Origin of the sequence: Actinomyces israelii, assembly GCF_030253495.1 — a bacterium.
GTDB lineage: Bacteria > Actinomycetota > Actinomycetes > Actinomycetales > Actinomycetaceae > Actinomyces > Actinomyces israelii.
In genome coordinates, this window is the sequence record NZ_CP124548.1 from 1,774,682 (window position 1) to 1,890,024 (window position 115,343).

The 115,343-nt window shown below is 70.0% G+C and carries 85 protein-coding genes, 5 tRNA genes, 1 other RNA gene and 3 pseudogenes (2 of these 94 running past the window's edge); 50 read left to right on the top strand and 44 right to left on the bottom strand.

Translation table 11 applies throughout. From position 1 onward, the window contains the following. The 6 genes from AIF0345_RS07305 to aceE form a co-directional block, all read right to left on the bottom strand. Nucleotides 1-467: the beginning of an acyl-CoA dehydrogenase family protein gene (locus AIF0345_RS07305; protein WP_043559142.1), read on the bottom strand. Its footprint begins 685 nt before the window's first position; only the first 467 of its 1,152 coding nucleotides appear in the window; it begins with the start codon at nt 465-467; its stop codon lies off the left edge, out of view. 84 nt (nt 468-551) lie between these two features. Next, a complete protein-coding gene (locus AIF0345_RS07310; protein ID WP_285297775.1) occupies nt 552-1,982 on the bottom strand; it encodes an MFS transporter in 1,431 nt (476 codons plus the stop codon). 109 nt (nt 1,983-2,091) lie between these two features. Continuing rightward, nucleotides 2,092-3,300 (bottom strand): MFS transporter, encoded by a 1,209-nt coding sequence (locus AIF0345_RS07315; RefSeq protein WP_043559139.1) that lies wholly within the window; start codon nt 3,298-3,300, stop codon nt 2,092-2,094. A gap of 66 nt (nt 3,301-3,366) precedes the next feature. Next, entirely contained in the window at nt 3,367-4,590 is a 1,224-nt protein-coding gene (locus AIF0345_RS07320; RefSeq protein WP_285297776.1) for a CaiB/BaiF CoA transferase family protein, read from the bottom strand. A gap of 93 nt (nt 4,591-4,683) precedes the next feature. Next, nucleotides 4,684-5,865, bottom strand: coding sequence for an acyl-CoA dehydrogenase family protein (locus AIF0345_RS07325; protein WP_043559134.1), 1,182 nt, complete (start codon nt 5,863-5,865; stop codon nt 4,684-4,686). A 333-nt stretch (nt 5,866-6,198) separates the two neighbouring features. Continuing rightward, on the bottom strand, nt 6,199-8,952 hold the full coding sequence (aceE, locus tag AIF0345_RS07330; protein ID WP_285297777.1) for a pyruvate dehydrogenase (acetyl-transferring), homodimeric type: 2,754 nt from the start codon (nt 8,950-8,952) through the stop codon (nt 6,199-6,201). Between the two features lie 375 nt (nt 8,953-9,327). Here aceE and AIF0345_RS07335 point away from each other — a divergent pair, with 375 nt between their 5' ends. The 6 genes from AIF0345_RS07335 to AIF0345_RS07360 all read left to right on the top strand — a co-directional run bounded on the left by AIF0345_RS07335 (nt 9,328) and on the right by AIF0345_RS07360 (nt 14,130). Then, nucleotides 9,328-9,732, top strand: coding sequence for a DUF3052 family protein (locus AIF0345_RS07335; protein WP_043559128.1), 405 nt, complete (start codon nt 9,328-9,330; stop codon nt 9,730-9,732). Nucleotides 9,733-9,869: 137 nt separating this feature from the next. Then, nucleotides 9,870-9,942: transfer RNA gene (locus tag AIF0345_RS07340), tRNA-Val, on the top strand. Nucleotides 9,943-10,222: 280 nt separating this feature from the next. After that, entirely contained in the window at nt 10,223-11,125 is a 903-nt protein-coding gene (locus AIF0345_RS07345) for an ABC transporter ATP-binding protein (protein WP_285297778.1), read from the top strand. After that, a complete protein-coding gene (locus tag AIF0345_RS07350; protein WP_285297779.1) occupies nt 11,097-11,936 on the top strand; it encodes an ABC transporter permease subunit in 840 nt (279 codons plus the stop codon). Before AIF0345_RS07345 ends, AIF0345_RS07350 begins: the two co-directional genes overlap by 29 nt. 132 nt (nt 11,937-12,068) lie before the next feature. Further along, nucleotides 12,069-12,806: a 4'-phosphopantetheinyl transferase family protein gene (locus tag AIF0345_RS07355; protein WP_052374543.1), complete on the top strand. Its 738-nt coding sequence runs from the start codon at nt 12,069-12,071 to the stop codon at nt 12,804-12,806. After that, a complete protein-coding gene (locus AIF0345_RS07360) occupies nt 12,799-14,130 on the top strand; it encodes an acyltransferase domain-containing protein (protein ID WP_285297780.1) in 1,332 nt (443 codons plus the stop codon). The genes AIF0345_RS07355 and AIF0345_RS07360 overlap by 8 nt, the downstream gene beginning before the upstream one ends. On the opposite strand, the gene AIF0345_RS07365 is transcribed toward AIF0345_RS07360, so the two are convergent. After that, a complete protein-coding gene (locus AIF0345_RS07365; RefSeq protein ID WP_285297781.1) occupies nt 14,127-14,354 on the bottom strand; it encodes a hypothetical protein in 228 nt (75 codons plus the stop codon). The two genes, AIF0345_RS07360 and AIF0345_RS07365, sit on opposite strands and share 4 nt — an antisense overlap. 496 nt (nt 14,355-14,850) lie before the next feature. Then, nucleotides 14,851-14,991: a hypothetical protein gene (locus AIF0345_RS07370; RefSeq protein WP_285297782.1), complete on the bottom strand. Its 141-nt coding sequence runs from the start codon at nt 14,989-14,991 to the stop codon at nt 14,851-14,853. A 47-nt stretch (nt 14,992-15,038) separates the two neighbouring features. Between AIF0345_RS07370 and AIF0345_RS07375 the strand changes: the two are divergent. The 10 genes and pseudogenes from AIF0345_RS07375 to AIF0345_RS07420 all read left to right on the top strand — a co-directional run. Continuing rightward, nucleotides 15,039-15,605: pseudogene (locus AIF0345_RS07375) on the top strand (acyltransferase domain-containing protein); the annotation flags it as partial. An 81-nt stretch (nt 15,606-15,686) separates the two neighbouring features. Continuing rightward, nucleotides 15,687-17,024 (top strand): PfaD family polyunsaturated fatty acid/polyketide biosynthesis protein, encoded by a 1,338-nt coding sequence (locus AIF0345_RS07380; RefSeq protein ID WP_285297783.1) that lies wholly within the window; start codon nt 15,687-15,689, stop codon nt 17,022-17,024. Between the two features lie 105 nt (nt 17,025-17,129). Continuing rightward, entirely contained in the window at nt 17,130-17,942 is an 813-nt protein-coding gene (locus tag AIF0345_RS07385; RefSeq protein ID WP_052374541.1) for an alpha/beta hydrolase, read from the top strand. Beyond that, nucleotides 17,942-18,796 carry a methyltransferase domain-containing protein gene (locus AIF0345_RS07390; RefSeq protein ID WP_285297784.1) on the top strand — a complete coding sequence of 285 codons (855 nt, stop codon included), beginning with the start codon at nt 17,942-17,944 and terminating at the stop codon, nt 18,794-18,796. Before AIF0345_RS07385 ends, AIF0345_RS07390 begins: the two co-directional genes overlap by 1 nt. A 14-nt stretch (nt 18,797-18,810) precedes the next feature. After that, nucleotides 18,811-20,943 carry a beta-ketoacyl synthase N-terminal-like domain-containing protein gene (locus AIF0345_RS07395; RefSeq protein WP_285297785.1) on the top strand — a complete coding sequence of 711 codons (2,133 nt, stop codon included), beginning with the start codon at nt 18,811-18,813 and terminating at the stop codon, nt 20,941-20,943. Next, complete coding sequence (locus AIF0345_RS07400) at nt 20,847-24,587, top strand: beta-ketoacyl synthase N-terminal-like domain-containing protein (RefSeq protein ID WP_285297786.1); 3,741 nt, start codon at nt 20,847-20,849, stop codon at nt 24,585-24,587. The genes AIF0345_RS07395 and AIF0345_RS07400 overlap by 97 nt, the downstream gene beginning before the upstream one ends. Next, nucleotides 24,577-28,140 (top strand): type I polyketide synthase, encoded by a 3,564-nt coding sequence (locus AIF0345_RS07405; protein ID WP_285297787.1) that lies wholly within the window; start codon nt 24,577-24,579, stop codon nt 28,138-28,140. The genes AIF0345_RS07400 and AIF0345_RS07405 overlap by 11 nt, the downstream gene beginning before the upstream one ends. Nucleotides 28,141-28,251: 111 nt before the next feature. After that, nucleotides 28,252-30,681, top strand: a complete 2,430-nt coding sequence (locus AIF0345_RS07410; protein ID WP_285297788.1) for an SDR family oxidoreductase — start codon at nt 28,252-28,254, stop codon at nt 30,679-30,681. 760 nt (nt 30,682-31,441) lie between these two features. Beyond that, a complete protein-coding gene (locus tag AIF0345_RS07415) occupies nt 31,442-32,209 on the top strand; it encodes an IS630 family transposase (RefSeq protein ID WP_285297789.1) in 768 nt (255 codons plus the stop codon). Beyond that, entirely contained in the window at nt 32,178-32,510 is a 333-nt protein-coding gene (locus AIF0345_RS07420; protein WP_285297790.1) for a transposase, read from the top strand. Before AIF0345_RS07415 ends, AIF0345_RS07420 begins: the two co-directional genes overlap by 32 nt. Here AIF0345_RS07420 and AIF0345_RS07425 read toward each other — a convergent pair. Further along, complete coding sequence (locus tag AIF0345_RS07425) at nt 32,490-32,804, bottom strand: hypothetical protein (RefSeq protein ID WP_285297791.1); 315 nt, start codon at nt 32,802-32,804, stop codon at nt 32,490-32,492. The genes AIF0345_RS07420 and AIF0345_RS07425 overlap by 21 nt on opposite strands. A gap of 115 nt (nt 32,805-32,919) precedes the next feature. Further along, on the bottom strand, nt 32,920-34,917 hold the full coding sequence (locus tag AIF0345_RS07430; RefSeq protein WP_285297792.1) for a helicase HerA-like domain-containing protein: 1,998 nt from the start codon (nt 34,915-34,917) through the stop codon (nt 32,920-32,922). Nucleotides 34,918-35,124: 207 nt separating this feature from the next. Between AIF0345_RS07430 and AIF0345_RS07435 the strand changes: the two genes are divergently transcribed. Continuing rightward, a complete protein-coding gene (locus tag AIF0345_RS07435) occupies nt 35,125-35,757 on the top strand; it encodes a DUF6318 family protein (protein WP_285297793.1) in 633 nt (210 codons plus the stop codon). Between the two features lie 356 nt (nt 35,758-36,113). Then, nucleotides 36,114-36,569, top strand: coding sequence for a hypothetical protein (locus tag AIF0345_RS07440; RefSeq protein WP_268918583.1), 456 nt, complete (start codon nt 36,114-36,116; stop codon nt 36,567-36,569). Nucleotides 36,570-37,388: 819 nt separating this feature from the next. Here AIF0345_RS07440 and AIF0345_RS07445 read toward each other — a convergent pair. Next, nucleotides 37,389-38,459, bottom strand: a complete 1,071-nt coding sequence (locus tag AIF0345_RS07445; protein ID WP_043564043.1) for a glycosyltransferase — start codon at nt 38,457-38,459, stop codon at nt 37,389-37,391. A 21-nt stretch (nt 38,460-38,480) separates the two neighbouring features. Beyond that, on the bottom strand, nt 38,481-40,922 hold the full coding sequence (locus AIF0345_RS07450; RefSeq protein ID WP_043564045.1) for a sodium-translocating pyrophosphatase: 2,442 nt from the start codon (nt 40,920-40,922) through the stop codon (nt 38,481-38,483). A gap of 517 nt (nt 40,923-41,439) precedes the next feature. Between AIF0345_RS07450 and AIF0345_RS07455 the strand changes: the two genes are divergently transcribed. Next, on the top strand, nt 41,440-42,159 hold the full coding sequence (locus tag AIF0345_RS07455) for a TetR/AcrR family transcriptional regulator (protein ID WP_285297794.1): 720 nt from the start codon (nt 41,440-41,442) through the stop codon (nt 42,157-42,159). A gap of 64 nt (nt 42,160-42,223) precedes the next feature. Here AIF0345_RS07455 and AIF0345_RS07460 read toward each other — a convergent pair whose 3' ends face one another. The 5 genes from AIF0345_RS07460 to AIF0345_RS07480 form a co-directional block, all read right to left on the bottom strand. Further along, nucleotides 42,224-42,895 (bottom strand): haloacid dehalogenase-like hydrolase, encoded by a 672-nt coding sequence (locus AIF0345_RS07460; RefSeq protein ID WP_285297795.1) that lies wholly within the window; start codon nt 42,893-42,895, stop codon nt 42,224-42,226. Nucleotides 42,896-43,036: 141 nt separating this feature from the next. Continuing rightward, nucleotides 43,037-44,290: an NAD(P)/FAD-dependent oxidoreductase gene (locus AIF0345_RS07465; RefSeq protein ID WP_285297796.1), complete on the bottom strand. Its 1,254-nt coding sequence runs from the start codon at nt 44,288-44,290 to the stop codon at nt 43,037-43,039. Further along, nucleotides 44,283-45,695: an NAD(P)/FAD-dependent oxidoreductase gene (locus tag AIF0345_RS07470; protein WP_285297797.1), complete on the bottom strand. Its 1,413-nt coding sequence runs from the start codon at nt 45,693-45,695 to the stop codon at nt 44,283-44,285. The genes AIF0345_RS07465 and AIF0345_RS07470 overlap by 8 nt, the downstream gene beginning before the upstream one ends. Continuing rightward, the gene (locus AIF0345_RS07475) at nt 45,696-46,889 is read right to left on the bottom strand and encodes an ethanolamine utilization protein EutH (protein ID WP_285297905.1); all 1,194 of its coding nucleotides are present in this window, start codon (nt 46,887-46,889) and stop codon (nt 45,696-45,698) included. Continuing rightward, the gene (locus tag AIF0345_RS07480) at nt 46,889-48,304 is read right to left on the bottom strand and encodes an FGGY family carbohydrate kinase (RefSeq protein ID WP_285297798.1); all 1,416 of its coding nucleotides are present in this window, start codon (nt 48,302-48,304) and stop codon (nt 46,889-46,891) included. Before AIF0345_RS07480 ends, AIF0345_RS07475 begins: the two co-directional genes overlap by 1 nt. A 244-nt stretch (nt 48,305-48,548) precedes the next feature. Between AIF0345_RS07480 and AIF0345_RS07485 the strand changes: the two genes are divergently transcribed. Beyond that, nucleotides 48,549-49,346: a DeoR/GlpR family DNA-binding transcription regulator gene (locus tag AIF0345_RS07485; protein ID WP_285297800.1), complete on the top strand. Its 798-nt coding sequence runs from the start codon at nt 48,549-48,551 to the stop codon at nt 49,344-49,346. On the opposite strand, the gene AIF0345_RS07490 is transcribed toward AIF0345_RS07485, so the two are convergent. Continuing rightward, entirely contained in the window at nt 49,347-49,943 is a 597-nt protein-coding gene (locus AIF0345_RS07490) for a TetR/AcrR family transcriptional regulator (RefSeq protein ID WP_285297801.1), read from the bottom strand. 115 nt (nt 49,944-50,058) lie between these two features. Further along, complete coding sequence (locus tag AIF0345_RS07495; RefSeq protein ID WP_285297802.1) at nt 50,059-51,234, bottom strand: aminotransferase class I/II-fold pyridoxal phosphate-dependent enzyme; 1,176 nt, start codon at nt 51,232-51,234, stop codon at nt 50,059-50,061. 161 nt (nt 51,235-51,395) lie between these two features. On the opposite strand from AIF0345_RS07495, the gene AIF0345_RS07500 reads away from it, so the two are divergent. After that, nucleotides 51,396-51,486: transfer RNA gene (locus AIF0345_RS07500), tRNA-Ile, on the top strand. 358 nt (nt 51,487-51,844) lie between these two features. Then, a complete protein-coding gene (locus AIF0345_RS07505) occupies nt 51,845-52,021 on the top strand; it encodes a hypothetical protein (protein WP_285297803.1) in 177 nt (58 codons plus the stop codon). 180 nt (nt 52,022-52,201) lie between these two features. On the opposite strand, the gene AIF0345_RS07510 is transcribed toward AIF0345_RS07505, so the two are convergent. Next, entirely contained in the window at nt 52,202-53,032 is an 831-nt protein-coding gene (locus AIF0345_RS07510; protein ID WP_043564060.1) for a lipopolysaccharide kinase InaA family protein, read from the bottom strand. Nucleotides 53,033-53,064: 32 nt separating this feature from the next. Beyond that, nucleotides 53,065-53,655 carry a hypothetical protein gene (locus AIF0345_RS07515; protein ID WP_285297804.1) on the bottom strand — a complete coding sequence of 197 codons (591 nt, stop codon included), beginning with the start codon at nt 53,653-53,655 and terminating at the stop codon, nt 53,065-53,067. A gap of 144 nt (nt 53,656-53,799) precedes the next feature. Here AIF0345_RS07515 and AIF0345_RS07520 point away from each other — a divergent pair. Then, nucleotides 53,800-53,881: transfer RNA gene (locus AIF0345_RS07520), tRNA-Leu, on the top strand. Nucleotides 53,882-54,663: 782 nt separating this feature from the next. Here the strand turns inward: AIF0345_RS07520 and AIF0345_RS07525 are convergent. Continuing rightward, on the bottom strand, nt 54,664-55,533 hold the full coding sequence (locus AIF0345_RS07525) for a helix-turn-helix transcriptional regulator (protein ID WP_229118614.1): 870 nt from the start codon (nt 55,531-55,533) through the stop codon (nt 54,664-54,666). A 190-nt stretch (nt 55,534-55,723) separates the two neighbouring features. Here AIF0345_RS07525 and AIF0345_RS07530 point away from each other — a divergent pair, with 190 nt between their 5' ends. The 3 genes from AIF0345_RS07530 to rnpB all read left to right on the top strand — a co-directional run bounded on the left by AIF0345_RS07530 (nt 55,724) and on the right by rnpB (nt 57,826). Continuing rightward, complete coding sequence (locus AIF0345_RS07530; protein WP_043564366.1) at nt 55,724-56,629, top strand: Nif3-like dinuclear metal center hexameric protein; 906 nt, start codon at nt 55,724-55,726, stop codon at nt 56,627-56,629. A 12-nt stretch (nt 56,630-56,641) separates the two neighbouring features. Then, nucleotides 56,642-57,373 (top strand): zinc ribbon domain-containing protein, encoded by a 732-nt coding sequence (locus tag AIF0345_RS07535; RefSeq protein ID WP_043564365.1) that lies wholly within the window; start codon nt 56,642-56,644, stop codon nt 57,371-57,373. 71 nt (nt 57,374-57,444) lie between these two features. Next, nucleotides 57,445-57,826: RNase P RNA component class A (rnpB, locus tag AIF0345_RS07540), an RNA gene on the top strand. Between the two features lie 109 nt (nt 57,827-57,935). On the opposite strand, the gene AIF0345_RS07545 is transcribed toward rnpB, so the two are convergent. Both AIF0345_RS07545 and map read right to left on the bottom strand, forming a co-directional pair. Beyond that, a complete protein-coding gene (locus tag AIF0345_RS07545) occupies nt 57,936-59,066 on the bottom strand; it encodes a hypothetical protein (RefSeq protein ID WP_043564361.1) in 1,131 nt (376 codons plus the stop codon). Nucleotides 59,067-59,253: 187 nt separating this feature from the next. After that, entirely contained in the window at nt 59,254-60,144 is an 891-nt protein-coding gene (gene map, locus AIF0345_RS07550; protein ID WP_043564359.1) for a type I methionyl aminopeptidase, read from the bottom strand. A 65-nt stretch (nt 60,145-60,209) separates the two neighbouring features. On the opposite strand from map, the gene AIF0345_RS07555 reads away from it, so the two are divergent. The 5 genes and pseudogenes from AIF0345_RS07555 (at nt 60,210) to AIF0345_RS07570 (ending at nt 64,585) form a co-directional block, all read left to right on the top strand. Next, nucleotides 60,210-60,944 (top strand): histidine phosphatase family protein, encoded by a 735-nt coding sequence (locus tag AIF0345_RS07555; RefSeq protein ID WP_285297805.1) that lies wholly within the window; start codon nt 60,210-60,212, stop codon nt 60,942-60,944. 9 nt (nt 60,945-60,953) lie between these two features. After that, on the top strand, nt 60,954-61,838 hold the full coding sequence (locus tag AIF0345_RS07560) for an N-acyl homoserine lactonase family protein (protein WP_285297806.1): 885 nt from the start codon (nt 60,954-60,956) through the stop codon (nt 61,836-61,838). A gap of 117 nt (nt 61,839-61,955) precedes the next feature. Next, nucleotides 61,956-63,671, top strand: a pseudogene (gene nhaA, locus AIF0345_RS07565) (Na+/H+ antiporter NhaA); the annotation flags it as partial. Between the two features lie 163 nt (nt 63,672-63,834). Next, a pseudogene (locus tag AIF0345_RS16670) lies at nt 63,835-64,056 on the top strand (LysE family transporter); the annotation flags it as partial. Between the two features lie 238 nt (nt 64,057-64,294). Next, on the top strand, nt 64,295-64,585 hold the full coding sequence (locus AIF0345_RS07570; RefSeq protein WP_285297808.1) for a LysE family translocator: 291 nt from the start codon (nt 64,295-64,297) through the stop codon (nt 64,583-64,585). Nucleotides 64,586-64,609: 24 nt separating this feature from the next. Here AIF0345_RS07570 and panB read toward each other — a convergent pair whose 3' ends face one another. Continuing rightward, a complete protein-coding gene (gene panB, locus AIF0345_RS07575) occupies nt 64,610-65,458 on the bottom strand; it encodes a 3-methyl-2-oxobutanoate hydroxymethyltransferase (RefSeq protein ID WP_043564468.1) in 849 nt (282 codons plus the stop codon). A gap of 488 nt (nt 65,459-65,946) precedes the next feature. Between panB and AIF0345_RS07580 the strand changes: the two genes are divergently transcribed. The 4 genes from AIF0345_RS07580 (at nt 65,947) to AIF0345_RS07595 (ending at nt 74,452) form a co-directional block, all read left to right on the top strand. Then, nucleotides 65,947-68,496, top strand: a complete 2,550-nt coding sequence (locus tag AIF0345_RS07580; RefSeq protein WP_285297809.1) for an HNH endonuclease signature motif containing protein — start codon at nt 65,947-65,949, stop codon at nt 68,494-68,496. A 290-nt stretch (nt 68,497-68,786) separates the two neighbouring features. After that, nucleotides 68,787-70,121, top strand: a complete 1,335-nt coding sequence (locus AIF0345_RS07585; protein ID WP_268916800.1) for a glutamine synthetase family protein — start codon at nt 68,787-68,789, stop codon at nt 70,119-70,121. Between the two features lie 15 nt (nt 70,122-70,136). Beyond that, a complete protein-coding gene (locus tag AIF0345_RS07590; protein WP_285297810.1) occupies nt 70,137-73,706 on the top strand; it encodes a bifunctional [glutamine synthetase] adenylyltransferase/[glutamine synthetase]-adenylyl-L-tyrosine phosphorylase in 3,570 nt (1,189 codons plus the stop codon). 65 nt (nt 73,707-73,771) lie between these two features. Then, nucleotides 73,772-74,452, top strand: coding sequence for a histidine phosphatase family protein (locus AIF0345_RS07595; RefSeq protein WP_043562006.1), 681 nt, complete (start codon nt 73,772-73,774; stop codon nt 74,450-74,452). Between the two features lie 51 nt (nt 74,453-74,503). Here AIF0345_RS07595 and AIF0345_RS07600 read toward each other — a convergent pair whose 3' ends face one another. Next, complete coding sequence (locus tag AIF0345_RS07600) at nt 74,504-74,674, bottom strand: hypothetical protein (RefSeq protein WP_268916798.1); 171 nt, start codon at nt 74,672-74,674, stop codon at nt 74,504-74,506. Between the two features lie 298 nt (nt 74,675-74,972). Between AIF0345_RS07600 and AIF0345_RS07605 the strand changes: the two genes are divergently transcribed. Both AIF0345_RS07605 and AIF0345_RS07610 read left to right on the top strand, forming a co-directional pair. After that, nucleotides 74,973-75,425: a transposase family protein gene (locus AIF0345_RS07605; RefSeq protein ID WP_285297811.1), complete on the top strand. Its 453-nt coding sequence runs from the start codon at nt 74,973-74,975 to the stop codon at nt 75,423-75,425. A gap of 2 nt (nt 75,426-75,427) precedes the next feature. Next, a complete protein-coding gene (locus AIF0345_RS07610) occupies nt 75,428-75,640 on the top strand; it encodes a transposase family protein (protein WP_285297906.1) in 213 nt (70 codons plus the stop codon). 335 nt (nt 75,641-75,975) lie between these two features. Here the strand turns inward: AIF0345_RS07610 and AIF0345_RS07615 are convergent, their stop codons facing one another. The 7 genes from AIF0345_RS07615 to lipB all read right to left on the bottom strand — a co-directional run bounded on the left by AIF0345_RS07615 (nt 75,976) and on the right by lipB (nt 83,217). Then, the gene (locus tag AIF0345_RS07615; RefSeq protein ID WP_404975989.1) at nt 75,976-76,815 is read right to left on the bottom strand and encodes an amino acid ABC transporter ATP-binding protein; all 840 of its coding nucleotides are present in this window, start codon (nt 76,813-76,815) and stop codon (nt 75,976-75,978) included. After that, the gene (locus AIF0345_RS07620; protein ID WP_043562002.1) at nt 76,812-77,783 is read right to left on the bottom strand and encodes an amino acid ABC transporter permease; all 972 of its coding nucleotides are present in this window, start codon (nt 77,781-77,783) and stop codon (nt 76,812-76,814) included. The genes AIF0345_RS07615 and AIF0345_RS07620 overlap by 4 nt, the downstream gene beginning before the upstream one ends. Nucleotides 77,784-77,786: 3 nt before the next feature. Next, nucleotides 77,787-78,731: an ABC transporter substrate-binding protein gene (locus tag AIF0345_RS07625; RefSeq protein ID WP_268916797.1), complete on the bottom strand. Its 945-nt coding sequence runs from the start codon at nt 78,729-78,731 to the stop codon at nt 77,787-77,789. A 224-nt stretch (nt 78,732-78,955) separates the two neighbouring features. After that, complete coding sequence (glnA, locus tag AIF0345_RS07630; RefSeq protein WP_043561997.1) at nt 78,956-80,380, bottom strand: type I glutamate--ammonia ligase; 1,425 nt, start codon at nt 80,378-80,380, stop codon at nt 78,956-78,958. A gap of 173 nt (nt 80,381-80,553) precedes the next feature. Further along, entirely contained in the window at nt 80,554-81,288 is a 735-nt protein-coding gene (locus AIF0345_RS07635; RefSeq protein ID WP_043561995.1) for a DUF4191 family protein, read from the bottom strand. Nucleotides 81,289-81,385: 97 nt separating this feature from the next. Beyond that, on the bottom strand, nt 81,386-82,411 hold the full coding sequence (lipA, locus tag AIF0345_RS07640) for a lipoyl synthase (RefSeq protein WP_285297812.1): 1,026 nt from the start codon (nt 82,409-82,411) through the stop codon (nt 81,386-81,388). Nucleotides 82,412-82,491: 80 nt separating this feature from the next. Then, complete coding sequence (lipB, locus tag AIF0345_RS07645; protein WP_285297813.1) at nt 82,492-83,217, bottom strand: lipoyl(octanoyl) transferase LipB; 726 nt, start codon at nt 83,215-83,217, stop codon at nt 82,492-82,494. A gap of 131 nt (nt 83,218-83,348) precedes the next feature. Between lipB and AIF0345_RS07650 the strand changes: the two genes are divergently transcribed. Next, a complete protein-coding gene (locus AIF0345_RS07650) occupies nt 83,349-84,923 on the top strand; it encodes a protein kinase domain-containing protein (protein ID WP_285297814.1) in 1,575 nt (524 codons plus the stop codon). A 31-nt stretch (nt 84,924-84,954) separates the two neighbouring features. Here AIF0345_RS07650 and AIF0345_RS07655 read toward each other — a convergent pair whose 3' ends face one another. Further along, a complete protein-coding gene (locus AIF0345_RS07655) occupies nt 84,955-87,219 on the bottom strand; it encodes an FAD-dependent oxidoreductase (protein ID WP_285297815.1) in 2,265 nt (754 codons plus the stop codon). A gap of 94 nt (nt 87,220-87,313) precedes the next feature. Between AIF0345_RS07655 and AIF0345_RS07660 the strand changes: the two genes are divergently transcribed. The 3 genes from AIF0345_RS07660 to AIF0345_RS07670 are packed head-to-tail and all read left to right on the top strand — an operon-like array spanning nt 87,314 to nt 89,207. Then, nucleotides 87,314-87,958: a TetR/AcrR family transcriptional regulator gene (locus AIF0345_RS07660; RefSeq protein WP_268916792.1), complete on the top strand. Its 645-nt coding sequence runs from the start codon at nt 87,314-87,316 to the stop codon at nt 87,956-87,958. 32 nt (nt 87,959-87,990) lie between these two features. Further along, nucleotides 87,991-88,233: a hypothetical protein gene (locus AIF0345_RS07665; protein WP_043561990.1), complete on the top strand. Its 243-nt coding sequence runs from the start codon at nt 87,991-87,993 to the stop codon at nt 88,231-88,233. 2 nt (nt 88,234-88,235) lie between these two features. Next, on the top strand, nt 88,236-89,207 hold the full coding sequence (locus AIF0345_RS07670; RefSeq protein WP_285297816.1) for an SRPBCC family protein: 972 nt from the start codon (nt 88,236-88,238) through the stop codon (nt 89,205-89,207). 102 nt (nt 89,208-89,309) lie between these two features. Here AIF0345_RS07670 and sucB read toward each other — a convergent pair whose 3' ends face one another. From sucB to AIF0345_RS07685, 3 genes are all read right to left on the bottom strand, one after another. Next, nucleotides 89,310-90,770: a 2-oxoglutarate dehydrogenase, E2 component, dihydrolipoamide succinyltransferase gene (sucB, locus tag AIF0345_RS07675; RefSeq protein WP_285297817.1), complete on the bottom strand. Its 1,461-nt coding sequence runs from the start codon at nt 90,768-90,770 to the stop codon at nt 89,310-89,312. Nucleotides 90,771-90,797: 27 nt separating this feature from the next. Next, nucleotides 90,798-92,171: a dihydrolipoyl dehydrogenase gene (lpdA, locus tag AIF0345_RS07680; protein ID WP_285297818.1), complete on the bottom strand. Its 1,374-nt coding sequence runs from the start codon at nt 92,169-92,171 to the stop codon at nt 90,798-90,800. Between the two features lie 267 nt (nt 92,172-92,438). Continuing rightward, nucleotides 92,439-93,956: a leucyl aminopeptidase gene (locus AIF0345_RS07685; RefSeq protein ID WP_404975990.1), complete on the bottom strand. Its 1,518-nt coding sequence runs from the start codon at nt 93,954-93,956 to the stop codon at nt 92,439-92,441. A gap of 87 nt (nt 93,957-94,043) precedes the next feature. On the opposite strand from AIF0345_RS07685, the gene AIF0345_RS07690 reads away from it, so the two are divergent. Next, a complete protein-coding gene (locus tag AIF0345_RS07690; RefSeq protein ID WP_285297819.1) occupies nt 94,044-94,583 on the top strand; it encodes a hypothetical protein in 540 nt (179 codons plus the stop codon). A gap of 70 nt (nt 94,584-94,653) precedes the next feature. Here the strand turns inward: AIF0345_RS07690 and AIF0345_RS07695 are convergent, their stop codons facing one another. Both AIF0345_RS07695 and AIF0345_RS07700 read right to left on the bottom strand, forming a co-directional pair. Continuing rightward, nucleotides 94,654-96,144 (bottom strand): chloride channel protein, encoded by a 1,491-nt coding sequence (locus AIF0345_RS07695; protein ID WP_404975991.1) that lies wholly within the window; start codon nt 96,142-96,144, stop codon nt 94,654-94,656. Nucleotides 96,145-96,209: 65 nt separating this feature from the next. Further along, a complete protein-coding gene (locus AIF0345_RS07700) occupies nt 96,210-98,213 on the bottom strand; it encodes an alpha/beta hydrolase family protein (protein ID WP_285297820.1) in 2,004 nt (667 codons plus the stop codon). A 207-nt stretch (nt 98,214-98,420) separates the two neighbouring features. On the opposite strand from AIF0345_RS07700, the gene dxs reads away from it, so the two are divergent. The 4 genes from dxs to pflA all read left to right on the top strand — a co-directional run bounded on the left by dxs (nt 98,421) and on the right by pflA (nt 104,067). After that, nucleotides 98,421-100,562: a 1-deoxy-D-xylulose-5-phosphate synthase gene (dxs, locus tag AIF0345_RS07705; RefSeq protein WP_268916787.1), complete on the top strand. Its 2,142-nt coding sequence runs from the start codon at nt 98,421-98,423 to the stop codon at nt 100,560-100,562. Between the two features lie 166 nt (nt 100,563-100,728). Further along, complete coding sequence (locus AIF0345_RS07710; RefSeq protein WP_285297821.1) at nt 100,729-102,849, top strand: pyruvate formate lyase family protein; 2,121 nt, start codon at nt 100,729-100,731, stop codon at nt 102,847-102,849. A gap of 72 nt (nt 102,850-102,921) precedes the next feature. Then, a complete protein-coding gene (grcA2, locus tag AIF0345_RS07715) occupies nt 102,922-103,167 on the top strand; it encodes an autonomous glycyl radical cofactor GrcA2 (protein WP_008734270.1) in 246 nt (81 codons plus the stop codon). Nucleotides 103,168-103,188: 21 nt separating this feature from the next. Next, entirely contained in the window at nt 103,189-104,067 is an 879-nt protein-coding gene (gene pflA / locus AIF0345_RS07720; RefSeq protein ID WP_285297822.1) for a pyruvate formate-lyase-activating protein, read from the top strand. 42 nt (nt 104,068-104,109) lie between these two features. On the opposite strand, the gene AIF0345_RS07725 is transcribed toward pflA, so the two are convergent. From AIF0345_RS07725 to glgX, 5 genes are all read right to left on the bottom strand, one after another. Beyond that, a complete protein-coding gene (locus tag AIF0345_RS07725; RefSeq protein ID WP_285297823.1) occupies nt 104,110-105,336 on the bottom strand; it encodes an HRDC domain-containing protein in 1,227 nt (408 codons plus the stop codon). Nucleotides 105,337-105,410: 74 nt separating this feature from the next. Next, nucleotides 105,411-106,013, bottom strand: a complete 603-nt coding sequence (locus tag AIF0345_RS07730; protein WP_043561962.1) for a DUF3000 domain-containing protein — start codon at nt 106,011-106,013, stop codon at nt 105,411-105,413. Nucleotides 106,014-106,124: 111 nt separating this feature from the next. Further along, entirely contained in the window at nt 106,125-107,975 is a 1,851-nt protein-coding gene (treZ, locus tag AIF0345_RS07735) for a malto-oligosyltrehalose trehalohydrolase (RefSeq protein ID WP_285297824.1), read from the bottom strand. Continuing rightward, the gene (gene treY / locus AIF0345_RS07740; RefSeq protein ID WP_285297825.1) at nt 107,972-110,644 is read right to left on the bottom strand and encodes a malto-oligosyltrehalose synthase; all 2,673 of its coding nucleotides are present in this window, start codon (nt 110,642-110,644) and stop codon (nt 107,972-107,974) included. Before treY ends, treZ begins: the two co-directional genes overlap by 4 nt. Nucleotides 110,645-110,671: 27 nt before the next feature. Beyond that, nucleotides 110,672-113,092 (bottom strand): glycogen debranching protein GlgX, encoded by a 2,421-nt coding sequence (glgX, locus tag AIF0345_RS07745; protein ID WP_404975992.1) that lies wholly within the window; start codon nt 113,090-113,092, stop codon nt 110,672-110,674. A gap of 150 nt (nt 113,093-113,242) precedes the next feature. Here glgX and AIF0345_RS07750 point away from each other — a divergent pair. The 4 genes from AIF0345_RS07750 to AIF0345_RS07765 all read left to right on the top strand — a co-directional run. Further along, nucleotides 113,243-113,315: transfer RNA gene (locus AIF0345_RS07750), tRNA-Gly, on the top strand. 1 nt (nt 113,316) lies between these two features. Beyond that, nucleotides 113,317-113,388: transfer RNA gene (locus AIF0345_RS07755), tRNA-Val, on the top strand. A 162-nt stretch (nt 113,389-113,550) separates the two neighbouring features. Next, nucleotides 113,551-114,831, top strand: a complete 1,281-nt coding sequence (locus AIF0345_RS07760; protein ID WP_285297827.1) for a carboxylate--amine ligase — start codon at nt 113,551-113,553, stop codon at nt 114,829-114,831. Continuing rightward, nucleotides 114,828-115,343 carry the 5' end (the start) of a lipid II:glycine glycyltransferase FemX gene (locus AIF0345_RS07765; RefSeq protein WP_268916780.1) on the top strand. The gene runs 531 nt beyond the window's last position, so 516 of the gene's 1,047 nt are visible here — the first part of the coding sequence; its start codon is at nt 114,828-114,830; its stop codon lies off the right edge, out of view. Before AIF0345_RS07760 ends, AIF0345_RS07765 begins: the two co-directional genes overlap by 4 nt.

A 115,343-nucleotide genomic window follows, 5' to 3' on the forward strand; every position in this document is an offset into this window, starting at 1 on the left:
GTGATCCAGCACTTCTGCCCGTTGAGGACGTAGTCGTCGCCGTCGCGGACGGCGGTCGTGCGGATCGACGCCGCGTCGGAGCCCGCCCCCGGCTCGGTGATGGCGAAGCAGCCCAGGCCGCCGTCGGCGATGGTGTCGGCGAACAGACGGGCCTGCTCGGGGGTGCCCGCGATCAGGACGTTGCGGAAGGCGACGAAGGTGGACACGAGCGTGATCGCGTAGCCCGCATCGACCTTCCCGAGCTCCTCGAAGAGCATGGCGCCGGTCTCGTAGTCCAGGCCCGACCCGCCGTACTCCTCGGGCAGCTCGAGCAGGTGGAGCCCGAGCTCGAAGGCGGAGGCGAAGTCGGACCGCTCGCACTGGCTGTCGCGGTCGCGCTGGGCCACGTGGGGCGCGACCTCGCTCCACACGAACTCCTTGACCGAGTCGAGGAGGAGCTGCTGCTCGTCTGTCAGCTGTGTGCTCATGAATCAGGACCTTTCTTGCTAGGTGTCTCGTTGAGTGGTGGGCGGGGCGCTCTCGGGGCCCCGCCCGCGGGGCAGGGGCCCGGGTCATCTCGACGGCGGTCTCCTGGAGTAGGCGGCCGCGGCCGTGATGGCCGCCGAGCGCATGGCGGCGTACTCCTCGGGCGGCAGCGGGACCGCGCCGGGGACGCCCAGGTCGTCGGCCCGCAGGCGGTGCGTCTCGGGGGAGGCCCACGCCGCGACGGCGACCGCGCAGGTCACCGCGAGGGTGATGGCCCCCACGACGATCACAATGGTCGACCCCCGTGTGCCGGGAGGGCACAGGCCGGCGAAGACCATGGCCATGAGGGAGGAGGCGGCCGTGCCGATGTTCTGCCCGATGGCCATTCCGGTGACTCTGGTGGACGCCGGAAGCAGCTCGGGGAAGTAGGAGGGGAACACCGCGTTGTACCCCTGGTACAGGACGCCCCACATGGCCAGGCCGATGAGGATCGTCAGCCACAGGTTCGCGTGGGTGACCGCCCACAGGTAGCCGAAGGACAGGACGCCCGAGCTCAGCGCGCCGCCGATGATCATCGGGCGCCGGCCGATCCGGTCCGACAGCGTCGCCGCGACGGGGATGACGGCCACGGCGGCCAGGTTGCCCAGGACGGGGATCCACAGGAACACCTCGGGCGGCCACTCGATCCCATAGGCCTTCTGGGTGGCGAGCGACGCGCCGAACACCGTCGCCGTGACGGGGATGATGTTGGTCAGGGACATGACGAAGATCCTGAGCACCGTTGCAGGCGTCTCCCGGAAGACCTTGCGGATCGGGGGGACCGCCTCCTTCTGGGGCGGCTTGGACTCGACCGTGGCGAGCCGGATGCGGAACCCCACGATGGTCACCAGCGCCGACAGCAGGAACGGGATTCTCCAGCCCCAGGAGAAGAACGAGTCGTGGGGCAGGAGGGCGGCCAGGGGAATGAAGATCATGGCCGCCACGATCTGGCCCAGCTGGGCCCCCTGCAGGGTGACGGCGGCCCGTCTGCCGCGCAGCCCGATGGGCGTCTGCTCCATGATCATGGTGGAGGACCCGGAGATCTCACCGGCGACGGCGAATCCCTGGACCAGCCGGCACGTGACGAGGATGACCGGGGCCATGACGCCGATCTGGCGGTACCCGGGCAGGACCCCCAGGGCGACGGTGGAGACCCCCATGAGGGCCATGGTGAGGATCAGGGTGTGGCGGCGCCCGACCCGGTCCGCCAGGGCCCCCAGGACGAAGGCGCCCACGGGTCGGGCGAGGTACCCCACGCCGAAGGTGCCCAGGGAGGCGATAATGGCCAGGGCCGGGTCGTCGGAGGGGAAGAAGACCGAGGGGAAGACCAGCGCCGAGGCCTGGGTGTAGATGAAGAAGTCGTAGAACTCCAGCATCGAGCCGATGCCCCCGGACCGGGTGGCTCTCCGGCCGATCTCGTGCGCCTGGCGCCCATCGCCCTCGACCGGGGGCGCTCCGGGCTCAGCGGACTGCTCCATGGCGGTTCCGTCCTTCTCGCTGGGTGGTTCGGACTCGCCGCCGGCCCCGGCGGATCTCGGAGGGAACCGAGAGCCGTCGGTGGCTCGGGGCCGGGGCGTCCGACGCCGGCTACGCCGCCGGCCCCTCGGCCAGGCGGCGCTTCTCGCCGCGGTCCACGACGACGGCGACCGCGACGCCGACGGCCGTGACGGCGGCATTGAGCAGCACGACGTTGCCCGGGGCGTTCGCGACCCAGCCCTTGGCCAGCTGCTGGAAGCCGAAGGCGCCGACGGCGGAGGCGATCATGACCAGGGAGGTCATCAGGCCGCGCGACTGCGGGAACAACGAGTTCGCCAAGGAGGTGACGAGCTGGAGTACGCCGCCTGCGGCGGTCCACCCGATGAGGAAGCCGGCGACCGGGACGATCCACACGGTGCGGACGAAGTAGACGGCGAGCAGTGTGATGGCGGAGACCAGCGGGTAGAACACGATGATCTGGGTGACCCGGACCTTTGTCAGCAGCGCGGTGGACACCAGGATCGCCACCATGGCGCCGGCCGCGTACCAGCTCTGGGTGATGGCGGGCTCCGTCATCCCGTAGGCCTTGCCCAGCTCCTGGTTCGTGTTGCCCCACAGGGTGAAGGTGGTGATCGTGGTGGCGCCCAGGATCATCATCATGACCATGGTCGCGCTGATGCGGGCTCCGCCCGAGGCGCCGCTGTCCGCGGACTCGGCGGCCTTGGACGCGTTCGGCGGGAAGGGGGCGATCGCCAGGCCGACGATGACCAGGGCGAGGAGCACGGTGGCGCCGATGTAGATGAGCCGGAACCCGCCGTCGTGCTCCGATCCCCCCGTCCAGCCGATGAGGAGGGGCAGAAGGAACTGGGCGACCAGGATCGCGAACTTGAGGAAGAGGTTCGCAGTGTGCGCCTTGGCCGGGAAGATCTCCGAGAGCGCGGGGTAGACCGCGGGGTCGAGGAAGCCGTTGCCCATGCCGGCGACGACGCACATGACCAGGCCCAGGGTCGGGCTGCCGACGAGGATGATCCCCAGGAACGAGACGGCCAGGAGCACGGCCCCGATAATGGCGCCCAGGCGGCGGGAGACGCGGTCGGCGACGGGGCCGGCCAGGGGGTAGGCGACGAGGCGCCCGACCATCATCCAGGCGATGGCGGAGAAGACGCCCTCGATGGTGGTGGACCACTGGATGGCCAGCGCAGGCTTGAACTGGGCCTGGGCGAAGAGGGAGAAACCGAGGACGAAGTAGGACAGGTAGAGGAGCGCGGCGGTGAACCAGTACTTGCGGTTCGACGTACCCGCCACCTGGGTCTCTGGCATGACAAGCCTTCTGTGATCGGACGGGGCGCGCCGGGCGCGCCCCGCGGTGGTGGATGATCGGGGCCCTCAGCTGCGAGGGCTGGTGGCGATGACGGCGCCGGAGGCGAGGTGGGCGGCGATCTGCTCGGGGGAGTAGCCCAGCTCGGCCAGGACCTCCTCGGTGTCCGATCCCTGGGCGCGGGTCAGACGCAGCTCGGGATCGCCCTGCGACTGGAAGCGCACCGGGTTGGTCGGAATCATTCGCTGCGCCCCGGACGGGCACGTGACGGTGCGCAGCACGTCGTTGGCCCAGGTCTGCTCGTCCTCGTAGATGTCGGTCGGCAGCTGGCAGGCCTCGATCGGCACGTCGTTGGCGAGGAGGAGGTCGAGCCAGTACTGGCGGTCCCGGGTGGCGAAGGCCTCGTCGAGGATGTCGACGACCTCCCCATTGAGCTTGTTCGCGTTGATGACGTCGCAGATGTTGTACCGCGTGTTTCCGGCGAGGTCCTCGCGGCCCAGAAGGGTCATGACCTTGTCGAAGTCCCGGTCGTACTCCGGCGCGCACAGGGTCATAATGAGCCCGTCGCGTGCGACGTAGGTGTTGTTGAACGGGTTGATGACTTCGCGGCGGTCCTTCGGGTACTCGCTGCCGTACTGCGCCGAGATCATGGCCGTGTTGAGCATGAAGACGCCGGAGTGGAAGAGGGACGTCGTCACGTAGTCGCCGCGTCCGGTCCTCTCCCGGCCCATGAGCGCGGCGAGGATGCCGGCCGCCAGGACGAAGGAGATCTGGAAGTCGCCGTAGCCGTTCGGCGGGATCATCGGGCGGCTGCCGCGGTTGACGGTGGTGCCGAGCACCCCGCCCCTCGACATGCAGGCCGTCATGTCGAAGCCGGCGGCGTCCTTCAGCGGCCCCTTGGCGCCGAAGCCGAGGACCTGCGCCATCACGAGCTTGGGGAAGCGCTCGTGAAGGGTGTCGAAGTCGTAGCCGAGCTTGATCAGGGACTTGACCCGGGTCGAGGTCAGGAAGACGTCGGCGTCGGCGAGCAGCCGGTCCATGACCTCGCGGCCGGGCTCCTGCCGCAGGTCCAGGGTGACGAACCGCTTGTTCATGTTCGACATGTCGAAGCCGAGGTTCTCGTCGTCGGTGTACGGCGTGCCGAACACCGCGCCCTGGGTGCGTCCGGGGTCCCCTTTCGGGGCCTCGACCTTGATGACATCGGCGCCCCACTCGCCGAGGATTCGTGCGACGGTGGGGGCTGCCAGGAACGCCGTCATATCGACGACCTTGATTCCGCTAAGGGGGTTCATCTCTTCCTCGAGTGCGCTGGATGTGTGGTTGAGGGACGGGGCCCGGGGGACGACGCCCTTGTCGTCCCCCGGGCGTGGAGCTCCGCGGGTGGGTCAGGAGCTCCAGAGGTCGCCGCCGGTGGTGATCAGGCCGCGGGCGGCGGTGGTGCGCTGGACGGTGGGCGGGCCCTCCTCCAGCCACATGGCCCTGCAGTCGCGGTACAGGCGCTCTGCGGGGCCGTACTCGCACTCCTCGAAGTAGCCGATGCCGCCGAGGATCTCGAGCATGTTGTCCGAGACGATCTTGACGGTGTCGATCGATGCGAGCTTGCACAGCGAGGCCTGGGTCATCGGGTCCTCACCGGCGTCGTAGCGGCGGGCGGCGTCGTGGATGGCCGAGCGCAGCAGGTAGATCCACTTGCCGGACTCCGCGATCATCGACTGGATCGCCTGACGCCTGACCAGCGGCTTGCCGAAGGTGATGCGCTCCTTGGCGCGGGCGATCGACATCTCGAGCATCCGCTGGGCCATGCCCAGGTTCGAGTCGGCGATGTGGAGGCGGGACAGGCCCAGGGAGTACATCGCGACGTGCAGGCCCTCGCCGACCTCGCCGAGGCGGTACCTGTCGGGAACGCGGCAGTCGGTGAAGCGCAGGCCCGCGTGGCCGGCGCCGCGGCATCCCATCATGTGGGGCATGTCGACGATCTCGTACCCGGGGGTGTCCGTCGGGACGAAGAACGCGGTCAGGCGCTTGTCCTTGTCCGCATCCGGATCGGTCAGCGTGATGAGGTAGGTGCCGTCGGAGCAGTCCGTGTGGGAGATCAGGGTCTTCTCGCCGTTGATCACCCACTCCTCGCCGTCGCGAACCGCCGAGGTCTTGATGTCGGCGCCGGAGCCGGCCTCCTTCTCGGTCAGGGCGAAGTTCACGAAGAGTGTCTTGTCCTGGAAGCGGGGCATCGCCCACTCCTTGAGCTCCGGCTGGGCGAAGTCGTCCATAATGCGCCAGTTCAGGCCGGCGGCGTGGTGGAGGTGCATCCGCATGCCGCCCGGGCCGCGCGAGAACTCCTCCTGCACCTTCATGATCTCGAGGGTCGACAGTCCCCAGCCTCCGTACCGCTCGGGCATGTAGAAGCGGTAGAGGTTGTGCTCCTTGGCGAGCTCGTAGAACTCGTCGGGGAACTTGTTGGTCACCTCGATCTCGGTCTGCAGCTCGTCGAAGGGGCCCTGCGCGAGCTCACGGATCTCCATGAGGTACTGCTGGAACTCCTCTTCGTTCTTCGGCTTCTCTGTGATCATCTACCTTCTCCTTTGACGGTGGTGGTCCGCACAGTGGTGGTGCTCGGATGGCGATGTCCGGCAAGCCATGAACTAACCAGGTAGTACAAAGATATGAGAGTGTGACGCCGAGTCGAGGGACTCAAGTCCCGCACGCCGATCTTCTCACCGGAGAGGCGGCGCCGTCGTCGAGCCCGAGCCGGGAACCGGGGGCGCACGAGGCGGCGGGGACCGGAGCTGAGACCCTGCACTATCCGAGATGGCCGCCGGGGGCGCACGAGGCGGGCGGGGACCGAAGGGACGAGCCTCCGGTCCCCGCCCGCTGAAGGTGCTCAGGGGCGCATGATCAGTCGATCAGGACTCCCCGCCCTGAGCGCCGGAGCGTCCGGCGCTCACATTGCTCAGGTCGTAGCGGTCCACGGCGTGCTGCAGCACCGCGCGGTTGAGCCTGCCGTCGTCGGCGAGGGCCTGGAGAGCCTTGACGACGACGGAGTCCGCGTCGATGAGGTAGTGGCGGCGGGCCGCGGCGCGCGTGTCGGAGAAGCCGAAGCCGTCGGCGCCGAGCACGTGGTAGCTGCCGGGGACCCAGGGCCTGATGAGGTCGGGTACCGCGTGGTCGTAGTCGCTGGTGGCGACGAAGGGCCCCTGCGCGCCGGCGAGCTTGCCGGCCAGGTAGGGGACGCGCTGGGGGGCCGAGGGGTGGAGGAAGTTCTCCTCGTCGACGGCGAGCGCCTCGCGGCGCAGCTCGCCCCAGGAGGTCACCGACCACACCGAGGCGCGCACTCCCCAGTCCCGCACCAGGATGCGGCGCGCCTCCAGGACCCAGGGCACGCCGACGCCGGAGGCCAGCAGCTGGACCTCGGGCCCGTCGCTCTCGGGAGCGTCGGCGATCTTGTGGATGCCCCTGATAATGCCCTCGACATCGACGTCGGCCGGCTCGGCCGGCTGGACCATGGGCTCGTTGTACACGGTGAGGTAGTACATGACGTTGCGGTCGCGGCCCGAGTCCGGCCCGTACCAGCGCTCCAGGGCGTCGCGCACGATGTGGCGGATCTCATAGGCGTAGGCCGGGTCGTAGGAGGCGAAGGCCTCATTGGTCCAGGAGATGAGCGGGGAGTGGCCGTCCATGTGCTGGGTGCCCTCGCCGGTCAGCGTCGTGCGCCCGGCGGTGGCGCCGACGACGAAGCCGCGCGCGAGCTGGTCGCCGGCCGCCCAGAACTGGTCGCCGGTGCGCTGGAAACCGAACATCGAGTAGAAGATGTAGACCGGGATCATGGGCTGGCCGTGGGTGGCGTAGCTCGTGCCCGCGACCTGGAACAGTGCGGCTGAGCCGGCCTCGTTGATGCCGGTGTGCATGATCTGCCCGGAGTCGGACTCGCGGTAGGACAGCATCATGCTCGCGTCCACCGGCGTATAGCTCTGGCCCTGGGTGTTGAAGATCTTCTTGGTGGGGAAGAGGGATTCCAGGCCGAAGGTGCGCGACTCGTCGGGGATGATCGGCACGATGCGGCGCCCGATGCCCTTGTCCTTGATGAGCTCCTTGAGCAGGCGCACGAAGGCCATGGTGGAGGCGACCTCCTGCTTGCCGGACCCGCCCTTGAGGAGGTTGTAGGCCCTGTCCCCGGGCAGCTCGAGCCGGCCGCCGTCGTCGCGCCGCTCGGGCAGGAAGCCGCCGAGCTGCTTGCGGCGCTCGAGCATGTAGAGCAGCGCCGGGTCTTCGGGCTCGGGCCGGTAGTAGGGCGGCATGTAGGGGTCCGCCTCGAGCTGGGTGTCGGTGACCGGGATGTGGAGGCGGTCCCGTAGGCCCTTGAGGTCGTCGACCTTGAGCTTCTTCATCTGGTGGGTGGCGTTGCGGCCCGCGAAGTGGGAGCCCAGCAGGTAGCCCTTGACCGTGTGGGCGAGGACGACGGTGGGCTGGCCCCTGTGCTCGGTGGCCGCCTTGTAGGCGGCGTACATCTTGCGGTAGTCGTTGCCGCCGCGCTGGAGCGCCCAGATCTCCTCGTCGGTCCAGTCCTTGACCAGCTCGGCGGTGCGCGGGTCACGGCCGAAGAAGTGCTCGCGCACGTAGGCCCCGTCGTTGGCCTTGAAGGTCTGGTAGTCGCCGTCGAGCGTCTCCATCATGAGGTGCTCCAGGGCGCGGTCCTTGTCGGCGGCCAGCAGCTGGTCCCAGCCGCGGCCCCAGATCACCTTGATGACGTTCCACCCGGCGCCCTTGAAGAAGGCCTCGAGCTCCTGGATGATCTTGCCGTTGCCGCGCACGGGCCCGTCGAGGCGCTGCAGGTTGCAGTTGATGACGAAGGTGAGGTTGTCCAGCTGCTGGGAGGCGGCCAGCTGGAGCATGCCGCGGGACTCCGGCTCGTCCATCTCGCCGTCGCCCAGGAACGCCCAGGTGCGCTGGGCGGAGGTGTCCTTGATGCCGGCGCCGGAGAGGTACCTGTCGAACCAGGCCTGGTAGATGGCCTCGGCCGGGCCCAGCCCCATGGAGACGGTGGGGTACTCCCAGAAGTCGTCCATGCGGCGCGGGTGCGGGTAGGAGGGCAGGCCGCGGCCGCCGGCGGGGCGGGAGTACTCCTGGCGGAAGCCGTCCAGGTCGGCCTCGCTCAGGCGCCCCTCGAGGAAGGCGCGGGCGTAGTTGCCGGGGGAGGCGTGGCCCTGGAAGAAGACGTGGTCGCCGCCGCCGGGGTGGTCCTTGCCGCGGAAGAAGTGGTTGAAGCCCACCTCGTAGAGGGTGGCGGTGGAGGCGTAGGAGGAGATGTGCCCGCCCACGCCGACGCCGGGGCGCTGGGCGCGGGTGACCATGACGGCGGCGTTCCAGCGCAGCCAGCGGCGGTAGGTGCGCTCAGCGTCCTCGTCGCCGGGGAAGTAGGGCTCGTCCTCGACCGCGATGGTGTTGACGTAGGGGGTGGTGGTCTGGGCCGGGAGGCTGACGTTCTTCTTGCGGGCCTCGGCCAGCATCGACAGCAGGATGTAGCGGGCGCGTGGGCCGCCCTTGTCCTGGATGAGGGCCTCGAGGGACTCGAGCCACTCCCTGGTCTCCTCGGGGTCGTTGTCGGCGACCTTGGTCAGGAGGCCGTCGATCAGCGGCGTGGCGTCACTGGTGGGGCTCACGGAATCTTCTTTCCTCGCGTCTGTGCGGTCGGTGGCGGGCCGACGGAGGTGGCTCCGGACGGCTCTTGGACGCCTGGTGGTCGATCGAGCCGGTGGGCACGCGCCGGGTCCGCCTGAGTTCGTACGATCCTAAACCTAGGGCCTTTGAGCGGCCGCAACCGTTCCTCGGAGGGAAGAAAGTCCCAGGTCACGTGTGATGTGCAGCATGTTGGCACCGGCGAAGGGCGTGGCGCCGCCCCATTGCGCAGGCATTCGGCAGAGTTGCGTATGCGTGTTCGCTTGCGCGTCCCCGCCCTTGTACGGTGGGGTAGTACCCACGGCCTCGACGGCGGGGCCGGCAAAGGGGCGCAACGCCCAGGAAGGGAGCAGACCATAGTGACGAGCACAGCAGGTGGGGCCTTCGGCTTCGCCTCGGGCCTCATCGTCCAGGAGTTCGGGTACGACGACGATGTTGACGAAGCTCTCCGGCGGGCTGCGGAGGCCGAGACTGGAACCGGGCTCGTGGGCGAGGACTACGAGGATGTAGCCGACTCCGCGCTCATCTGGTGGCGCCACGACGACGGCGACGTGGATGACCTGACTGACCTGCTCGTGGATGCGCAGGCCAATCTCGACGGCGATGGCCTGTTGTGGCTGCTGACGCCCAAGGCGCGCACCACGGGTGCGGTTCCCGCCTCCGAGATCGAGGAGGCGGCCGGGACCGCCGGCATGCACGCGACGTCAGCGGCCTCGATGGGGGAGCACTGGAGCGGCATCCGCATCTCCAGCCGCCGGCGCTGACCGGGGCGTTGGCAGCCGCCCCGCGTGCGGGACGCGCCGCCGAGTGCGAGCACGTCCTGCCGCGCACGCGATGCCGGCTGCCCTGAAGCGGAGAACCGCACCTGATAACGTCGCCCACACGGCCCTCCATGGGCTGCGGACCTGTAGCTCAGTTGGTAGAGCAGCGCGTTTACACCGCGGAGGTCGTCGGTTCGAGTCCGGCCGGGTCCACTAGTCCGTCGAAGCTTGGCGGGACCAGCCATTGACACCCCAGTGGAGGCGTTGTTACTGTCGAGATGCGCTCCTGAACCGGGCAACAATCCTTGGATTGATGCCCTCGTCTATCCCTACAAGTTGAGAGCACATCCGTCGGTCTTGCCATCGTCCGCTCGTCTTGCACACTCGCGGCGTGGTGCCCCGTCGGATGGGTCAAGGTATACGCATGACTATGTGTCAGACCGCCACAATCCGTCGCACGGCCACGTCCCCCATTCGGTGTGGGGGGTGACTCATGTCGCCGGTCATTGAGACGCATTCACTAACCAAGAGTTACGGAAAATCCCGTGGTATCGAAGACGTCAATCTCGCCGTCGAGAAGGGCGAGGTCTTTGGCTTCATCGGCCCAAATGGCGCGGGAAAGAGCACGACGATCCGAACACTTCTCGGCTTCCTGAAGCCCACGAGTGGGAGCGCGAAGGTCTTGGGCTACGACGTGGTCGAGGAGTCCCGCGAGATCCACAAGAGAATCGGCTATCTCCCCGCAGACGTCAGCCTCTACGATGACATGACGGCGGGTGAGTTGCTTGATTTGTCCGCGAAGTTTCACGATGTCGATAGGTCTGACAAGATCAAGGAACTCAGTTCACGGCTGGATCTCAGCCTGTCGAAGAAGTTCCGTTCGCTGTCGACGGGAAACAAGAAGAAGGTCGGGATCATCCAGACCATTCTTCACGATCCCGACTTGCTCATCTTCGACGAACCCACCAGCGGCCTGGATCCTTTGGTGCAGAACACCTTCTACGAGATTCTTCGCAACGAACAGGACGCTGGCAAGACCGTCTTCTTCTCGTCCCACGTCCTCAGCGAGGTGCAGCGACTCTGCAACAGGGTCGCGATCATCAGGGAGGGCAAGCTTGTCGCGGTCGAGGAGTTGTCCGAGCCCGGTGCGGCCCAGTACAAGTCGGTTCGAGTCCGGTTCCGCGACCCTGACGTGACGCCGGAGTTCGCGGGGGCCAATTCCATGGAGAAGACGGAACTTGGGTACAAGTTCATGATCCAGGGCGATGTCAATCGGCTGCTCGGCTGGCTCGCCGGGTATGAGGTCGAGGAACTGACAATCGAAGACCCGCCTCTCGAGGAAGTCTTCTTGAACTTCTATTCGGGCGATGACAAGACTCAAGAGAAGGGGGCCTGACGTGAATGGGGTCCTTTTTCGCACGGATGTTCGTCGTCACCGCACCTTGTTCATCGTCTGGGTGTTAATCTTGCCACTCATGAGTATCTTCCGCATGGCGGGATACCCTGAGTTCTACGAAAAGTACGGTTTTGCCAAGGAGGCTCTGCAAGAGTTTTCGCCGGCGGAAGTGGCAATGTTCGGCCTTGCCGACGTCGACATGACCACCATCACCGGGTACTATGGGGCTCGTGTCTTCTCGGTCCTAGTACTCTTGGGCGCGGTTTACTTGATCATGCTGGGCGCAACGATCTTGTCCAAGGAAGAAGACGACAACACGATCGAGTACCTGTTGGTGCAGCCGCTGAGTCGTACCGCGATCGTGGTGACGAAGATCGCAGTGGTCATTTTCTATGCTGTCGCCCTCAACATCGTTCTGTTTCTCGCGTCCTGGGCGATGTGTGCCGCTTTCCAGCAGGACGGGTATTCCCTGCAGGCGCTTGCCCAGTTGGCTCTCGGGTCGTTTCTCGTGCACTTGATGTTTGCTGCGATCGGATTCCTTCTGTCGGTCTTCGTAGTGCGTTCCCGGGTCATTTACCCGCTCGCTATCGGAATTTCTCTCGGCGCTTATTTCCTTCAGTTGCTTGCGAACTCCAGCGATTCGGCCCAGTGGTTGTCGTGGTTCTCGTTCTTCTCCTACGTCCGAGTCGGCGAAGCGACCAAGGGGAGCGCCGCGATGGATCTTGCCCATCTACTGGTATCATTGTTCGTGATCGTCGGATGTTTTGCCGCCGCAGTATTCGTGTATCGGCGCAAGGACATCTCGGCCTAACTGGCGAAAGAGCCCCGGGCATCATCCGCCGGCGGGGCAGTGGAGCGCACCGACAGCGCTGCGGTCAACCGCTGCGCGTTATCTGCGCGACTTTCTTGGGACCTGTACACGGACCGGAGGTGAGGCACGACTGTGTTCGAGAGCACGAGGCGGTTGCGTTTGTCGCGCTCGGACCGTCAGTCGGAAGCGGTCATCAGCTGCGTTCCCGTCGGCGACTGGTCGTCTTTCGTGGAGTCGTTGCACCCCCACGAGTGGGAGCAGCTGGGGCGCGCGAGGTCCGACAAGAGGCGGTCGGACTTCGTGGCTGGGCACCATGCAGCGAAATTGGCGATCTGCGCGCAGCTCGCGACGTGGCTTCGTCCTTCCTCGATCCTCATCGAGCCTGGTGTGTTCGGACAGCCGATCGTCCGCTGCCCTGAGTCGGCGAGGGTCGGGGTCAGCATCGCTCACAGCGGCGGATGCGCCGTGGCGGTCGCCTTCGACGTCGGGCATCCCATGGGAATCGACATCGAGCTGATCGATCGGAAGCGGGAGGCCGCCCTGCGATCCCAAGTGGTCGACAGCGAGGTCAGTTTGTGTCTCGCACACCGGGTGCCGACGCTCGAGATGAGTACCTATCTGTGGTGCGCCAAGGAGGCGGTGGGTAAGGCGATGCTCACGGGACTGACCGTGCCGTCCTCGCTGCTCGAGGTGTCGTCCGTGGTCGCAGATCATGATGGGTACCGCATCCGGTTCCGGAATCTCATCCAGTACGGGGCCAGGGCGGTTCGAATCGGAAACTACGCGGTGGCTCTGGGGCATCCGCGCGACACGGAGCTCGAAGGATTCGGCTCAACGAAGGCACTCGTCGCGGGGGTGGCCCATGCGTGACTGGGCATTCATCTTTCCCGGGCAGGGTTCCCAGTTCCCCGGCATGGGGCACGACCTCTGGCTGCGGTTTCCCGAGTTCAGAAGGGACATGCAGCAGATCGACACCGTGGTGCGGGATCACCGCGGCGACGGGTTCTTGGACGCGCTGTATGGTGATGAGTGGGCCAACGCCGTGACGGACCTTCGCGTGAGCCATCCGGCGATCTTCTCGCTCCAGTACTCCGTATCGCAGCTCCTGATCCGACGCGGGGTGCAGCCGACCTGCTTGGTGGGGGCCAGCCTGGGAGAGGTGGCAGCGGCCACGTTCGCTGGCGGGTTCGGGGCCGAGATGGCGGTCAGAATGATCTGTGAACAATCCGATCGAATTGTCGAGCAGTGTTCTCCGGGCGGAATGGTGGCCGTGTTTGCCCGTCCGGAGGTATGGCACGATGGCATCGCCACCCGACACGAGTGCGACCTCGTGTCGGTGAACGGGCCGGAGCACTTCGTCGTGACGGGAGGGCTGGACAACCTCGAGTCGTTGCAGGCCGAACTGGATGCCGCCGCCGTCAACTACGTCGCGCTGCCGGTGAGGTATCCGTTCCACTCAAGGCGGCTTGACTCCCTGAAGCCTCCAGCCCGCACGGAAGCGGGTGCGGGAGCATCACTGCGAGTGCCCTTCTATTCGTGTGCCGCTGGTGGACGAGTGGACTCGCTCGAGCCCGGCCACTGGTGGCGCGTCTTCCGAGAACCGATCAGGGCAGCGACCGCCCTACGGGCAATGGCCCAGTCGGGGCGTTATCGCTGTGTCGAGATCGGACCGGGAACCTCGATGTCCGCGATCCTGCGCCAGCACTCCATTCCCGCCGAGTCCAGTTACGCCCTGGTGACGCCATTCATGAACAGCAGCCACATGGTCGAGAAGTTGTCCACGTTGTCCGACCAAGACCCCACGGGGAGGGGCCGATGCGCCTCAACCACCCCCCAATCCGTCGACACCACTACGGAGGAGCTCCGTCTCATGTCACCACAACCGTCCGGGAGACCCGATGGCAACGAGTTGCTCGCCTACGTCTTCCCAGGTCAGGGTTCACAGTCCATCGGTATGGGCCATGAGCTCTTTGATCAGCACTCGGAAGAGCTCGCCCAGGCCGATCGGATCCTCGGCTGGTCGGTGAAGGAGTTGTGCCTCGCCGGTCCGAAGGATCGCCTGGACAACACGGAGTTCACGCAGCCAGCCCTCTACGTCGTCAATGCGTTGAGCTATCTCAGCAAGACAGCGAACGGTGCGCCTCTTCCCGACTTCGTCGCGGGACACAGCTTGGGTGAGTATGGCTGGAGTTAAACAAGACCGGTGTGTGGTGGTGTGACTGGGATGTGCTCGAAGTCGTAGTCGAAGGTGCGGTTGGTGATGTAGGCGGTGAAGGCCGCGAAGGTGTTCTCCATCTTCCTGGTCGTCAGGCCCGGTGCCCCGAGGAACGACCTGCTCGCCTTCGCCCGGTCCGCGGACAGCCTTGTCCTCTTCCCCCTGGGAAGCCATATGCGCCTTGTCGCGGCCTCGTGCTCCACGCGGACCTCGTCGACGGCACCAGGCTTCCCAGCCGTCCTGGAGCAGATCGTTGACCTGGCCTCGGACCTCGGCCATCCGCCTGGCGGCGCCCCTCTCTTGTCGCGGCGCCCCCTGGACGGGTCGGGGAGCCTGAGGCTCATGCCCGACAAGGCGCATGAGCAGCAGGTCAGGAGGAGTCCGACCCCTACCGGGCACCGAACCTGATCGGACGCGACGTCCTCAAGAAGCCGTGGGCGCCCCAGAAGCCGGCCCCGGCGCCCGCCCCCGAGAGCGGCTTCGATGGCGGCTCACCAGGAACCTCCTCCACCTCGTCCCTTCTGCGCCCGCTTGAGCTTTGCCGCGCTCTCGCCCACGGCACGCCCGACCACCACGAGGGCTCAGCCCGCCCCTGCCGCCACCGCGACAGCCACTCGCGCACCGCCTCGGCCCACCCGACCACCTCCGCGACAGTATCCAGGCCGACGCCGCGGGCAGCGCGCACAACCGCCTCCGCTCTCAATTCTCACAAGCCTGCAGGGTGCCCGAACGCTTCTTCCACCCGATGAGGACGTCCCGCTCCTCGTCCATCATGTCGATCTGCACGAGGCAGTCCTGCGCCAGATGCTCCGCAGACGCCAGCCAGGAATCCCACAGCAACCGCCCCAGAATACCATCTTGTTTAATCCCAGCCATACAACGCGCTCCATGCGGCAGGGATTGTCGACTTCGCCACGGGGCTGTCCCTCGTGAAGATCCGAGGTCAGTTGATGGCTCGGACCCGGGGTGGAGGAATGGCCGTGATCCTGGGACTTGGCGAAGACGCTGTGGCCGCAGTCCTCGCCAAGGGCGGCCAGGAGGCCGTCGACATCGCCAACCTCAACTCGCCCGAGCAAGTCGTCATCTCCGGAATGCGTGAAGATGTGCTGGGTTGCGAGCAGCTCTTCACGGCGGCGGGGGCACGCTTCGTGCCGCTCAACGTCAGCGGTGCGTTCCACTCCCGCTACATGCGCGATGCGCGGGAGCAGTTCGAGCAACAGCTGAAGGGTATTTCCTTTGGGAGGCCTTGTTGCCCAGTCATCTCAAACGTCACCGCTCGCCCCTATGACGCGGACACGGCGCGCCTTCTTGCCGAGCAGATCACCTCTCCCGTGCAGTGGGTTGATACGGTGCGCTACCTGTTGCGCGCCGGAGCGACCCTTGAGCAAGTCGGTCCCGGCAACGTGCTGACCGGCCTGACACGCGCGATCGTGCGCAGCGACGCGAAGGCTTAGAACGAGAAGACGACCCGCGCCGAGGAGGTACGTCGATCGGTCATTTCGGGACAACCAGAGCCGCGCGTTGAGTCCGCCCCCGTGCCAGCGCCCGGAAATGAGACGCTCTGCTCGGCATACGGGCTCAAGCATCCCTATGTCACCGGCTCGATGTATCGCGGGATTGCGTCCAAGGAACTCGTTGAGCGTATCGCGCTGGCCGGCATGCTCGGGTTCGTCGGCACTGGGGGAATGCCACTGTCCGAGGTCGGCGTTTCGATCGACTATCTCCAGCGGCGGCTTCCGGCGGGGACGCCGTTTGGGTTCAACCTTCTGCACAGTCACGGTGATCCTCGACGCGAGGACGAGTTGGTCGATCTGCTGCTCTCGCGAGGCGTGAACGTGATCGAGGCATCCGCCTTCATTGATGTGAGTCCGGCCCTGGTCCGGTTCCGACTCAACGGCGCGCACAGGGGTGCGGACGGGCGGGTCATCACACCGCACCGGGTCATGGCCAAACTCTCCCGCCCCGAGGTCGCTGCCGCGTTCATGAGCCCGCCGCCGGAATCGATCGTCTCGCAGCTCAAGGATGCGGCGGTCATCACGGCCGAGGAGGCGAGCCTCGCGCGTGACGTGCGCATGGCAGACGATGTCACGGCCGAGGCTGATTCGGGTGGGCACACGGACGCTGCGGTCGCCCTCACCCTGATCCCCACCATTGCCCGTCTGCGGGACCGCATGCAGGAGGAGTCGCCGCAGTTGCCTCGGGTGCGAGTCGGGGGCGCCGGTGGTATCGGAACTCCTGAGTCTGCGGCCGCCGCCTACCTGCTCGGCGCTGAGTACATCGTCACCGGTTCGATCAACCAGTGCACCGTCGAGTCCGGGGCCAGCGACGTGGTGAAGGACCTTCTTCAGGACATCAACGTCCAGGACACCGACTACGCGCCGGCGGGGGACATGTTCGAGCTGGGAAGCCGTGTGCAGGTGTTGCGACGAGGAGTGTTCTTCCCGGCTCGCGCGAACAAGCTCTACTCCCTGTACCGCCAGTTCGACTCCTGGGAGGCGATCGATGTGGACACGCGCCACCAGCTCGAGCAGCGGTACTTCCGTCGCTCCTTCGACAGCATCTGGGACGAGGTGAAGTCGCGGGTCAGCACCAACTGCGGGGAAGCGCCCACCGATCGGCAGAAGATGCTGGCGGTCTTCAAGTGGTACCTCGCCCATTCGACGCAGCTCGCCCTAGCCGGAGACAAGACCCAAGTGGTCGACTTCCAAGTCCACTGCGGACCGGCGCTGGGGGCGTTCAACCAGTGGGTCAAGGGCACCGAGTTCGAGAACTGGCGGAACCGTCGCGTCGATGACATCGGGATCAGGCTGATGACCGAAATGGGCCGGTTGTTGGATTCGAGGGCACGGGGCTTCGCAGATTTCGCAAGCTGACTGACCACGTTGACGCATGGCATCCGATCGGTCACGCGCCTGGATGACGCAGACGGACTGGATGACTTACTCGAAACCGATGATGCAGACCGATAGAGAAACGTGATGCTGGACTTGGAGACGATTCGGGTGAAACCGACGGGGGAGGGGCGTGGCACCACCGTCCTTTTCGTCCACGGCGGATACTTCGCGGCATGGTGCTGGGAGAAGTTCCAGCCGTATCTGGCGGACCGGGGCTACGGCTCGTGGGCGGTCAGTCTGCGGGGACATGGCGCAAGCCGCACGACGCAGCCGCTCAGATCGCTGAGGCTCGAGCAGTACGTCGAGGACGTCGTCGAGACGTTGAAGGCCATGCCGACGAGACCGGTCGTTGTCGGTCACTCGATGGGTGGTGGCATCGTTCAGAAGGTCCTCGGCGCTGACGAGGACCTTGTGTCCGGCGTCGTGCTGTTGTCCTCGATGCCCCCGTCCGGCGTCGGGGGGAAGGAGGCGCTGGCGTGGATGAAGCTCGGCATGGGGGCCATGGTCAAGTTGTGGAAGCTGCACAGCGGCAAGCTCGGCCCCGAGGACGCTGCTGATCGGGCGGCCTTCCCCTACGGGATGTTCTTCGCCGGCGATCTCGACAAGGACACGCTCGTCTCGTACGGCAGCCGGATGCAGGGAGAATCACAGCGTGCCGGAAAGCAACTGTCACGGACGGTTCTGCGGGACCCCAAGTCGGTGGGCGTGCCGGTGGCGGTCATCGGGGGAGAAGAGGACCTGTTCTTCGCCCCGCAGGTGAATCACGCGACTGCCGATGCCTATGGCGTGGACGCCACCATCGTGCCCGGCGTTGGCCACGCGGCCATGCTCGATTCGAACTGGGTCGCGGTCGCGGACCGACTGATCGACTTCCTCGAATCGTTGGAGGAGCGCTGATGCCGCAGCAAGGAGCTCCTGTCGTCGCGTCCCGCACCCGTGCCAGTTCGTATGATGTCTGCTCAATCGGCGCCGGCATTGACGCCGAGACGGCGCGGCTCTCGGCCCAGGTCGACCTCTTCTGGGAGAAGGAGAGAAGGCTCTACGAGTCCTACGGGCTCGGCGCCGCCCGTCGGGTCGTCGAGTTGGGGTGTGGTCCCGGCTTCGTTCTGCGCCACATGGCCCACGAGTTTCCCGGTCTCGAACTGCACGGGCTTGAACTCGATCCCGACCTGGTGGTGCGCGCTCGCGAAATGTTCGCCGAGGAGTCGTTGGACGTGACCGTTCGAGAGGCGAGCATTCTGGACACTGGCTACGAAGAAGGGGCATTCGACTTCGTGCTCGTGCGACTCGTCCTCGAGCACCTGCCCGATCCCGAGAGGGCGCTGCACGAGATCCTTCGGATCACTAAGCCTGGCGGACGTGCGGTCGTAGTGGACAACGACTTCGAGATGCATCTCATGGCGAGCCCGCCAGTGCCGGAGTTGCGCGAGGTGTACTCGGCCTATTGCAGGGCGCGCGAGGACGAGGGCGGCAACCCACTGATCGGCCGAGACCTTCCGCTGCTCCTGCGCGAGACCGGGTTCGTCGACGTTGACTACGACATCGTCGCGGCGCACAGTGCGGTGCTGGGTGACGAGATCTTCTCGCGCTCCGAGGGCATCAGCATCCCGTCGCGACTCGTTCAGGACGGCTACCTGAGCAGTTCGACCATGGGCCACCTTTCACGACGCTGGCGTGACGTTGTGCGAAGTCCCCGACATGCCCAGATCCGACAACTTCATGTGAGCGCCGCCAGACGACCGACAATCTGACAGGAGATTGACAAGTGACTCCCACCCCCGTCCTTGTTCGATTGCTTTCCCTCTTTGCTGACATCACCAACGGCGACGAGGCGGAGATCGACCCGTCGCTACCCATGGCGGAGCAGGGGTTGACGTCGGTCCTCGGTGTCGATCTCGTCGACGAGATCAACGCCGAGTACGGCCTCACCCTCGGTGCCGAGGCGATCTACGACCATCCGACCCTGGCTGGGCTGTCCACGGCCGCCGAGGAGCTGCTTTCGGCTGACCGCATGACGATGTCCCCCGTCCGTGATTCCCTGTCTGACGTCGTCGAACGACTGGCCAAGGTGCATTTGAGGCAGGATGTCGGCCCTTGGGACCCTGCCCGAACATGGGCGGACTTGGGGCTAAATTCGGTGGACTCCGCCGACTTGGTCGATGCGCTCAACGACGAGTTGGGGATCAGCCTCGGCGCCGAGGCAATCTCTGACTTCGTCACTCCCGGGCAACTCGCGGGGCACATCGAGTCGCTGCTCTCCACGCCCGCGCCCGACGACCGGCTCGTCGACTTCACATCGGATTCGACGCCAGCAGAGGAAGCCACGGTGCCCGTGGCGATCGTCGGTCAGTCCATGAGATTCGCGGATCTCGACAACGTCGACGCGCTCGAGGCGGCCTTGTGGGGGGCCGACGCCAGGAATGAGGGCTCGATCACCTGGCGTTGCGACCAGGCTCCGTCCGGGCTCATCCCCACCCCAGACCGGTTCGACGCGCCGTTCTTCGGCATCAGCGCTCGTGAGGCGCGCAGGATGGATCCCCAGCAGCGTCTGCTGCTCGAAGAGGCCTATCACGCAATCGAGGACTACGGGCATGACCCGGCCTCCTTGGCAGGTGACCGTGTGGGGGTCTTCGTCGGAGCGAAGGTCGGCGGCTACGAGGATCAGGTCGTTGGGGTGGACGGGCCTTCTTCCCAGGCGTTGCTCGGCAACGAGATGTCCGTCTTGTCCGGTCGGCTCGCCCACTGGTTCGACACGAGGGGCCCCTGCGTGACGGTGGACGACGCATGCACCTCGTCCTTGGCGGCGCTCCACATGGCCTCGGAAAGCATTCGGCGTGGAGAGTGCGAGCTCGCCATCGTTGCCGGAGTATTCGTGACCTCGCCGCGGTTCCAGGCGCTTGCTGCAGAGGCGGGTTTGCTGTCCACCAGCGGACGGTGTCGTCCCTTCCGCGAAGACGCCGACGGAATGGTGCTCGGCGATGGTGTGGGAGTGCTCGTCCTGAAGCCCTTGCCGTCAGCGCTGGCCGACGGCGATCACGTCTACGCGATCGTCCGAGCCAGCGCAATGAGCCACAACGGACGCGCGCCGTCCATCATGGCGCCGGTCACCCGATCCATGCGTGACATGATCGTCAAGCTGTACCGCGACAGCGAGACCGACGTGCATAGCGTGCGCCTCCTGGAAGCGCAAGGCACCGGGTCGCCTGTGAGCGACAGCGCGGAGCTCTCTGCCCTCACGGCGGCATTGACCGAACTGGGAGCTGCGCCCCACAGTTGCGTTCTCGGGTCCACCAAGAGCGTCCTGGGGCATGCGGTGGCTGCCTCGGGCATGGCCGCAGTGGCCAAGGTACTCGCCTCCTTCCGTCGCGGCGAGGTCCCTGGATGGGTCGGGGGCGAGGCCGATCATCGGCACCTGTCATCGCATGATTCGCCGTTCGTCCTCGGAGCGACCCCGACGCGGTTGGCGTCCGACGGCGAGTTGCCGACGCGAGCGGGAGTGAACGCCTACGCCTTCAATGGCACGAATGTGCATGTGATCCTCGAGCAGTTCAAACCAGCTCGTCGCTCGATCGGTCGTGAGCGTTCGCAACTGGTCCCTGTCTCGGGGAGGACTGACGAGGCGTTGAGGGGGAACCTCGCTGCCTTGGCGGAATGGCTCGCGACCCATGACGCCGCGCTGGGCGACGTCGCCTATACTTTGCAGGTCGGTCGCCAGCACCATGCTCGTCGGCGCGCTTTTGTTGTGGACGACTGTCGCACGCTCCGCCTCCAGATCGAGCAGGCGTTGTCCAGGAGGGCGGGATGGAGCCATTCTGGTCGAGCGGTGACCGCTGGCTGGATGGCGAACGACAGGGGGGCAGTGACCCAGGCAGTCCCGACATCTCGGCGGACGAGCTGACCGACCTCTTCCGTGGCTATTGCGGTGGTGCGACGGTCGACTTCGAACGACTGCACGTCAGCGACCACCGGCAACGACTGTCATTGCCCGGTTATCGGTTCGACGACCATCGCTACTGGATCGGCGGTCCTACGGACATGGAATCGGCCTCGTCAGCGCCCCACGATGCGGGGCCCGAGCGATCATCGGTCGCGCCGGAGCTGTCGGCCCGGGAACTCGACGAGCATGAGCGTGCCCACAGCGCGTTGACCGCGTGGGCCATGCAAACGTTGTTCGCGGTCCTGGCGGACGCGGCCGGTGATTGGGCGCGGGGAAGCTTGCACACCGTGGACGCCCTGGCAGACAGCGTCCAGGTGATCGATCGTCATCGACAGCACTTCGAGCATCTCGTCAGCATGTTCGTTCGCGAGGGGTTCATGCGCGCCGCTGGCGACCACCTGCAGATCACCGCCAGCGCTCAGCCGATGGCCGCCCTGGACGAGCGCCGGCAGGACATCGAGAGAGAGTTCGCTGAAGCGGCCGTCTACACGCCGTTGTTGGCGTTGTGCTTCGAGCATTATCCGGACATCCTTGCTGGCACCCGGACCTCGGTCGAGGTGCTGTTCCCCAAGGTCAGTGACACGCCGATGAGCCGTCTCTACACGGGCAACCAGATGGCGGATCTGTGCAATGACTTGGTCGCCTGGCAGTGCGTTCAGCACATCCTCGACAAGGTCCCCGCTGGCCGCACCATCAAGATGATCGAGGTGGGGGCGGGTACCGGGGGCACCACGCGGCCGGTGCTGGAGGCGTTGAACCGGTGGAAGGACCGCATCGACTACGCCTACACGGATCTCTCGTTGGCCTTCAGCACATGGGGGGCCAAGAAGTTCCAAAAGGAGTTTCCGCGCGTCCACTTTGCCCGGCTGGACATCTCGGCCGATCCCGGTGAGCAGGGATTCGCCTACGACGACGCCGACATCGTCATCGCCACCAACGTCATCCATGCCACGCCTGACATTCGTGAATCGACGCGCAATCTGCACTCGTTGTTGCGGCCAGGGGGAGTCCTCGTTCTCAACGAGCTGACCTGCTGTCCCGACGTGTATGCGATGGCGGCGGGGCTTCTCGACGGCTGGTGGCTGTTCCGCGACCCGGAGGTGCGAATCCCCGAATCCCCCCTGCTGGACGCCACCCACTGGAGTTCCGTCCTGTCGGACGGGGGGTTCGGCCCCACGACCGTCCTGGGGCCGACGGTGGGCAGGTACGGCGTGTCCCAGAACGTCATGGTCGCCGCCAAGCCGGCGTCGATCCGACAAGAGCTGCGGCGGACACCAGGGCGAGAGGACGCGGGCCATCGCGTCGACTCGCCAGAGGCAGCGCGGAGTCGTCGGGACCATGGGCAGTCCGGTTCCGATGCGCTGCGTGCGACGGTTCTGCGCTCCGTGGTGGAAGCAGTTGAGGCGGACGTCGCCGGCGTCGATGCGGACACTGTCTTCGTGGAGCTCGGTGTCGACTCCCTCATCGCGCCGGAACTCGTTGCGACCCTGAACTCGGCGCTGGGGACCCAGCTGAGTGCCTCGGTTCTCTTCGAGCATTCGACGCCCAATCAGCTCATCGAGCATCTTCGCGATTCCGGCGTGGAGCGGGACCCTGGGAGTTGGGAACTTCGTGAGGCACCGACCCCAACTATGGGACTGGTCACACCAGCGAGGCAGGTCCACGCGAACCTGGAACCCCCGGCGGCCGACGATGACGTCATCGCCATCATCGGAATGTCGGGCACGTTCCCGGACGCTCGAGATCCAGAAGCCTATTGGGACAACATCGTGAAGGGTCGTTGTTCGGTGAGGCCGGTTCCCCGCGAGCGGTGGGATGTCGACGCCGTCTATGACCCGGATCCGGACCGGCTCGACCGCACCTACTGCAAGGTCGCTGGGCTCATCCCCGATGCGGACCTTTTCGACCCGCTCTTCTTCCGCATGTCGGGTCGCGATGCGCAGATCACAGATCCCCAGCAGCGCGTCTTCCTCGAACATGCGTGGAAGGCCCTCGAGGATGCCGGCTATCCTCCGGTGTCCTTGGGGGGCACGAAGTGCGGCGTCTACGTCGGGTGCGTGGCAAACGAGACGCCTCTGCTCAACGAGCTGGAGGGCGCCTCCGCGGACCCTGGCGCGACGATGGGCTCCTACTCTTCGGTGCTGGCGGCCAGGATCTCCTACCTTCTGGATCTGCATGGTCCGAGCATCTCGATCGACACGGCCTGTTCGTCCTCGCTCGTCGCGCTCCACTTGGCAGTGCAGAGCCTGCGCTCGGGCGAGACCGACATGGCACTGGCAGGCGGCGTCTTCGTGATGCCTTCGGCGCGCTTCCACGTGGCCATGAGCAATATGTCACTGCTCTCGTCGGCAGGTGCCTGCCGTCCCTTCGACAGTCGCGCCGACGGATTCGTCCCCGGCGAGGGGGCCGGCGCCCTGGTCCTCAAGACGGTCGGCGCGGCTCGTCGGAGTGGCGACCGCATTCTCGCGGTGATCCGCGGTTCCGCGCTCAACCACGACGGGGCGTCCAACGGATTCACCGCGCCCAGCGCCCGAGCCCAGACTGACCTGGCGGAGGAGGTCTACCGTCAGGCGGGGATTGACGTCACGAGCATCGGATACGCGGAGGCGCATGGGACGGGAACGCGGCTCGGAGACGCCGTCGAGGCCGAATCCCTCACCGCAGCGCATCGGCGATTCACGGCCGCGCGCACCTACTGTGCGCTTGGGTCGGTGAAGGCCGGCATGGGCCACGCCGCGGCGGCAGCGGGCGTGGCTGGCGTGATCAAGGTCGTCCAAGCGCTTCGTCATGCAACCATTCCGCCGACGTGGCATGTCAACACGCCCAGCGATCTGATGGTCTGGGACGAGTCCCCCTTCTACTTTCCCGAGCAAGCAACACCGTGGAAGGCGCCCGAACAGGGTCCGCGACGAGCCACGGTCAGCGCATTCGGGCTGAGCGGCACCAATGCGCATGTCCTACTCGAAGAGGCCCCGGCTCCAGAACACGCCGATCGCGATGGCGGCCTCGAACACGTCGTCGTCGTGTCAGGCCACACCGAAACGGCGTTGCGCCGCAATGAGGAGGCGCTTCTCGAATGGGTGGAACGAGGAGATTGCGATGCCGCCCCGCAGCTGGAGGCGATCGCCCGTACGACCCAGCTTAACCGCACCGCGCATGGGCACAGGGTCGCCGTGCTGGCGTCCAGCACTTCGGAGCTCGTCACCCGGCTTCGGGAGCATCTGCAACGCGGCGAGTCCGAGGCAGTCTTCGAGGGTCAGACCATGGCGCAGCCGTCGTCGATTGCCTCGCTGTTCAGCGACCGGGCCGGGCACGACTTCCTGGCGGACCTCGCCCGGCGTCGACGCCTCGAGCCGCTGGCGTGGGCCTGGGTGGACGGACTGGACGTGCCGTGGGCCGAACTCCACGGCGAGCCTCTCGCGCCCCCCCGTGAGCCTGCCGCCCTACCGCTTCGACCACATCAACTTCCAGCGACGGCCAAGCGAGCCCGCCGGGAGCGTCGTCTACTCGACGAGACACTTCGAGGTGAATGTGCCGGCGTGGCGGCCAGAACCCGCTCCATCATCCGTCGAGCCCCCTCGACGCTTGTTGCTGATGGGCGATGAAAGCGACATCGCTGCGGTCCGGCGGCACTGGCCCTCGACGCCCATCATCCTGGTGGGTCAGGTCTCCGAGGACGAGCTCGTGCCCGTGGGAGAGAGTTGGCGAATCAGCCCCCGCAGCGCGGGCGACTTCGACAAGCTTTTGGCCGCGCAGGCCGGAGACGTCCCCATCGATGTCCTGAACCTGTGGCCCCTGCACGCCGGTTCCGACGCATCCGTGGACCCCGCCATCGGGGCCTCGCTCCACCTCGTCGGCGCAGCCGGACGGACCTCGGCGCGAGTGCGGCGCGTGGTGTGTGTGACTCGTCGCGGAAGCGTTCCCCAGCCTTTCGATGACGCTGCAGCGGCGGTGGGGCACTCCGCCGCCCTCGTGGCGCCCGAAATGACCTTCACCCTTCTCCGGGTCGATGGCGCCGCCTCTGTCGGTGAGTGCGTCGACCATGCCGTCAGTGAGTGGGCGGCCTCCGACCCCGAGGTCCTGCGTCGTGATGGCGCCCGTTTCGTGCCCGAACTGGCGGCACCGGCTGCCGCCGACGAGCCCATCGTCATCCGCCGGGGAGCGGTGTGCCTCGTCACCGGGGGAATGGGGGCCCTCGGCCGGATCGTGAGCCGGCACCTGGCATCCACCCTCGCGGCTCACCTGGTGCTGGTGGGGCGTTCGGCTCCCACGCTGGAGACAAGCGAACACTTGGAATCGCTGAAGTCGTCCGGTGCCGCCAGTGCTGTCTACCTGCAGGCCGATGTCAGCGACGTGACGGCCATGCGTGAGGTGGTGCGGTCCGTCCGACAGCAACGCGGGGGTGTGCATGCCGTCGTCCACGCGGCCGGAGTCCTCGACTCCCGCCCCCTCAGTGCCATGGATGAACGGGCACTCGAGGGTGCCCTCAAGGCCAAGGTCGAAGGCGTCCAGGTGCTCGACGAGGTCACTCGTGACGAGGACCTCGATGCGGTAATCTTGTTCTCGTCGGCGTCGGCGGTCTTGGGTGACTTCGGGCTTGGCGGCTACGGTGTCGCCAATCGATTCCTCGACGCGTTCTGCGAGTACCGCAATCACCTGCGCGCCCAAGGCGCCCGACGGGGCGCGACCGTATCGATCGACTGGCCTCTCTGGGAGGACGGCGCCATGCGGGCGGGGGGACAGCGACTCCACCAGCAGGCGTCTGGCGTCGTGCCACTCGGCACGGCAGAGGGCCTTGCCATCTTCGACACCGTCCTCGCCCGCGGCATCTCAACGGCCGTGGTGATGCCGGCCGTTCACGACGGCGCGGCGCCTGCACCGCGAGCCGATGCCGACCACCTGCCCACTGTCGACACGACGGGTGGCGCTGCTGAGCCGGCCCGCCCGGAGACTGCCGGGTCCGAGTCGCTACGCGAGCAGGTTCTCGATGCGACTGCTCGGGCGCTCGGGATCGAGGTGGAGCGTATTGACCTCGAGGCGGACCTCGCGGACTACGGCTTTGATTCTGTCTCGCTCAAGACCCATGCGCGACGGCTGACAGAGGAGCTGGGGATTCCGGTCTCGCCGACCGTGTTCTTCGCGTGCGGAACGCTGGGCGAGGTGCTACGTCTCCTCGTGGACCAGCACGGCGACCAGATCGAGGTACCCCCCGCCAGCCGGGCTCCCGAAAGGGATACGGACCCCGCTGACGCGACCGACTCCTTGCTCGGTGATGCCCCCGCCCCTGTGCCAAACGGTCACAGTGACCTCCTCCGGCCGGGCGATCTCACCGACGGCTTGGCGAACGACGCGGCTGCCGTCAACCCGGTGATGGACGTCCGCAAGGACGCGAGCATGCCCATCGCGGTGGTCGGCATGGCAGCCCGCTTCCCGGGCGCCGGGAACATAGAGGAGTACTGGCGGAACTTGGTCGGGGGAGTCGACTCCATCGTCGAGATTCCGCGTGATCGGTGGGACTGGCGGGACTGGTACTCGGCTGACGGGGATCGGGAAGGGCGGTCGGTGAGCAAGTGGGGCGGGTTCATCGATGGACTCGACGAGTTCGACTCACGCTTCTTCAAGATCTCGCCGCTGGAGGCGGAGATGATGGACCCGCAACAGCGCCTGCTGCTCCAAACGGCTTGGGCGGCCATCGAGGACGCGGGATGGAAGCCCGAGTCCATCACGGGCCGTCGGCTGGGGGTCTTCGTGGGGGCACAGTTCCACGAGTATGCACAGTTGCTCGCCTCCGCTGGTCTCAGCCAGGCCCAGATCGGCACCGGAGTGGAGCACTCCATGCTCGCGAACCGCATTTCGTACCTGTTGGACGCGCGTGGGCCGAGCGAGGTCGTGGACACCGCCTGTTCCGGCGCGCTGACGGCGGTCCATCGTGCCATGCGGTCGCTCCGATCGGGTGAGACGGAGATCGCGCTGGTCGGTGGGGTCAGCCTGATGCTGACGCCCCAGTACCACGTGCTGACCACCCAGATGGGCGTGGCGTCGCCCAGTGGGCGCTGCCGCACCTTCGGCGCCAATGCGGACGGCTATGTGCGGGGAGAGGGCGTCGGCGTCCTGACCCTGAAGCCGTTGGCACAGGCGATACGGGACAACGATCATGTCTGGGGGGTGCTACGAGGCTCTGCAGTCGGGCACGGTGGTCATGCCCACTCATTTAGCGCTCCGAACCCCCGGGCGCAGGCCGACCTCCTGCTGGCGGCCTGGGATGATGCGAGCGTTGACGCCGCAGACATCGGTTACATCGAGGCTCACGGTACGGGAACGGAGCTCGGTGACCCCGTGGAGGTCGAGGGTCTGTCGACAGCGTTCGACGAGTCGGCCCGCCATTCGGGAAGGGCTCCCGCGATCGGTGCCTGCGGATTGGGCTCCGTCAAGACACAGATCGGTCACCTGGAGCCGGCCGCTGGGATCGCGGGTCTGGTGAAGCTGATCCTCGCGCTGCGCCACCACATCATGCCGGGCACGCTCAATGCCCTGCCGCGAAATCCCTATTTGGAACTGGAGGGCAGCCCCTTCACCGTGGTTGATCGCTCCACGGTATGGCCGGCGCCCGTCATCGACGGCGAACCACGTCGCGGCGGCGTCAGCTCGTTTGGCTTCGGCGGGGCGAATGCGCATGTGGTCGTCGAGGAGCACCGGCAGGAGCCATCGGCAGGCGAACCTGCGGGGGGCGTCGGGGAACCTCGAGTGGTCATGCTCTCCGCCCGCACGGATGCGCAGCTTCGCCGATCCGCGAGACACCTGGCGGACTTCCTGTCGCGAGATTTCGACCGACACCTGGAGAGGGTCAGGGTCGTGTTGGGCGAGTGGCTGGGAGTGCCTTTCTCCGAGTTGGACGGGGACACCACCTTGGGCGACGTCGGGCTTGACGCGACGTCCATCGCGTCGGTGGTGTCGCGGCTGCGGTCCCAGTGTGGGGCAAGGCCGCACGGCCTTGTCGCGGGCCTTGACACCACGGTGGCCGAGCTCGCTGCGGGCTTGCCTGCCACGGTGGACCTCGGCGACGTCGCCTACACCTTGGCGGTGGGACGTACAGCGCACCCACGCCGCTACGCGGTCGTGGTGGGTTCCATCGACGAGCTCGTGGAGCGGCTCGAGTAGTTTGCCGACGGGCGGGAAGCAGAGACCCTGGTTGGCGGGAGTGGGGACAGCGACGAGGAGGCTGCCGCGAGGGACTGGCTGCGTGGCGAGGACGTCGACTGGTCCACGTACATGTCCGGGCGGAAGGTGTCGCTGCCGACGTACTCGTTCGAGCCCTCCCGCCACTGGTTCAGCGGGCCGGAACCCGTTGCTGGGACAGTTCCGGACGCACCACCAACGCATCCCTTCGCGGGCAGCGTCGACGAAAGGGAAGGAATCTGGACCCTCACAACCACCCTGCGAGGAGGTGAGCTCTTCCTGCGAGACCACGTGGTTCATGGCTCCCGTACCCTCCCCGGGGTCGCCTTCCTCGAACTGGCCCGCTACGCGGCGGGTCTCCACATAGGGGGAACGATCAGCGTGGTGAAGGACCTCATCTGGGCCAAGCCCTTGGTGGCTGGTCCCTCGCCCGTGGAGCTGCGGTCCGCCGCGTCCGCGGGGCCGGGCGGAACGGTGTCGATCGAGTTCACTTCGGACGAAGGGATCCACGCGCGGGCCAGATGCCTCGTGTCCGAGTCAGCGCAGACCCAGCAGCCATTGCCGATTGCCGCCATCCGAGACCGTTTGACGCCATTCGCCTCCGGGGTCCAATGCTACGAACGGCTCCGGGGATCCGGGCTGGAGTACGGTTCCTCATTCCAGTGTCTTGATGAGGTGTGGTCCTCGGCGGACGAGGCTCTCGCCCGGTGGACCCGAGCACCGCAGCCGGCCTCCGAGCAGCGAGGCTGGGTACTGGACCCGGCCACCTTCGACGGGGCCCTGCACACACTGCTGGCGTTGGTCGACCAGTCGAGCGGCAATCCGTCCGTGCCCTTCAGCATGGGGGAGGTCCGGATCCACGCGCCGCTTCCGTCCAATGGCTGGGCCCATGCGACCAGGAGAGGCCAGGGCGCTGGTCACGTTCCCCGCTTCGACCTTCGGATCACGGACGGTGACGGAGCCGTGAGTGTTGACGTCCATGACCTGGCGCTGCGCCAGATGGCACCCGCGGCCAACGGCAGCTACGGGAACCCCGAGGTGGCGATCGGCGATCCCTCGACCACCGATGGGATCCTCGCCTTCGCCCCCTGTTGGGTACCCCGGGATCTGGGGGAAGCTGCGCAAAAGGACCGCCCGGTCCAGGTGTTGTGCGTCGGGGAGGCCTCTCGTCTGAGACACGCGCCGGAAACGGACGTGAGTGTGAGAACGGCCACGGTCGAGGACGTGTTCCACGCCTGCCGCGACCTGGTTGCCCAGAGAAATCCTGGACGGCTTGTGATCGTCACCGATCGGCGCGACCCGGTGGGTGAGGGATTGGCCGGACTTGCCCGCACCTCCCGACTCGAGAACCCGGAGCTGGCAGTCTCGGTGGTCCAGACGGACGGTCTCCCGGACGTGGAGCGGGTCCGTCAGGAGGTCTCGCGAGGAGACGACGATGTCGTCGTCCTGCATGGGGCGGACGGCCGATTCCGTCAGTCCCTCCGCGAGATCGAGCTGCCTGCGCCGTCCGGTCGGCCCTTCCGCGAAGGCGCGATCGCGGTGGTCACGGGAGGTCGAGGCAGGATCGGTCGGTTGTTGGCCGAGCACTTGGTGGGGCGCGGCGTCGCTGGTGTGGTCTTGATCGGCCGCCATCCGGCCGACGCGGAAACCGAGCGCTGGGCCCGCCAGCTCGGGGTGCCGGTGATGCTCGAGGACGCGAATGTGACGGATCGAGCGGCGACCACCGCCGCCCTGGGGCGCGCCCGTGACCGTTTTGGTGGTCTCCATGTCCTCGTCCATGCGGCTGGCGTGGTTCGCGATGGGGCACTGGCTCGAAAGAGCGATGCGGATTGGGTTGATGTTGTCGAGCCGAAGGTACGCGGGGCCGAGGTCCTAGACGAACTCACCGCACGCGACGACCTAGACCTGTTCGTCCTGTGTTCCTCGTGCTCCGGGGTGTTGGGCAACGCAGGGCAGGCTGACTACTCCTACGCGAACTGCCGTCTCGACGCCTTCGCACGCCAACGGGAGGAACTGGTCGAGCTCCACCGACGCTCCGGTCACACCGTGTCCATCGCGTGGCCGCTGTGGCGGGACGGTGGGATGACGGTGCCTGGTCACGTGGTGGACCGGCTCCGCCAGACCCTCGGGATGGCCCCGATGCCCACCGCCGTCGGTCTGGAGGTCTTCGACGCGGCGACCCTGTCCAACCAGACCCGAGTGGGGGTGGCCTTCGGTGACGTGTCGACCCTTCGGGAAAAACTCCTGGTGGAAGACCAGCCGCGAGACCTACCGGATGCCTCGCCGGCCGCCGATGAGGACGCCCTGATGCGCGTCGTCGCGAACTGGACTGCCGGGCGTGTCTCGGACAGCCCTGAAAGCGGTCTTTCAGGCTGCTTGTCTTGCTGCTCGGTGCTCCTGGTGGACCTCGCCCTGCGTCCTGTACCCCAGGGCGGAGTGGAGTCGTTTCTGATCGTGTGTTCAAGCTCGATCCAGGAGGCAATATCCCGGATGGCCTTGCTTCTTGTGGGATACACCATCTGATAGACCCTCTCGTTCCTTGAGGGTCGCGTTGAACGACTCCGCCCAGGCATTGTCCCAGCACACCCCGGTCCTGCCCGTGGAAGCGATGATCTCATATCTCCCCAGATGCTGGGAGAGCTGCTCGGAGGTGTACTGGCACCCCCGGTCCGAGTGGAATACCGTCTCCCCCCTGTCGTGTGCGGGCACCTGCGGGCCGCCATATCGATCGCCTCGCACAACGGAGTCGGTGCCGCGTGCTGTCGCCCCAATCGCGTACCCGGCTGCTTTCTTCGTGCAGCAGCCGGGGACGGTCGCCAGGTACACGAACCCCTCCCAGGTGCGGATACAGGTGGATGTCGCCCACCCACTTCACTCCCGGCTGGCCGGCGGCGGGAGCCCGCGCCCGGACCAGGTCGGGGCGCGAGCCCAGGTCCGCGGCCGGGACGGTGGCGCCGGGCCTTTCGGTGTGGCTGTGCGGCCTGGCGGGCCCTGGGAGCGCACGGGCGGGTGCGCACCGCCTCCGGGCTCGTCTCAACGCCCCTGCGGGCCCCGGCGGCGTGAGTACGGCGGTACCCACAGGGTGGCGCGGGAGCTGTTGAGGACCCACTCGATCAAGGCGCCGAGCTCTTTCCTGCGTCGCACGGTTCTTGATGGCTCCCGGCCCAGCCAGGCGTAACAGCCTGATCGAGACATGGCTGGAATTAAACAAAATGGCATTCTGGGGCAGCTGCTGCGGGATTCCTGGTTGGCGTCTGCGGAGCACCTCGTATAAGATAGTCTCATGCAGATCGACATGACGGACGAGGAACGGGACATCCTCATCAGGTGGAAGAAGCGCTCGGACACCTACAGGCTGGTGAGAATGAAGGCGGAGGCGATTGTGTACGCTGCCCGCGGCGTCGGCCTGGATATTATCGCGGAGATGGTCGAGCGGGCCGAGGGGACGGTACGTGAGTGGCTGTCAGAATGGCGGAGATACAGGATGGGCTCCGTGGTAACCGGTCACGCCGGCAACGAGAATGCGGCAAAGCTCAAGCGGGCGCAGAAGGAGGAGCTGGAGGAGATTCTCAGTAGACCGCCCTCGGAGGCAGGCGTCAAAGCCGGTTTCTGGGACGTCCCGGCCCTTAAGGACGTCGTGCAGATCAAGTTCGGAGTCGAGTACAGGTCCGAGTCCTCCTATCGGCTGCTCATGCGCTTTCTGGGCATGACCTTCAAGCTCCCCGACCCGTTCGAGGGGCGCCGCGACGAGAAGGCCATCACCAGGCGGATGGCCGAGATCCGGGACCAGGTCGCCGATCTGCTGAAAGAAGGCTGGGAGGTCTACACCGTCGACGAGGTCCGCGTCGAGCACGAGGCCGAGACCCGGCGCATGTGGCTTCCCAAGGGAAAGAGAACAAGGCTGTACGTGGACCGCAAGAAGGCGAGCCGGTCGTTCTTCGGGGCACTGAGTCTGACGACCAAGAAAATGAGGATCTACCCCATCGAGGGAAACCAGAACGCCGAGCAGACCCGCCCTCATGATGGATCGCCTGGCGCGCGAGACCGATGAGGGGAAGAAGATCGCGGTGGTCCTGGACAACGCCAGGTTCCACCACGCCAAGGCCTTGAACGATCTTTATGCCCCCGGCCAGGCTCTGGAGCGCATCACGCCCATCTACATGCCCCCGTACGCCCCAGACCACAATCCCACAGAACACGTGTGGAACGCCGCCAAGAACAATATCGCCAACCTCCAGCGCGACACCCCGGAGAACACCTTCGCGGCCTTCACCGCCTACATCACCAACCGCACCTTCGACTACGACTTCGAGCACCTCCCAATCACACCATCACACACCGATCTTGTTTAATTCCAGCCATACTACGGCAGCGACCTCGCCGGGTCTCTGTCCGATTTTTCTCCCGGCACGCGCGTCGACGATTATGGCGACTCCCTGTCCAACTGCTACAGGTTCATCAGCCCGGGGGCCGGTCAGGGCCAGTGCATCAAGAACAACGCTGAGTCCATCACCAACAACACCGACTTCGAGGTGAGTCTCCATACTTCTGGGCCTGTTGGAGAGTATGATGACGTGACCCAGTTCATCGGTACTCATTTCTCCGAGAACCTCGATGAGAACCTCAAGAACTACAACGGGTGGCACATCGCGTATAAGGGGATATAAACCCTTCCGAGGCGCTGGGGCTACGGGCGGGTACACCGGGCTGAGGGCCGTGAGCGGTGATGCGCACCCGCAGCGAGCAGGGAAGCCGCCCGCCTCAGCGCCGTCGCAGGGTGCCGAAGATGGAGCGGGTGATCTCCCGGGTGATCTGACGGCCGACGGAGCCGATGGTCTTCTCCACCTCGCGTCGGCGCCGCTCGGCGGCCCGCTCGGCCTCCCGCCGGCGGCGCTGCACCTCCTTGACGGCCTCGCGCTCCAGACGCTCCGCCTCCCTCTCTCGCCTGGCCGCCTGCCTGGCCGCCTCCTTCTCGGCGGCCTTGGCGGCGGCGGCCTCGGCCCTGGCCCGCTCCTTGGCGGCCTCCTCCGCCGCGCGCGCCTCCTCGGCGGCCTGCACCTTGGCGGCCAGCAGCTCGTAAGCGGACTCGTTGTCCACGGCGTCGGCGTACACGGGCCTCAGAGGCGAGGAGCCCAGAACCCGGGAGACCGTGGCCGCGGCCGCCGGGCCCATGACGGCCGCGGGGGCGTTGACCACCACCGGGGCGACCGGCGCGGGGCGGCCATTCTCATCCAGGACGCTCACGACGGCTTGTCCGGTCCCGAGCGAGGTCAGCACCCGGCTCAGGTCCAGGGGGCTGACCGGGAAGGTGGAGACCGCCTTCTTCAGGTTCGCGGCGTCGACCGGGGTGTGGGCGCGCAGGGCGTGCTGGACACGGCTGCTCAGCTGGGCCAGGACCTCGTCGGGCACGTCCGTGGGTGACTGGGTGATGAAGACGATGCCGACGCCCTTGGAGCGGATGAGTCGGACGGTGCGTACCACGGCCTCCAGGAAGGCCTTGGAGGCGCCGGAGAACAGCAAGTGAGCCTCGTCGAAGAAGAACACCATGGTGGGCCTGTCCGGGTCTCCCACCTCCGGCAGGGTCTCGAAGAGCTCGGCCAGCAGCCACATGAGGAAGGTGGAGAACAGCGTCCCCTGAGACTGGATATCGGCCAGCTCGAGTGCGGAGACAATGCCCTTCCCATCTGGGGACACGCGCATGAGATCGCGTACGTCTAGGGCGGGCTCCCCGAAGAAGGCCTCGCCGCCGGCTGCCTCCAAAGCGGCGATCTCGCGCAGAATGACGCCGGCCGAGGCGGCCGAGACGCCGCCGATGGTCTTGAGCTCCTTCTTGCCGGCGTCGGAGCCAGTCAGGTAGTCGACGACGGCGCGCAGATCCTTCAGGTCCAGCAGGGCCAGGCCCTGGGAGTCGGCCCAGTGGAAGACCAGCTGGAGGGCGGAGGTCTGGGTGTTGTTCAGGCCTAGGACGCGTGAGAGCAGGATCGGCCCGAACTCGGTGACCGTGGTGCGGATGGGGGTGCCGCCGATGGCGCCCGCGCCCGACTGCGTCCCGCCGCCCAGGCTGAACAGCTCGATCGGGAAGGAGCGGGCCTCCCAGGTCTGTCCGGTGGTGGCCAGGCGCGCGGCCAGCTTCTCACTGGTGGCGCCGGGCTCGGCCAGGCCGGTCAGGTCGCCCTTGACGTCGGCCAGGAAGACCGGGACGCCGACATCCGACAGGCCCTCGGCGAGCAGCTGGAGGGTGCGGGTCTTACCAGTTCCGGTGGCGCCCGCCACCAGGGCGTGGCGGTTGAGCAGCCCAAGCGGGATGCCGACGCCCAGCCCCGGCACCGGAGCCGGGTCGCCGTCAGCGAGCGTGTCCAGGTAGGTGCCCACCGGCAGAGTGGGGGAGGAGAAGCTGTAGCCGGAGCGCACCTGGGCGGTGTAGGCGGAATCCTGGATGTCCGCAGGGCCCTCTGCGTCGGCCGTCGGGCCTGGCGCGCTGTTCGCCGGCGCTGTCGGCTTCGTGCGCGATGGGGAGAGCCTGACTGTGCCCGACGGCGGGGCTGCGGGTGGCCCATCCGGTCCGGTCCGTCCATCGTCCGGCTCGGTGGGTGCGCTCTGCGCAGTCTCCTCGACAGGAGACGCGGAGTCGTCGGCGACGTTCGCCGCGAGAGCGGCGTCCAGGGTGGCCTGGGCGGCGGCCGCCCTGGCCGCAGCGGCTTCGGCAGCAGCCTGTGCGGCCTCGGCTTTGAGCCGTGCGATCTCAGCGGCGTCAGTCATGATGCCATGGTAGATGCCGAGCGGGCAGGGACAGGGGAAGCGCTGTGCGATCGGGTGTTGTCTGTGGGTGGAGTTTTTGGGGGTGGTGGTTGTTGTGGGTGTGGCGGTAGAGTTGGTGGTGCTGGTCGATGGTGACCGGTGTGCGGGGCTGGTTGTGGCTCGTTCTGTCTGTTCTGTCTGTGCTGTCGGTGCTGATGGTGGTGAGTGATGGTGACTGTGTCGTTCTCGCTTCGTCGTGGTGGGGTGCTGGTGGTGGCGCTGGTGGTGGGCGTGTCGTGCGTGCTGTCGGCCTGCGGGCGGGGGGATGGGGGCGTGTCGGCGTCGGCCGGCTCTGAGGCTTCTGAGGTCTCGGCGTCGCCGGTGGTGGACCTGCCGGAGGAGCAGGCGGCGGCGCGGGAGGCGGCTCTGGCCATGGCGGCGCCCGAGCGGCCGGAGGGCATGGACGAGGAGTCCGCCGAGGGGGCCGTGGCGACGGCGACGTACTTCGTCCAGCTCTACCCCTACGTGTACGCCACCGGGGACCTGGAGCAGTGGAGGTCGATGAGCCGCCAGGACTGCCTGTTCTGCGGCTCGGTGATCACCAACGTCACCAGGCTCCACAGCTCCGGGGGCTGGAAGGACCCGTGGGTGCACACCGTTACCGGGACCAGCTACGCCGACCCCGGCCCCGGCAGCGAGTACTCCCGGGTGGACGTCGTCTTCTCCCAGGAGGCCGCCTACACCTACGACGGCACCGGGGCCCCGCCAGAGGTGAGTGACCCCGTGTCCCGCACCCGGCTCATCCTCGCCATGAGGTACCAGGACGACCACTGGGTTATTCGAGGAGGACAGGTCGAATGAGGACTAAGGTGCTGAACACATCGGTCGCTGCTCTCATGGCTGCGGGCGTGGTGACGGCGGCCCCGTCTGCCGCAGCCGATGACTGGAAGGTTGAAACTCAGGATAATTCTGCAGGATTTACGCGTACGCGTACGGAGGTGGTTGATCCGGGTCCGGTTCCTGGTGCGGGGGGTGGGGGTGGGTCCTATGAGGGTGCTTCTGGTGGTCGGCAGGGGCCGGTGGGGCAGGAGCAGGGGGAGGTGTGCGCCGGTCTTCCTGCGGCGGAGCGTCCGTACTGCGTGGTTGGGCGGTACGGTCTGCCGGGGCCGGGCGGGCGGGGCGGTGAGCCGGGTGGTGCGGGGCGTGCGGCGGGGCCGGTGGTGGTCACCTCCACCGACGTCGCCAGGGTCATGGCCCGCGGGTCGGGCGTCGTGCGTCAGCCTCCGGGGGCCGAGGCGCTGGTGTCCAGGATCGTCATCGTCTACACCTCGTCGGCCTCCCAGGAGCTGAGCACCCGGGTGGGGGACCAGGACGTGAGCATCCTCGCCACGCCGGTCTCCTACACCTGGGGGTGGGGCGACGGGGCCACGACCACCACCACCGACCCCGGGGCCGCCTACCCCGACCACACCGTCTACCACAGGTACTCCCGCACGGCCCGGGGCGTGACCATCACGCTGACCACGACGTGGTCGGCGACCTACTCCGTGGCCGGCGGCCCGCCGCAGCCCGTCTCCGGGGTCCTGACCACCACCGACACCGCGGACCCCTTCGACCTGGTCCGCCAGATCTCCTACCTCACCGACGACGCCGAAGAAGCCCAAGGCCACTAGACCCTGCTGCGGGAGTGCGGGGGTGGTCGGTGTGGTGTGCGGACAGGGTCCTGCGAGGTGGCGCGGATTGCGGGTTCATCTTGTGTGGTACCGGCGGAGTTCTCTGGTGCCGGGAGCAGGTATTGCGACCCGCCATGACCTCGCTGGCGCAGGTGGGAGCTGCTGAGGTTGCTGGCGAGGCGCTCCGGCGGGGGCGGGCCTGGTGAGCGCCGGTTGCGGGTCCTGATCAACGGGACGCCCCGAGCGGGTCCCGGCTGGCGAGACCGCGTCCGCGCCACCACCCCGCACCCCCGACAACCGGGTCAGGAACCGCCGGGGCAAGGGGATCCCACGGCGGAAGACCGCCGGCCTTCAGATGCTCTCGCCCATCGCGGCCTTGGGCACTGTCGAACGCGGCTTCAGCCGTCTTGGGCACCGTCGTGGTCTCGCCGCACACGGCGTCCCGCTCACCGTCCGGTACCGGGCCGCAGGGCTGGCATCGGACACTGGCTCAGACGACTTCCGCAACAGGGCCTGGGGTGGCTCTGGCGCCTGGTGGTGCGGCCGGTTGGCGGCCGTGGGCCCGTAGTCGTGGTCGGGCCGACCGGAAGGGCGCGGGGGCGGGGACGCGCATGGGAGGGGAGGGCCTCCGTTGAACGGGTGCGGAGGCGGGCCGCGCACGGCAGAGCGGCTGGCCGGCCCCTTGAACCGATCTCGACGCGGAAGTGAACCGATCTCGGCGGCAAGGGGAGCCGCGGGCCCCGCCCCGCCCCCTCGGCGCCCGGCCCGCCCGCCGTCGTCGGGCCCGGGGGAGCCCCCGGCGGCCCCGGGACCAGGGGATCAGCTGCCGAACCACTCGTTGACGCGCGCCACGATCGCCTTGTCGAAGGCGTCATCGGAGTGGTGGCGAGCGATCCAGGCCGAGAAAGAGCCACCCGCGGCCTCATCCATCTGCCTGCGGCAGGCCTCCGGCTCCCTCAGCGCGCGGGTGAGCATGGTCGCCGCCTCCCCGAGGTCGCGGTAGATGAAGGGGTAGGACTCGGGCACGAGTGCGCGAGCCCAGTCCCGGTCGGGCAGGATGCCGATGACGCCCGCGCCCAGCGCCTCCACGTAGAGCAGGCCGTAGGACACCTTGTCCGCAGTGGCCAGGAAGGCGGTCGTCCGCGCCAGGGCCTCCCAGTAGGATCTCCTGGTGGCGGTCAGCGGCCCCATCCACACCCAGTCCCGCTGGGAGATGCTCATGGCGGCCTCCGAGACGAGGCTGTCCTCCTGCAGCCGCATCTCGACCCGGAGCGGAACGGCCCGGCGCACCTGCTCGATGACCCGGAAGAACTGCTCCGGGTGCTTCCCGCGATTGAGATAGATCGACGGGTACAGGACGATCGGCACATCCGAGTAGGCGCGCGGCTGGATGTGGTCGAGCCGGAACCCGAGGTTCACCCACGAGAGAGTGGACTTCTCGTACAGATGCTGAGCCGTCCACTTCGCCACGAGCTCGCGCACCTCGTTGGCGGTGCGCCGGGAGTCCGCGAAGGTCGGGAACAGGGCGCATGACAGGGCGAGCGTCGCCATGTGGACCCTCGGGGCGCTCGACGGCACCGGGCGCCAGACGAAGTTCATAATCCGAGGCTCCGCCAGCGTTCCCGGTGCCGTGCCGGGCGCGCGGGAGAGCACCTGCCAGATATGGGGGGAGTCCGCCGCGTCCATATTGATGACCACGAGATCCGTCGGGTCGAGCCCCTCCAGGGGAACGACGTCGAAGTCCTCGCTCTGCCGGGGCACGGGAGCGATGACGGTCGACTCCGGGAAGATCCTCAGCAGCCGCCGCACCAGGGTGTCGCCGGCTTCGTGGCCCGCGACCCGCCCGGCGGACGAGATGTCGATGTCGTCGTACTTAATGGCGATTCTCATGACCGTGCCTCCATGGGTTCTTCAGTCCTCCATCAGGATCTCATCAAGGTCGTTGTCGCTCGTGCGGGCGGGGATCCTCATGCCGTAGAAGGAGCGGTGGATGAAGAAGAGAGACACGAGGAAGAAGGCCGCCGCCAGGACGTGCACCAGGGTCCCGAGCCCCTGCGCGGTCAGGCTGACGGCGAGCTCGACGGCGAGCAGCCCGAAGAGGGTCGTGAACTTGATGATGGGGTTGAGCGCGACCGACGAGGTGTCCTTGAAGGGATCGCCGACGGTGTCGCCCACGATCGAGGCGTCGTGCAGGGCGGTGCCCTTCATGTGCAGGTCGACCTCGACGACCTTCTTCGCGTTGTCCCACGCGCCCCCGGCGTTCGCCATGTAGATCGCCTGGTACAGGCCGAACACCGCGATCGACACCAGGTAGCCGATGAAGAAGAAGGGCTCGACGAAGGCCAGGGACAGCGTCGCGAAGAAGACCGCGAGGAAGATGGTGAGCATCCCCTGCTGGGCGTACTGGGTGCAGATGTCGACGACCCGCTTGGAGTCCTCCACGGAGGCGCGCTCGGCCCCCTTGTCCAGGTGGATCGACTCCTTGATGAAGGCGACGGCCCGGTTGGCGCCCGTGGTCACGGCCTGGATGGACGCCCCGGAGAACCAGAACACCACGGCCCCTCCGGTGATGAGGCCCAGGAGGAAGGGGGCGTGCATGAGGGAGAGGTTCTCGATGCCCCTGGTCAGGTGGCTGGTCAGCCCGATAATGATCGAGAAGATCATGGTCGTGGCCCCCACGACGGCGGTCCCGATGAGCACGGGCTTGGCGGTGGCCTTGAAGGTGTTGCCGGCGCCGTCGTTGTCCTCCAGGAGGAACTTGGCCCTCTCCCAGCGCGGGGCGAGGTCGAAGTCGCGGCGCAGCTCGGCGTCGATGCCGTCGAGGTCCTCAATGCGCGAGAGCTCGTAGACGCTCTGGGCGTTGTCGGTGACCGGGCCGTAGGAGTCGACGGCGATGGTCACCGGTCCCATGCCCAGGAAGCCGAAGGCGACCAGGCCGAAGGCGAAGACGGCCGGCGCCGCCATGATCTTCTCCAGCCCGGAGCCGGCCAGGAGGTAGGCGACCCCCATGAGCCCGACCACGGTGATGCCGAGCCAGAAGGCGGAGAAGTTGCCCGCCACGACGCCGGAGAGGATGTTGAGGCTGGCGCCCCCCTGGCGCGAGGACTTGACGGTCTCGCGGACGTGCTGGGAGCCGGTGGAGGTGAAGACCTTGACCAGCTCGGGGATGAGCGCTCCGGCCAGGGTCCCGCAGGTGATGATCGTGGCCAGGCGCAGCCACAGCCCGGTGCCCTGGCCGCCCAGGACGAGCCAGGTGGACAGGTAGGTCAGCACAATGCACAGGGCGCTGGTGAGCCACACCAGGGTGGTCAGCGGGGTCTCGAAGTTCATCCTCTCGGCGTCCCCGAAGCGGGCCCGGCACCATGCCGCGTTGATTCCGTAGGCGGCCCATGCCGCCAGGATCATGGCGGCGCGCACCGTGAAGATCCACACCAGCAGCAGGGCCTGGAGCCGGGCGTCCGGGACGGCCAGGAGGACGAAGGTGACCAGGGCGACGCCGGTGACGCCGTAGGTCTCGAAGCCGTCGGCGCTGGGGCCCACCGAGTCGCCCGCGTTGTCTCCGGTGCAGTCCGCGATGACGCCGGGGTTGCGGGGGTCGTCCTCGTCGATCTTGAAGACGATCTTCATCAGGTCGGCGCCGATGTCGGCGATCTTGGTGAAGATGCCGCCCGCGATGCGCAGGGCCGAGGCCCCCAGGGACTCGCCGATGGCGAAGCCGATGAAGCAGGCTCCGGCCACGTCCGCCGGCAGGAACAGGAGGATCACGAGCATCATGAGCAGCTCGAGGCTGATGAGCACCATGCCGATGCTCATGCCCGAGCGCAGCGGGATCCTGTGCACCTCGTGCGGCTTGCCGCGCAGGGAGGCGAAGGCCGTGCGGGCGTTGGCGAAGGTGTTGACCCGGATCCCGAACCACGCGACCGCGTAGGAGCCGCCCATTCCGAGCAGGGAGAAGAGGACGACAATGCCGACCCTGGTCCACCCGAAGCCGACCAGCACCTTGTAGTAGATGACGATGACGGCGGTGATGAACGCCCACAGGAGCATGAGGAAGCGTCCCTGCCGCACCAGGTAGGCCTGGCAGGTGGAATAGATGATCTCGGCGATCTCCCGCATTGAGGAGTGCACGGGGGCCTTGCGCAGCCGCAGGAAGGTAACCGTGCCGAAGCCGAGGCCGAGCAGGCACACGCCGATGCCCACCAGGAGTAGGGCCCGTCCGCTCAGGCCCCAGGCCACGAGGACGCCGGACAGGTCGGGGAGCTCGAGGTTGGCCTCCCCTCCGCCGACGTCGGCGCCGTCCTCAGTGCCGAGGAGACTCGCTGCGAAAGAAGGGGGGCAGCACGAAAAGAACATGAATCATCGCCTGGATTGTCCGCTGTGTTGGGAGTGCCACTGGGCGGTGTGAGTCTAGCGACTGCGGGGAGGACTGGCCAAGGCGGCGGGGCGGCTGAGCGCAGCCTCGGGCGCACGAGTTGAGACCGCAGATCGCGGTCAGGAGCCAGACGGCGATGACGATCGGCGCGGTACGGCTGAGGCCGTACAGCGCTGTGGAGGCCAGGGTCGCGTACGACGACGGCCACAGGCTCGCAATGCCGGCCGGGGGGAGCAGGAGGCCTCCGGCCGAACTGCCACTCCCGCATGCCCATGGCGCGCGGCAGGGGGTGATGATCGGGTTGAGGAGCACCTGGTCCATGAGTGCGAGGAAGACCGTCGCCAGCAGCATCATCATCTGCGGCGGCGCGGCCGGAGCGTCGGCACTCGTGTGGGCGGGGGAGGACGGCACAATGCGCACCCTTCGAGAGCGGGCAGTGGCGCAACGCAAAACTAGAACAGCGTTCGAGTGCTGTCGGCGTGGTCTATCCTGGGCCTCATGGACACCAGGGCCCCCACTGCCAGGCGCGCGGGCCTGAATCGGGGCGCTGTTCTCGACCAGGCGGTGCGGCTGTCCCAGGAGCACGGGGTGGAGGGCTGGTCGATGCGCGACATCGCTCGCTCGCTGGACGTCGTGCCCTCCGTGATCTACCACTACTACCCGCAGAAGGACGACCTGTGCGACGCCGTCGTGGAGGAGGTCTGCTCGACGGTCGAGCTCCCGGACGCCGACCTGGGCTGGAAGGAGTGGTTCACCGCGCTGCTCACGGCCTACCGCCCGGTATTCCTGCGCTGCCCCGGCGTCACCGACCGGCTGGCCATGGGCAGAATCACCGAGTCCTTCCTGCCCGTCATCGACATGGCCATGGCCAAGCTGGCCGACGCCGGCTTCGGCGCCCTGGCCCCGCTGGCCTACGCAATGATCTTCAACGTGACGGTCTCCACAATCGGTGTGCGGAACATGCGGACGCACCGCGCCAAGAGCGGTGGACGTGCCTACGACATGTCCGCCGTGGTCAGACGGCTCAGCGCGATGACGGCGAGGTCCGAGGGGCTCGACGTCATGGTCAGGAACTTCTTCGTGCCCTTGACCGATAAGGAGCAGGAGAACCGCATCAGCGAGGAGTACTTCGAGCTCATTATCGCCTCGCTGCTCGACGGCGTCGAGCACGTCCTGCTGCCCCGTGCCGCGGCCCGGCCCGACGACGGCGGCCCCTGAGCGCCCCTGGGGCGCGGCCGGGCGGGGGAGCGGCGGCCCCTCCGCAATGAAGCCGCGGGGCGACTCACATGACGGGGCCAGCCAGCGAGACGCCTGCCCGCGCGTACCGCCGTCGTGTCCTCGGGGAGGCGCCGATGAGGACGACCCGCCCAGCCGCGCGAGCAGTCGGCAGATCGGCCAGAGAATCCGTCACGAACTCCGCCGCCTCAATGGGCACGCCCTGCTCGCGGAGCGCCTCCGCCTTGCGCATCCCGACCCGGTGATCGGCGAACTTCATTCCGGACGGGGTCTCGATCAGAGCAGAGGCGGAGAGCAGGTCGTAAGGGACGCCGGCAGCGGCGAGCAGGACCTCTGCGAGACGCCGCTCCGTGGCGGTGGCAATGACGATTCGCGCGCCCTCGGCATGCTGTCGCCGTATTCGCTGCACGGCTTCGTCGCGCACCCAGGAGGGGCTGGCGCCGATTCGGCGTCCGAATGCTGTGGCGAGCGTGATGTAGCCGGGCTCGTGCAGGCCGCCCAGGGCGATCTGGGCCACTCGCCGGGCGGCTCGCTGTCGGCGGTCCGCCCGCATGCCCAGCACCATGGGGACGACCGCCGGCAGCGCCTTCAGGAGACGCAGCGGGGCACGGCGCAAGCGATCCACGACGACGGCGGTGAACGAGTCCCTGCGCGTGATCACTCCGTCGAGGTCGTACACGACCACGGCGGTACCGTCCCTGGCCGCGGGGGCGCTCATGACGCGCACTCTAGCAGGGGGGCAGGCGGCCGGAGCCGGGCGGGCGCGGGACGATTGCGCACCGTCCCGCGCCCGGAGGCCCGCCCCGCGCCGCGGTCGCTCCGCCCGCTTCCGCTCCGCGGGTTTGGAGCACGCATGTCGCTACTCCAGCGAGAACACGATCTCCCCCGCGTCCGGGCAGACGGCCTCCAGCATCGAGGAGGGGATGCGGAAGGCGCGCCCCGGAGCGGCGGGCCAGGGCAACCGCCTGCGGGCGATCCGGCGACCGCCCTGCCGTGCGACCACGACGGGCGAGGCGCGGAGCTCGTCCACCCACGCAACCAGTCGTCTGCGAGCAGGCGCGGGCCCGCCCAGCGCGTAGCGCTGCGGAGTGATCCAGCGGATCGGCGCCTCGGCCCGCACAGGCAGCTCCTCGCCGCCGGTGCGGGCGCCGGTCAGGTGCGCGAGGAGGCGGTCGGCGGCGTAGCGGCCCTCGAGAGCCACCACGTCGGCCGTCTCGACCGGGTGGTTGACATTGCCGACGGAGAAGATGTTGTCGACCGAGGTCCGCATGGTCTGGTCGGTGACCGGGGCGCGCCCGGCCGCAGGATCCAGCTCAATGCCGCGCATGCGCAGCAGCTCGTTGTCGGGAATCCAGTCACCGGTGAAGACCAGCGTGTCGCACTCAATGGTGCGGCGCGAGCCTGTGCGGGTGTCCTCGATCTCGACGCCCGTCACGCGCCGCTTGCCGTGCACGACCACCACGCGCGAGCTGGTGACCACCCTGGTGCGGAAGGCCAGGCCCCCGCCCAGCTTGAAGACCGTGTAGGACTCGCCCCTGGGGTAGGCGGAGATGAGCGCCTCGGTGCGGCAGCCCGCCTCCCGCAGAGTCATTACCGCCGACCAGCTGACCAGCTCGGCTCCCACCACCACGGCCCTGGTGCCGACCTTCCGGTGGTGCAGGTGCACGAGGTTCTGCAGCTGGCCGGTAGTGAGCACCCCGGGCGGGCGCCCGCCCGGGATGCGGCGGGCGGTGCGCGGGCGCTCCCGCGCACCTGTGGCGAAGACGAATGCGTCGGGGCGCACCAGCATCCGTCCCCGTGGGGTGGTGGCCTCCAGGACGTCCTGGTCGGCCCAGCCGGTGACCTGCGTGCGGGTGCGGATCACGGCGCCGGCCTGCTGGGCCTCTCTGACCAGAGCCCTGGCGTAGGCCGGCCCGGTCATGAACGCCTTGCGGTCGCGGATGCCGTAACCGGGATGGTCGGCGTGGCGCGGGATGCCGCCGGCGTCCTTCTCCCGGTCCAGCACCAGCACCTGCCCGGGCAGGCGCGGGGCCAGCCTCGCGGCGACGGACAGGCCCGCGGGGCCGCCGCCGACGATCGCGACGGCGGGGGTGACAACAGTGGACTCAGGCATTGATCTCCTCCTTGGGACCGGTCGCCGAGGCGTACTCGTCGAGCAGGCGCTGGACCTCAGCTCCGCAGAAGAAACCCTGGCAGCGCCCGTTCATCGCCCGGGTGCGCCGTCGCAGACCCGACAGCGAGCACGGCGGGATGATGGACGACATGGCGTCGCGGATCTCGCCGCGGGTGACCCGCTCGCAGAAGCAGACCATGGTGCCGTATTCCGGGTCCGCGGCGATCCGCTCGCCGTCCCTGTAGGGGCGCAGCTGGTGCTCGCCGAGCGGCGCCATGCGCGCCACCGGGGGCAGGTCTGCTCGTTCGGTCATATCCAGGCCGCTGTTCGCCGCGTCCATCAGCTCCGCAATGTGCTCGGCGACCGCAATGGCCGAGGTCAGGCCGGTGGAGCGGATGGCGGAGGCGATCACGTAGCGCTGGGGCCTGTCCACCTCGATGAGGTAGTCGGACTGGTTGTTGGCGGCTCGCAGGCCGGCGTAGGAGGCGGTCACCTCCTCGTCGAGGAGCTCGGGGACGATGCGCTCTCCCTTCTCCAGCAGGAAGGCGAAACCCGCCTCGGTGGTGGCGGTGTCGGTCTTGTCCTCCATGTCCTCGGCCGTCGGGCCGAGCATGACGTTGCCGAAGATGGTCGGGCTGATCAGCACCCCCTTGCCCACCTTCGACGGCGCCGCCAGCACGATCTTGGGGGCCAGCCCCGAGGCGAGCTTGTCGAAGACCAGCAGCTCGCCCCTGCGCGGGTTGACCCTCAGGCGGTCGTACCCGTACATGGCGTCGATCGCATCCGAGCCGAGGCCGGCGGCGTTGACCACCCAGCGCGCCTTGAGCGCGCCAGCCGAGGTGCGGATGCGGGTGACATCCGCACCCACCTCGATGCCCTCCACCCGGTGCTCGCGCAGCAGGGCGGCGCCGCGGTTGACGGCATCCGTGGCGAATCCCAGAGGGACCGACCAGGCGTCGATAATGCTCTCGTCGGGCACCGTCAGGCCGCCGGTGACGCCCGGGCCCAGGTGCGGCAGCTCGGCGTAGACCTGCTCGGGCGTGATGATCCGCGTCTTCTCGTACCCGTTCTGGACAGCCTTGGCCTGAAGGGCGGGAAGCGAGGCGGCCTGCTCCTCGTCCCAGGCCACGAGGACCGCTCCGGTCCGGCGCACCCCGATGCCGGCCTGCCTGCAGTACTGCCAGGTCAGCCGGTAGCCGCGTGCCACCAGCCGGCCCTCGAGGGTTCCCGGCTTGGCGTCGTAGCCGGTGTGCAGGATGGCCGTGTTGGCCTTCGAGGTGCCTTCAGTGACGTCGTCGCGCGCGTCGAGAATGGCGACGCTGCAGCGCGTTGCCGCCAGGCGTCGGGCAATGGCGGTGCCGACTACTCCCGCGCCGATTACCGCAATGTCGTATGTTCGCATCATCTACCTGTCCTGTCCGTTGTCGGTTCGGTTCGGTGCTGGCTCTGCGGCGGGCGACGCGCCGTCGAGGGCGCCGGCGGTCCGGGGCGCGGCCCGGTCCCGGCCGTGGGCGGGGTAGCGGCGTCGGGCGATCAGGCAGGCCACGGTCAGTGCTGAGAGGGCGGCGGCGAGCTTGCCCACGATCATCGGGACGATCATGTGGGGCGCCACGCCGGCGGTGAAGCCGAGGTGGTCGCCGAGCAGGGCCATGGCCGAGACCGACCAGGCGGTGTTGAGGAACACCCCGCGCTTGTCCATCTTGCGCATGAGGCCGAAGGTCGGAATGGCGTTGGCCAGGGTCATGACGATTCCGCCGGAGGCCACCTCGTTCACGCCGAGCGTCCGGCCGAAGGCCGCCAGCGGGCGGCGGGCCACCTTGGTGATGACGTGCATGAGCGGGAAGGCTCCCATGAGGAATACGCAGATGCCCGCCACCACGGCCAGTCCCTCGGTCACCGGGGCCATCTGCCAGCCGGGCGGCATGACGCTCCAGCCGGTGAGGAACTCGAAGGAGACGACGGCGAGCGCCAGGGAGATGATCGCCACCAGGATCTTGCCGAAGACCATGAAGCCCCTGGTCATGGCGTCGGGCGCCTTCCACAGCCCCAGGGCGATCAGGACGGCGGCGATAATGATCGGCACGAGGTTGCGCAGGATCATCCCCGGTGGGAAACCCGCCGTCAGCCCGCCGGCGAGCACCCCGATAGGGATGGTCACCACCCCCACCAGGACGCCATTGGCGAAGTGGGGACGGTCCTCGTCCGCGACAATGCCCAGACCGACGGGAATGGTGAAGACCACGGTGCAGCCCAGCATCGCGGCCAGGATGGCCCCCGCCAGCAGGCCCGCCTCCTGCGTCTGCGCCATCTGGACCGACAGGTGGTACCCGCCCATGTCGTTGGCCAGCAGGGTTCCCGCGAACATGGAGGGGTCGGCGCCCAGGAAGGTGTAGACGGGCACGACGACGGGGTTGAGGACCTTGGCGAGGATCGGCGCCAAGGAGATCATGCCCACCATTGACAGTGCCAGCGGACCGAAGGTGTTCATGCCCTCCTCGAGCTGGGAGCCGAGCCCGAGCCGTCCGCCGGCCGCCCGGTCCACCGCTGCCACCACGAGAGCGACGGCCATGATCACCACAATGATCTCGTTGAGTCCCATCACAGACCGATCGTCGATTCGACCGCGGTCCGCCAGGCCGAGCGCTGCGCGGCGACCTCCTCGGCGGGACGCTGTGGGCGGTAGACCTCGCCGGACTCCCAGACGTAGGGGCCCTGCTCGAGGGCGAGCTCGGGGTGCAGGGCCAGGCGCATGCAGGCGGCGGTGCCCAGGGCGGTGGCGTGCTGAGAGGGGTAGGTCTCCAGGGGCGCCTGCAGCAGATCTGACTGGATCTGCATGAGCGTGCGGCACCGGGTCAGGCCGCCGTCCACACGCAGGCTCGTCAGGCTGGTTCCCAGCTCGCCGTGCGTGAGGTCGGCGAGCTCCGCGATCTGCGCAGCAATGCCGTCCAGCACGGCGCGCACGACCTGAGGGCGGCCGGTCGACAGGCGCATGCCTGCGATGAAGGCGCCGGCGTCCGGCCGCCACCAGGGGGCGGCCAGGCCCGCGAAGCTCGGCGAGCACACCGCGCCGCCCGCGTCCTGCGCGACGATCCGATCGATCTCCTCCGCCCCGGAGATCAGGCCCATCGTCTGAAGCCAGCGCACGGCCGAGGCCGCGGTGTACACCTGCCCGTCCGAGCAGTACATGGTGCGGCCGCGCATGCGCCACGCCACCGAGGTGGTCAGACCGTTGTCGAAGCGGGGCGCGGCCTGGCCCATGTTGACCACGATGAAGGCGCCCGTGCCGTAGGTGCACTTGCCCTCGCCGCGCCGCAGGCACCTCTGGGCGAACAGCGCGGCCTGCTGGTCGACGATCAGGCCGCCGACCGGGACAGGGGTCTCACTGAACACGGTGGTCGCGCCCACCACCTGGTCGCAGTCGACGATCCTGGGCAGCTCCTCGTCCAGGCCGAAGACCTCCTGCAGGCGCGCGTCCCAGTCCCCGGTGTCGATATTCAGCAGCAGCGAGCGCGAGGCGGTGGTCACGTCGGTGACGAACTCCCCGGTGAGCCTGTTGGCGATCCAGGTGTCGGTGGTGGTCACCACGCCCTCGCGTGTCAGGTTCTCCCGCAGCCAGACCATCTTCGGGGCGGTGAAGTAGCAGTCGAGCACCAGGCCGGTGCGCTGATGCACCTCCTCGGCGTGAGCGCGCAGGCGGTCAACCACCGCCTCCGCGCGACGGTCCTGCCACACGACGCAGGTCGTCAGCGGCTCCCCGGTGGACGGGTCCCAGGCGAGGATCGTCTCGCCCTGGTTGGCCAGCGAGACTCCCTCGATGGGCCTGCCAGCCTCGGCGACGGCCTGACGGCCGGCCTCGATCACGGACCTGTAGAGCGTCATCGGATCCATCTCCACACCGCCGTCGGGCAGGTAGTCCGGGGAGATGGACTGTTCTACGACGGCGTGGATGCCGTCGTCGTCGACGACGATCGCCTTGGAACCCGAGGTTCCCTGATCTAGAGCGAGAATTGCCACGTTGCAATCCCTTCGGTCGTCCGCGCCCGCCTTGCCGCGGGGGTCGCGGGTGGATGGGTGAGCCTCTCTTCTCCTTGTGCAGGCGGTCGTGCGGACCAGCGATGACGATGCCGTGAGGATGCCGGCTGTGCGGTCACGGGCCTGGAGAAGAGCGGGCCGAAGATCCCGGCTCGAGGTCGGTGCCTTCGTCAATCACTCTGCGGCCGTGTGGATTTCACGTCAACGTGTGTGGAATGATGCGGACATGGTGTCTGGATCCGTTCCCGCCTCCCCTCAGGAACGCTGGCGCTACATCCTTCGGGTCCTCCAGTCCGACGCCACGGTCTCCACTGCGCGCCTGTGCCGGGAGATGGCGGTCTCCGGTGAAACCGTGCGGCGCGACCTCAAGGTCCTGGAGGGGCGGGGACTGCTCAGGCGGGTGTACGGCGGGGCCATCGCCCCCAACTCGGCGCGCACGAGCGAGCCCCCTTATCCCCAGCGGGCGGGCATCAACGCCGAGGCCAAGCTGCTGATCGGCGAGAAGGCCGCCCGTCTGGTGACGGGCGAGGGGTCGGTGTTCCTGGACGTGGGCACGACGACGGCGGCTGTCGCTCAGGCCCTGGCGGCCGGCTACCGGGGCGTGGTCACCACCGCCTCGTTGCTGGTCGCAAACGCCTTCTCCGACGCTGCCGACGCCCGACTCATCGTCGTCCCCGGACAGCTGCGCCCCGGCGAGCGCTCCCTGACCGGGACGTCCACTCACGACTTTCTGCGCCGCATGCACTTCGACGTCGCTCTGCTCTCCTGCGGCGGGGTGGACGCGAGCACCGGGGCCACGGATTTCAACTTCGAGGATGTGGAGATCAAGCGGACCGTGGCGGCCAACAGCCGCCGGACCTACGTTCTGGCGGACTCCACCAAGTTCGGCGTGGTGGGCAGCTTCGAGATCGGCACGTGGCACGACCTGACCGGGCTCATCGCGGACAGAGTGCCGCCGGACGGCATTGCTGCTGCTGCCCGACGGGCCGGGAGCGAGCTGGTCGTGGCGTCGCCGCGTGAGTGATCACGGCTCTCGGTCTCCGAGGTCCAGGATCGCCCCGGCGGCGGCACGCGCGACGTCGTCGAGCCAGTCGGGGATGGGGGTTCCCTCGGCCAGGTGGGGGCGGACCAGCCCGTAGGGCACCGCCTGGCAGGCGGCCGTGACCAGCTCCATGCGGTGCGGCGTGACCCGCCCATAGCGTCTGGCCACCAGTGCGCGGGTGACGGAGAAGTAGTCGTCGTTGATGTGGAGCGCCTCCTCGCGGACCGCTTCCGGCCCGGTTCGCGCCAGCGCGGGCTGGCGCCACAGGGTCATGGCGAGCGCCTCCTCGCGGTTCTCCCGGCTGTAGCTCACGACGTGGACGGCGCTCTCCACCAGGGCGAGGCCGGCGTCCTCCCGGGCGGCGAGCTTGAGCAGGCCGGCATGGAAGCGCCTGATGGAGCGCAGCCACAGGCGTGCGAAGAGCTCGTCGCGGGAGGTGAAGCGGTGGTAGATGGAACCCGTCGTCACCCCGGTGGTCTGGGAGATGTCGGCGACGGAGGCCTGCCGGCCGTGGAGCGCAACGGCGCGCAGGGCGCCGTCGAGAATGTCGTCCACCGTGTACTTCGAGGGTCTTGCCACATGGCGACCGTATGCCCGATGCCGCCACATGCGAAATAAGAGCTATTCCTAAAACGTGGGGTCGGGCTGTCCGAGCTCCTCTCCGGCGCCCCGGGCCGATGGCCGCACCCGGGATTCAGCCCAGGGCGCCCACGAAGCCGGCGAGCCGCCCGACGCCCTCGGCGAGCTCCTCGCGCGACGCCGCGTAGGACAGGCGCACGTGCGTGTCGGCCATGGCGGGGCCGAAGTCAGCCCCCGGGGTCAGGGCGACGTGCGCCTCCTCCAGTGCCCGCGAGCAGAAGGTCATCGAGTCCAGCCCTGTGCCCGAGACGTCGAAGTAGACGTAGAAGGCGCCGTCGGGCTCCGCCGGCACCGGCAGCCCGATCTCCTTCAGGCCGTCCAGGACGATCCGGCGTCGGGCCTCCAGCTCGACCCGGCGCGCCTCGCAGGAGGCGAGGGCCTCGGGGGTGAAGCAGGCCAGCGCCGCCATCTGGGTGGGCGTGGAGGCGCACAGGAAGAAGTTGACGGCCAGGTTGTCGGCGGCGTCCAGCAGCTCCTCGGGCAGCACCAGCCAGCCCAGGCGCCAGCCGGTCATGCCGAAGTACTTCGAGAAGCTGGAGACGATAATGGCCTCCGGGTCGGTCTCCAGGGCCGTGCGGGCCGCGCGGCCCTCGACGTCGGGGTCGGCCAGCGACAGGTAGATCTCGTCGACGATCCGCCACGCGTCGCGGGCCCGCGCCTGCTCGCAGATGCGGGCCAGCTCCTCGAAGGGGATGGTCGTGCCCGTCGGGTTCGACGGCGTGGCGAGCATGACGGCGCTCGTGGCCGGGGTCCAGGCCGCCGTCATCGCCTCGACGTCGAGCTGGTAGCGGCTGGACGCGCTCGTGGGGGCCAGGACCACCCGGCCGCCGAAGGCTTCAACGAGCTCGCGGTTGCACGGGTAGCACGGGTCGGCCATGACAACGTCGTCGCCGGGCTCGGTGGTCAGGGCCGTGGCCAGCAGCAGGCCCGCCGAGGCGCCCGCCGTGATGAGGATCCTGCGGGGATCCACGCTCACCCCGTGCCGCGAGGCGTACAGGCCGGACAGGGCCTCGCGCAGGGCCGGCAGCCCCGCGGCGGGCGTGTAGGGCAGCGGGCGCCCGTCCATGGTGGCGCGCATGGCCTCGTGCACGCCGGGCGGGGCGCCGAAATCGGGCTCGCCCAGGCTCAGCTTGGCCACGTGGCCGCCCGCGGCCTCGATCTGGCGCGCGCGTGCGCCAATGGTCATCGCGTGGAAGGGCTGGGCGTTACGGGCGCGCTGCGCGAGCTTCATGGACACTCCTGTGCGGACGGGAGGCCCCACGGCGGGGCTCTCACTCACAGCGTAGGACGACGACGGCGCGCGTGTCCGCCGCATCCGGCAGATGCTGCGTCGCCCGGTGCGGTAGGGTTCGCACGTCGGAGCGGGCGGGGCCCGCCGCACGGCTCCGGCACGCCCCCATAGCTCAGCGGTTAGAGCAGCGAGCTTATACCTCGTGCGTGCCTGATAAGCACATGGTCCTGGGTTCGAATCCCAGTGGGGGTACCGCGATGCCGTCACACGAACCCTGGACATGAGGCTCAGCTTCTCGGGGTTCGCGGGCTAATATCGGGCCCTCATCCATGCAGGATGGGGGCTTTTTAGTGTCTTGACGGGGCATTGGTCCCATGCTGGGGGTGGTGCTGTAGGTCCACAGTCTTGTCAGTGAGGACGCCAGCGGGATCAGCTGGTCGAAGGGATGCGCCAGGTCGGCGACAGCGCTCGTCTGGGGCCTTGGGATCGGCTGGCAGGATGAGGTGTCCGTTCTCGTCGGTGGCCAGGTTGATGAGGATGGCGGGCGTCGGGCTGGGGGGCTGTTCTTTCCCGGGCAGCCTGACGGCTGACTGTGGAGGAGGGTGCGGCGGTGGTGGGGCTGGAGGGGCCGCCGGCCCCGCCGTCCAGAGCCAACATCGCCAATCCCCGCGCGCTCGCCCCGGAGAACACCTCCGCGGCCCTCACCGCCCACGTCATCAACCTCTCGTATGAGGACGCCATCGCGGTAGAGCTCAGCGACCTGCGCATGTTGCCGGGGCGTCAGTGACCTAAGCTTGGGGGAGCGGAGGCTGCGCACTGCATCGCCCTCGTCCGGCTGTGGCTGCTGGACCTGGTGTCGGCACCAGGACGTTTCGTACATCCTCCCTGAACGCCATGAGGGTCGCCCGGCTGTTCGAGGGGCGGTTGCGGAGGCGTACTGATACTGGATATTGGGTTAATGCTGCGACTACCGGTCGCGGAAATAATGTGCGTCGACGCAGGACTCGAGGAGATTTCCATCAAGTACTGCCGGGTTGCCGCCGGCCTCCAGGTACGGTCCGATGATCCTGTCGAGAAGCTCGCCCTCAAATATCTCGGTGCTGCTGTGGGCGAGGAACCCCTTGGAGATCAGCGATCTGACATATGTCAGGAGGTCCTCGACGCAGCGCGTGAGGTAGTCGTGCTCGTCCTGGTCATCGCGGCAGTCCTCCCTGAATGTGCTGCCTTCGAGGTCGTAGGTGACATAGCCGTCGTCCGGGGCGCGGAGGGCGGTGGCGATGTTCTTCAGCTGCAGATCGCCGTGCGTCAGGTGGCGATGCATCCGCGCAATATGGCGGCTCGTGCCCTCCAGCGTCGGCGCGATGCGCTCCCGGTAGGCATCCTCGCCGACGTATCCGTTCCAGTCCCCTGATCCTTCCCAGTCGGTGGTGGTCAACGGATCTAGTCCCGGCATCGTGGTCGTCACCAGAAAGGCGCCATCGACGCCGGAGACGTCGACCACCCTATCGAACTCCGGTATCAGCGCCGTCAACCCGTACTCTCGAGCTCGTCGCAGTGCCTCGAGCTCTCGCTGTCCCCTCTCCGGGGTGCGGTGAATCTTGACCGCCACGGATATGTTCCTCATGGTGTCGCTCAGGAAGAATACGCCATGGGCGCTGTCGCCGATGGCCAGCTGGTCCACCGGGTTCGCGGTCAGCCGGCACCCGAGCCTGAGCGACAGCTCGCGAGCGGCCAGCAGGCGCTCCCTCTCAGTCGCCCTGCCTGTTGCGGGTGATGGTGAGAACGGAGGATGCGTCATGGCTGTGAATCCTGATGCATAATGGCGGTCCATTATCGGAGGCCCATCACGAGCGCATCCAGCTTCTGGCCATAGGACGTGGCGGCCGTGATGAGTCGCCGCTCGCCCTCAAAGGCATTCTTGACAATTATTGAGGCGGGGCGCGCCGCCTGGTCGCTGTGATTGACGTCTCCGCGCGGCCGAGCCTTCATGGTCATCGGTACGACGTCAGCCCTGCGGTTGGTCTTGTCAATGATGACTCCGGTCAGAGATGGAATCTCAATTCTGTAACCAGTTGCGCGCTGCACTCGATCAACGTAGTCGAGTAAAAGCTTGGACAACATTCCGAGGTGGCCTTGGTTATCGCCAGAGGTCGCGTTGAGGACGCCGCGAAATGATTGCAGCCACGCGTCCCGAGGGTATGTCACCATGTGTTGCGCGCCTTCGGTCCGGCGCGACGCGGCTGTCAGGCCGCTCGCCTTGAGAGCGTCGAAGAACTCTTCATCCAGGCAGCCGTCTGCCGCTATGATGACGCGTTCACCGGTGTCGCTCAGCTTCTCCTTGTAGCCGGTTGCGCCCATCAGGCGATGCTGCGGCGGAACCTCTCGCATGGCGTCGATGTCAAACATGATGATGGTCATCATAGTCAGGTCATTGTGTCGTCCTGGCGGGGGATCTCGACCGCGCGGCGCCCATGGCACCTGGTGGCATGGTGCTGCGAGCCCTCGGCCGCCGGCAGCCGGAGTGCTAGGTTGGGGTGACGCCCGGAGAGCCTCCGGGTGCGCCCGGCCCCCGTGGTGGAATCGGTAGACACTGCGACCTTAAAAGTCGTTGCCTGCGGGCGTGCGGGTTCGAGCCCCGCCGGGGGCACGGATCCTGCGACTGGGCTACCTGGCCCATGGCGGCGTCATCGTCCCTCGCGCTGCTCCTCGACTCCTCACGACGGGCTCGCGCGGCCTCCCGGCCCGGTGCGGGGCGCCGGTGGCCGGTCCGGTGCGCCGGTACCGCGCGCCGTCCTGGGGCGGCCGGCGGCAGTATAGGTTCTGATACCTGACGGGCCCGCGGTGGGATCCTGACACTTGCGTGGCTATGACACTGAGGCCGGGGTTCTCATACGCTGGTCGTTATCAGCCTTCTTCCGGGCGAGAGTAGGCGAGGCAAGAGGCTGGGCGCCGGCAAGGAAACCGCCATCACCGTCGGCACATTCTTCGGCTCGTCAATGTTCGCCGCGGTGATTTCGGTGATACTTATGATCCTGAGGGCCGCCGGCGTCGACTGGCTCCAGTACCAAAGACAGGTCATCGTCGCAGGTCTTTGGTTGATGCCGGCTGTCGTCGTCCTGCTCACTGTCCTCAGCAAGGAAAAGCCGCCCCGGTCGGCGGGCGCCTCGGAAGTGTGGGCTATACCGGGGACGGGTATTATGTCAGAGGATACACGGTGGCGGGCCCGTCGAACAACGGTACCTCCGGTACCGCCTCGGCCAGCGGATTCGGGGCGTCGAGCACCTACCGGATCACGAAGGACTTCTTCGGCGACGGCACAACCACCCGCAAGGATTGAGCCGTCGCGCCGTTTCGGCCCGCCCGGTCGGCACGGCGCCCCGCCCTCTCTGCTCGACGACGGTTGAGGCCCGGGCTGTGGGGCTGTGCGTCTCAGCCGGCTGCCGCCCAGGCGCGCAGGCGCTGCATGGCCTCGTGAGCGGGCGAGCCGGTGGGCGGCGTGATGACGACGACCTGCGCGCCGTCGTCCTCAGCGAGCATGCGGAAGGGGACCGTGACATCTCCGATGAGGGAGTGGAAGATCCGCTCCTCGCCCTGGGAGGAGCGCGGCGGCAGGTCCTGATCGATCCACAGCCGGCAGAACAGGCGGCTGCGGGCGCTCAGCGTACCGACGACGCCAATGAGATCGGGATCGTCCGGGTAGTCCTGAAGCGCCCCTCGCAGGTCCGCCACCGCGCGCGTGATCACATCGCCCCAGTCGGGCCAGAAGCTCTGGGCCGCCTCCTGGTCGAAGAAGGCGAACTCGAGCAGGTTCACCGTCTTCTTCTGGGTGCCCGCCCACTCCAGCACGGGCGCGTACAGAAGACGAGCCGGCCTGTTGACGGCCACCAGGTCGAGCGACCGGCTGCGCAGGTAGGCCGGCATGTCGAAGGAGTCCAGGAGCTGCCGGGTCGGTGCCGACACCGCGCCGCCGTGCCCCGCCATCCGTCCGGCCCCGGAGGGGCTCGCCTGCTGGACGGGCGGTGCGACAACGGCCTGCTGGTCCGTCGCAGCACCGGCGTCGGGATACGCCGCACTGAGCAGAAGGTTGAGGCGCTGGCGATCGGCCGGACTCAGTGCGAGCACATCACTGAGAAGATCCTGCAGCGACGGCTCCGGCCCCGAGGGCAGCAGGCCCTTCTCAAGGTCCGTGTAGTAGTCGGTGGCGACGCCGAGCAGCCGAGCGATCTCATCGCGGCGGAGCCCGGGCACACGGCGCGGCAGGCCCTTGGTGGGCAGGCCCGCCATGGCTGGGGTGACCACTGCGCGATGCTCAGCGAGGAACATGCGCAGATCCGCTTTTTGAGACTTGAGTCCTCGACGCATATCTACAGAGTAAGAGATGAGCGGGGCTCCCGTTACCCTTTCATGATATTTCGCTCAATCTTGGCGGTTAGCAGTCGGTTAATTTAGAACGGTGCCGACCGGCCCCGGATGAGTCTAGCCTTCACCCATGAACCAGACCGAAATCGCCCCCGCCGCTGAGTCCGCGCCCCTGAGCGTGGCCGACGTCGTCTCCATGCTGCGCGCCGCCGCTCCGCCCGAGCTCGCCGAGCCCTGGGACTCCAACCAGCTCATTTGCGGCGACCCGGCCGAACCCGTCGCCTCCGTCCTTCTGGCCGTCGACCCGGTCGCCGTCGTCGTCGATGAGGCCATTGAGCGCGGTGTCGATATGGTGATCACCCACCACCCTCTTTACCTGCGCGGTACTGACCAGGTTTCCGCCGCCGACCCCAAGGGCCGCTGCGTGCACCGGCTCATTCGCAACGGTATCGCCCTGGCCAACGCCCACACGAGCCTCGACGCCGCCCACGGGGGCGTCGCCGCCGCCCTCGCCGCCGCCGTCGGCCTGCTCGACACGACGCCGCTGGAGCCCAACCCGCTTGACCCGACCCAGGGCATCGGGCGCGTCGGCAGCCTCCAGGTCCCCGTCCGACTGCGCGACCTGGCTGACGCCGTCGCCGACGCGCTTCCCGACTCCGCACCCGGCCTGCTCGTCGGCGGGGACCTCGACGCGACCGTGGAGACCGTCGCCGTGTCCGGCGGCGCCGGAGACTCCCTGCTCGGCGCCGCGCGCGACGCCGGCGCCGACGCCTTCCTCACCGCCGACCTGCGCCACCACCCGGCGTCGGAGCACCTGGAGGCCGGACGTCCCTACCTGCTGTGCGGCACCCACTGGGCCACCGAGTGGGTCGGTCTGCCGCCGCTCGCGGCCCGTCTGGAGCGGGCCGGCGCAGCGGGGGGACGTAGACTCACCACATACGTGTCCGAGGTCGTCACCGACCCGTGGGCCCTGCGTCTGAGCACGGGATCTCAGGCGCGCGCCCGGACCGCGCAGAACTCGATACCCAGCCAGTGAAGGACCACAGCAGTGACGAGTGCCCCTCTTCGCCAGCAGCGTCGTCTCATCGACCTGCAGAGTCTTGACTCCCGCCTCGCCCGCCTCACCCATGAGCGGGCCCATCTGCCTGTCCTGAGCCGAATCGAGGCCACCGTCAGGCGGCTGCGGGACAACCGGCGCGATGCCGCCGTCGCCGCCGGGGCCCTGGCCGACGCCAAGGCAGATGTCGCCCGCGCCGAGGGCGAGGTAGGACAGGTGGTGCGCCGAGCCGCGATTCTGCGGGAGCGGCTCTCCTCGGGAGCCGCAGCCGCCCGCGACCTCGGCGCCATCCAGGGCGAGATCGACCAGCTCGGCCGACGCCAGAGCATCCTGGAGGACACCCAGATCGCGGCCATGGAGGCCCAGGAGGCCGCCCAGGCGGAAGCCGACCGCCTCGCCGCCCAGGAGCAGGAGATCCGCGCCGCCGGCCGTGAGCTCACCTCCACCCGCGACGCCGAGTTCGTCCGTCTCGACGGCGAGATCAAGCAGGTCCGTGAGCGGCGGGCCGACCTGGCCGGCACAATCGACGCCGCTCTGCTGGCCGAGTACGAGGCCGCCCGGGAGGCGACCGGCGGCATCGGTGCGATCGCCCTGTACGGCCGGCGGGTCGAGGGCGCCGTCGAGATCGGCCCCGCCGAGCACGCCCGGATCGCTGCCGCACCGCAGGACGCCGTCATCCACGCCGAGGCCAACGACGTCATTCTCGTGCGCATGGAGGAGTGACCCGCGCGCTGTGGGGCGGGCCCGGTCGGCGGGCGAGCCGGCCGGGGAGGGGATAGAGTGCGTCCTGCGGACGAGCCGACCGGGCGGCCGCGGTGCCGCGGGGCCACCCGCGGATCGAGGAACGTCCGGGCTCCACAGAGCAGGGCGGTGGCTAACAGCCACCCGGGGTGACCCGCGGGACAGTGCCACAGAGAACAGACCGCCTGCCGGGTGACCGGCCGGTAAGGGTGAAACGGTGGGGTAAGAGCCCACCAGCGCCGCAGGCGACTGCGGCGGCTGGGTAAACCCCGCTCGGAGCAAGACCGCACAGCAGGCGCCCGAGGGCTGCTCGCCCGAGCCTGCGGGTAGGTCGCGTGAGCCCGCCGGCAACGGCGGGCCAAGATAGATGGTCGCCACCGCCACACCGGCAACGGTCGGCGGCAACAGAACCCGGCGTACAGGTCGGCTCGTCCGCCCCTGCGCGCCAGGGCCGCTCTCGTGAGGGTGCCCACCGGGTGGGCCTGGTGGGCACCCTCATGCGAGGCGGAGGATCACTCGGTCAGCCGATCCGCCGACTGACGGGTCAGTTCTCGTTCCTCACCTTGATGTACTGGTCGTCGTAGTTGGACAGGCCCGAGACGGTCCATACGCCTTCCTTAGACTGGGCCTCCTCCCTGGTTACCAGGAAGGTGGCGTAGCCTGTTGCGCTGCCGCCGTCATGGGGCATGTTCTGCTCGCGGTACTCGTCGTCGGCGATTGAGAGCACAGCATCGGTCGTGTTGCCGTTCCGGACGTAGCTGATGTGCACGTCGAAGTCGCCGAGCTGTCCCGAGCCGTGGTAGGTCACGGTCACCGGCACACGGATGTAAACCTTGTCACTCGGCGGTTCCGTCCACAGGACCTTCGCGGTGACGCTCCTGAACTGCTGGGTGGCGTCCCAGTTGACGACCCCGAAGGTGACGTCGACCGACGCATCCGAGCCGTTGGTGTAGGTGCTGCCCGCCTGGACGGTCACGGTCTGACTGGGCGGGTACGGATTCTTCTCCGATGTTCCGACGGCGCCGGCGTCCGGTGTGGCGGACGTCGTGGTGCCACCGCCGCCATTGTTGTCGCTGTCGCTGTCGTTGCCGTTGCGCAGGATCGCGTAGAGACCGCCTCCGACCAGCGCGATCACAAGCAGGCCGATAATGAGCCAGAACCACCACTGCTGGATGATGGACTTGGAGCCGCCCTGAGCGGCGACATTAACGGGCTGCCAGCCCGGTCCCTGCGGCAGCCCGCCGGGAGCCCCCTGGACGGGACCGCCCGGGGCGGGCATTCCCTGGTTGTGGTAGGGCGTCGGCGCCTGGGCGTAGTTCATGCCGGGGGCGTACGGGGACGCGCCCGGACCCGAGCCGACGACAGGGGCCGGTCCCGAGCCGACGACGGGACCCGAGGCGGCGTAGTCGCCCGACGGCGCGGAAGCCGACTGCCCGGTCGGGTCCGCCACCGGCGACGACGAGCTGGAGGGGACCGCCTGCGTCGGGGCCCATGCGGCGTCTGCCTCTGACGACGTCTGGGGGCCGGAGCCGCCGCCGGGCACGGAGTCCTCGACCCACAACTGCCATCCCTCCGGGGCCGGGCCCCAGGCGGGGTCGGGCTGCCACCCCGCGGGAGGGTTGAATCCCTCCGGGGGCGCAGGCCAGTTCGGCGGCGGGTTGAATCGAAGTGCCATAAGGAACCTCCGGGACGGTCGGATGATGGGGCGTCGGTGCGACGTGTGTCGTCCTGAGGACGAATGTACACGGCGCGAGCCTTGTCGTTCTCCCGGAGGCGCACAGGGCGCCGGGGAGCTCTGCCCCTCGGCAGGCGGACGAGGCGGCCCGGGGCGCCGGGCGCATCGGGGAATCTGAGGCGGGAGGCTATGGCAGGGTGAGCACCTCCGCACCGTTCTCCGTCACCACGAGAGTGTGCTCGAACTGGGCGGTGCGGGAGCGGTCCTTCGTCACCACTGTCCAGCCGTCATCCCACTGCGTCCACTCCTCGGTGCCCAGGGTGAGCATGGGCTCGATGGTGAAGACCATGCCGACCTCCATGACGTCGGCATACAGGGGGGCGGCGTCGTAGTGGGGGATGATGAGGCCGGAGTGGAACGCCTCTCCCACTCCGTGGCCGGTGTAGTCCCGTACGACGCCGTAGTCGAAGCGCTTGGCATACTTCTCAATGACGCGTCCGATGACATTGACCTCGCGTCCGGGCCGCACGGCCCTGATACCGCGCTCCATGGCGGTGCGCGTGCGCTCGATGAGCGCGGCCGTCTCCGGATCGACCCGGCCGACCGGGAAGGTCGCGTTCGTGTCGCCGTGGACGCCGTCGAGGTAGGCGGTCACGTCCAGGTTGATCAGGTCGCCCTCCTTCAGGAGGGTCGAGTCCGGGATGCCGTGGCAGATGACCTCATTGACCGAGGTGCAGATCGACTTGGGGAAGCCCATGTACCCCAGGCAGGAGGGGTAGGCGCCGTGGTCGCACATGTACTCGTGGGCGATCCGGTCGAGCTCGTCGGTGGTGACCCCGGGGGCGATGGCCGCCGCGGCCTCGGCCAGGGCACGAGCCGCGACGCGCCCTGCGCGGCGGATCCGCTCGACCGTCTCCGTGTCCTTGATGTCGGAGGCGGTCACATGCTCGGGGCCGTCGTGGAACATGTACTCGGGACGGGGGATCGAGCCGGGCACGTGCCGGTCGGGGCTGAGCCTGCCCTTCGTGAGGGTGCCGCGAGGGGCCCTGTCCGCCAGGGAGGAGGTCGAGTGAGTCATGGGCCCAGCATAGGAGCGGTCTTCGACGGGCGGCTCACCGATCGGCTCTGCCATACGATGAGCACATGGCGAAGATCCACTTCGTGCGGCACGGTCGCACCATCCTCAACGAGCAGCGTCGCACGCAGGGCGCCGCCGACTCCCCGCTCACCGCCGAGGGCCGCCGAGGCACCGAGGTCTGCAGGGACTTCCTGGCGGAGGCGCCGCTGACCCGCGCCTACCTCAGTCCCCAGGGCCGTGTCCAGGAGACCGCCGGCATCCTCCTGGTGCCCCACCCCGACATCGTCCCCGTCAACCTCGTCGGGTTGCGCGAGTACAACTACGGCATCTACGACGGCGGTCCCGACGAGGAGATGCTCGCCGCCCTGCCGACCGCCGGATTCCTCCCCGAAGTCATCTCCGGCACCCACCCCGGCGCGCCCGGGGGCATCAGCGCCGTCGACTACCTCTCCGACATCGACGGCGCCCTGAGCCGGATCATCGCGGACCTGCGCGCCGCCGTCGGGGCCGGCCGGGACGACGATGAGGAGGAGGTCCTCGTCGTCTCCCACGGCATGACGATCATGAGCATGATGAGCCGCTGGATCGGGTTCGAGGTCTACGGCATGGCCCCCATGGCGAACTGCTCGATCACGACCGTCCAGGTGGACCCCACGGCCGACGACGGCGCTCCCCGTCTCCTCCGGTGGGCCCTGGACCCGGCTGGCCAGGGCGTCACCTTCGCTGCGGACGACATCACCAGTGCCTTCACCGGCGTCGTCCCGGTCCCGATCGACTGGTCCCACCCCGAGGGGCTGTGAGGGCCCGTCATGAGCACCACCCTGGAGATTCTCCACACCGGCGGCGTGATCGTGGACAGGACGCTGCCCTACCACCGGCCTGCAGACCCCCCACTGTCCTGGACGCACATCCTCCGCGGCCGCGGCGACCTCGTGACGGCCCCGGTCAGCGCCTACCTGATCGAGAACAGCCGCGGCCTGACTCTCATCGACACCGGCTGGCACCCGGTCAACCGCGGCCGCCTGGGCCAGATCGCCAACCTTCGCCACCAGTACCCCGTCAACAAGGCGGACCTGCCCGACGGTCAGGCCATCGACGAGCAGCTGGAGGAGCGCGGCATCCGGCCCCGGGACCTGGACCTGGTCCTCATGAGCCACCTCCACTGCGACCACGCCGATGGCCTGCGGCTGGTCGGGGAGGCGCCTCGGATTCTCGTCTCCCGGCCCGAGGCCGAGGGCGTGCGGGCGTCCCGTCCCATGTACCTGCCTCACGAGTGGGACGGCGTCGATCTGCGGACATTCTCGTGGAACACGCCCGTGGGGCCGTACGGTGCCGGCTACGACGTCTTCGGCGACGGCAGCCTGGTCATGGTCGCGGTCCCCGGGCACTCGCGCGGGCTGTGCGCCACCATTGTGCGCGGGAATGAGTGCGGGGGCATGGCTCACAGCCAGGGGCGGGTCGAAGGCGTGGACGCTCCCGGGCGGGACGACGGCCGGGCGTTCCACCTGCTGACCTCGGACGCCGGCTACGGTCGGCCGTCCTTCGATCAGGGACTGCGCCCCAGCGTCGTCGTCAGTGCCGCCCAGGCCGAGCGCTCCCTGGCCTGGGTGCGCCGCGTGGAGCACGATCCGCGCTGCCTGGGTCTCATTGCCAACCACGACCCGGAGGTGGAGCCGGGAGTCCGCACGTTCTGAACGTTCTGAGGCGGGAGCTCCTTCGCGCTGGTATCAGGGCGTACGCTCGACGGCGAGTAGCGGCGCAGCCATGCCGTCCATTCATCCGGAAGGATACGTGTGAGCACACCCGCGATCGTGACCGAGAATGTTGACGCCTGGTTGCGCCGGCGCCGCCGTCGGCGCGACCTGCAGACCAACGAGACCTACGCGGCACTCGCACTGGCTGTCGCGACCGCCCTGGCCCTGGTCTGGGCCAATATCGGGCACAGCTACCACAGCTTCTGGGACACGCCCGCCGCCCTTGCCATTGGCCCGTTCAGCGTGGGGCTCAGCCTCCACGGCTGGGTGGATGAGGGCCTCATGACCGCCTTCTTCTTCATGGTGGGCCTCGACGTGCGCCGCGACCTCACTCTCGGCGAGCTGCGGCTGCCCGGCCGCGCCCTCCTTCCGGCCGCCGCCGCGATCGGAGGCCTCGTGGTCCCGACGATCGTCTACCTGGGGATCGCCCACGGGGCCGACGGCGCGAACGCCTGGGGATCGGTCATCTCCACGGACACTGCCTTCGCTCTGGGGATGCTCGCCCTCGTCGGCCCCAGGAAGGCTCCCCGCCTGCGCGCCTTCCTCCTGGCCTTCGCCGTCATCGACGACATCGGCGCCCTGCTGGTGATCGCCGCGTTCTACTCCGACTCCCTCAACCTCGTGGCTCTGGGCTGTGCGGCCCTGGGGCTGCTCGGCACCCAGGTCCTGGCGCGTCGGGGCGTATGGCGCACGCCCCCGTACGCCTTCCTGGCGGTCATCATCTGGTATGCGCTGTACCGCTCGGGCGTTCATGCCACCCTGGCTGGTGTTCTCATCGCCCTCCTCATGCCCGTCTATCCCGTGCGCAGCACGGACGTGGACGGAGCCAGTGAGGTCGCCCAGCTCTACCGCCAGTCTCCGGCTCCGGGCACGGCGGTCATGCTGCGTGAGGCCCTGGTCTACTCCATGCCCATGAACCAGCGCCTGTCCTGGATGCTGCCGCCCTACGTCAACTACGTCGTCTACGTCGTCGTCCCCCTGTTCGCCCTGGCGAACGCGGGCGTAGCCCTCAGCAGTGACACCGTTGTCGCGGCCTTCTCCTCGCGTATCACATGGGCGGTCGTCGCGGGCCTCGTTGTCGGCAAGCTTGTGGGCGTGGCTGCGGGTGCGGGCCTGGTCCTGCGCTTTGTGCCGGCCTCGCGCCTGCCCGGCCTCGACCTGCCCCGGATCCTGGGACTCGCGGCCCTGTCCGGCATGGGGTTCACGATCTCCCTGCTCGTGGCCAATCTGGCCCTGGAGGAGGTCCTGCGCGACCAGGCCCGCCTGGGGGTTCTTATCGCCTCCCTGGGCTCCCTGCTCCTGGCCACCATCATCTTCCGTGTTGGCGACAGGGTCTCCCCGCTGCCCCCGCCTCCCGGCGAGCGCCTGTGCCGACCCGTGGACGTGCACGAGGACCTCATGGTCGGCGATCCGCACGCCCCCCACACGCTCATCAACTATGCCGACATGTCCTACGAGGGGCGCTGGCGCCTCATGGAGGCCCTCAAGGGAATCGCCCACCTGCGCGACACCGGAGACGTGCGACTCGTTCTGCGGCACAAGCTCTCCGGCCCGGAGAGCCTTCTGGCCGCGCTCGCCCTGGAGGCCGTCCACCACGACGAGCCCGAGAAGCTGTGGCGCTTCCACGACGCCCTGGCCGAGCTGCGCGGTCAGATCACCTCCCGCAGCATCACCACTGCCGCTCGCGAGGCGGGCATGGACGACCGCACCATGTGGAAGCGGATCAAGAGCGCCGCGGACGAGCCCAAGGTGCTGGCCGATGCCCTGGATGTTGAGGGCCTCACCGAGGACGGCAGCCCTGTCGTCTACATCGACGGGCGACGCTTCAACAGTCTTCTCAACGATGGACCTTCTCCGAGGAGCTCACGCGGATCGAGGCGGCTGAGCTCATGGGGCCCGCGGAAGGACACCACAGCGGTGGGAGCGGGGAACGTCCGTGACGCTTGCGCACGCGGTCCTCGGCTTCACGGCTCTTGTCGCCGTCCTCACCGTTGTCCCAGGGCTCGATACGGCCGTCGTACTGCGCGGCGCGCTCAGCCACTCCCGCGGCTACGGCCTGGCCACCGTCATCGGCATTGTCACCGGGCTTCTCGTGTGGGGCGCGGCCGCCGGCGCCGGTGCAACAGCGGTGCTCGCCGCCTCCCGTACCGCCTATCGGGTATTGTCCCTCGCTGGGGCGCTCTACGTGATGTGGATGGGAGTGAGCATGCTCGTGCGCTCTTTCCGGGGTGCCGGCGGTTGGCGCGGTAGGGCGGTTGCGGGGCCGAGGACGGCCCTTGATTCCGCACCGGAGAAGACGAGGGCCGCGCGCGCGGTAGAACCCACCGCTCCCGTGGAACGACTGCCCGCATGCGCTTCTGGGCGTCCCGGCGCCTCGCTGTGGCGGGGGTGGGGGGGTGGGACTGATTACGGACCTGCTCAACCCGAAGGCCGGTGTGTTCTACCTCGCCACCATCCCGCAGTTCATGGCGGCTGGGGTGCCTCCGCTCCTCATGGGCGTTCTGCTCGCCGCTGTCCATGGCCTGTGCTGCCTGATCTGGTTGGGCGCGCTCGTCCTGGGCGCCTCCTGGCTGGCGCCGCGAATGGGGGCGGCCTCCGGAGATGTGCTGGAGCGCTGGACGGACCGCGTGACCGGGACGGTGCTCATAGGATTCGGCACCAGGCTCGCACTCGGCGCCCGCGTCTGAGACGGGTCGGCCCGCCGGAGCGGATCAGGAGCTGAACCAGTGCTCCTCGGCCGGGAAAGCGCCCTCGCGCACCTCGGCGGCGTAGTCGAGGGCGGCCTGGTGCAGGGCGGCGCCGACCCGCCCGAACTGCTTGGCGAAGCGCGGCCTCCACTCGGTCATCCCGGCCATGTCAGACCAGACGAGCACCTGGCCGTCGCAGCGGGCTCCGGCCCCGATACCGATGGTGGGGACAGTCAGGGCCTCGGTGACGCGCGCGGCCAGCGGCTCGGGCACCATCTCGAGAACCATGCCCATAACACCCGCCTTCTCGATGGCCAGGGCGTCCGCCAGAAGCTCCTCGCCGGCCTCGCCCCGGCCCTGGACACGGAACCCGCCCAGCGCGTTGACGGACTGGGGAGTGAAGCCGAGGTGCCCCATGACGGGGATGCCGGCCTCGACCAGAGTCCGGATCGTGGCGACGCGCGGCCGCCCGCCCTCGAGCTTGATCCCGTTGGCGCCGGCCTTGACCAGCCGGACGGCGGTGGCCAGGGCCTGCTCGGGGCCGGCCTCGTAGGCGCCGAAGGGCAGGTCGGCGACGATGAAGGCGCGCCGGGCGGCGTGGGCGACGCCTCGAGTGGCCACCACCATCTCGTCCAGCGACACGGGCAGGGTGGACCCGTGGCCGAGCATGACGTTGCCGATGGAGTCGCCGACGAGGATCATGTCCATTCCGGCCTCGTCGAAGATCGCCGCGGTCAGGGCGTCGTAGGCCGTGATCATGGTGAGCCTGGTGCCCTCGGCCTTCGCCGCGAGCAGGTGGGGGAGGCGGACCGGTTTGCCGCCGGCGACGTTCTCGGCAGCGCAGGGCCCGTAGGGGGACTCGGAAGTAGCCATGGGGTGAAGCCTACTGGTTGCGGCTCGACGGCGATGTTCTCGGCGAGGGCCGGTTCCGTGTCGAGATCGGTCGAGTTCCGCGCCGATATCGGTTCTGGTGCGTCGTGTGGGTGGGGTGCTGGCTTGCCGGTCCCGCGTGCTGGGGTGCGGGTCGGCGACGGCTCGCTCGAAGGCGGCGCCGGCTTTGCCGGTCCCGCGTGCTGGGGTGCGGGGGTCTTCGCGGGTGGGCTGCTTCAGGCTCGGTGCGCGGGCCTCGGCGGGTCGGGGGTCCTCGCGCGTGTGCGGGCCGGCGCCTCTGCCGCGACCTGCGTGTCCGTGGCCGTTACCGGGCTCTGCACGTGTGCGGGCCGGCCGAGCGCATGGCGTAGGCGGTGGCCGGGATGTACCCGGGCTCTGCGCGTGTGGGGGTTGTCGGGGATCCGGTTTGTGCTGGGATTCCGGGGTTGTGGGGGTTGTGGTGGAGGGGTGGCGGATGCTATCCTGTACACATGTTCGAAGACTGGGGCGCTGAGCCGTCCGTGCCGGGTGGTGCGGACGGTGCCGGTGACGGCGCCCCGCTCGAGGGCTTTGATGGGGTCGAGGCCGTGGTGGGGGTGCTGTCGGGGATGGTGCCGGGGGCGGTTCTGGCGGGTGTGGTGGAGCGGGTGGTGGCGCCGCTGCTGGCCCCCGCCGTCCCGGCCGACGACACCGCTGCTGGGCCGGCCGGTGGTCCTGTCGTCCCGGCCGACGGCGGCGCTGCTGGGGACGACGGTGCTGGTGGGGGTGGTGGGCTTCTTGGGGGGCTGGTGGGCCCTGGTGAGCGGGCTCTGGCTGAGGCGGCGGGGTCGGTGGTGGTCGACGGCCGGGGTGTGGGGGCCCTGGTGGGTCTGGGTGCGGAGGTGCTCAGTGAGCTGGTGGCGGCCTGCGGTCGTCTGGCCGCCTGGGCGCAGTGGGCCCAGGCGGTGGTGGCGGCCTGCATGGCCCGCTGCCCGGAGATGGGTGGTCTGCCCTACCAGCCCGACCGGCCCGACCGGCCCGACAGCGACGACACCCAGGACGACGGTTGGGACGAGGGTCGGGACGGTTGGGACGAGGGTCGGGGTGATGGTCTGTCCCGCTGTCGCGCTCTGGGCGGGTCGGGTGCGGTGTCCGGGGCGGTGGCCCCGGCGGGGCGGTGGAGCGCCGCCGGCGAGGTGGCGTGCCGGGCGGGGGTGTCGCGCCTGGTGGCGTCCCGGCTGGTGGACCGGGGCGCGGGCCTGCTCGACGCCCGCCTGGCGCCGGTGTGCGGCCTGCACCGGGTGGGGCTGCTGGACTCCTCCAAGACGTCCGTGGTGGTGCGCCGCCTGGCCGGCGAGCCGGTCGGTGTGGCGCGGGTGGTGCAGGACCGTGTGCTGGGCCGTGCGGTGCACCGCACTCCCGCGCAGGTGGGGCGGGAGGTGGACCGGGCGCTGACGGGCCTGGACCCGGCCGGTGCCGGCCGGCGGGCGCGGCGCGGCGCCGCCGGCCGGCACGTGACCAGGCCGAGGGAGGCGGGCGCGGGAGTGTGCCAGATGCGCGCCCTCCTGCCGCGGGCCGACGCCGTCCTGCTGGACGCCGCCCTGGACGCCGTCGCCGCCTCGGCCCGCGCCACCGGCGACAGCCGCACCCCGGGCCAGCTGCGAGCCGACGCCCTGACCGCCATGACCCTGCACACCCTGCGCACCACCCACCACACCACCACAACCACAACCGCGACAACCAAGACGGCCGAGACCGCGACAACCGAGGCGGCCGAGACCGCGACGGCCGCTGCGGGCGCCGCCGGGGCGGGTGCGGGCGGTCCGGCCGGGGCGGCCCTCGATCCCGCGGGCCCGGAGGCCCCGGCCCGCCCGGCCCGCCCGGAGGAGGGTCCGGAGGAGCTGGTGGCGGGTCCGGGCCTGGTGGGCTTCACGGGCTTCGAGGGTCCGCCGCCCGGCCCGGCGGACACCGCGGACCCCACCGGCCCTGGGGCTCTCGGGGCCGGCGCGGGTCCTGCGGGTCCTGCGGGTCCTGCGGGCGTGGTGGAGCCGCTGTACGTCGACTCGATGGGCCTGACGCCCGACGGGGTGCCCCTGGAGGGGCTGCTGACCGCGCTCAGCGGCCTGGTCTGCCACACCAGCCCCTGGTGGACGCCCTCCGGGACCGACCCCGCTCCCCTGCCACCAGGACTGACGGTCAGTATCGACGTCACCGTCCCTCTGAACCACCTCACAGACCTCCTGCCCGACGACACCGCCCCGCCCCAGGACGACCCGCCCGCCACCACCACACCCACCACCACACCCGCCTGCGGGCCCGGTACCGGGCCCGCAGGGCCGGTGGGGGCGAGCCTGGGCGGTCGCGGGCGCAGCGTGCCGGTGCCCGCTGCCGTGGCGCGGGCGCTGGCCGCCGGCGGGACCTGGCGCCGCCTGGTCACCGACCCCCTGTCCGGGGCGGTGACCGACGTCGGCCGCACCCGCTACCGGCCCCCCGCCGCCCTGGCCGACCTGGTGCGCGCCCGCGACGCCTCGTGCACCCACCCCGGCTGCGAGCGCCCCGCCCGCGGCTGCGAGATCGACCACGTCCGCCCCTGGGCCGAGGGCGGGACCACCAGCCTTGAGAACCTGACCTGCCTGTGCCGGGCCCACCACCGCCTCAAGCACACCCCCGGCTGGGCCCTGACCCGCACCCCAGACGGCGCCCTGGTCTGGCGCACCCCCACCGGAGCCCGCTACCAGCGCGACAACGACGGCACCATCACCCTCCTGCCCCGCCGCACCGGACCAGGCCAGAAGACCCGCCCCGCCACCCGCCTCCCCCAGGCCCTCGCACGCGCCATCACCCCCCAGACCCTCGACCGCCTCCACAAAGGCCTCACCAACCACACCAGCCCAGACACCACCCCCGGCGACCTCGGCCTCGGCCACCACACCAGCCCCCTCATCACCACCCACGGCCCCCACCCCAACGAGAACCCCGGCGACTACGAGACCACCCCCTACCACCCCACCCTCCACACCCTCGGCCTGACCCCACTACTCGACACCATCCCACCCTTCTAAAACACGCACACACCACCAGCGGTCGGGGCCGAGCGCGACCATGTCAGGCATCAATCCTGCGGAACGGACTCGGACGGCTGCGCCAGGCGACGAGCCACAGCACGTAGACCAGACGTCAGTGCCTGATTGCCGGCAGAGCAGGGGGAGTACCTGCTGAGCACGCACCGCTAAGCAGGCGCACTTCTGTCGCAAAGGGGAAAGGCGTGTGAAACCTGCCGGACCCATCGGCCTTAGTAGGCTTTCGTGAAAGAGTGGGCAACGCCGTCGTACACCCCCGCGCAGGAGGCACCATGGACAAGCAGCAGGAGTACGTGCTCCGCGCCATCGAGGAGCGCGACATCAGCTTCATCCGGCTGTGGTTCACCGACGTCTCCGGGCGGCTGAAGTCCGTGGCCATCGCACCGGCCGAGGTCGAGGGCGCCTTCGAGGAGGGCATCGGCTTCGACGGCTCGGCCATCGAGGGCCTCACCCGGGTCTTCGAGTCCGACATGCTGCTGGCCCCGGATCCCTCCACCTTCCAGATGCTGCCCTGGCGCGACGACGTGGGCGGGGTCGCCCGCATGTTCTGCGACGTGCTCACCCCCGATGGCGAACCGGCCCGAACCGACCCCCGCTCGGTGCTGGAGCGCCAGCTGGCACGGGTCGCCGAGGCCGGCTTCACCTGCTACATCCACCCCGAGATCGAGTTCTACCTCGTCAACCAGGACCCCGACGGACGCATTCGCCCCACCGACGACGCCGGCTACTTCGACCACGTGCCAGGCGGCACCGCCCACGAGTTCCGGCGCCGGGCCATCCTCATGCTTGAGCAGATGGGCATCTCCGTGGAGTTCTCCCACCACGAGGGCGGTCCCGGGCAGAACGAGATCGACCTGCGCTTCGCCGACGCCCTGTCCATGGCGGACAACATTATGACCTTCCGCGCCGTCGTCGAGGAGGTGGCCCTTCAGGAGGGCTGCCTGGCGACCTTCATGCCCAAGCCCTTCGCCGACCGGTTCGGCTCGGGCATGCACACCCACTTCTCCCTGTTCGAGGGCGACCGCAACGCCTTCTACGACCCCGCTGGCGAGTACCAGCTGTCGGCCACGGGCCGCTCCTTCATCGCCGGGCTCCTGCACCACGCGGCGGAGATCTGCGCGGTGACCAACCAGCACGTCAACTCCTACAAGCGCATGTGGGGCGGGGACGAGGCCCCCAGCTACGTGTGCTGGGGCCACAACAACCGCTCGGCCCTGGTGCGCGTGCCCATGCACAAGCCGGGCAAGGGCCAGTCCGTGCGCGTGGAGTACCGCGGCATCGACTCCTCGGCCAACCCCTACCTCGCCTACGCCGTCATTCTGGCGGCGGGTCTGAAGGGGATCGAGGAGGGCTACGACCTGCCCTCGGAGACCGAGGACGACGTGTGGGCGCTGACCGAGGGCGAGCGCCGGGCCATGAGCATCGGCGCCCTGCCGACCTCGCTCAAGCGGGCCGTGGCCGCGATGAGCGACTCCGACCTAGTGGCCGACACCCTGGGAGAGGACGCCTTCGAGTACTTCATGCGCAACAAGCGCCGCGAGTACCGGGCCTACGACGCCCAGGTCACAGCCTTCGAGCTCAGCCAGTTCTTCCCTCCGCGCGTCTGACCCAGTGGCGGCGTGATGACCGGACGCTGGAACGAGACCTCCTCGCCCCCCTTCGGCCGACGGCGCACGAGCCCGCGCTCAAGACTGGCGCGCGCGGGATTCGCCGAGCTCGACCGCGCCGAGTCCTGCCTGCACGACGAGGCCCTGAGCCGCCTGCTCCCCGTCTCGCAGCCGCCCTCGGGCGACGGCGGGCTCGACCCCGTCCGGGCCCGGCTCGTCGAGGAGATCCGCCAGACCGCCGACCCCGACCTCGCGCTGCTCTCACTGGTGCGCCTGGCCTGCGCGGTCGTCCCCGACGGCGAGGGACTGCGGGCGCTCCTGGCCCCCCTGGGAGCCGGGCCCGCCGGCCCCGAGACCTCTGCCGAGGGCCCCGCGCGGGAGACGCGGGCGCACGACGAGCACCGCCGTAGGCTCCTGGCCGTCCTGGGCTCCTCCCGCGCGCTGGGGGACTTCCTGGTCGCTCACCCCGACCGCCTGGCCGCCCTGGAGACGGCCCACGCCATCGACGCCCCCGGGCAGGCGCCGGTGGGCGCCGTCCTGGCGGAGGCGGTCGCAGCCGTCCTCGGCGCCGACGACGGCGGGAACCGCCGCGCGCGCATCGAGGCGGCCACGGTCGCCATGCGCGTGGCCTACCGCGACCGGCTCCTGGCCATCGCCGCCGACGACCTGACCAGCTCCGACCCGCTCGCCCACATCCCCGTGGTCGTCGAGCGCATGACCAGGCTCGCCGACGCCGCCCTGGAGGCGGGTCTGACCATCGCCCGCGCCGGTCTCGGGCCCCGTGCCGATGCCGTGGCCCTCGCCGTCGTCGCCATGGGCAAGACTGGTGCGCGCGAGCTCAACTACGTCTCCGACGTCGACGTCGTCTACGTCGTGGGCCCCGCTGCCCCCTCTGGCGACCCTGCCGCCTCCGGAGGGGCCGCCGGACCCGTTCGGCCCGTCGACGAGGACGACCTGGTGCGCCTGGGCACCGAGCTCGCCGTCGGGCTGGCCCGCACCACCTCGGCCAGCGGGCGGGAGCCGCCCCTGTGGCCGCTGGACACGGCGCTGCGTCCCGAGGGCAAGGACGGGGCACTGGTGCGCACCCTGGAGTCGCACGTGACCTACTACGAGCGCTGGGCATCCTCCTGGGAGTTTCAGGCGCTGCTCAAGGCCCGCCCCTGCGCCGGGGACGCCCGGCTCGGCGCCGCCTACGCGCGCGCCGTCGACCCCTTCGTGTGGCGGGCCAGCAGCCGGGAGAACTTCGTGGACGACGCCCGGGCCATGCGCCGGCGCGTGGAGAACGAGTCCGGCAGGGCCGGGCGGGAGGACCGCCGCATCAAGCTCGGTCCCGGCGGGCTGCGGGACGTGGAGTTCACCGTCCAGCTCCTCCAGCTCGTCCACGGGCGCGGCGACGCGCGCCTGCACGTGCGCTCCACGCTCGGCGCCCTGGCCGAGCTGTCGGCGGCCGGGTACGTCGGACGCTCCGACGCCGCCGAGCTGGACTCCTGCTACCGGCTGCTGCGGCTGCTGGAGCACCGCAGCCAGCTCTACCGCCTCCAGCGCACCCACGACCTGCCGCGCGGCGAGGACGCCCTGCGCCGCCTGGGGCGGGGCATCGACCGGCGCGTCATGGGCGAGCCCGAGGCGCTGTGGGCGACCTTCACCGCGGTGCGCCGGCGCGTGCGCGCCCTCCACGAGGAGATCTACTACCGGCCGCTGCTCACGGTGGCGGCGACGCTGAGCGCCGACGAGATGGCACTGAGCCCGCAGGCGGCGCGCGAGCGACTCAAGGCGGTGGGCTACCTCGACCCCGACGGCGCCCTGCGCCACATCCACGCCCTGACCGAGGGGGTCAGCCGGCGTGCGGCGATCCAGCGCCAGCTCCTGCCCGTCATGATCGGCTGGCTTGGCCGGGGCCCCGACCCGGACAACGGCCTGCTGTCCTTCCGGCTCCTGTCGGAGCGGATCGGCGGCACCCACTGGTACCTGGCGATGCTGCGGGACTCCCGGGCCGCCGCCCAGTCCCTGTGCCACGTCCTGTCCGGCGCCCGGTGGACCACCGAGCGCCTGGCCGAGAGGCCGGAGTCGATCGCCTGGCTCGACGACGCCAGCGAGCTGGCCGCCCGTGATCCCGCCGTCCTGCGCTCGGAGGTCCGCAGTCTTCTGCGGCGACGCGTCCTGACCGCCGACGACGAGCCGGGCCTGGAGCGCCAGGCGGCGGAGGCGGTGCACGCGGTCATGAGCGTGCGCACCCGCGAGCTTGTCCGCGCCGCGCTGGCGGACTCCCTGGACGGCGTGGACCCCGAGCGCACCGCCGGCATCCTGACCGACACCACCGACGCGGTTCTCGACGGGGTGCTCAGCCTGGCCGCCGGCATGGTCATCGCCCTGCGCGACGGCGCCGCCGCGCTCGCCTCCGGACCGGAGCCCGACGGCACCTGGCCCGGGGCGCTGGCCCGCCACGCGGTGATCGCCATGGGGCGCCTGGGTGGGGCCGAGACCGCCTACGCCTCCGACGCCGACGTCCTGTTCGTCCACGATGTCCGCCCCGGTGCCGACCCGCGCGCGGCCGCCGACGAGGCCGAGGCGGTCGCCCGCTGGGTGGTGCGCCTGCTCTCCCAGGCCCAGCCGCACCCCTTCGAGGTCGACGCGGACCTGCGTCCGGAGGGGCGTCAGGGCCCGATGAGCCGCTCGCTGGGCTCGTACGCCGACTACTACGAGCGGTGGTCGGCGGTGTGGGAGCGCCAGGCGCTCCTGCGGGCCCGGGCCTGCGCCGGCGACCCCGGGCTCGGGCGCGCCTTCGAGGAGCTCGTGGCGCCCCTGCGCTGGAGCCCGGACGGCCTGGACGACAACGACATGCGGGAGATCCGCCGTCTCAAGGCGCGCATGGAGGCCGAGCGCCTCCCGCGCGGCACGACGCCCGCGCGCCACCTCAAGCTCGGGCCCGGCGGCCTGTCCGACGTCGAGTGGGCGGCGCAGGTCCTCCAGCTCCAGCACGCGGCGCGAGTACCGGGGCTGCGCACGACGTCGACGCTCGCGGCCCTGAGCGCGGCGCGCTCGGCGGGCCTGCTCACCGAGGCCGAGGAGGCCGACCTGCGCGGCGCCTGGCTGCTGGCCTCGCGCGTGCGGGCGGCGACAGTGCTGGGCACCGGGCGGGACCACGGGGAGCGCATCGAGGTCCTGCCCAACGGTCTGCGCGAGATCCGCCTGGTCGGCCGCCTGGTGGGCATGGCCCCGGGGCGGGAGCGCGAGCTGGAGGACCTCTACCGGCGGCGCGCCCGACACGCCCGCCGGGTCGTTGAGCAGATCGTCTTCGGGCGGGCCGGTGAGCCCCGGTCGGACGTCGCCGGGTCCGCGGGCCGGGCGGCTCAGAACCGGCAGGCCGGTGGCGGTCGCCAGGTTGCTGGGAGCGGAGCGGAGGCCGCAGGGCGTCGGGACCGCGCGGGCGACCGGGCGGCGGGCACGGCCGGGGGACGGCGGACGAGCGCGGCGGTCGCCTCGCCGGCCGAGACTCCCACGGGCCCTTCGACGCCGGGGCGGCCCGCCACCGGGCCCCGGCGGGCCGCCGCGCGCCGGGGGCACGGGCCCTACCCGTGGTCGTGAGTGGCCGTGACCACCCCTGGGGCTCTGCGCAGGAGACATAACGTGTTCCCTGGCAGGATGGAGCCGTGAAGCTTCTTCTCGTCCGTCACGGACGGACCATCGCCAATATCATGGGCGCCCTGGACACCGCTTTTCCCGGGAACTCTCTGGACGCCACCGGCCTGACCCAGGCGGCCTCGCTGCCGAACCGGCTCGATACCGACCAGCTGGCCGAGATCTCCTCACTGTGGACCTCGCCCATCGCCCGGGCGCGCCAGACTATCGCACCGCTGGAGGGCGCCACGGGCCTGACGGCGGACATCGACTCCGGGCTGCGCGAGGTGCTCGCGGGCGACCTGGAGATGTGCACGGACGCGCGTTCGGTGGCGTGCTACACGGACACGACGCGGGCGTGGATGATCGGTCGCACCGCCGCGCGCCTGCCCGGCAGCCCCGAGGACGGCGCCGACACCTTCGCCCGGTTCGACGCCGCCGTCGCCCGCATCGCGCGCGCGACGGCGGCGGACGTCGGAGCGGACGGGACGGCCCTGCTGGTCGCCCACGGCACCGTCCTGCGCCTGTGGACCGCCCTGGCGGCCGCGCCGGGCGGCGGGGCGGATCCCGCCTGGATCGCCGACCACCCCATGCGCAACACGGGCATCAGCGTCGTGGAGGGCGACCCGGAGTGCGGCTGGAGCCTGGTGGACTGGAACGAGGGGGAGTGGAGCGCGCCGACAGCGCCGGACCGGGCCGACGTCGCGGCGTGAGGCTGCGGCGGAGGCGGCTTCGGCGGCCCGGCGCGCCGCCGCCTCGGCCTGTCACAGGTTGTGGCAGAAGCCGAACTCGTAGGGGTGCGGGCGCATCCGCGTGGGGACGATCTCGTTGTCCCGCTTGTAGCCGATCCAGGTGTCGATGAGGTCAGGGGTGAAGGCGACGACTGAGTGCGGGCCACCGGGAACGAGGTCGTTGAAGGTCCTCCGGACCGCCACGTCGGGGCTTCCGGGCTCAGGGTGCCTGGGACTACTCTGGGTGATCTCCGCGAGCGCGTCACATCGAGGCTTATTCATAGGCCTGTTGTGGCTGTTTGAGGGGGTGCGTGTCGCTGGAGGTGGTGGCCTGTTCCTGAGAGAGCTTCAAGTGCTCACAGAAAACACCTTGAGAGGCAGGCCGCCACGGGGAGCGCTGGCACGCCCGTCAGTCGTGGGCTCGTCCTCGGTGTCTGCCAGGCGATCCGCTCCAGTGGTGCGGGCCGCTCCAGTGGTGCGGGCGTGCCGGTGGTGGGATCCCGTGCTTCTGGGGATGTACCGGTGCGTGCGCCTGGTTCTGCTCGCCCTGCGACTCGACCTGCCCCAGTCGCTCCTGGCGGCCATGGCCGGGGTGTCCCGGCCCACCGTCTCCCGCGTCATCTGCGCCTGGACCCCTGTGATCGCCCGGGCCCTGGCGGCGGGCGTGCCGGTGGTGGAGGACCTGGACCCCGCCGCCCGGCTCATCATCGACGGAACGCTCCTTCCCCGCTGGTCGTGGAGGAACCGCCCAGATCTCTACCCGGGCAGGCACCGCACCACCGGGTTCAGTGCCCAGGTCGCCCGCACCCTGAGCGGCCACTTGGCGTGGGTCTCAGACCCGCTGCCCGGACGCGTTCACGACACCGCGGCCATCAGGACCAGCGGCCTGCTCCAGGTCCTCGCGGGCAGGGCGCGCCCCATCACATCGGGGACCGGGGCTGCGCCGGGCCGGTAGTAATCACCCCCAGACGCAGGCCCCCGGGCCGGCCACTGCCTAAGGCCGACAAGGACTGGAACAGACCCATCAGCACGACCCGCTGCAAGACAGAGCGCACCATCGCCAACCTGAAGACCTGGAGGGCCCTCCACACCGACTACCGCCGTCCCATCAACATCTTCGAGGAAACCCTCACAGCAATCCTCGGAATCACATTCACATACACCCTATGAATAAGCCCCTAGGCCCGGCCAGATCCAGATGCAACCGGGTTCTTGCAATTTGAGACGGTAGTTGCGAGGCGGGGCGAGGGCTGCTTGAGGACCGGGGTGCGCTTCGACCGAGTCTCCCCCAACACCTCGCTCGGCCTGGAGCGCTCAGGCCTGCGGGCGGGGTGCGAGAGCCTTGCGGCGCGCGGCGCGAAGGGCTCGTCACCCTGGCTCGCCACGAGGCCGACGACGAGCGTCTGCTCCGTCCGCCCTGTCTGGAGGGCCATGGGTTCCACGAGTTGCAGAAATGGGATGCAGAATGGGTACGGGGAGGTGCCGGCGCCGCCCGGGCGGATCACTCACAGCACGGAGGACAGGAAGGCCTTGGTCCGCTCGGCCCGGGGATTGTCCAGCACCTCGGTGGGCAGGCCGGATTCGCGGATGACGCCGCCGTCCATGAAGATCAGCTGGTCGCCGACCTCGCGGGCGAAGCCCATCTCGTGGGTGACCACGACCATTGTCATGCCCGAGGCCGCCAGGTCCCTCATGACCCGGAGGACCTCGCCGACGAGCTCGGGGTCGAGCGCGCTGGTCGGCTCGTCGAAGAGCATGAGCTCGGGGTCCATGGCCAGGGCCCGGGCGATGGCCACCCGCTGCTGCTGTCCGCCCGAGAGCTGGGAGGGGTAGTGGTCCACCCGGTCGGCCAGGCCCACCCGCTCAAGCATCTGGATCGCCCGCTCGCGGGCCTCGGCCCTGGAGATCCTCTTGACCTGGACGGGCGCCTCCATGACGTTGCCCAAGGCCGTCATGTGCGGGAAGAGGTTGAAACGCTGGAAGACCATGCCGATCTTGGCGCGCTGCCGGGCGCGCTGCTTGTCGGTCAGGGCGTGCAGCCGGACGCTGCCGTCGGCGCGCCTGACCTCCCGCATGCCCATGAGCTCGCCGTCGACCCACACCCGGCCGGCGTCGATGGACTCCAGCTCGTTGATGCAACGCAGCAGGGTCGACTTTCCCGAGCCGGAGGGGCCCACGAGCACGGTCACCGAGCCCGAGGCGACGGTGATGTCGATGCCCTTGAGGACGTGCATCTCGCCGAAGAACTTGTGCAGGCCGCGTATGCGCACCTTGGGCGTCGCGTCCGCCGGGTCGGGGGTCTCTGCGTCGGGACCGGCTGCGTCGAGCTTGTCGGGCGCCGTCATGGGGTGACCTCCAGGAAGGGGTTGTCCTTGGTGGTGTGCGAGTCGAGGATCGCCTGCTGGCGGTCGGACAGCGTGCGGCCGTTCTTGGATCCGGAGGCCGGTGCGGAGCCGCTGAAGCCCTTGCCGTAGTAGCGCTCCAGGTAGTGCTGGCCGACCATGAGGATCGAGGTGATGATGATGTACCACAGGGCCGCGACAATGAGCAGCGGGATCGTCTGGTAGGTGAACGACGCGTAGGAGTTCGTCACGAAGGTCAGGTCCAGCGTGAAAGGCACCGCCAGGACCAGGGACGTCGTCTTGAGCATGGAGATCGTCTCGTTGCCAGTGGGCGGGACAATGACCCGCATTGCCTGGGGCAGCACGATGCGGCGCAGGATCTGGCCCTTGCTCATGCCCAGGGCCCCGGCGGCCTCCGCCTGGCCGGCATCGACGCTGGCCAGGCCCGAGCGGACGATCTCCGACAGGTAGGCGCCCTCGTTGATGCCCAGTCCGAGCGTCGCGGCCACGAAGGGCGTGAACACCGACGTCGTCTTGAAGGTCAGCAGCTCGGGGCCGAAGGGCACGCCCAGGCTCAGGTACTGGTAGAGCGCGGACAGGGCGCCCCAGAACACCAGCTGGGTGTAGATCGGCGTGCCGCGGAAGAACCACAGGTATCCCACCGCCACCCAGCGCAGGACGGGGTTGGAGGACTGGCGCATAATGGCGGTGGTCACAGCCAGGATGATGCCGATGGCCATGGCCAGGAAGGTCAGCAGCAGGGTCCAGCCGACGGCGCGGACGACGCGGACCTCGCGGAAGAAGAACCACACCGTGTCCCAGTGGAACTTGTCATTGGTCACCAGCGCGTGGATGAGCATGGCGCCCAGGACGGCGACGATCGTGGCGCTGATCCAGGTCCCGGGGCGCGGGACCGGCTTGAGGCGGTTGAGCTGGACGGGCGCGTCGTCGGCTGCGGGTGCTGGGGGCACGATTCACTCCTCCACTTTCGGGTTCATCTCGGCGGTGGTCAGGGCCGCGTCCTGAATCCCCCAGGCGTCCAGGATGTCTTTCCAGATGCCGGAGTCCATGAGGTACTGGATAGCCGCCTGGACCGCCCTGTTGAGGTCGGGGCTGCTCTTGGACATGACGACGGCCTGGGGCAGGGCGTCCTCGACCTCGCCGACCGTCTCCACCGCCCCGCCGGTGTTCTCGACGGAGTAGCCGGCCACGGTCGAGTCGGAGTAGACGGCGTCGATGACGTCGCCCACCAGGCCCGTGGTGGCCTCGGACTGGGTGGAGTAGGAGCGCACGGCGATGGCGGGCCGGCCGGCGTTGGTGCACCCCCGGGAGTCCTCCCGCACGGCGTCCTCCTGGCTCGTGCCGGTCTGGACGCCGATCGTCAGGCCGCACAGGTTGAGATGGTCGGAGGGATCCACACCCTTGGGGTTGCCGGACACCACGTCGAAGCGCGAGCCGACATTGATGTAGGCGATCATGTCCATCGCGGCCTCGCGCTCGGCGGAGACCGTGAAGGAGGAGATGCCCGCGTCGTACTTGGTGCCCACCGCCGCCAGGATCGAGTCGAACTCGGCGGTGTGGGTGGTGGAGGTGACCCCCAGGACGGCCGCGATGGCCTTGGCCAGATCGACGTCGTAGCCGATCGCGGTGCCGCCGGTGTCGAGGAACTCGGCCGGCGGGTAGTCGGTGGCGGCGGCGATGTCGAGGACCCCGTCGGCCAGCGCCCCCTCGGGGAGCATGGCGATGATGTCCTCCTGCGGCTGGATCCCGGAGGTGTCGTAGCCCTTGGCGGGTGCGGATGCACCGTCGTTGCGCATGGCCTTCCAGTCCTCGGCGTGGGTGCAGCCGGTCAGGGCGCCGGACAGGGCGAGGCACAGGCCGACGGCGGTGCCGGCGGTCAGTGCGCGGGTGATCCTCATGGGGGCTCCTCGGGGGTGGGCGGGATGTGCGAGCCGGCGGTGCCGGTCCCGGTGCACCGACAGGGTATACGTGAATGAGTATAGATATGCACATCGGGGGGGGTGGTATCGCGCACGTTGCGCTCGCATGCGGTTCGCACGACGGCGCCGGCACGGGTCCTGACAGTCGAGGCGACCGTACGGGCCCTCGGCGCAGGTGCCGGTGCGCCGCCGCCGTCAGCCCGTCACAGGTCGTAGTAGAGCTCGAACTCGTAGGGGTGCGGGCGCATCCGCATGGGGACGATCTCGTTGTCCCGCTTGTAGTCGATCCAGGTGTCGATGAGGTCGGGGGTGAAGACGTCCCCCTCGGTAAGGTAGTCGTGGTCGGCCTCCAGGGCGTCGAGCGCCTGGTCCAGGGAGTAGGGCAGCTTATCGATGTCGTAGTACTCCTCGGGAGCCAGCTCGTAGAGGTCCTTGTCGATGGGCTCGCGGGGCTCGATGCGCCCCCTGATGCCGTCGATGCCCGCCATGAGGACGGCCGAGAAGCACAGGTACGGGTTGGCCGAGGGGTCGGGCACGCGGTACTCGATGCGCTTGGCCCTCGGTGAGGTGCCGGTGACCGGGATACGGATGCAGGCCGAGCGGTTACGGGCCGAGTAGACGAGGTTGACGGGGGCCTCGAAGCCCGGCACCAGGCGGCGGAATGAGTTCACCGACGGGTTGGTGAAGGCCAGCAGGCTGGGCGCGTGCGCCAGGATGCCGCCGATGTACCAGCGGGCGCAGTCGGAGAGCTGGCCGTAGCCGCGCTCGTCGAAGAACAGCGGCCTGCCGTCCTTCCACAGCGAGTGGTGGCAGTGCATGCCCGAGCCGTTGTCGCCGAAGATCGGCTTGGGCATGAAGGTGGCGGTCCTGCCCGCCCTCCAGGCCTCGTTCTTCACAATGTACTTGAACTTCATCATGTCGTCGCCGGCGGCCAGCAGCGAGGCGAAGCGGTAGTTGATCTCCTGCTGCCCGGCGGTGCCGACCTCGTGGTGGGCCCGCTCGATCTCGAGTCCGGCCTCCAGGCAGGTGCGCACCATGGCGTTGCGGGTGTCGACCATCTGGTCGGAGGGGGGGACGGGGAAGTAGCCGCCCTTGAAGGCGGTCTTGTAGCCCTTGTTGCCGCCCTCCTCGCTGCGGGCGGTGTTCCAGGCCGCCTCGTCGGAGTCGATGGCGTAGCGGGTGGAGCCGGGCGTGGTCTCGTACTCGATGGAGTCGAAGAGGTAGAACTCGGCCTCGGCGCCGATGTAGCAGGTGTCGGCGATGCCGGTGGACCGCAGGTGGTCCTCGGCCTTGGCCGCGATCGAGCGGGGGTCGCGGGAGAACCGCTCGTCGGTGAACGGGTCCACGATCGAGAAGTTGACGATCAGGGTCCTCTCCTCGCGGAAGGGGTCGAGGTAGGCGGTCGTCACGTCCGGCACGAGCTTCATGTCGGACTCGTGGATCGCGGTGAAGCCGCGGATCGAGGAGCCGTCGAACATCAGGCCGTCGGCCAGGGCGTCCTCCTTGAAAGCGGCCGCCGGGATCGTGAAGTGCTGCATGACGCCCGGCAGGTCGCAGAAGCGGACATCAACGAGCGCGACGCCCTCCTTCTCAATGTAGGCGAGGGCCTCGGACGCGTCCTTGAACATGTGTGTTCCTTCATCGGTGGTGTCCGCCTCGGGCGCCGGCTCGGGCACGACGGCGACGCGGTGTGCGGCTGGCAGCAGCCTATGGGGGCGCCGTGACGCGGGCGTGCCGCGTGTGTGTCCCGGTTGTTTCGCTGCTCCGGCGCCGGGGCCGGCCCGCTTCGGGCGACGGCGGCTCAGCGGCCCCGCATGGCCCGCCGGTCCGGGCGGATCTTGGTCGGGTCGATGCCCTTGGGGATGGGCAGGCCCTTGGACGACAGGGAGGACAGGCGCTTGGAGACCTGGCTGATCTCGGTGTCGGTCAGCTTGGTGGGCTTGGTCGGCAGCTTGCGGATGGTGGGCCACAGGTCGATCAGGCGCGTCTGCCCCTCGTCGATGCCGACGTTGATGACGTGCGCCGGCACGGTGGACAGAATGCGGCGCAGGACCCTCTGCTCGTCGGCGATCGGCCGCTGCAGCCGGCCGCCGGGGCCCTCGGCCACCAGCACCACCCCGGGACGGCCCACCAGGCGCCAGATGACGTCCTCCGTCTTGGGGTTGATGTACACGGGCTCGGACTCCAGGTACCAGCCGCGGCCGAGCACCTGGTCGAGCACGAGCTTGGCGGCGCCCGGCTTGCCCTCGATCTGGGAGTAGGAGGCGCGCCGCACCGTCCACGACAGGAGCGCCATGTCCGCGACGAGGGCCAGCAGCAGCGCTATGAGGACCCAGTACCAGACCGCCTGATCGGTGGCCAGGGCGAGCGCCACGGCCAGGGCGACGAGCAGGACGGCCGTCCCCAGCAGGGCCCACCCGATCCACGGGTAGGTCCTGCGCGAGATCGTGTAGGAGTCCTTGATGTTCTGGAGGGCGTTCAGGATGCGCTCGCGGAAGCGCTTCTTCTTCGGCCGGGCGCTGGGGGCGTTGCTCACAGTCCCCACCATAGCCGACGGCCCCGCCCTTCCCGCACGGCCACGGTCGATCAGACGGGTTTGCGACCCTCCGGGGCCCTGGTGAGCCAGAGGCGGGTCAGGAGGCGGCGTCGCCCATCCGTGCGACCAGGGCGCTCGCCTCCTGCCGGGCGGTGACCGGCGCGGCCAGCTCGACCATGTTCTCCGGTATGGGACGGCCCTTGGCGCGCATGGCCCTGCCCCACAGCGTGCCCGAGCGGTAGGACGAGCGCACCATCGGGCCACTCATGACGGCGGCGATGCCCATCTGCTCGGCGAGCTTCGCCAGGGCCACGAACTCCTGGGGCTTGACCCACCGGTCGATGGGGTGGTGCAGCTTGGAGGGGCGCATGTACTGGGTGATGGTGAGGATATCCACCTTGGCCTCGACAAGGTCGCCAATGGCGTCCTCGATCTCGGCGCGGGTCTCTCCCATGCCCAGGATGAGGTTCGACTTGGTCAGCATCCCTGCCTCGGAGGCCTGCCGCAGCACCGCCAGGCTGCCCTCGTAGGAGAAGGCGGGGCGGATGCGCCGGAAGATCCGCGGCACGGTCTCCAGGTTGTGGGCGAACACCTCCGGGACGGCGGAGAAGACCTCCTCCAGGGGCTCGGCCCGGCCCTTGAAGTCGGGGACCAGGAGCTCGACGCCGCAGCCGGGCAGCATCGCGTGGATCTGCCGGGCCGTCTCGGCGTACAGCCAGGCGCCGCCGTCGGGAAGGTCGTCGCGCGAGACACCGGTGACCGTGGCGTAGCGCAGCTCCATCTGCGCCACCGAGGCGGCCACCCGGGCGGGCTCGTCCTCGTCGTACTCGGTGGGACGGCCGGTGGCGATGTCGCAGAAGTCGCAGCGGCGCGTGCACAGCTCGCCGCCGATGAGGAAGGAGGCCTCGCGCTCGTTCCAGCACTCGTAGATGTTGGGGCAGTTGGCCTCCGCGCACACGGTGTGCAGCTTGCGCTGACGCACCAGGCCACGGACCTCCTGGTAGGTCTGCGACACCACGGCGCGGGTCTTGAGCCACTCGGGCTTGCGCTCGATCGGCGTCTGGGCGTTGCGCGCCTCGACGCGCAGGAGCCGACGACCCTCGGGGGCGACGGTAGTGGTCACGAACCCTCCTCACACGATGGCTTCACGGTGGCTTCACACGGCGGCTGTGCGCCCTCAGTGTATGCCAGCGGGCCCTCGATCTAGGACTGAGGACCCACTCGGGCGCTGCGAGTCGGCGTGTCATGCGCCACCAGCGGTGCCAGGTGCTCGGCGAGAGCCGCGGCGACGGCGTCGGCCAGGTCGGCCGCGCGCAGGCGCTCCCCGGTCTCCGCCGCCAGCGAGGTCACGCCGGCGTCGTCAATGCCGCACGGCACGATCCGCCCCGGGTCGAAGGCGGCCAGATCCGGATCCACGTTCAGGCCGATGCCGTGCATCGTCGCGCCGCGGGCCACCCGCACCCCCAGGGCGCACACCTTGCGCTCCAGGCGGCGGGCCGGCCGGGGCGACCCAGGCTCGGCCGCCACCCACACGCCGGAGCGCCCCTCGACCCGGATGGTGGCCAGGCCGTGCCCGGCGCACACCTCGATAGCGGCCTGTTCCAGGGCGCGCACGTACCGGATCACGTCGATGGGGGAGGCCAGGCGCACGATCGGGTAGACCGTGAGCTGGCCGGGGCCGTGCCAGGTGGTCTTCCCGCCCCGGTCCACACGGACGACCGGCACATGGCCCGGCTCGACGAAGTCGCCGTCGGGCCGCTCCCAGGAGTGCGCCCTGCGGCCCACCGTGTAGACGGCCTCGTGCTCCACCATGAGGAGCGTCGAGGCGCGGCGGCCGTCGGCGACCTCCCGGTGGATCCGCCGCTGGAGCTCCCAGCCCTCGTCGAAGGGGACCAGGCGGGAGCCGAGATCGAGGTCCACACGGTGCACGCCACCACCATAGCCGCCGTAGGGTCGATGGCCGCCATGGGACGGCACGCTGCGCGCCGGACGGCCGAAAGTTATCCACAGGGTGCCCCAGACCTGGCGGTGCGGCCGGGCGGACGGGGACCATGACTGCTATGAGAACTCCGAAGCAGCGCCGCCCGGAGCCGCCGCATGACGACGGCCTCTCGCCCGCCCGGGACACCGATCTCCCCGAGAACATCCGCGACGAGCTCGTGGCCGCGGGCCTGGCCGTCGGCGAGCCGATGGGGCGCGACCGCCCGGGCCGTCTCGCCCCGCGGCGGGCCCTGGACTTTGCCGGCAACGACGTCGTGGTGCAGGTCGTCGACGTGCCCGAGGGCGCCGGCGGCGCACGCGCCCTGCGCCGCCTGGCCGACCTGCGGCTGGTGCGCAACGGATCGATCGCTCCGGTGCAGCAGGTCGTCTCGCTGCCGGAGGGGCGAGTGGCGGTGGTCAGCGAGCTCATAGTGGGCGCCGACCTGGCCGTGGTGCTGGGCGCCCGCGGCGGCCTGACCCGCGACGAGGCCGCGCGTCTGCTCGACGACCTCGGGGGCGCGCTGGCGCACCTGCACGAGCGGGGCATGGCCCACGGCGACGTGGCGGCCGCCAACGTCATTGTGAGCACCGACGGGCGGCCGGTCCTCATCGACCTGCTGGGAGGCGCCCTGGAGGCCGGCACCGGGGCGAGCGCGGCCCCCGAGCGCGGGGCCGGGGCGCCGGCGAGCGCCGCGGCGGACGTCTACTCCCTGGCCGCCCTCCTGCGCCAGTGCGCAGCGGGATCGCCGGCCCTGGCCGAGCGGCTGGACCGGGTGCTTCCCGACGCCCTGGATCCCGACCCGGAGGGCAGGCCCAGTGCGCGCGACCTGGCGGCCCGGGCCCCCGAGATCGGCCGGCCGGGGACCATCGAGCTGCCCGACGGGGCCAGGCTGGCCGCAGGGGCCCTGCGGGCCGCCACCGCGCAGCCCACGAGGGACGTCTCCTCGCGGCGGGGCCGCGGCCGCGGGGCCCGGCGTCCGGTCCGGCCCCGGGGTCCGGGAGGCCACCCGGCCGGCCGTCGACAGCGCGCCAGGCGCCTGGGTCTGGTGCTGCTGGTGATCGTCCTCGCGGTGGGCGCCAGCGCACTGGTCCGGGGGAGGCTGCCGGGCTGGAGGCACGGCGGGGACGCCGTGCCGGCCACGGCGGCCCCGCCGTCCTCGGAGGCCCCGACCCTGACGGGGGCGGGCGAGTCCCCCGGCGGGACGACAGGGCCCCGGACCGAGGCGACGCCGACCGGGGAGGCTGCGGACGCGGAGGCGGCCGACGACATGCTGCCGGTCGTCGTCGAGCTCTCACTGGCCCGGGACTCCGCCCTCAACGAGGGCGACGCCGCCGCCCTGGCGTCCACGACCGTCCCGGGCTCACCCGCCGCCCTGGCCGACGAGGCGCTGATGGCGGCGATCATCGACTCGGGCGAGCAGATCGAGGGGCTGAGCACCACGGTGCACTCCGCGACCGGCGTGCCGGTCAGCCAGGAGACCGCCGAGAGCTGGACGGGCGCCACCGCCGTGCGCGTGTCGCAGTCGCAGGAGCCCTCGGTGCGCATCGGGGCCGACGGGACGAGAAGGGATGTACCCGCCCAGGCGAGGCGGGAGGTCGTGCTCGTGCTGGTCCCCGACCCGTGGAGGGTGGCCGAGGTCCTCCAGACGGGCTGAGCGTACTGCTCCGGCGCTCCGCCGGCGCCGCTCAGTAGGGCTCGGTGAGCACCTCCGCGACGCCCGCGTGGTCGAGGACCTCCCGGCAGCCCGCCACCATGGCGGCCGAGCCGCACAGGTAGACGTCCGCGCCCGACAGCTCGACGTCGGCGTCCCTCAGCGCGTCCGTCACCCTCCCGTGGAAGAGGCCGGGCGCCGTCTCGCGGCTCGCGCAGCGCATCACGCGACCGGGCAGGGCCGCCTCGACCAGGGAGGTGAGGTCCTCCTCGCGGCTGCGGCAGCCGAACAGGAGCGTGTCGTCCTCCAGCCCCTCGGCGTGGCGGAACATGGCCAGGAAGGGGGCGAGCCCGGTACCGGTGGCGACGAACACGCGGCGTCGCCCGGTCTCCTTGAGCCGGTAGCGTCCCAGGGGCAGCTCGACGACGGTGCGCGCGCCCGTCTCGGCCCGCTCGATGAAGCGCGACCCCGCCCCGCCCGTGCGCGTCGAGACCAGCAGCCGGAGCGCCCCGTTCTCGAGCCCGGCGATGGAGTAGTCGCGCCAGGCGTCGTCGCCCACGTGAAGGCGGGCGAACTGGCCGGGCGCCCACGCGCCGACCGGCCCCTCCAGTTCCAGCGTCACCTCCCAGACGCTGGGCGTCAGGCGCCGCTTGGAGACGACGGCGGCGCGGTGCTTGCCCTCGGGCAGCACGCGGGGCCGGGCGGAGGGCCCGGTGCGCACGGCGGAGGCGATCATGGGCAAGCCCCGGGGGCCGAGCGCCTGGCAGGCGGCAGCCACCCCGCCCATCATGGCGCCGGCAATGCCCAGGCTCCCGGCGTCCTGACCGGACAGGAGCAGGCCGGGCACCGCCGTGCGCGGGCCCAGCGGCCGGGATTTGTAGCGCTGCGGCGTGGCGGGCATCCCGTAGAAGGCTCCGGCCGGGTGCGCCGTGTAGTGCTCGAAGGTCAGGGGCGTGGAGACCTCCGTGTACTCCACCAGCTCGCTCAGGCCGGGCACGGCGGTCTCCGCGAGCGCCAGCATGCCGGAGGCGATGCGCTCCTTGAGCGCGGAGTACTCGGCGCCGCGGCCCCCCTGCGGGCGGTCCGCCCACGGGCGGAAGGCCCCGGCGCCGCTGAAGGCGATGATCTCGGCCGTGTGCGGCCCCCGCCCGGACTTGATGGAGGGGAAGGAGACGAAGACGCTGTCCGGCCGTCCGGCCAGCAGGGCGGCCGCGCGCGCATCCGGATCGGGCTGGCCGTCGCCGCCGGCCTCGTGGTCGAGGTCCCGGCTGACCCAGACGTTGCCGCCGTCCACGCCGATACTGCGCGGGTCCTCGCGCAGGCGCAGGAACACGGTCACGGCCGACATCCCGGTGCCCAGGCGCGCAATGGCTCGTCGCGCCGGGGCCGTGGCGCGTCCGATGGCGCCGTCGACGGGCAGCAGGCGGGACAGCGTGGCGGCCGCGCCCGCGGCGGAGACGACGACGGGGGCGCGGTAGGTCCGCTCGCGCGCATCCGGGCCCCGGCGGTCCAGCACCCGCACTCCGGCGGCGGCGCCGTCCTCGATGAGGATCTGCGTGACCTCCTGGGCGACGCGGACGGCCCCTCCCGCCTGCTCGATCCCCTTCTCGAAGGTGCGCGCGATGCGGGCGCTGCCGCCCTCGGGGAACCAGCCGCCGCCGAGGTAGTGGGAGACGATCATCGCGTGCGCGGCGAAGGCCGAGCGCGAGGGCGGCAGGCCGTAGTCGCCCCACTGGCTGGCCAGGACGGCCCTGAGGGCGGGGGAGCGAACACGGGCGTCCAGGTAGGCCTTCGTCGTGCCGGTGGCGGTGCGCCCGGTCAGGCGCTGAAGAAGATCGAGGAGCGGGGCCGCGGGCCGGGGCACCATCTGCTGGGCGAAGCCGAGCGTCGTCCAGGCCGCGGTGCGGCGGACGTCCTTGAAGTAGCGCCGGATCGCCCGCGCCTCGGCGGGGAAGGCCTCGATGAGGCTGCGCTCGTAGTGCTCGGGGTCGGAGCTGGCTCGCAGGTCGAGGCCCGGGTAGACGAAGCGGTCGTAGTCCTCGGGCATGCGGTTCCACTCCAGCTCGCCGCCGGAGAGGTAGTCGAAGTACGCGCGGACCTGCGAGCCGGGGCCGAGCTGCCCGATGTAGTGCACGCCCACGTCCCAGGAGGCGCCGTCTCGCCGGAATGCGTGCGTCAGTCCGCCCGGCTCCGTGTGCTGCTCCAGGACGAGGACCCGCTTGCCCGCCACGCGGGCGAGCAGTCCCGCGGTGGTCAGTCCCCCGATGCCGGAGCCGATGACGATGGCGTCGTATGTCATGTCGCACCTTGCTGCTAGACAGTGTCAAGTGGCAGCGTAGCAGGAAACCTGACACTGTCTAGCGGTGTGCGGGATCCGGACCTAGACTTCCCCTGTGACGTCTGAAGCAGTAGATCGGCCCGCCGGGAGCGGCGGCCGCGGCCTGCGCGCCCGGCTCCTGCGGACCAGCCGCGAGCTCCTCGACGAGGGCGGTCCGAGCGCGCTGAGCATGCGCGAGGTCGCCCGCCGCTCCGGCTGCACCCACCAGGCTCCCTACCACTACTTCGCCAACCGGGAGGCGATCCTCGCCGCACTGGTGCGCCAGGGCTTCGAGGAGCTCGCGCAGCGGCTGCGCGAGGTGCACGACGGGCTCGAGGCGCGGGGGCTGCCCGCGACGCTGAAGGCCTCGGGGAACGCCTATGTCGAGTTCGCGCTGCGCAACCCCGGGGTCTTCCGCGTCATGTTCCGCCCCGACGTGTGCGATCCGGAGCGCTTCCCCGAGGCGGGGCGCGCCGGCGAGCGCGCGCGCTGCGAGCTCGCGCGCCTGGCGCGCATGGTGGCGGGGCAGCAGGCGCCGCCCGAGGTCGAGGCGCTGATCTGGGCCGGGATCCACGGTCTGGCGTCGTTGCTCCTCGACGGGTCGCTGGGGGCGGAGCTCGGCTCTCTTCAGGAGCGCCTCGACTTCGCCCGCAGGGTGACTCGTGCGAGCCTCGGGGCGCTCCTCGTGCTTGCGGACGGCGAGGTGAGCAACCAAAGTTGACATATGGAAGGTTGTCAACCTAAGTTGCTTACATGGATGCTCTGACCGCGGCCGCCGGGGCCGCCGACACCACTTGTCCGGAGGCGGGGCTGCGGGCCGTCGCGGCCCTGAGACGCCTCACCGACACCCTCGAGCTGGCGCAGGTCGAAGCCGCCTTGCGCTCAGGCATGGGATGGACGCAGATCGCCGATCATCTCGGCGTCTCCCGCCAGGCCGTCCACAAGAAGTACGCCAAGCGCGTGCCCCCGGGCCTGGCCCCCGCGCGAAGGAGATGAGCATGCCGCACATCAACCACTACCTGACCTGGGTCAACGCCACGTCGTCGGAGGCCGTCAGGCTGCGCCACCGGCAGATCGAGCCCGAGCACCTGCTGCTGGGCCTGATCGCCCAGGGCGGCCGGGCCGCCGCCATCCTCGGGGCGCACGGCGTGACCCTGGCCCGAGCGCGGGCCGCCGTCGATGAGCTCGCCGACGCCGACCTCGCACGCGTCGGCATCCGCCTGCCCGAGGGCCTGCGCCCCGAGCCCCTGGCCGCGGGCGACCTCATCGCGGGACCTGGCGCGGGGGAGATCCCCGTGTCGCGGGCCGCCACAGAGGCTCTTGACACCGCCGGCAGGGGGCCGGCCGGTGATCCGGGCATCCGGGTGCTGCTGGCCCTCACCGCCCGCACGCAGTCGCCGGCCGCCAGGCTCCTGACCCACTGCGATGTTGACGTCACCGCTGTGCGCACGCAGGCGGAGGCGGCCCGCGCACGGCCCGAGCCTGCTCCCGGTCGCTACCGGCTGACCGACGAGTACGCGTCATACGGCCTGGATCGCGAGCTGAGCCAGGAGCGCTTCGTCTCGGTGCCGGCGGCGGACCTGGCCGCACTGCTGTCGGACCCCGCCGGGCTGACCCGGTGGGCCGTGCCGCGTGAGGAGCTCGTCGAGCTGCGCGCGGACGGCGCCGTGCAGCAGGCCGCCGGGCGCTGCCGGACGGGCCGTATGCGCTGGCGGCTGGAGGAGGCCGCCCCGGGGAGGATCGTGTGGTCGTGCACGGCCGCCTCGGGACCCCGCGACGGCGAGGTCTGCCTCGTACGGGACCTGGCGCTGACCCGGGCGCCCGGAGGCACCCGGGTCCGCCTGACCCTGGCGCACCGGACCTGGGGACGGTTCGGCCCCGTCGTCTACCGGGCGTCCTGGCGGTGGATCCGCCTGGGTGCGGGACAGACGCTCACCGGCATCGCCCGAGCGGGGGCCGAGCTGCCGTGAGGGCGCGGGCGGCACCCGCCGCCAGGAGCGCGCGAGGCCCCGCACCCGAGGGCGCGGGGCCTCGCGCGCAGAGGAAGGGTCACAGGGGCCGCGGGACGGGGCTCACAGCCCCAGCTCGCCGGCGAAGTCGCCGTCCTCCAGGCGCCTCTTGACGGTCATGAGGTAGCGGGCGGCGTCCGCGCCATCGACCAGCCGGTGGTCGTAGGACAGCGCCAGGTGGCACACCGAGCGGACGGCGATCGCCTCGCCCCCGTCGGAGTCGGTGGTCACGCGGGGCCGCTTGACGATCGCGCCCAGGCCGAGGATCGCGACCTCGGGCTGGTTGATGATCGGGGTGTCGAACAGGGCGCCGCCGCTTCCGGTGTTCGTGATGGTGAAGGTCGAGCCGCTCAGCTCGTCGGGGTTGACCCGGTTCTCCCGGGTGCGGGCCGCCAGGTCGTTGATGTGCTTGGCCAGGCCCGGGATGCTGAGGTCGCCGGCGTTCTTGACCACCGGCACGAGCAGGCCGCGCGGGGTGTCGACCGCGATGCCGATGTGCTCGACGTCGTGGTAGGTCACCTGCCTGCCGTCGATCGTGGCGTTGAGCTTCGGGTGGGCCTTGAGGGCCTCGGTCGCGGCCGCCACGAAGAAGGGCAGGAAGGTCAGCTTCGTGCCGTTCCTGGCCAGGAAGTCGTCCTTGGCCCGGGCGCGCAGGGAGGCCACGCGGGTGACGTCGACCTCGACGACGGTGGTCAGCTGGGCGGAGGTCTGCAGCGAGCCCATCATGCGCTCGGCGATGACCTGGCGCAGACGGCTCATCTTCTGCGTGGTGCCGCGCAGGTCGGTGTCGACGGCGGACCCGGGGGCCGGCCGGACGGGCTGGGCGGTCCGGGCGGGCTGGGCCGGAGCGGCGGCGGGCGCAGGCGCCGCAGCGGCCCTGGCCGCCTCTGCGGCCGCAGCAGCCTCGGCGGCTCTGGCGGCCTCCTCGACGTCCTGCTTGCGGATGCGCCCGCCCACACCGGTGCCGGTGACGGTGGTCAGGTCGATTCCCTTGTCCCGGGCGAGCCTGCGCACGATCGGGGTGACGTAGGCGGCGGAGGCGACGGCCGCGGCGGACGGCGCCGGGCCCGCGGACGGCTCGGTCCGCGGCTCGGTCGGAGCCGGCGCCGCGTGTCTCGGCCCGTATGAGGGCGCCGACGGCGCGCCGGGCGTCGGGGCGACGCGAGCGGGCGACGGGGCCGCCGGAGCGGAGACCGTCGCGGGTGTGGGCGCCGACGGCGCTGCGGGCGTCGGGGCGACTCGAGCCGGGGCTGTCGGGGCCGCGGGCGCGGGGGCGGCCGCCTCGGACGGGTCCCCGATCACCGCCAGGACGGTGCCGACCTCGACGGTCTCGTCCTCGGGCACGCGGATCTCCAGGATCGTGCCGGCGACGGGGGAGGGGACCTCGGTGTCGACCTTGTCGGTGGCGACCTCGAGGAGCGGCTCATCCACCTCAACGGTGTCGCCGACGGCCTTGAGCCACGACGAGACGGTGCCCTCGGTGACGGACTCGCCCAGAGCGGGCATCTTTACGGACTCGGACATGATGGAAAACTCTCTATCTCTTCGAGATCAGCCGTGGTTGTGCAGTGACTTGCCGGCGAGAACCATGGCGGCCTCACCGATGGTCTCGTTCTGCGTGGGGTGCGCGTGCACGAGCGAGGCGACGTCGTGGGCGTCGGCCTCCCACGAGACGATCAGCTGCCCCTCGCCTACCTGCTCGCCCATGCGGGCGCCGATGGCGTGGAAGCCGACAATGGGCCCGTCCTTGAGCGAGACCAGCTTGACGAAGCCCTGGGTGCCCAGGATCTGGCTCCTGGCGTTGCCGGCCACGTTGAACTCCGCCGTCGTGACGTTCTCGGCGCCGTGGACCTCGGCGGCCCTGGCCTCGCTCAGGCCCACGGAGGCGATCTCGGGCTCGCAGAAGGTCACCTTGGGGACCAGGACGTCGTCGACAGGCCGGGGATCCAGCCCGGCGATCTTCTCGGCCACCGCGATGCCCTGGGCGAAGCCGCGGTGGGCGAGCTGGACGCCGGGGACGATGTCCCCCACGGCCCACACGCCCTCCACGTTCGTGCGACCGTAGCCGTCGGTCAGGACGAAGCCGCGGTCCATGGCGACGCCCGCCTCCTCGTAGCCGAGGTTCGCCGTGGCCGGGCCGCGGCCGACGGCAATCAGGAGGACCTCGGCGTCGTAGGTCCTGCCGTCGGCTGTGCGGACCTTCACGCCCGCGGCGGTGCGCTCGACGGAGTCGAACATGGTGCCGGTCCTGAAGGCGATCCTGCGCTTGCGGAAGGCCCGCTCGAGCTGCTTGGAGATGGCCTCGTCCTCGTTCGGCACCAGGTGGGGCAGCGCCTCGATAATCGTCACCCGCGAGCCCATGGAGGCCCAGGCGGAGGCGAGCTCGACACCGATGACCCCGCCGCCCAGGACGACGGCCGAGGCGGGCACTCGATCGAGCTCGAGCGCCTGGTCGCTGGTCATGACCGGCCCGGAGATCTCCTGGCCCATGGTCTTGGACAGCGAGCCCGAGGCCAGCACGACGTTCCGCCCCCGGTACCGCCTGCCGCCCGCCTCGACGGTGTCCCTGGCGACCAGGCGGCCCCAGCCGCTCACGACCTCGATGCCCCTGGAGGAGACAAGGCCCTGCAGGCCCTTGTACATCCGGGAGATCACGCCGTTCTTGTACTTCTGGACCGCGGGCATGTCGAGGCCCTGGTACACCGCTCTGACGCCGACGGCGGCCGCCTCGCGCACGGCCTCGGCGGTCTCGGCCGAGTGCAGGATGGCCTTGGTCGGAACGCAGCCGCGGTGGAGGCAGGTGCCGCCGATCTTGTCCGCCTCGATGAGCGCGACTCTCAGGCCCAGCTGGGCGCCGCGCAGCGCGGCGGCGTAGCCGCCCGAGCCGGCGCCCAGGATGACCATGTCGTACACGGTGTCTGTCACGAAAACTCCTCGTTGATGTCACCCGCCCCTCGGGAGCGGCTCGGCACGCTGGCCATTGTTGCATCTGGCTGCTGCTCGCAGGCTCTGAAATCGCTTGCTCCGGGGACCTGAGTCCTGCCGGGGCAGTGAGACCTGTCACCTGCCGGGGAGATGATCGGGGCGCTGCCCGTGCGTGCGCCTCGGGCGCGTGTCCGCGCTGAGCGCATGCGCGGGCCCGCCTGCGGCTGAGGGGACCCGAGGGGACCAGGGAGCGGGCAGGGCCCCGGCTCAGGCGCGGCCGCTGAGAAGCGCCACGAGCGTGGCCAGGCCGGCGCCCGTGCCGCCGACGGGCGTGGCGCCCCACGCGGACTTCTCGTTGTAGGCCGGCCCGGCGATGTCGAGATGGGCCCACGGCACGTCCCCCACGAACTCGCGCAGGAAGAGGCCCGCCACGAGCATGCCCCCGGCGCGGCTGCTCATGTCGGTGTTGCGCAGCGCCGCAAACGGGGACTCCAGGGCGGCGCGCAGGTGCTCGGGCAGCGGCATGGGCCAGAACGCCTCGCCGGCACCCGCGGCGCAGGCGGCGACCTCGTCCCGCACCGAGGGCGTGCCCATGACGCCCGACACCCGGTCGCCCAGCGCGATGATCTGGGCGCCGGTGAGGGTGGCGACGTCGAGCACGCAGTCGGGCCTGTCCTCGACGGCGCGCGCCAGGGCGTCGGCCATGACCAGGCGCCCCTCGGCGTCGGTGTTGGTGACCTCCACGGTGGTGCCGTTGTACATCGTGACAATGTCGCTGGGGCGCTGGGCGTCCGCGGCGGGCATGTTCTCGGCCAGCGCCAGCCACGCGTCCACTCGCACCCCCAGCCTCAGGCGCGCCGCCGCGGTCACGGCGCCGAGCGCGGTGGCCGCACCGGCCATGTCCGACTTCATCTCCGGCATGGAGGCCGCCGGCTTGAGCGACAGGCCGCCGGAGTCGAAAGTGATGCCCTTGCCGATCAGCGCAACGCGCTGAGCAGGCTGCTCCGGCACCCAGGAGGCGCGCACGAGGAAGGGCGGGTGCGCCGAGCCCTGGCCGACGCCGACGATGCCGCCGAAGCCCCGTCGGCGCAGGAGCGTCTCGTCGAGGACCTCGACATCCAGGCCCGCGTCGTCGGCGAGCGCGCGGGCCCGCTCGGCGAGGACCTTGGGGGTCAGCCGGTTCGGCGGCTCGTTGACCAGGTCGCGCACGAGCGCCGTCGACTCGGCCAGGGCGGTGGCGCGCGCCCGGGCGGTGCCGGCCTCCTCGGAGCCCGCCAGGGGGGTGGCGACGACGACGCGCTCCAGCGGCGCCGTCGGCGCGGGCACGCGCCCCGACCAGGCGTAGGCGCCGACGAGCGCGCCCTCGGCCACCGCACGGAGGTCGTCGGGGCTGTCGGCCGGAAGGAGGAAGGCGGCCGAGCCCACGCCGGCCAGCTCGCGCGCGGCGCATCCGGCGGCCCGCCTGAGCACCCCGGGCCGGGCGGCCCCGAGCGCGGCGGCGTCGCCCGATCCGGCGTCCAGGCCGGGGCCGGTGCCGACGACCAGCACGCAGTCGGCGGCCGCATCGGGGCCCAGGACGTCGGCGGGCAGACGCACGACCGCGTCGAGCGCCCCGGTGAAGCCGACGGCGGGCAGCGCCGCGGCGAGGGCCTGGAGGTCGAGGCCCTCGGTCGAGGCGCCGTCGGTCACGAGGGCGGGCGTCTTGTCGGTGTCCGCGGCCGCCAGGACGAGCGCCTCGACCTCGTTGCGGGCAGGACTGGAGGGAATCATCTCAAGAGTGGTCACAGCCTCCGATGGTAGTGTGCCCAGGGCTGCTCGGTGCCGTTGCCCCGGTCGGCCCGTAGAGACATGATGCTCTGAGGAGATTCTGCGATGCCTGCACCAGCGGACGACCGCCCTCCGGTCCGCGGCGTTGAGGACCGGCGTCGTCCCGCCCACGGGTGGGGGCGCCTTCTCGTCGTCGTCTTCGCCGTCTTCGGGCTGGCGGTCCTGGCCCCCGCCGCGGTCTCGCTGGTGCGCGAGCCGGCCGCCGCCCCGGCCCTCGGATCGATCAACGTCGCCGCCGGAGTCCTGTTCGTCCTGCTGGCCGTGTGCGTGGCGCACAACGGGCGCCGCATGCGGATCATCGGGTGGATGAGCCTGAGCGCACTGCTGACCGGCGCGGTGATCATCGGCGTGCTGACATGGACCGACGCGGTCGAGGGCCTGGAGACCAGCGTGTGGGCCGACGGCGGCCGCCGTCTCGGCTATCTGCCGCTCGTGCTGCCGCTCGTGGCCGCGGGCTGGATGTGGCTGAGCAACCCGCGTCGCATCGTGGTCAACGCCGAGCGGATGGACGAGCTGGGGGCGACTCTCGTGGAGCGGGCCAGGACGGCGCAGTCGGGGCGGGACCAGCGTCCCGACGGCCGCTGAGAGCTGCTGAGACGATGCCGTGGGACGACCGCTGCGACGGTCGCCGAGCGGTCTCGTCACAGCCGTGCGCTCACCGGCCGGCCGAGTCGTCGTCCTCCCCGGGCCGCGGTTCCCCCGGCTCCGCCGCGGCGCTCCGGTCCCTGTGACTCGCGGGGCGGCGGGTATGCCTCCAGCGCTCCTGGAAGCGGGCGCCGACGGAGGTGGGCGCCTGGGGGTCCTTGATGATCATGCCGCGGCGGCGCAGCTCCTCGGTGTAGATGGTCGAGCGGGTCAGGAACCGCCCCGTCACGGTGGACAGCGCGACCGCGAGCATGAGAGGGGTCAGCAGGTTGTACTGCCCCGTCATCTCGATAATGAGGACGACGCTGGTGATCGGCGCCCGGGCCGCTCCCGAGAACACGGCGCCCATGCCCAGCACCCCGAAGACGGCGGCGGCCTGCGGGCGGTCGGGCGCCACGAGCGTGCCGAAGCACGCCCCGAGCACGCCGCCGATGAACAGCGACGGGGCGAAGACGCCCCCGGGCATTCCCGACGCCAGGGTCACCGAGGTCGCCACGATCTTGGCCAGGACCAGGGCGCTTAGCGCCAGCGCCGTGTAGCGCCCGTCCAGGGCGCGGCCGAGCACCGCCGAGGACTCGCCGTACATCTCGGGCGCCGTCAGCAGGATGCCTCCGACCAGCAGGCCCCCGACCGCCGGCCGCGCCCAGCGGGGGAGCCGGAGCCGGTCGGCCCCGGCTGCGGCGGCGTCGGCGCTCAGGTACCGGACGCGCGAGAAGCCCACACCGATCAGGCCCCCCAGGACGCCGAGCACGGCGACCCACCCGAGCTGGGCGTCGCCGGTGAGGTTCAGGGTCGGCAGGGACAGCGACAGCGAGGTGCCCAGCAGGTGGTGGGAGAGCACCGTGGAGGACACGCAGGCGAGCACGACGAAGGTGAAGGCGTCGACGGTGAAGTCGACCAGCACCACCTCCATCGCGAAGAAGGCGCCCGCGAGCGGGGCGTTGAAGGCCGCGGCGATGCCGGCGGCCGTCCCGGCCGCCGCCAGCAGCCGCATCGCTCGTCGGGGGAGGCCCAGGCGCCGTCCGAACAGGCTCGCGGTGCTTGCGCCGAGCTCGGCGATGGGTCCCTCAGGCCCCACCGAGCCCCCGCCGCCAATGGCCAGCGCCGCCGAGACCACCGTCGCCGCGGCGGGGACCGGGGCCATGGCGCCGTCGGAGCGCCGGGAGGACCACAGGACGCCCGCCACCCCGTGGCCCGTCGGGGTGCTGCCCAGCCAGGACATGATCGGCCCGATCATGAGCCCCGAGATGACCGGCGCGACCACGAGGAACCACCTGCCCAGCCCCGTCAGGGCTCCGACGCTGGGCCCCAGGGAGGCGGTGTAGTCCTGCGCACCGGTCAGGAGCCTGGTCCAGGCGTCGATTCCCACGCGGAACAGGACGGCGCCCGCTCCCGAGACCAGGCCGACTCCGATCGCCAGCATGAACAGGCCGCTGCGGTGGTAGCGCAGCAGTCCCAGGAGGACGTCGCGGCAGTGCGCGTGGACGGGTCGTGCGGTCATGGGTGCGGGTCTGGGTGCGGGTCTATGGGGTCTGCGGCGAGAGCGCCTGCCATGGGGCGGTGGGATCAGCGGCTCAGGTTCTCCACATGCGCCATGATGGGGTCCTCCTCCGAGGACTCCAGGCCCCACACCTGGGCGTAGAAGCTCAGCTCGACGCGCAGCGCGCGGTGAATACTCGACGCCATCCGCAGGCCGTGGCCCTCGCCCTGGAAGACCTCGAGCGCCACGGGCAGACCCCTGTCCCTGACGGCCTCGTACATGGCGGTCGCCTGGTCGGCCGGCACGATCGGGTCCTCGCTGCCCTGGAGAAGCAGCAGCGGGGCGTGAATGCTGTCAATGTGGTGCAGCGGGGAGCGCTCGGCCAGCACCGGGTCGTCGGCGCCGGCGGCGCCCACGAGCGTGCCGATGTACCGGGACTCGAACTTGTGGGTGGTGCGGGTCAGCCGGGCCAGGTCCGCCACGCCGTACAGGGACGTGGCGGCGCTGAACACGGTCGAGCGGGTCAGCGCCGACAGGACGGTGAAGCCGCCGGCGGAGGCCCCGCGCACTGCGATGCGAGCGGGGTCGACCCTGCCCGAGGCGGCGAGGAGCTCGGCGCCGGCGATGACGTCGTCGACGTCGTAGACGCCCCAGTGGCCGTTGAGGGCGTGCCGGTAGCGGGTGCCGTAGCCGGTCGAGCCCCGGTAGTTGACATCCAGGTAGGCGAAGCCGCGAGTGGTCCAGTACTGGATGCTCAGGTTGTAACCGGGCCGGGCCGCCGCCGTCGGGCCGCCGTGGACGTTGACGATCAGCGGGGGCAGCTCGTCGTCGGGGCCGTTGCGGGAGGCCGACGCCGGCGGGTAGAAGAAGCCGTGGGCGGTGGCCTGCGCGGTGGTGGGCCAGGTCACGGGCGTGGGCAGGGAGACGCCGATGGTCTCCGCCGCGAGCTCGCCGGACCCCCGCAGGACCTCGACGCAGCCGTCGCGCACCTCGATGATCGCGGGCGGCTCCATCTCGTTGTCCGCCAGCATGACGACCCGCCCCGCGGACGAGGCGACGTTGCCCAGCGGCTGCCAGCCGATGTTCCACTCCTCCATCTGCCCGTTGGAGAGCCTTATCGTGCCCAGGTGCCACACGCCGTCGCGCGCCCAGGAGGCGATGAGGTGCTCGCCGTCCAGGACGTCGTAGTGGTGGGGGCCCAGCGCCCAGGCGGGCGAGGTGAAGGTCGCCTCGGCGGGATGCAGGGGGCGGGTGCGCAGCCCCGTCGTCCAGCCCTCCCGGTTGGTGCCGCGGCGCGGGAACCCCTCGGTGCGGTACAGGTTGGAGAAGCCCGAGGCGTTGGAGACGTGCACCAGGTCGCACTCCTCGGTCCAGCGGGGCTCGGAGGCGGCCTCGCCGTCGCCGCCCACGACCGTCTGGTCGCCGATGCGCCCGTCGGGCAGAAGGTCGCCCACGTGCAGGGTCGTGCTGTCCCACGGCATGCTCGGGTGGTCCCAGGTGATCCAGGCCAGGTGCTCGCCGTCGGGGGACAGGGTCGGGGAGGCCACAAAGTCCGTCCCGGCCACGACCGTGGTCACCGGAGCGTCCTCGCGCGCCGCGGAGCCGTCCAGCGGGACCGCCACCAGCGAGTTGACGGCCTCGCCGCCTGCGCGGTGGTCCTCGCGCACCGCGTAGACCAGGCCGCGCGCGGTGTCGATCTCCAGGTCTCCGTGGCGCACGTCGCCGTAGATCGTCAGTGGCACCAGACCGCGCATGGGGTGGGCGACGTCGTAGCGGTACAGGCGCCCGTCGCCGGCGTGGGACACGACGACGGTCCCGGAGTCGACGGCGTAGGCGCGCCCGCCGTACTCGTGCACGCGGGTGCGCGTATCGACGAGCTCGTCGGAGGGCGTGAGGGGGAGGACCTCGCCGACCGAGCCGTCCCCGCCCCGGCGCAGCAGGACGCTGCGGCCGGCCTGCGAGGCGCGCTGCTCCACCCAGTAGGTGTCCGCGCCGTCCACGCGCACCTGCGACAGGCGCACCGTCCGAGTGGTGATGGTTCCGGGCGTGATGGGGGAGGGCCAGGTCCCGAACGGAGCCGTGGTGCTCATGGTTCCTCCTGAGTGCGGTACGGCGGGGCGCGGCGGCGGGCTGCGCGGCTCCAACCCTACGTGCTCGTGCGCGATAGCAGTGAGACCTCCCCGCGGGCGCTGAGCGCCTATGCTGTGATGCCATCACACGCGGCTGGCCCGCGGCGTCGCACGGGCGCGGGCCGGGGCGCGGGCGCGGCAGGACCAGGACCGGGAGGAAGAGCCCTGATGAGTGAGAAGACAGTGCTCGCGGGACCCGCGAGCCCTGGTGAGGCCGGCGTCGCGCTGCCACGGACGCCGCTGCTGTCCTCGATCGCACGGCCCAGCGACCTGGACCGGCTCACCAGCGAGGACCTGGTCGCCCTCGCCGGGGAGATCCGCCGCTACCTCGTGGCCACGGTCGCCCGCACCGGGGGGCACCTCGGCCCCAACCTCGGGGTCGTCGAGCTGACCCTCGCGCTGCACCGCACCTTCCGCTCCCCGCGCGACACCATCGTCTTCGACACCGGCCACCAGGCCTACGTCCACAAGCTGCTCACCGGCCGGCAGGACTTCACCCACCTGCGCGAGCGCGGCGGCCTGTCCGGGTACCCGGCCCGCAGCGAGTCGGTCCACGACGTCGTGGAGAACTCCCACGCCTCCACCTCCCTGTCATGGGCCGACGGCATCGCCCGGGCCAACCTCCTTCAGGGCCACGAGGACCGTCACGTGGTCGCCGTCATCGGGGACGGGGCGCTGACCGGCGGCATGGCCTGGGAGGCCCTGGACAACATCGCCGACTCCTCCGACAAGCACCTGGTCATCGTCGTCAACGACAACGGGCGCTCCTACGCCCCCACCATCGGAGGGCTCGCCCACCACCTGGACGCGCTGCGCACCAACCCCGGCTACGAGCGCATGCTGGCCGGCGTCAAGCGCATCCTGCTCACCCAGGGGGCGCCCGGGCGGGCCGCCTTCGACGCGCTGCACGGCCTCAAACGGGGCCTGAAGGACGTCCTGGTCCCCTCGGCCTTCTTCGAGGACCTGGGCATCAAGTACACCGGACCGGTCGACGGGCACGACGAGACGGCCCTGGAGTTCGCCCTCACACGGGCCCGCGAGTACGCCGACCCGGTCATCGTCCACGTCATCACCCAGAAGGGCAGGGGCTACACCCCCGCCGAGAAGGACGTCGCCGACCGCTTCCACGCCGTCGGCCGCATCCACCCCGAGACGGGGCTGCCGATCGTGCCCTCGCGCTTCGGGTGGACCTCCGTCTTCGCCGAGGAGGTCCTGGCGCTGGCGCGCGGCGATCAGCGCATCGTCGCCGTCACCGCCGCCATGCAGCAGCCGGTCGGGCTGCAGCCGATGGCCGACGCCTTCCCTGAGCGGGTCATCGACGTCGGCATCGCCGAGCAGCACGCGCTGACCGTCAGCGCGGGCATGGCCTTCGCGGGCCTCCACCCTGTGGTGGCCCTGTACGCGACCTTCCTCAACCGGGCCTTCGACCAGGTCCTCATGGACGTCGGCCTGCACCGCGCCGGGGTCACCATCGTGCTCGACCGCGCCGGGCTGACCGGCACCGACGGCGCCAGCCACAACGGCATGTGGGACATGGCGCTGCTGGCGCACGTGCCCGGGCTGCGCCTGGCCGCTCCGCGCGACGAGGCGACCCTGCGCGAGGACCTGCGCACCGCCGTCGCCACCCCCGACGCGCCCACCGTGGTGCGCTACCCCAAGGGCGCCCTGCCCGAGCGCGCGCCCGCGGGCCGGATCCTGGGGCCCCCGGACGATCCCTTCGAGGCGGTCGATGTGCTGGCCGAGCCGGACGACGGGGCGCCGGCGGGCGGGCCCCGGCAGGGCCTGCTCCTGGTGGCCGTCGGCGCCATGACGCCCGCGGTGCTGGCCGCGGGGCGCGAGCTGGCCGCCGAGGGGCGCGCCGTGACGGTGATGGCCCCCCGCTGGGTGGTGCCGGTGCCGCGGACCCTGGTGGAGGCGGCGCGGTCCTTCGCGGGGGTCGTCGTCGTGGAGGACGGGCTGGTCGACGGCGGCGTCGGCTCACGGCTGCGGGACGCCATCGAGGACGAGGCGGCCGCCGGCGCCGGGCGCGGCCCGCTCGTGGCGCGCGTGGGGGTGCCCCGCCGGTTCCTGGGCACCGCCACCCGCGAGCAGCTCCTGGCCGACTTCGGCATGGACCCGGCGGGGATAGCGGCCACCGCCAGACACCTTCTGGGCGCCCTCCGACTGGCCCCCGACCCGTCCGCGGCTGTGGGACGCCTGTCCTATTGCCGCGATCGTCCGCGTCTGCGCGAAGACGCAAAAACGTGGGCACAGGCCGGTAATGCCCATGCGCGGACCGTGGAAGCACCTGACAATGAGACGGGACTTTAGTCCCAGATATAGGGTGCACGACTGGCTCTTGTGAGTGATCCCACCGGTCTTGTGGGCGGGCGGCCCCCGCTGCCGTCGGGGACCGGCCTACCCTGGAGGTGGACGGCGCAACGATGTACCGCCACGCCTCACAAGGGCGCATACACCCACCTACAGGAGGGCACGGATGACCACCGAGGTCACAGCATCCGCCACAGCGGAGGACAGCACCAGCCGCGATGCGTGGGAGGGCTTCGCCACGGGCCCGTGGACTCGGGACATAGACGTCCGAGACTTCATCCAGCGCAACTACACACCCTACGACGGGGACGCCTCCTTCCTCGCAGGCGCGACCGACAAGACGCTCAGCCTGTGGGAGACCCTTGAGGACAAGTACCTCAAGGAGGAGCGCAAGGTCCGCATCCTCGACGTCGACACCCACACCCCGTCGGACATCGACGCCTTCGCCCCCGGCTACATCTCCGAGCGCGACGACGTCATCGTCGGCCTGCAGACCGACTCCCCGCTCAAGCGCGCCATGATGCCCAACGGCGGGTGGCGCATGGTCGCCCAGGCGATCAAGGAGGCCGGCAAGGAGATCGACCCCCAGGTCCAGAAGATCTTCACCAAGTACCGCAAGACCCACAACGACGCGGTCTTCGACATCTACACCCCGCGCATCCGCGCGGCCCGCTCCAGCCACATCATCACCGGGCTGCCCGACGCCTACGGCCGCGGCCGCATTATCGGCGACTACCGCCGCGTCGCCCTCTACGGGGTCGACCGGCTCATCGAGCTCAAGCAGAAGGCCAAGGACTCCGTCGCGGACCAGCCCTTCTCCGAGCACTGGGCCCGCTATCGCGAGGAGCACTCCGAGCAGATCAAGGCGCTCAAGAAGCTCAAGAACATGGCGGCCTCCTACGGCTTCGACATCTCCGGCCCCGCGCGCAACGCCCACGAGGCCGTCCAGTGGACGTACTTCGCCTACCTGGCCTCGGTGAAGTCCCAGGACGGCGCCGCCATGAGCATCGGCCGCCTGTCGGCCTTCCTCGACATCTACTTCGAGCGCGACCTGCGCGAGGGCGTCATCGACGAGTCCCGCGCCCAGGAGCTCATTGACAACATCGTCATGAAGCTGCGCATCACCCGCTTCCTGCGCACCACCGACTACGACCAGATCTTCTCCGGCGACCCCTACTGGGCCACCTGGTCGGACGCGGGCTTCGGCGAGGACGGCCGGTCGCTGGTCACCAAGACCTCTTTCCGCCTGCTCCAGACGCTGCGCAACCTCGGGCCGGCCCCGGAGCCGAACATCACGATCTTCTGGAACGAGGACCTGCCTCAGGGCTACAAGGACTTCTGCGCACTGATCTCCATCACCACCTCCTCCATCCAGTACGAGGCCGACGAGCAGATCCGCGAGCACTGGGGGGACGACGCCGCCATCGCCTGCTGCGTGTCCCCCATGCGCGTGGGCAAGCAGATGCAGTTCTTCGGCGCCCGCGTCAACGCGGCCAAGGGCCTGCTCTACGCGATCAACGGCGGCCGCGACGAGATGACCGGCAAGCAGGTCGTCACCGGCCTGCCCGGCATCGAGGGCGACGGCCCGCTCGACTTCGACGAGGTCTGGGACAAGTACGAGAAGATGCTCGACTGGGTGGTGGCCACCTATGTCGAGGCCCTCAACATCATCCACTACTGCCACGACCGCTACGCCTACGAGGCGATCGAGATGGCGCTGCACGACTCCGAGATCGTGCGCACCATGGGCTGCGGCATCGCCGGGCTGTCGATCGTCGCCGACTCGCTGAGCGCCATCAAGTACGCCAGGGTCACCCCGGTGCGCGACGAGACCGGCCTCGTGGTCGACTACGTCACCGAGGGCGACTTCCCCATCTACGGCAACGACGACGACCGCGCCGACGACATCGCCGCCACCGTGGTCCACACGATCATGTCCAAGATCAAGGAGCAGCCCTTCTACCGCGACGCGATCCCGACCCAGTCGGTCCTGACGATCACCTCGAACGTCGTCTACGGCAAGGCCACCGGCTCCTTCCCCTCCGGCCACGCCAAGGGGATGCCCTTCTCCCCGGGCGCCAACCCGGAGAACGGCATGGACACCCACGGCATGGTCGCCTCCATGCTGTCCGTCGGCAAGCTCGACTACAACGACGCCCTCGACGGCATCTCGCTGACCAACACGATCACCCCGCAGGGCCTGGGGCGCACGCTCGAGGAGCGCGTGGCCAACCTCGTGGGCATTCTCGACGCCGGTTTCGTGCCGGACGACTGCGCCGAGGTCTGATCGGGGCTGATCGACGGTCTCCACCGACTCTCTGTCGAAAACACATCTCTCATCACCAGAAAGGGGCCGATCATGGCCACGTACGAAGAGCGCCTCGCCTCGATGAAGGCGCAGCGCCAGGACAATGGGGGCGTCAAGGGCCTGTACCACGCCAACATCAACGTCCTGGACCGCAACACCCTCGAGGACGCGATGGAGCACCCGGAGAACTACCCGAACCTCACGGTCCGCGTCTCCGGCTACGCCGTCAACTTCGTCAAGCTCACGCGCGAGCAGCAGCTCGACGTCCTCAACCGCACCTTCCACGCCGGCGCCTGAGCCGGGACGGTGCCGGCTCAGATGACTGAGGCCATCGCCCCTGTGGCGCCGGGCGGCCGGGACCAGGACTTCCTGGCCCCGGCCGCCCGGCTTCGGGGGGCCGGGATCGGCGGGCTCGAGGAGCTGACCGACCTGCAGCGCTCGGAGCGTCTGGCGCGCATGCGCGAAGGGTCGCTCGGGTCCATCCACTCCTGGGAGCTCGTCACCGCAGTGGACGGGCCGGGCACCAGGATGACCATCTTCCTCAACGGCTGCCCGCTGCGCTGCCTGTACTGCCACAATCCCGACACCTTCCTCATGAAGGACGGGGAGCCGGTGACTGCCGACGAGCTGCTGCGGCGCATGAAGCGCTACCGCGGCGTGTTCCGCGCCTCGGGCGGGGGCGTCACCCTGTCCGGCGGCGAGGTCCTCATGCAGCCCGCCTTCGCCGCGCGGCTGCTGGCGGGGGCCAAGGCGATGGGGATCCACACCTGCATCGACACCTCCGGCTACCTGGGCGCCAGGTGCACCGAGGAGATGCTTGACAACATCGACCTGGTCCTCCTCGACGTCAAGAGCGGCGACGAGGAGACCTACAAGAAGGTCACCGGTCGTGAGCTCGCCCCCACCATCGCCTTCGGGGACCGGCTGGCGGCCAGGGGCATCGAGATGTGGGTGCGCTTCGTCCTCGTCCCTGATCTGACCGACGACCCGGCCAACGTCGAGAACGTCGCCCGCATCGTCGAGCGCTGGGGCAGTGCCGTCACTCGCGTGGAGGTCCTGCCCTTCCACCAGATGGGCGCCGACAAGTGGAGCGCCCTGGGCCTGGACTATCGCCTGCGCGACACCACGCCCCCCGACCCCGAGCTCGTCGAGTCCACCCGGGCGATCTTCCGCTCCCACGGATTCACCGTCCACTGAGCCGCCGCTGAATCGGCGCGCAGCCGACCGGCGGGCACGGCTTCAGGCCAGAGCGGCGGTGAGCGCCTGGCTGAGAGCCGGGCACACCTGCTCGATCTGCCACGGGCGCGCCTCCAGCGCGCTCAGCCGCGCGGCCACGGCCGCCGGGGCGGTGTCCACCCGCATTCCGGACTGGTGCGCCTGGCCGAGGTCCCAGGCGAGGCGGCGCTGAGTGTCGGGAAGCACGAGCAGCTCCTGGGGCAGCCGCAGGTCGTCCGCGCGCGAGCGGACCGTGGCGCGCACGACCTCGAGCACTCGCGCCGCCTCGGCGTGGTGGCGTCCCCACGAGCGCGGCTGCGGCAGCTCGCCGGAGGCGAGGGGCGCGTGAGTGGGCGGCAGCTCGTCCTCGGGCAGACTCATGGCGCGGTCAATGGCCTTCCACCACCGCTCCTGGTGCTGACGGGCCTGACGGGAGGAGAACTCCTTGAGCGCGGCGAGCTTGCGTCGCGATGTCGGCCGGGTCAACGCCGCCGCGATCAGCGCATGGTGGGACAGGACCTTGGACGGCGTGCGATCCAGGTCGGCGGCGAGCTCTTCGCGCGCGATCCACAGCTCGCGCAGCACGGCGAGCGACCGCCTGCTGCGCACCGCCCGGCCCGCGCGCGGGGTCTTGCGCCACGGATCGACCTTCGCCGGTCTCGGTGGCCGGGTGCGCTCGAACTCGAACTCCTGGGCCGCCCACTGCGCCTTTCCCGCGGCCGTGAGCTCGGCGCTCAGGGCCGTGCGCAGCTCGGCGAGCAGCTCGACGTCGAGTGCCGCGTAGACCAGCCAGGAGGCGGGCAGGGGGCGGATCGACCAGTCCGCGGCCGCATGGTCCTTGGCCAGCCGCAGCCCCAGGGTCTCCTCGGCAACGGCGCCGAGGCCGACGTGGGTCCGGCCCAGGAGCCGGGCCGCCAGCTCGGTGTCGAACAGCGAGCGCGGCGTCAGCCCGAGGTCGGCCAGGCACGGCAGATCCTGATCCGCCGCGTGCAGGATCCACTCCGGGCCGTCGAGCGCGCGGGCCAGCCGGTCCAGGGGGCCGGCCGTGAGCGGGTCGATGAGAATGGTGCCGCTGCCCGCGCGCCGCAGCTGGATGAGATAGGCGTCCTGCCCGTAACGGAAGCCCGAGGCGCGTTCGGCGTCCACGGCAACGGGGCCCGAGCCTGCGGCCAGGGCCTGGACGGCGCACCGTAGCGCCGCGGGGGAGTCGGTGACGGGAGGCAGGCCGTCGCGTGGACGAGTGTAGGCCACGACGCTGCTCTGCGGGATCGGGGAGTCGGTCGTCCCAGGGACGGGGGCCGCGCGCGGTGGCCGCGGACCCACCGTCACCGCACCACGCTCGCCAGCTCAATGGGCGTGGCGATCTCGGGCTCGTGTCCCGCGGCGACGTGGATCAGCTCGTACCAGGCCTCCAGGTGCGGCGTGAGGTCCGGGGTGGTGGGGCTCCATGAGGCGCGGATCTCGGCGTGCGCGCACGAGTCGGACAGCTCGAGGCCGCCGAAGGTCTCGGACAGCACCCGGGTGACGGTCCCGACCAGGGCGCGGTACCCGGCACCCGCGCCGTCCAGGGCGTCGGTGAGCCAGGACCACGCCGCCGATCCGAGCAGGGGGTCGGTGCCGACCTCCTCGTCGAGGCGGGAGCGGGCCATGACGACCAGCCGGAAGTCGCCGTCCCAGGCCTCCTGGCCGGCGGGGTCGTGCAGAACCACGAACTTGCCGGAGGCCAGGGGGGCTCCGGAGCAGGTCTCGACTGTCTCGGCGGACAGCGCCGCCGAGTAGGGGGCCAGCTTGCGCGGTGCGGGCGCCTCGTCCAGGACGAGGCCTCGGGGCCTGAATGCGTGACGCATTGACAGCAGCGCCTCGGCGAAGCGGTCGGGAACAGCGGGCTTGGGGACATGCGGGGAACCCGTGGGGGAAGATTCGGTCACCTCGCCAGGCTACCGGCGTAGACGGATGATGGCCGCTAACACGCCGAAAGAATGATTCTCCATGATGACGGACACGATCCGGGCGTACCCGGATGATTCGTTACCGAGGGTTTACCGTCCGCTGCGCGTCAGGGCGAGAGTGTCTCCCGCGCCCAGGACCGGGCCCGCGAGCGGGGCCCCCATCCAGGACAGGGCGAGGTCGAGCTCGGCGGCGTCCGGAACGAGCGCGGCGAGGCCGGTGCCCCCGGAGCCGTCGGCCGGCTTCAGGCTGACGGCGACCACCAGCTCGACGTCGTCGTGATCGGGGCGCGGAGGAACGGTGAGGACGATGGCGTCGTCGGCCTCCTGCAGTCGGGGCCACCGGGCGCGTTCGGCCAGGCGGAGCCTGCGCCGCAGGGCGATGAGGTCGCGGTACCAGGCGAGCATGCGGGCGTGGGCTGGGCTGCTCAGTGCGGCCCAGTCGAGCACCGAGGCCTCCACGGTGGAGCGGTCCTGGGGGTCGGGCACCTCGTCCGCTCCCCAGCCGAAGGAGGCGAACTCGTCGCGGCGCCCCTGCGTGACCGCCTGCGCCAGCTCGGACTCCGTGTGGTCGGTGAAGAACTGGAAGGGGCGGCGGGTGCCCCACTCCTCGCCCATGAACAGCATGGGCGTGAACGGCGACAGGATGATGAGGGCGGCCTCCGCCGCCAGCAGGTCGTCGCTCAGCGAGGCGGCCGGACGGTCCCCTGTGGCGCGGTTGCCGACCTGGTCGTGGTCGGAGTCGAAGACGACGAAGCGCCGCGGGTCCGTTCCGGCCGGCACGGGCGCGCCCCAGCTGCGGCCGCGGAAGGAGGACCAGCCCCCGTCGTGGAGGAAGGCGTGCTCGTAGACGTGGCTGAGGGCGTGCGGCGCGGCGAAGTCCGCGTAGTATCCCTGGGACTCCCCGGTGATTCGCGCGTGCAGCGCGTGGTGGACGTCGTCGGTCCACTGGGCGGTCATGCCGAGGGAGGGCATGCGGAACGGGGGGTCGTCGTGCGTGGGCGTGATCACGCCGGCGTCGTTGAGGTCCGACTCGGCCACGAGCGACAGGGGGCGACCCAGCCGCTCGGACAGGGAGGCGACGGCGTCGGACATCTCGGCCAGCAGGTGCGGGTGGGGCTCGACGGCGCTGGAGCGCTCGGCGTCGTCGCGGATCTCGTGGATGGCGTCCAGCCGCAGCGCATCGACGTGGAAGTCCGTCAGCCAGCGCAGGGCCGAGTCGATGACGAAGGCGCGCACCTGTTCGCAGCCGGGCTGGTCGTAGTTGACCGCCGAGCCCCACGGCGTCTCGTGCACCGCGGTGAAGTACGGGCCGAAGCGCCCCAGGTAGTTGCCGGAGGGGCCCAGGTGGTTGTAGACGACATCGAGGCACACGCCGATGCCGGCGGCGTGCGCGGCGTCGACGAAGCGGGCCAGGGCCGCGGGCCCGCCGTAGGCCTCGTGGACGGCCCACAGGTCGACGCCGTCGTAGCCCCAGCCCGCCCGGCCCGGGAAGCCCGCCACCGGCATGAGCTCGACCATGTCCACCCCGAGGCCGGTCAGGTGGTCGAGTCGCCGCGCGGCGGCGTCCAGGGTGCCCTCGGGGGTGAAGGTGCCCACGTGGAGCTCGTAGATGACGGCGCCGAGCAGATCCCGCCCCCGCCAGCCGTCGTCGGTCCACGTCAGGTGCGAGGCGTCGAAGACGCGGGAGGGGCCGTGGACGCCGTCGGGCTGCCAGGCGCTGCGCGGGTCGGGCAGGTCCTCGCCGTCGTCCAGCCGGTAGGCGTAGTCGGTGCCGGCGGGCAGGGGGCGGGGACTCACCCACCAGCCGCCTTCGCACGGCTCCATGGCCGTCACCTCGCCCGTGGCGGGCAGGTGGAGGCCGACGCAGCCGGCCTGCGGGGCCCACACTGGTACGCGCGGGCCCGCCGGCAGGGCGGGGGAGTGCCAGGAAGATGTGCTCATGCGTCGTCTCCGTCGTCTCCGTCGTCTCCGTCGTCTCTGTCGTCTCTGTCGTCTTCGTTGTCCTCTCGGTCGTCCTTCCGGTCCAGGGCCAGCACGACGACGGGAAGGTCCCCGACCACGTCCGCCAGGCGCTGGGCCCCGCCGTCGACGGGGCGGTCCGTCAGGACCTCGGTCCAGGGGCCGTCGGGAAGGACGACGCTCTCCTCGCGCCAGCCCCCCAGCCGCCGCAGCCGGCGGCCCAGGCGGCGCACGATGACCACGACGTCGGGCTCCTCGTCGAGCAGACGGGCATAGGCGAAGGCGTGGGAGGTCGTCACCGGCACCGCGCGGTAGCCCGAGCGTGGCCCGACGAAGGTGTCCCGCCGCTCGGCGCGCAACCGGGCCAGACGCTGGGTCAGCCGCAGCTTGTCCTGGTCGAGCGTGTGCGGCGAGCCGGCGGAGACCTGGGCCAGCAGCTCGCGCAGGCCCCCCTGGCCGTCGTAGTCCACCGGCCTGCGGTTGTCGGGGTCGACCAGGCTCGTGCGCGTCAGCTCGCTGCCCTGGTAGACATCCGCCACGCCCAGCCAGGTCAGCGCCATGGCCTTGTTCGCCAGGATGATCGCGGACACGTCCCGGGCGGTCAGCGCGGCGAAGGCGTTGAGCTCCTCGGCCGTGCCCGGGTCGGAGAGCAGGTAGGCGGCGTAGTCGGTCAGGCCCTGCTCGCGGTCGGCGTCGGGGGCGGACCAGGTGGTCCAGCTCTTCTGCTCGCGCGAGGCCTTGATGAGGTAGGCGGCGAGACGCTCGGCGGTCATGGGATCGCCGGAGTCCGGCGCCCACGTGCCCCACAGGGTCTGCCACAGGAGGTTCTCGGTGCGCCCGTCCAGGTCGGTGGGGCGCACGTCCTCGGTGGCGGCCCGCAGCCGGTGGACCAGGTCCGTCCACTCCTCGGCGTAGGAGGCCAGCACGTCGAGACGCGCGCGCACGTCCTCCCCGCGCTTGGTGTCGTGAGTGGTGGTGGTCACCATGGTGCACGGCCACACGTCCTGGACCCGGTCCGCCCAGGCGTGCGCCTCATCCGCTCCCAGGGCGAAGCCGCTCGGGTTGCCGCCCACCTCGGTCAGGCTGGTCAGGTGGGTCCACCGGTAGAAGGCCGTGTCCTCCACACCCTTGGCGGTCACCGCCCCGCAGACCTGCTGGAAGCGGATCACGGCCTCGGCGCGCAGCGGAGAGGCCGTCAGGCCCTCCGAGCCGACCGGCTCGCCGAGCAGGAGCGCGACCACCATGTCGAGGGTCTCGCCCTGGTCGGCCTCCAGGCGGGAGCGGGCGCGCTCGGCGTCGGCGTGCAGCACCGCCTCCTGGTCGGGGTCGGCGGCCTGCCCGGGCCGGACGTAGGCGCGGTAGCGCCGCGCGGCGACGAGCAGCTCGACGACGCAGGCGCGCAGGTCGTGCAGCGTGTGGTCGCGCAGGCGCACGTCCTGGACGGTCAGCTTGTCCAGCAGCCGCGCCAGGCGATTGACCTCCGCGGCCAGCGAGCCGTTGATGACCTCCCGCTTGGCCTGCTCGACGACCTGCTCGTACTCGATGGGCCCCCGCCCGGTCATCTCGTGCATGAGGGCGCCCAGCCGCGCCGCCCCGCCGGGGTCGACCTGCAGCTGGTCGATGCGCCAGGAGGCGTCGTACCCCGTCGTGCCGGCCACGTGCCAGCCCACCGGCAGGGGCTCGTCGGGGGCGAGGATCTTCTCGGCGGCGATCCAGGCCCCGCCGGTGGCCTCCCACAGGTGGTTGAGGTAGCCGGTGGGGTCCGCCAGGCCGTCGGGGTGGTCGACCCGCAGGGAGTCCACCGTCCCCCGGCGCAGCAGGTCGAGGACGAGCTCGTGGGAGCCGGCGAAGACCTCCGGGTCCTCCACCCGGATCGCGGCGAGGGTGCCGACATCGAAGAAGCGCCGGTAGTTCGTCTCCGCGTCGCCGACCTTCCAGTAGGCCAGCCGGTAGTGCTGGCGCCCGACCAGCACGTGCATGGGCAGGGACTGGGTGCCCTCGGCGACGGGGAAGACGTGGTCGAAGTAGCGCAGCACCCACTGCTCGCCGCGCTCGGGCTCGGTGGGCACGACCATGCGCTCCAGCACGAGCTGCTCGTCGGCGAGCACCTTGCCGATGCGCGCGCCGAGCACCGGCATGAGGATGGGCGCATCGACGGGCACGTCGAACCACGAGGCGAAGGGGGAGCCCGGACCGTTGCGCAGCACGGACCACAGGGGCAGGTTGTGCCACGCGGGGGTGGGCACGGCCATGTGGTTGGGCACGATGTCCAGGACCAGGCCCATCCCCGCCGCGTGGACGTCGTCGGCCAGGCGCTCCAGCCCGGCGCGCCCGCCCATGACCTCGCTGATGCGGGTGTGGTCGACGACGTCGTAGCCGTGCGTCGATCCCGGAGCCGCGGCGAGCACGGGGGAGAGGTAGACGTCGGTGACGCCCAGGTCGCGCAGGTAGGGCACCAGGCGGCGGGCGTCGTCGAAGGTGAGTGCGCTGCCCATCTGGAGCCGGTAGGTCGTCACCGGGGTGCGGCGCCCGTCGGCGGGCACGTGCCCCGACCAGGGCGCGTACCCCTCGGGGACGGGCGCCGCCTCGGTTGCTGTCGTGGTCTCCTGCTGAGCCGGTTCGTGGGCCGCCTCCTGAGCTGGCTCGGTCATCGTGTCCTTCCCCCTCGCGGGTGTCGGTCAGGTCGTCTCCGGGGCCGATATCAGGAACAGCATAGAACGGGCCTCGACGACGACCTGCTCGCCGGCGTTGAGCGAATCGTGGGGCTCGCTGTCCACGGCCGGGGCGGTGTCGAGGGCCACGACCCAGCCCTCGGAGTGACCCAGGCCCGGCAGGGTGAAGGTGATGTCCTTCTCGCTGGCGTTGATCAGCACGAGGAAGGAGTCGTCGGCAACGCGGCGTCCCTGCTCGTCGGGCTCGGCGATGGCGTCGCCGTTGAGGAAGACCATCATGGCGCGGGCGTACCAGGCGCCCCAGTCCTGATCGGTCATGCGCTCGCCTGAGGGCCGCAGCCACTCGATCTCGCCCAGGTCGGACTCGCCGCCGTGGGAGGCGGCGCCGGAGAAGAAGCGGCGTCGGCGCAGCACGGGGTGGTTGCGGCGCAGCCACACCATGGTCCGCGTGAAGCTCAGCAGGTCGCGGTCCTCCTCGTCCAGGTCCCAGTCGATCCAGGAGATTTCGTTGTCCTGGCAGTAGGCGTTGTTGTTGCCGTCCTGGGTGCGCCCCATCTCGTCTCCGTGGCAGATCATGGGAACGCCCTGGCTGAACAGGATGGTGGCCAGGAAGTTGCGCGTCTGGCGCTTGCGCAGGGAGATCACCGCGGGATCGTCGGTGGGGCCCTCGACCCCGCAGTTCCACGAGCGGTTGTCGTTGGCGCCGTCCCGGTTGTCCTCCAGGTTGGCCTCATTGTGCTTCTCGTTGTAGGACACCAGGTCGGCCATGGTGAACCCGTCGTGGGCGGTGACGAAGTTGATGCTGGCCACGGGCGTGCGCCCGGAGTGCTGGTACAGGTCGGAGGACCCGGTGATGCGGGAGGCGAACTCGCCCAGGGTGGAGGGCTCCCCGCGCCAGAAGTCGCGCACCGTGTCGCGGTAGGTGCCGTTCCACTCGCTCCACAGGGGAGGGAAGCCGCCGACGTTGTAGCCGCCCTCGCCCACGTCCCAGGGCTCGGCGATGAGCTTGGTCTGCGACAGGATCGGGTCCTGGTGGATGATGTCGAAGAAGGCGCTGAGCTTGTCGACCTCGTGGAACTGGCGCGCCAGGGTCGAGGCCAGGTCGAAGCGGAAGCCGTCCACGTGCATCTCGGTGACCCAGTAGCGCAGGGAGTCCATAATGAGCTGGAGGACCGCGGGGGAGCGCATGAGCAGGGAGTTGCCGGTGCCCGTGGTGTCGAAGTAGTGGGCCTGGTCGCCGTCCACGAGCCGGTAGTAGGCGACATTGTCCAGACCGCGGAAGGACAGGGTGGGGCCCATGTGGTTGCCCTCGGCGGTGTGGTTGTAGACGACGTCGAGGATGACCTCGATGTCGGCCTCGTGGAAGGCCTTGACCATCGACTTGAACTCCTGGACCTGCTGGCCGCCGGCGCTGTAGGCGGCGTAGCCGTTGTGCGGGGCGAAGAAGCCGATCGTGTTGTACCCCCAGTAGTTCGACAGGCCCTTGTCCTGCAGGTAGGTGTCGTTGACGTACTGGTGGACCGGCATGAGCTCGATGGCGGTGATGCCGAGCTTCTTGAGATGGTCGATGACGGCCGGCTGGGCCAGGCCCGCATAGGTGCCGCGCAGCTCCTCGGGCACGAGCGGGTTGAGCTTGGTCATGCCCTTGACATGGGCCTCGTAGATGATCGTGTTGTGGTACTCGTGCGCCGGCGGGCGGTCGTGGCCCCAGTCGAAGTACGGGGAGATGACGACCGACCGCATGGTGGCGCCGGCGGAGTCCTCCTCGTTGCGCACCGAGGCGTCGTTGAAGTCGTAGGAGTACAGGGACTGCGAGGCCCTGACGTGCCCGGAGATCGCCTTGGCGTACGGGTCCAGCAGCAGCTTGGAGGCGTCGCAGCGCAGGCCGCGGGCGGGGTCGTAGGGCCCGTGCACGCGGTAGCCGTAGTACTGGCCGGGGCGGACCGTGGGCAGGTAGGCGTGCCACACGTCCGCATCCACCTCCGTCAGGTCGACCCGGGTCTCGGCGCCGGACTCGTCGAACAGGCACAGCTCGACCCGCTCGGCCACGGATGAGAAGACCGCGAAGTTGGTGCCCGAGCCGTCATAGGTCGCGCCCAGCGGGTAGGGCTGCCCCGGCCAGGTCGTGAGAGTCGGGACGGGCGCTGTGGTCGGAGTGCTGACGGGGGCCGCCGTCTGCGGCTGGTCGGGCGTGGGGGCGGTTATCGGCGTGAGGGCGCCGACGCCGGTCGCCGAGGCCGGGGCGATGACGGGCGCATTATCGGCGGCGCTGGCGGCGCTGGCGGCGCTGGCGGCGCTGGCGGCGCTGGCAGTGACGACGGCGGGCTCGGGGGCGGTGTCAGCGGGCGTGGTGGCGGCCTGGTCGGGTGTCGGGGCGGCGGCGGTGTCGGTGGCTACGGGCCCTGGGCGGTCGGGCGTGGTGGGCATGTCAGACGGCATAGGGACACTTTGCCACGTGCGCGGCTCCGACGCCGCAGCATCACGGTTCGAGGTCGCGCACCGGGGCCGATTTGGTCTGGCGCCCGTGCTCTGCTACTTTTCCTCCCGCACCGGTTACCGGCTCCTCGCCGGCGGCGCGCGGATGTGGCTCAGTTGGTAGAGCATCACCTTGCCAAGGTGAGGGTCGCGGGTTCGAGTCCCGTCATCCGCTCGGGCGATTGGCGCAGCGGTAGCGCGCTTCCCTGACACGGAAGAGGTCACTGGTTCGATCCCAGTATCGCCCACTCAGCCACCCGGCCCGGAACATCGTGTTCCGGGCCTTCATCGCGGCCGCCCCTCCCGCGGCCGCTCCGTCCGTCGGCCCTTCCCAGCACCCGTTCACCACCGATCATCTCGACCATGCTGCCGGGGCCCGCACGCGGGCTCGGCCGGACCTAGGAGAACATGTGGCCCTCTCAGCGCGCAGGCCCTCGCGCCCAGACCTGCTTCCCGTGGTGATCGGCGGTGACATCGGGGGCTACGCGCTGGCCCGCCAGCTCCACGACGCCACCGGGCAGCGGGTGACCCTGCTGTCGCCCAGCCCCATCGAGGCGATCGCCCTGTCGAGCTATATCGACGTCGTCCACCAGGACTCGCGCGACGAGACAGCCATGGTCGCCCGCCTGCGCGAGCTCGTCGAGGGCCGGGCGCCGCGCAGCGCCGTGGTCATCGCCAACCGCGACGCGACCGCCCAGCTCCTCATCGCCCACCGCGCAGAGCTGGAGCCGGAGTACGTCGTGCCCTTCCCGAGCGCCGAGGCGATGAGCGCCCTGAGCGACAAGGTCGCCTTCGCCGCGGCCTGCGCCGAGCAGGGGCTGCGCACCCCGCGGCAGGTCGTCGTGGACTGCTCCGCGCTCGCGGACGCCGACCCCGAGATCGATATCCCCTTCCCCCTGGTCGGCAAGGCCGCCGTCGGCGCGGACTGGGACGCCGTCGAGTTCCCCGGCCAGCGCAAGATCTACTTCCTCGACACCCCCGCGGACCTCGCCTCGCTGTGGTCCGACCTGCGGGGCGCCGGCTACCGGTCCACCTTCCTCATCCAGGAGCGGATCCCGGGCGGGGACGACGCCATGCGCTCGGTGACCGCGTACATGGCCTCCGACGGACGGATGACCATGATCGGCTCGGCGCGCGTGCTTCTGGAGGACCACACGCCCACCCTCATCGGCAACCCCGTCGCCATGATCACCGAGCCCTTCCCCGACCTGTGGGAGGGCGCCGAGAAGCTGCTGACGTCCGTCGGGTACCGGGGATTCGCGAACTTCGACGTCAAGATCGACCCGCGGGGCGGAGCCCCGGTCTACTTCGAGCTCAACCCCCGCATTGGGCGGAACTCCTTCTACATGAGCGCCGCGGGCGTCAACCCCATGGTCGTCATGATCCGCGACCTGGTCGACGGCAGCCCGGGGCCGCGCCGGGAGGCCGCCGACGAGGTGCTCTACAGCCTCCTGCCGCGCCACCTCGTGCTCCACCAGGTCGACGACCCCCTTCTGCGACGGCGCGTCCTGCGGCTCGCGGCGCGCGCGGTCGACCCGCTGCTCGACCCCGCGGAGCGCTCCGTGCGCCGTCGTCTGCTCATCACCGCCCAGAAGCTCAACCACGACCGCAAGTTCCACCGCTACCACCCGCGGCCCCTGCGCCTGCGGCTGCGCCGAGCGGACCCGCCCACCGATCTGGAGATCCCATGACTCACGCCCCCCGCACCACCCGGCGCCCCGAGACCCTCCGCCCCATCTCCCCCAAGGACATGCGCGTGGCCATCGGCTGCACCCCGGCGCCCATCGAGCAGCTCGAGCCCTGGGAGGACTACGAGGCCAGCCAGGGGCACCCCCTGTTCGGGCGCTACGTCTACGAGGACGACGGCAGGCCCGTCGCCGTCCTCGCCCTGTACCGCTACGAGATCGGGGGGCAGCGCTTCCTGTGGGCCAAGCACGGGCCCATCTGGCTCAAGGAGCAGAGCCCCGAGCGCGAGGCGCACCTGCGCGAGCTGCTCGTGCGGGAGATCAGGCTGAAGGACTCCCGCGTGGTGTTCGTGCGCATGCACGCTCGCTACCGGGCGGCGGACACCCGCGAGCTGCTCTCGACCATCACCTACGACCGGACCTTCGTCATCGACCTGCGGCCGCGCACCCCCGATGCCATCGCGGCCGCCATGCCCAAGGACGGCCGCCGCGGCGTCAAGCGGGCCGACCGGGTCGCG

What these genes read in the sequence shown, in the direction of transcription:
- AIF0345_RS07485 (WP_285297800.1), top strand. Translation starts at nt 48,549, where the DNA reads ATGGTGTCTGGATCCGTTCCCGCCTCCCCTCAGGAACGCTGGCGCTAC.
- AIF0345_RS07360 (WP_285297780.1), top strand. Translation starts at nt 12,799, where the DNA reads ATGCGTGACTGGGCATTCATCTTTCCCGGGCAGGGTTCCCAGTTCCCC.
- AIF0345_RS07450 (WP_043564045.1), bottom strand. Translation starts at nt 40,922, where the DNA reads ATGTTCTTTTCGTGCTGCCCCCCTTCTTTCGCAGCGAGTCTCCTCGGC.
- AIF0345_RS07495 (WP_285297802.1), bottom strand. Translation starts at nt 51,234, where the DNA reads ATGAAGCTCGCGCAGCGCGCCCGTAACGCCCAGCCCTTCCACGCGATG.
- AIF0345_RS07400 (WP_285297786.1), top strand. Translation starts at nt 20,847, where the DNA reads ATGGAGCCATTCTGGTCGAGCGGTGACCGCTGGCTGGATGGCGAACGA.
- AIF0345_RS07350 (WP_285297779.1), top strand. Translation starts at nt 11,097, where the DNA reads ATGACAAGACTCAAGAGAAGGGGGCCTGACGTGAATGGGGTCCTTTTT.
- AIF0345_RS07615 (WP_404975989.1), bottom strand. Translation starts at nt 76,815, where the DNA reads ATGACGGCGCCCGACAAGCTCGACGCAGCCGGTCCCGACGCAGAGACC.
- glgX (WP_404975992.1), bottom strand. Translation starts at nt 113,092, where the DNA reads ATGCCCACCACGCCCGACCGCCCAGGGCCCGTAGCCACCGACACCGCC.
- AIF0345_RS07465 (WP_285297796.1), bottom strand. Translation starts at nt 44,290, where the DNA reads ATGCCTGAGTCCACTGTTGTCACCCCCGCCGTCGCGATCGTCGGCGGC.
- AIF0345_RS07320 (WP_285297776.1), bottom strand. Translation starts at nt 4,590, where the DNA reads ATGAACCCCCTTAGCGGAATCAAGGTCGTCGATATGACGGCGTTCCTG.
- AIF0345_RS07435 (WP_285297793.1), top strand. Translation starts at nt 35,125, where the DNA reads ATGGTGACTGTGTCGTTCTCGCTTCGTCGTGGTGGGGTGCTGGTGGTG.
- AIF0345_RS07310 (WP_285297775.1), bottom strand. Translation starts at nt 1,982, where the DNA reads ATGGAGCAGTCCGCTGAGCCCGGAGCGCCCCCGGTCGAGGGCGATGGG.
- AIF0345_RS07475 (WP_285297905.1), bottom strand. Translation starts at nt 46,889, where the DNA reads ATGGGACTCAACGAGATCATTGTGGTGATCATGGCCGTCGCTCTCGTG.
- AIF0345_RS07510 (WP_043564060.1), bottom strand. Translation starts at nt 53,032, where the DNA reads ATGACGCATCCTCCGTTCTCACCATCACCCGCAACAGGCAGGGCGACT.
- dxs (WP_268916787.1), top strand. Translation starts at nt 98,421, where the DNA reads ATGAGTGAGAAGACAGTGCTCGCGGGACCCGCGAGCCCTGGTGAGGCC.
- AIF0345_RS07415 (WP_285297789.1), top strand. Translation starts at nt 31,442, where the DNA reads ATGCAGATCGACATGACGGACGAGGAACGGGACATCCTCATCAGGTGG.
- AIF0345_RS07555 (WP_285297805.1), top strand. Translation starts at nt 60,210, where the DNA reads ATGGCGAAGATCCACTTCGTGCGGCACGGTCGCACCATCCTCAACGAG.
- AIF0345_RS07405 (WP_285297787.1), top strand. Translation starts at nt 24,577, where the DNA reads ATGGGCGATGAAAGCGACATCGCTGCGGTCCGGCGGCACTGGCCCTCG.
- panB (WP_043564468.1), bottom strand. Translation starts at nt 65,458, where the DNA reads ATGGCTACTTCCGAGTCCCCCTACGGGCCCTGCGCTGCCGAGAACGTC.
- AIF0345_RS07410 (WP_285297788.1), top strand. Translation starts at nt 28,252, where the DNA reads ATGTCCGGGCGGAAGGTGTCGCTGCCGACGTACTCGTTCGAGCCCTCC.
- map (WP_043564359.1), bottom strand. Translation starts at nt 60,144, where the DNA reads ATGACTCACTCGACCTCCTCCCTGGCGGACAGGGCCCCTCGCGGCACC.
- AIF0345_RS07690 (WP_285297819.1), top strand. Translation starts at nt 94,044, where the DNA reads ATGCCTGCACCAGCGGACGACCGCCCTCCGGTCCGCGGCGTTGAGGAC.
- AIF0345_RS07325 (WP_043559134.1), bottom strand. Translation starts at nt 5,865, where the DNA reads ATGATCACAGAGAAGCCGAAGAACGAAGAGGAGTTCCAGCAGTACCTC.
- sucB (WP_285297817.1), bottom strand. Translation starts at nt 90,770, where the DNA reads ATGTCCGAGTCCGTAAAGATGCCCGCTCTGGGCGAGTCCGTCACCGAG.
- AIF0345_RS07530 (WP_043564366.1), top strand. Translation starts at nt 55,724, where the DNA reads ATGAACCAGACCGAAATCGCCCCCGCCGCTGAGTCCGCGCCCCTGAGC.
- AIF0345_RS07315 (WP_043559139.1), bottom strand. Translation starts at nt 3,300, where the DNA reads ATGCCAGAGACCCAGGTGGCGGGTACGTCGAACCGCAAGTACTGGTTC.
- AIF0345_RS07655 (WP_285297815.1), bottom strand. Translation starts at nt 87,219, where the DNA reads ATGACATACGACGCCATCGTCATCGGCTCCGGCATCGGGGGACTGACC.
- AIF0345_RS07710 (WP_285297821.1), top strand. Translation starts at nt 100,729, where the DNA reads ATGACCACCGAGGTCACAGCATCCGCCACAGCGGAGGACAGCACCAGC.
- treY (WP_285297825.1), bottom strand. Translation starts at nt 110,644, where the DNA reads ATGACCGAGCCAGCTCAGGAGGCGGCCCACGAACCGGCTCAGCAGGAG.
- AIF0345_RS07445 (WP_043564043.1), bottom strand. Translation starts at nt 38,459, where the DNA reads ATGAGAATCGCCATTAAGTACGACGACATCGACATCTCGTCCGCCGGG.
- AIF0345_RS07580 (WP_285297809.1), top strand. Translation starts at nt 65,947, where the DNA reads ATGTTCGAAGACTGGGGCGCTGAGCCGTCCGTGCCGGGTGGTGCGGAC.
- AIF0345_RS07460 (WP_285297795.1), bottom strand. Translation starts at nt 42,895, where the DNA reads ATGAGCGCCCCCGCGGCCAGGGACGGTACCGCCGTGGTCGTGTACGAC.
- AIF0345_RS07590 (WP_285297810.1), top strand. Translation starts at nt 70,137, where the DNA reads ATGACCGGACGCTGGAACGAGACCTCCTCGCCCCCCTTCGGCCGACGG.
- AIF0345_RS07665 (WP_043561990.1), top strand. Translation starts at nt 87,991, where the DNA reads ATGGATGCTCTGACCGCGGCCGCCGGGGCCGCCGACACCACTTGTCCG.
- AIF0345_RS07390 (WP_285297784.1), top strand. Translation starts at nt 17,942, where the DNA reads ATGCCGCAGCAAGGAGCTCCTGTCGTCGCGTCCCGCACCCGTGCCAGT.
- AIF0345_RS07560 (WP_285297806.1), top strand. Translation starts at nt 60,954, where the DNA reads ATGAGCACCACCCTGGAGATTCTCCACACCGGCGGCGTGATCGTGGAC.
- AIF0345_RS07515 (WP_285297804.1), bottom strand. Translation starts at nt 53,655, where the DNA reads ATGATGACCATCATCATGTTTGACATCGACGCCATGCGAGAGGTTCCG.
- AIF0345_RS07385 (WP_052374541.1), top strand. Translation starts at nt 17,130, where the DNA reads ATGCTGGACTTGGAGACGATTCGGGTGAAACCGACGGGGGAGGGGCGT.
- AIF0345_RS07430 (WP_285297792.1), bottom strand. Translation starts at nt 34,917, where the DNA reads ATGACTGACGCCGCTGAGATCGCACGGCTCAAAGCCGAGGCCGCACAG.
- glnA (WP_043561997.1), bottom strand. Translation starts at nt 80,380, where the DNA reads ATGTTCAAGGACGCGTCCGAGGCCCTCGCCTACATTGAGAAGGAGGGC.
- grcA2 (WP_008734270.1), top strand. Translation starts at nt 102,922, where the DNA reads ATGGCCACGTACGAAGAGCGCCTCGCCTCGATGAAGGCGCAGCGCCAG.
- AIF0345_RS07420 (WP_285297790.1), top strand. Translation starts at nt 32,178, where the DNA reads ATGATGGATCGCCTGGCGCGCGAGACCGATGAGGGGAAGAAGATCGCG.
- AIF0345_RS07585 (WP_268916800.1), top strand. Translation starts at nt 68,787, where the DNA reads ATGGACAAGCAGCAGGAGTACGTGCTCCGCGCCATCGAGGAGCGCGAC.
- AIF0345_RS07625 (WP_268916797.1), bottom strand. Translation starts at nt 78,731, where the DNA reads ATGAGGATCACCCGCGCACTGACCGCCGGCACCGCCGTCGGCCTGTGC.
- AIF0345_RS07700 (WP_285297820.1), bottom strand. Translation starts at nt 98,213, where the DNA reads ATGAGCACCACGGCTCCGTTCGGGACCTGGCCCTCCCCCATCACGCCC.
- AIF0345_RS07455 (WP_285297794.1), top strand. Translation starts at nt 41,440, where the DNA reads ATGGACACCAGGGCCCCCACTGCCAGGCGCGCGGGCCTGAATCGGGGC.
- AIF0345_RS07470 (WP_285297797.1), bottom strand. Translation starts at nt 45,695, where the DNA reads ATGATGCGAACATACGACATTGCGGTAATCGGCGCGGGAGTAGTCGGC.
- AIF0345_RS07695 (WP_404975991.1), bottom strand. Translation starts at nt 96,144, where the DNA reads ATGACCGCACGACCCGTCCACGCGCACTGCCGCGACGTCCTCCTGGGA.
- pflA (WP_285297822.1), top strand. Translation starts at nt 103,189, where the DNA reads ATGACTGAGGCCATCGCCCCTGTGGCGCCGGGCGGCCGGGACCAGGAC.
- AIF0345_RS07650 (WP_285297814.1), top strand. Translation starts at nt 83,349, where the DNA reads ATGAGAACTCCGAAGCAGCGCCGCCCGGAGCCGCCGCATGACGACGGC.
- AIF0345_RS07670 (WP_285297816.1), top strand. Translation starts at nt 88,236, where the DNA reads ATGCCGCACATCAACCACTACCTGACCTGGGTCAACGCCACGTCGTCG.
- treZ (WP_285297824.1), bottom strand. Translation starts at nt 107,975, where the DNA reads ATGAGCACATCTTCCTGGCACTCCCCCGCCCTGCCGGCGGGCCCGCGC.
- AIF0345_RS07345 (WP_285297778.1), top strand. Translation starts at nt 10,223, where the DNA reads ATGTCGCCGGTCATTGAGACGCATTCACTAACCAAGAGTTACGGAAAA.
- AIF0345_RS07545 (WP_043564361.1), bottom strand. Translation starts at nt 59,066, where the DNA reads ATGGCACTTCGATTCAACCCGCCGCCGAACTGGCCTGCGCCCCCGGAG.